The 112,186-nt window shown below is 68.1% G+C and carries 105 protein-coding genes (2 of these 105 running past the window's edge); 50 read left to right on the top strand and 55 right to left on the bottom strand.

Annotation, left to right across the window (positions count from 1 at the left end; translation table 11 throughout):
* The 11 genes from ABNQ40_RS11100 to ABNQ40_RS11150 all read right to left on the bottom strand — a co-directional run.
* A protein-coding gene (locus ABNQ40_RS11100; RefSeq protein ID WP_109048840.1) for a PAS-domain containing protein crosses the window boundary here: on the bottom strand, positions 1–530 show its start. 2,206 nt of this gene lie to the left of the window's left edge; 530 of the gene's 2,736 nt are visible here — the first part of the coding sequence; its start codon is at positions 528–530; its stop codon lies off the left edge, out of view.
* A 105-nt stretch (positions 531–635) separates the two neighbouring features.
* Complete coding sequence (locus tag ABNQ40_RS11105) at positions 636–1,727, bottom strand: ABC transporter ATP-binding protein (protein ID WP_109048839.1); 1,092 nt, start codon at positions 1,725–1,727, stop codon at positions 636–638.
* Complete coding sequence (locus ABNQ40_RS11110) at positions 1,724–3,913, bottom strand: iron ABC transporter permease (RefSeq protein ID WP_109048838.1); 2,190 nt, start codon at positions 3,911–3,913, stop codon at positions 1,724–1,726. Before ABNQ40_RS11110 ends, ABNQ40_RS11105 begins: the two co-directional genes overlap by 4 nt.
* A gap of 136 nt (positions 3,914–4,049) precedes the next feature.
* Positions 4,050–5,099 carry an ABC transporter substrate-binding protein gene (locus ABNQ40_RS11115; protein ID WP_247872870.1) on the bottom strand — a complete coding sequence of 350 codons (1,050 nt, stop codon included), beginning with the start codon at positions 5,097–5,099 and terminating at the stop codon, positions 4,050–4,052.
* A gap of 153 nt (positions 5,100–5,252) precedes the next feature.
* The gene (locus tag ABNQ40_RS11120; protein ID WP_109048836.1) at positions 5,253–6,002 is read right to left on the bottom strand and encodes a response regulator; all 750 of its coding nucleotides are present in this window, start codon (positions 6,000–6,002) and stop codon (positions 5,253–5,255) included.
* Between the two features lie 50 nt (positions 6,003–6,052).
* Entirely contained in the window at positions 6,053–6,970 is a 918-nt protein-coding gene (locus tag ABNQ40_RS11125) for an NAD(P)-dependent oxidoreductase (RefSeq protein WP_391346533.1), read from the bottom strand.
* Positions 6,971–7,029: 59 nt separating this feature from the next.
* Entirely contained in the window at positions 7,030–8,922 is a 1,893-nt protein-coding gene (locus ABNQ40_RS11130) for a TRAP transporter large permease subunit (protein WP_109048834.1), read from the bottom strand.
* 193 nt (positions 8,923–9,115) lie between these two features.
* Positions 9,116–10,156, bottom strand: a complete 1,041-nt coding sequence (locus tag ABNQ40_RS11135) for a TRAP transporter substrate-binding protein (protein WP_199235271.1) — start codon at positions 10,154–10,156, stop codon at positions 9,116–9,118.
* A gap of 124 nt (positions 10,157–10,280) precedes the next feature.
* Positions 10,281–11,297: a transketolase family protein gene (locus ABNQ40_RS11140; RefSeq protein ID WP_109048833.1), complete on the bottom strand. Its 1,017-nt coding sequence runs from the start codon at positions 11,295–11,297 to the stop codon at positions 10,281–10,283.
* Positions 11,294–12,169: a transketolase gene (locus tag ABNQ40_RS11145; RefSeq protein ID WP_199235270.1), complete on the bottom strand. Its 876-nt coding sequence runs from the start codon at positions 12,167–12,169 to the stop codon at positions 11,294–11,296. The genes ABNQ40_RS11140 and ABNQ40_RS11145 overlap by 4 nt, the downstream gene beginning before the upstream one ends.
* A 7-nt stretch (positions 12,170–12,176) precedes the next feature.
* Positions 12,177–12,926, bottom strand: a complete 750-nt coding sequence (locus ABNQ40_RS11150; protein WP_109048832.1) for an SDR family NAD(P)-dependent oxidoreductase — start codon at positions 12,924–12,926, stop codon at positions 12,177–12,179.
* A 221-nt stretch (positions 12,927–13,147) separates the two neighbouring features.
* Here ABNQ40_RS11150 and ABNQ40_RS11155 point away from each other — a divergent pair, with 221 nt between their 5' ends.
* The gene (locus tag ABNQ40_RS11155) at positions 13,148–14,092 is read left to right on the top strand and encodes a LysR substrate-binding domain-containing protein (protein ID WP_109048831.1); all 945 of its coding nucleotides are present in this window, start codon (positions 13,148–13,150) and stop codon (positions 14,090–14,092) included.
* On the opposite strand, the gene ABNQ40_RS11160 is transcribed toward ABNQ40_RS11155, so the two are convergent.
* Positions 14,089–15,177, bottom strand: coding sequence for a substrate-binding domain-containing protein (locus ABNQ40_RS11160; RefSeq protein ID WP_109490820.1), 1,089 nt, complete (start codon positions 15,175–15,177; stop codon positions 14,089–14,091). The two genes, ABNQ40_RS11155 and ABNQ40_RS11160, sit on opposite strands and share 4 nt — an antisense overlap.
* A 213-nt stretch (positions 15,178–15,390) precedes the next feature.
* Here ABNQ40_RS11160 and ABNQ40_RS11165 point away from each other — a divergent pair, with 213 nt between their 5' ends.
* Genes ABNQ40_RS11165 through ABNQ40_RS11185 form a run of 5 tightly spaced genes read left to right on the top strand, consistent with a single transcriptional unit; the run spans position 15,391 to position 20,279 of the window.
* Positions 15,391–16,413, top strand: a complete 1,023-nt coding sequence (locus tag ABNQ40_RS11165) for a TRAP transporter substrate-binding protein (protein WP_109048830.1) — start codon at positions 15,391–15,393, stop codon at positions 16,411–16,413.
* A 28-nt stretch (positions 16,414–16,441) separates the two neighbouring features.
* Entirely contained in the window at positions 16,442–17,365 is a 924-nt protein-coding gene (locus tag ABNQ40_RS11170) for a PfkB family carbohydrate kinase (RefSeq protein WP_109048829.1), read from the top strand.
* A 56-nt stretch (positions 17,366–17,421) separates the two neighbouring features.
* Positions 17,422–18,360, top strand: coding sequence for a dihydrodipicolinate synthase family protein (locus ABNQ40_RS11175; RefSeq protein WP_109048828.1), 939 nt, complete (start codon positions 17,422–17,424; stop codon positions 18,358–18,360).
* 43 nt (positions 18,361–18,403) lie between these two features.
* Complete coding sequence (locus tag ABNQ40_RS11180) at positions 18,404–18,949, top strand: TRAP transporter small permease (RefSeq protein WP_109048827.1); 546 nt, start codon at positions 18,404–18,406, stop codon at positions 18,947–18,949.
* A gap of 49 nt (positions 18,950–18,998) precedes the next feature.
* On the top strand, positions 18,999–20,279 hold the full coding sequence (locus tag ABNQ40_RS11185; RefSeq protein ID WP_391346540.1) for a TRAP transporter large permease subunit: 1,281 nt from the start codon (positions 18,999–19,001) through the stop codon (positions 20,277–20,279).
* Between the two features lie 9 nt (positions 20,280–20,288).
* Here the strand turns inward: ABNQ40_RS11185 and ABNQ40_RS11190 are convergent, their stop codons facing one another.
* Complete coding sequence (locus ABNQ40_RS11190) at positions 20,289–21,008, bottom strand: FadR/GntR family transcriptional regulator (protein ID WP_109047601.1); 720 nt, start codon at positions 21,006–21,008, stop codon at positions 20,289–20,291.
* Between the two features lie 192 nt (positions 21,009–21,200).
* Between ABNQ40_RS11190 and ABNQ40_RS11195 the strand changes: the two genes are divergently transcribed.
* From ABNQ40_RS11195 to hydA (ABNQ40_RS11220), 6 genes are all read left to right on the top strand, one after another.
* The gene (locus ABNQ40_RS11195; protein WP_109047602.1) at positions 21,201–22,001 is read left to right on the top strand and encodes a transporter substrate-binding domain-containing protein; all 801 of its coding nucleotides are present in this window, start codon (positions 21,201–21,203) and stop codon (positions 21,999–22,001) included.
* 89 nt (positions 22,002–22,090) lie between these two features.
* On the top strand, positions 22,091–22,762 hold the full coding sequence (locus ABNQ40_RS11200) for an amino acid ABC transporter permease (RefSeq protein ID WP_109047603.1): 672 nt from the start codon (positions 22,091–22,093) through the stop codon (positions 22,760–22,762).
* Between the two features lie 97 nt (positions 22,763–22,859).
* A complete protein-coding gene (locus ABNQ40_RS11205) occupies positions 22,860–23,558 on the top strand; it encodes an amino acid ABC transporter ATP-binding protein (protein WP_247880154.1) in 699 nt (232 codons plus the stop codon).
* Positions 23,555–24,082, top strand: a complete 528-nt coding sequence (locus ABNQ40_RS11210; RefSeq protein WP_109047604.1) for an ureidoglycolate lyase — start codon at positions 23,555–23,557, stop codon at positions 24,080–24,082. Before ABNQ40_RS11205 ends, ABNQ40_RS11210 begins: the two co-directional genes overlap by 4 nt.
* 17 nt (positions 24,083–24,099) lie before the next feature.
* Positions 24,100–25,353 carry a cysteine desulfurase-like protein gene (locus tag ABNQ40_RS11215; protein ID WP_247879506.1) on the top strand — a complete coding sequence of 418 codons (1,254 nt, stop codon included), beginning with the start codon at positions 24,100–24,102 and terminating at the stop codon, positions 25,351–25,353.
* A gap of 56 nt (positions 25,354–25,409) precedes the next feature.
* Complete coding sequence (gene hydA, locus ABNQ40_RS11220; protein ID WP_109047605.1) at positions 25,410–26,846, top strand: dihydropyrimidinase; 1,437 nt, start codon at positions 25,410–25,412, stop codon at positions 26,844–26,846.
* A 13-nt stretch (positions 26,847–26,859) separates the two neighbouring features.
* Here hydA (ABNQ40_RS11220) and ABNQ40_RS11225 read toward each other — a convergent pair whose 3' ends face one another.
* From ABNQ40_RS11225 to ABNQ40_RS11280, 12 genes are all read right to left on the bottom strand, one after another.
* Entirely contained in the window at positions 26,860–28,128 is a 1,269-nt protein-coding gene (locus ABNQ40_RS11225) for an MFS transporter (protein WP_109490671.1), read from the bottom strand.
* A gap of 152 nt (positions 28,129–28,280) precedes the next feature.
* A complete protein-coding gene (locus ABNQ40_RS11230; protein ID WP_109047606.1) occupies positions 28,281–28,982 on the bottom strand; it encodes a (5-formylfuran-3-yl)methyl phosphate synthase in 702 nt (233 codons plus the stop codon).
* On the bottom strand, positions 28,979–29,599 hold the full coding sequence (locus ABNQ40_RS11235; protein ID WP_109047607.1) for a DUF447 domain-containing protein: 621 nt from the start codon (positions 29,597–29,599) through the stop codon (positions 28,979–28,981). Before ABNQ40_RS11235 ends, ABNQ40_RS11230 begins: the two co-directional genes overlap by 4 nt.
* Positions 29,596–31,020, bottom strand: a complete 1,425-nt coding sequence (locus tag ABNQ40_RS11240; RefSeq protein ID WP_391346545.1) for a DUF6513 domain-containing protein — start codon at positions 31,018–31,020, stop codon at positions 29,596–29,598. Before ABNQ40_RS11240 ends, ABNQ40_RS11235 begins: the two co-directional genes overlap by 4 nt.
* Complete coding sequence (locus ABNQ40_RS11245) at positions 30,996–31,565, bottom strand: flavoprotein (protein ID WP_109047609.1); 570 nt, start codon at positions 31,563–31,565, stop codon at positions 30,996–30,998. Before ABNQ40_RS11245 ends, ABNQ40_RS11240 begins: the two co-directional genes overlap by 25 nt.
* Positions 31,562–32,263, bottom strand: a complete 702-nt coding sequence (locus ABNQ40_RS11250; RefSeq protein ID WP_247879507.1) for a uridylate kinase — start codon at positions 32,261–32,263, stop codon at positions 31,562–31,564. Before ABNQ40_RS11250 ends, ABNQ40_RS11245 begins: the two co-directional genes overlap by 4 nt.
* A 4-nt stretch (positions 32,264–32,267) precedes the next feature.
* A complete protein-coding gene (locus tag ABNQ40_RS11255) occupies positions 32,268–32,765 on the bottom strand; it encodes a dihydroneopterin aldolase (protein ID WP_109047611.1) in 498 nt (165 codons plus the stop codon).
* Positions 32,766–32,958: 193 nt separating this feature from the next.
* Positions 32,959–33,978 (bottom strand): GlxA family transcriptional regulator, encoded by a 1,020-nt coding sequence (locus ABNQ40_RS11260; RefSeq protein WP_109047612.1) that lies wholly within the window; start codon positions 33,976–33,978, stop codon positions 32,959–32,961.
* A gap of 366 nt (positions 33,979–34,344) precedes the next feature.
* The gene (locus ABNQ40_RS11265; protein WP_109047613.1) at positions 34,345–35,154 is read right to left on the bottom strand and encodes a formylmethanofuran dehydrogenase subunit C; all 810 of its coding nucleotides are present in this window, start codon (positions 35,152–35,154) and stop codon (positions 34,345–34,347) included.
* Entirely contained in the window at positions 35,151–36,056 is a 906-nt protein-coding gene (gene fhcD / locus ABNQ40_RS11270) for a formylmethanofuran--tetrahydromethanopterin N-formyltransferase (protein WP_109047614.1), read from the bottom strand. Before fhcD ends, ABNQ40_RS11265 begins: the two co-directional genes overlap by 4 nt.
* Positions 36,047–37,735 carry a formylmethanofuran dehydrogenase subunit A gene (locus ABNQ40_RS11275; RefSeq protein WP_109047615.1) on the bottom strand — a complete coding sequence of 563 codons (1,689 nt, stop codon included), beginning with the start codon at positions 37,733–37,735 and terminating at the stop codon, positions 36,047–36,049. The genes fhcD and ABNQ40_RS11275 overlap by 10 nt, the downstream gene beginning before the upstream one ends.
* A complete protein-coding gene (locus ABNQ40_RS11280; RefSeq protein ID WP_247879508.1) occupies positions 37,728–38,918 on the bottom strand; it encodes a formylmethanofuran dehydrogenase in 1,191 nt (396 codons plus the stop codon). Before ABNQ40_RS11280 ends, ABNQ40_RS11275 begins: the two co-directional genes overlap by 8 nt.
* Positions 38,919–39,285: 367 nt before the next feature.
* Between ABNQ40_RS11280 and ABNQ40_RS11285 the strand changes: the two genes are divergently transcribed.
* Genes ABNQ40_RS11285 through fae (ABNQ40_RS11315) form a run of 7 tightly spaced genes read left to right on the top strand, consistent with a single transcriptional unit; the run spans position 39,286 to position 45,739 of the window.
* Positions 39,286–40,299 carry a beta-ribofuranosylaminobenzene 5'-phosphate synthase family protein gene (locus ABNQ40_RS11285; protein WP_247879509.1) on the top strand — a complete coding sequence of 338 codons (1,014 nt, stop codon included), beginning with the start codon at positions 39,286–39,288 and terminating at the stop codon, positions 40,297–40,299.
* Between the two features lie 50 nt (positions 40,300–40,349).
* Complete coding sequence (locus tag ABNQ40_RS11290; protein ID WP_109047618.1) at positions 40,350–41,252, top strand: NAD(P)-dependent methylenetetrahydromethanopterin dehydrogenase; 903 nt, start codon at positions 40,350–40,352, stop codon at positions 41,250–41,252.
* A complete protein-coding gene (locus ABNQ40_RS11295; protein WP_247879510.1) occupies positions 41,249–42,412 on the top strand; it encodes an ATP-grasp domain-containing protein in 1,164 nt (387 codons plus the stop codon). The genes ABNQ40_RS11290 and ABNQ40_RS11295 overlap by 4 nt, the downstream gene beginning before the upstream one ends.
* A complete protein-coding gene (gene mch / locus ABNQ40_RS11300) occupies positions 42,387–43,352 on the top strand; it encodes a methenyltetrahydromethanopterin cyclohydrolase (protein WP_109047620.1) in 966 nt (321 codons plus the stop codon). The genes ABNQ40_RS11295 and mch overlap by 26 nt, the downstream gene beginning before the upstream one ends.
* A gap of 13 nt (positions 43,353–43,365) precedes the next feature.
* A complete protein-coding gene (locus ABNQ40_RS11305) occupies positions 43,366–44,283 on the top strand; it encodes a RimK family alpha-L-glutamate ligase (RefSeq protein WP_109047621.1) in 918 nt (305 codons plus the stop codon).
* Positions 44,280–45,356 (top strand): triphosphoribosyl-dephospho-CoA synthase, encoded by a 1,077-nt coding sequence (locus tag ABNQ40_RS11310; protein ID WP_247879511.1) that lies wholly within the window; start codon positions 44,280–44,282, stop codon positions 45,354–45,356. Before ABNQ40_RS11305 ends, ABNQ40_RS11310 begins: the two co-directional genes overlap by 4 nt.
* Entirely contained in the window at positions 45,251–45,739 is a 489-nt protein-coding gene (gene fae / locus ABNQ40_RS11315) for a formaldehyde-activating enzyme (RefSeq protein WP_247879512.1), read from the top strand. Before ABNQ40_RS11310 ends, fae (ABNQ40_RS11315) begins: the two co-directional genes overlap by 106 nt.
* Here the strand turns inward: fae (ABNQ40_RS11315) and ABNQ40_RS11320 are convergent.
* Positions 45,718–46,461: a HisA/HisF-related TIM barrel protein gene (locus tag ABNQ40_RS11320; RefSeq protein ID WP_109047623.1), complete on the bottom strand. Its 744-nt coding sequence runs from the start codon at positions 46,459–46,461 to the stop codon at positions 45,718–45,720. The two genes, fae (ABNQ40_RS11315) and ABNQ40_RS11320, sit on opposite strands and share 22 nt — an antisense overlap.
* Here ABNQ40_RS11320 and ABNQ40_RS11325 point away from each other — a divergent pair.
* The 4 genes from ABNQ40_RS11325 to ABNQ40_RS11340 all read left to right on the top strand — a co-directional run bounded on the left by ABNQ40_RS11325 (position 46,460) and on the right by ABNQ40_RS11340 (position 50,313).
* The gene (locus ABNQ40_RS11325) at positions 46,460–47,452 is read left to right on the top strand and encodes an ATP-grasp domain-containing protein (protein WP_109047624.1); all 993 of its coding nucleotides are present in this window, start codon (positions 46,460–46,462) and stop codon (positions 47,450–47,452) included. The two genes, ABNQ40_RS11320 and ABNQ40_RS11325, sit on opposite strands and share 2 nt — an antisense overlap.
* On the top strand, positions 47,445–48,509 hold the full coding sequence (locus ABNQ40_RS11330; RefSeq protein WP_109047625.1) for a hydantoinase/oxoprolinase family protein: 1,065 nt from the start codon (positions 47,445–47,447) through the stop codon (positions 48,507–48,509). The genes ABNQ40_RS11325 and ABNQ40_RS11330 overlap by 8 nt, the downstream gene beginning before the upstream one ends.
* Before the next feature lie 10 nt (positions 48,510–48,519).
* Entirely contained in the window at positions 48,520–49,002 is a 483-nt protein-coding gene (locus ABNQ40_RS11335; RefSeq protein ID WP_109047626.1) for a GreA/GreB family elongation factor, read from the top strand.
* A gap of 273 nt (positions 49,003–49,275) precedes the next feature.
* Positions 49,276–50,313, top strand: coding sequence for a haloacid dehalogenase-like hydrolase (locus tag ABNQ40_RS11340; RefSeq protein WP_391347423.1), 1,038 nt, complete (start codon positions 49,276–49,278; stop codon positions 50,311–50,313).
* A gap of 103 nt (positions 50,314–50,416) precedes the next feature.
* On the opposite strand, the gene pabB is transcribed toward ABNQ40_RS11340, so the two are convergent.
* From pabB to ABNQ40_RS11395, 11 genes are all read right to left on the bottom strand, one after another.
* Positions 50,417–51,868, bottom strand: coding sequence for an aminodeoxychorismate synthase component I (gene pabB / locus ABNQ40_RS11345; RefSeq protein ID WP_109047628.1), 1,452 nt, complete (start codon positions 51,866–51,868; stop codon positions 50,417–50,419).
* Positions 51,869–51,871: 3 nt separating this feature from the next.
* On the bottom strand, positions 51,872–52,474 hold the full coding sequence (locus tag ABNQ40_RS11350) for a GNAT family N-acetyltransferase (RefSeq protein WP_247880155.1): 603 nt from the start codon (positions 52,472–52,474) through the stop codon (positions 51,872–51,874).
* Between the two features lie 128 nt (positions 52,475–52,602).
* A complete protein-coding gene (locus ABNQ40_RS11355; RefSeq protein ID WP_098738474.1) occupies positions 52,603–53,487 on the bottom strand; it encodes a proline/glycine betaine ABC transporter permease in 885 nt (294 codons plus the stop codon).
* Positions 53,488–53,490: 3 nt separating this feature from the next.
* Complete coding sequence (gene proV / locus ABNQ40_RS11360) at positions 53,491–54,774, bottom strand: glycine betaine/L-proline ABC transporter ATP-binding protein ProV (protein ID WP_109047630.1); 1,284 nt, start codon at positions 54,772–54,774, stop codon at positions 53,491–53,493.
* Positions 54,775–54,841: 67 nt separating this feature from the next.
* Entirely contained in the window at positions 54,842–55,651 is an 810-nt protein-coding gene (locus ABNQ40_RS11365) for an electron transfer flavoprotein subunit beta (protein ID WP_109047631.1), read from the bottom strand.
* The gene (locus tag ABNQ40_RS11370) at positions 55,644–56,888 is read right to left on the bottom strand and encodes an electron transfer flavoprotein subunit alpha/FixB family protein (RefSeq protein ID WP_109047632.1); all 1,245 of its coding nucleotides are present in this window, start codon (positions 56,886–56,888) and stop codon (positions 55,644–55,646) included. The genes ABNQ40_RS11365 and ABNQ40_RS11370 overlap by 8 nt, the downstream gene beginning before the upstream one ends.
* On the bottom strand, positions 56,885–58,801 hold the full coding sequence (locus ABNQ40_RS11375) for a DUF3483 domain-containing protein (RefSeq protein ID WP_109047633.1): 1,917 nt from the start codon (positions 58,799–58,801) through the stop codon (positions 56,885–56,887). The genes ABNQ40_RS11370 and ABNQ40_RS11375 overlap by 4 nt, the downstream gene beginning before the upstream one ends.
* 39 nt (positions 58,802–58,840) lie before the next feature.
* Complete coding sequence (locus ABNQ40_RS11380) at positions 58,841–60,886, bottom strand: NADH:flavin oxidoreductase (protein WP_109047634.1); 2,046 nt, start codon at positions 60,884–60,886, stop codon at positions 58,841–58,843.
* Positions 60,887–61,053: 167 nt separating this feature from the next.
* Positions 61,054–62,250 carry a GlxA family transcriptional regulator gene (locus tag ABNQ40_RS11385; protein WP_247879513.1) on the bottom strand — a complete coding sequence of 399 codons (1,197 nt, stop codon included), beginning with the start codon at positions 62,248–62,250 and terminating at the stop codon, positions 61,054–61,056.
* Between the two features lie 65 nt (positions 62,251–62,315).
* On the bottom strand, positions 62,316–63,431 hold the full coding sequence (locus ABNQ40_RS11390; RefSeq protein ID WP_109490673.1) for a hybrid-cluster NAD(P)-dependent oxidoreductase: 1,116 nt from the start codon (positions 63,429–63,431) through the stop codon (positions 62,316–62,318).
* An 88-nt stretch (positions 63,432–63,519) separates the two neighbouring features.
* The gene (locus ABNQ40_RS11395; RefSeq protein WP_109047635.1) at positions 63,520–64,800 is read right to left on the bottom strand and encodes an SRPBCC family protein; all 1,281 of its coding nucleotides are present in this window, start codon (positions 64,798–64,800) and stop codon (positions 63,520–63,522) included.
* 746 nt (positions 64,801–65,546) lie between these two features.
* On the opposite strand from ABNQ40_RS11395, the gene ABNQ40_RS11400 reads away from it, so the two are divergent.
* The 3 genes from ABNQ40_RS11400 (at position 65,547) to fae (ABNQ40_RS11410) (ending at position 68,860) form a co-directional block, all read left to right on the top strand.
* Positions 65,547–66,437, top strand: a complete 891-nt coding sequence (locus tag ABNQ40_RS11400) for a glycine betaine ABC transporter substrate-binding protein (RefSeq protein ID WP_098738481.1) — start codon at positions 65,547–65,549, stop codon at positions 66,435–66,437.
* A gap of 136 nt (positions 66,438–66,573) precedes the next feature.
* The gene (locus ABNQ40_RS11405) at positions 66,574–68,289 is read left to right on the top strand and encodes a methyl-accepting chemotaxis protein (protein ID WP_247879515.1); all 1,716 of its coding nucleotides are present in this window, start codon (positions 66,574–66,576) and stop codon (positions 68,287–68,289) included.
* Positions 68,290–68,326: 37 nt separating this feature from the next.
* Positions 68,327–68,860 (top strand): formaldehyde-activating enzyme, encoded by a 534-nt coding sequence (fae, locus tag ABNQ40_RS11410; RefSeq protein ID WP_109047637.1) that lies wholly within the window; start codon positions 68,327–68,329, stop codon positions 68,858–68,860.
* A 60-nt stretch (positions 68,861–68,920) separates the two neighbouring features.
* On the opposite strand, the gene ABNQ40_RS11415 is transcribed toward fae (ABNQ40_RS11410), so the two are convergent.
* From ABNQ40_RS11415 to ABNQ40_RS11440, 6 genes are all read right to left on the bottom strand, one after another.
* Entirely contained in the window at positions 68,921–69,667 is a 747-nt protein-coding gene (locus ABNQ40_RS11415; RefSeq protein ID WP_109047638.1) for an ABC transporter substrate-binding protein, read from the bottom strand.
* A gap of 200 nt (positions 69,668–69,867) precedes the next feature.
* Positions 69,868–71,142: an MFS transporter gene (locus tag ABNQ40_RS11420; RefSeq protein WP_391346564.1), complete on the bottom strand. Its 1,275-nt coding sequence runs from the start codon at positions 71,140–71,142 to the stop codon at positions 69,868–69,870.
* A gap of 76 nt (positions 71,143–71,218) precedes the next feature.
* Positions 71,219–71,395 carry a hypothetical protein gene (locus ABNQ40_RS11425; RefSeq protein WP_199235218.1) on the bottom strand — a complete coding sequence of 59 codons (177 nt, stop codon included), beginning with the start codon at positions 71,393–71,395 and terminating at the stop codon, positions 71,219–71,221.
* A 19-nt stretch (positions 71,396–71,414) separates the two neighbouring features.
* The gene (purU, locus tag ABNQ40_RS11430) at positions 71,415–72,278 is read right to left on the bottom strand and encodes a formyltetrahydrofolate deformylase (protein ID WP_391346567.1); all 864 of its coding nucleotides are present in this window, start codon (positions 72,276–72,278) and stop codon (positions 71,415–71,417) included.
* Positions 72,279–72,319: 41 nt separating this feature from the next.
* Entirely contained in the window at positions 72,320–72,850 is a 531-nt protein-coding gene (locus tag ABNQ40_RS11435) for a YbaK/EbsC family protein (protein ID WP_391346570.1), read from the bottom strand.
* A gap of 191 nt (positions 72,851–73,041) precedes the next feature.
* On the bottom strand, positions 73,042–74,055 hold the full coding sequence (locus ABNQ40_RS11440; RefSeq protein ID WP_391346571.1) for a GlxA family transcriptional regulator: 1,014 nt from the start codon (positions 74,053–74,055) through the stop codon (positions 73,042–73,044).
* Between the two features lie 114 nt (positions 74,056–74,169).
* On the opposite strand from ABNQ40_RS11440, the gene ABNQ40_RS11445 reads away from it, so the two are divergent.
* The 7 genes from ABNQ40_RS11445 (at position 74,170) to ABNQ40_RS11475 (ending at position 82,901) form a co-directional block, all read left to right on the top strand.
* Entirely contained in the window at positions 74,170–75,423 is a 1,254-nt protein-coding gene (locus ABNQ40_RS11445) for a sarcosine oxidase subunit beta family protein (protein WP_391346574.1), read from the top strand.
* A gap of 10 nt (positions 75,424–75,433) precedes the next feature.
* The gene (locus ABNQ40_RS11450; RefSeq protein ID WP_377806793.1) at positions 75,434–75,790 is read left to right on the top strand and encodes a sarcosine oxidase subunit delta; all 357 of its coding nucleotides are present in this window, start codon (positions 75,434–75,436) and stop codon (positions 75,788–75,790) included.
* Positions 75,787–78,798 (top strand): sarcosine oxidase subunit alpha, encoded by a 3,012-nt coding sequence (locus ABNQ40_RS11455; RefSeq protein WP_391346576.1) that lies wholly within the window; start codon positions 75,787–75,789, stop codon positions 78,796–78,798. The genes ABNQ40_RS11450 and ABNQ40_RS11455 overlap by 4 nt, the downstream gene beginning before the upstream one ends.
* Positions 78,799–78,809: 11 nt before the next feature.
* The gene (locus ABNQ40_RS11460; RefSeq protein WP_109047645.1) at positions 78,810–79,364 is read left to right on the top strand and encodes a sarcosine oxidase subunit gamma; all 555 of its coding nucleotides are present in this window, start codon (positions 78,810–78,812) and stop codon (positions 79,362–79,364) included.
* 15 nt (positions 79,365–79,379) lie between these two features.
* Positions 79,380–80,654, top strand: a complete 1,275-nt coding sequence (glyA, locus tag ABNQ40_RS11465; protein ID WP_109047646.1) for a serine hydroxymethyltransferase — start codon at positions 79,380–79,382, stop codon at positions 80,652–80,654.
* Positions 80,655–80,718: 64 nt separating this feature from the next.
* Positions 80,719–82,101, top strand: a complete 1,383-nt coding sequence (locus ABNQ40_RS11470; protein ID WP_109047647.1) for an L-serine ammonia-lyase — start codon at positions 80,719–80,721, stop codon at positions 82,099–82,101.
* 53 nt (positions 82,102–82,154) lie between these two features.
* Complete coding sequence (locus ABNQ40_RS11475) at positions 82,155–82,901, top strand: hypothetical protein (RefSeq protein ID WP_109047648.1); 747 nt, start codon at positions 82,155–82,157, stop codon at positions 82,899–82,901.
* Between the two features lie 10 nt (positions 82,902–82,911).
* On the opposite strand, the gene ABNQ40_RS11480 is transcribed toward ABNQ40_RS11475, so the two are convergent.
* Both ABNQ40_RS11480 and ABNQ40_RS11485 read right to left on the bottom strand, forming a co-directional pair.
* Positions 82,912–83,556 carry a response regulator transcription factor gene (locus ABNQ40_RS11480; RefSeq protein ID WP_109047649.1) on the bottom strand — a complete coding sequence of 215 codons (645 nt, stop codon included), beginning with the start codon at positions 83,554–83,556 and terminating at the stop codon, positions 82,912–82,914.
* Complete coding sequence (locus tag ABNQ40_RS11485; protein ID WP_247879517.1) at positions 83,553–85,238, bottom strand: ATP-binding protein; 1,686 nt, start codon at positions 85,236–85,238, stop codon at positions 83,553–83,555. The genes ABNQ40_RS11480 and ABNQ40_RS11485 overlap by 4 nt, the downstream gene beginning before the upstream one ends.
* Positions 85,239–85,473: 235 nt before the next feature.
* On the opposite strand from ABNQ40_RS11485, the gene ABNQ40_RS11490 reads away from it, so the two are divergent.
* The 8 genes from ABNQ40_RS11490 (at position 85,474) to mnhG (ending at position 93,057) form a co-directional block, all read left to right on the top strand.
* Positions 85,474–86,349, top strand: coding sequence for a universal stress protein (locus tag ABNQ40_RS11490; RefSeq protein ID WP_109047650.1), 876 nt, complete (start codon positions 85,474–85,476; stop codon positions 86,347–86,349).
* 21 nt (positions 86,350–86,370) lie between these two features.
* Entirely contained in the window at positions 86,371–86,868 is a 498-nt protein-coding gene (locus tag ABNQ40_RS11495) for a PTS sugar transporter subunit IIA (protein WP_109047651.1), read from the top strand.
* 62 nt (positions 86,869–86,930) lie between these two features.
* Positions 86,931–89,897: a monovalent cation/H+ antiporter subunit A gene (locus tag ABNQ40_RS11500; RefSeq protein WP_109047652.1), complete on the top strand. Its 2,967-nt coding sequence runs from the start codon at positions 86,931–86,933 to the stop codon at positions 89,895–89,897.
* Positions 89,897–90,241, top strand: a complete 345-nt coding sequence (locus ABNQ40_RS11505) for a Na+/H+ antiporter subunit C (protein ID WP_098738499.1) — start codon at positions 89,897–89,899, stop codon at positions 90,239–90,241. Before ABNQ40_RS11500 ends, ABNQ40_RS11505 begins: the two co-directional genes overlap by 1 nt.
* Before the next feature lie 8 nt (positions 90,242–90,249).
* The gene (locus tag ABNQ40_RS11510; RefSeq protein WP_109490676.1) at positions 90,250–91,866 is read left to right on the top strand and encodes a monovalent cation/H+ antiporter subunit D; all 1,617 of its coding nucleotides are present in this window, start codon (positions 90,250–90,252) and stop codon (positions 91,864–91,866) included.
* 8 nt (positions 91,867–91,874) lie between these two features.
* Positions 91,875–92,363 (top strand): Na+/H+ antiporter subunit E, encoded by a 489-nt coding sequence (locus ABNQ40_RS11515; RefSeq protein ID WP_109047653.1) that lies wholly within the window; start codon positions 91,875–91,877, stop codon positions 92,361–92,363.
* Positions 92,360–92,641, top strand: coding sequence for a K+/H+ antiporter subunit F (locus ABNQ40_RS11520; RefSeq protein ID WP_199235219.1), 282 nt, complete (start codon positions 92,360–92,362; stop codon positions 92,639–92,641). Before ABNQ40_RS11515 ends, ABNQ40_RS11520 begins: the two co-directional genes overlap by 4 nt.
* A complete protein-coding gene (mnhG, locus tag ABNQ40_RS11525) occupies positions 92,638–93,057 on the top strand; it encodes a monovalent cation/H(+) antiporter subunit G (RefSeq protein WP_109047654.1) in 420 nt (139 codons plus the stop codon). Before ABNQ40_RS11520 ends, mnhG begins: the two co-directional genes overlap by 4 nt.
* Before the next feature lie 23 nt (positions 93,058–93,080).
* Here mnhG and ABNQ40_RS11530 read toward each other — a convergent pair whose 3' ends face one another.
* Complete coding sequence (locus tag ABNQ40_RS11530) at positions 93,081–93,809, bottom strand: GntR family transcriptional regulator (protein WP_109490678.1); 729 nt, start codon at positions 93,807–93,809, stop codon at positions 93,081–93,083.
* 223 nt (positions 93,810–94,032) lie between these two features.
* Here ABNQ40_RS11530 and ABNQ40_RS11535 point away from each other — a divergent pair, with 223 nt between their 5' ends.
* From ABNQ40_RS11535 to hydA (ABNQ40_RS11560), 6 genes are all read left to right on the top strand, one after another.
* Positions 94,033–95,049, top strand: coding sequence for an ABC transporter substrate-binding protein (locus ABNQ40_RS11535; RefSeq protein WP_109047655.1), 1,017 nt, complete (start codon positions 94,033–94,035; stop codon positions 95,047–95,049).
* Between the two features lie 52 nt (positions 95,050–95,101).
* Complete coding sequence (locus ABNQ40_RS11540; protein WP_109047656.1) at positions 95,102–95,923, top strand: ABC transporter permease; 822 nt, start codon at positions 95,102–95,104, stop codon at positions 95,921–95,923.
* A 4-nt stretch (positions 95,924–95,927) separates the two neighbouring features.
* Positions 95,928–96,758 carry an ABC transporter ATP-binding protein gene (locus tag ABNQ40_RS11545; protein WP_199235220.1) on the top strand — a complete coding sequence of 277 codons (831 nt, stop codon included), beginning with the start codon at positions 95,928–95,930 and terminating at the stop codon, positions 96,756–96,758.
* A complete protein-coding gene (locus tag ABNQ40_RS11550; protein WP_109047657.1) occupies positions 96,755–98,095 on the top strand; it encodes an amidohydrolase family protein in 1,341 nt (446 codons plus the stop codon). Before ABNQ40_RS11545 ends, ABNQ40_RS11550 begins: the two co-directional genes overlap by 4 nt.
* Positions 98,096–98,161: 66 nt before the next feature.
* Positions 98,162–98,893, top strand: a complete 732-nt coding sequence (locus tag ABNQ40_RS11555) for an aspartate/glutamate racemase family protein (RefSeq protein WP_109490679.1) — start codon at positions 98,162–98,164, stop codon at positions 98,891–98,893.
* Between the two features lie 37 nt (positions 98,894–98,930).
* Positions 98,931–100,367, top strand: a complete 1,437-nt coding sequence (gene hydA / locus ABNQ40_RS11560; protein ID WP_109047658.1) for a dihydropyrimidinase — start codon at positions 98,931–98,933, stop codon at positions 100,365–100,367.
* Positions 100,368–100,389: 22 nt separating this feature from the next.
* Here hydA (ABNQ40_RS11560) and ABNQ40_RS11565 read toward each other — a convergent pair whose 3' ends face one another.
* The 3 genes from ABNQ40_RS11565 to ABNQ40_RS11575 are packed head-to-tail and all read right to left on the bottom strand — an operon-like array spanning position 100,390 to position 103,747.
* Positions 100,390–101,151, bottom strand: coding sequence for a GntR family transcriptional regulator (locus tag ABNQ40_RS11565; RefSeq protein ID WP_247879521.1), 762 nt, complete (start codon positions 101,149–101,151; stop codon positions 100,390–100,392).
* Positions 101,148–102,554, bottom strand: a complete 1,407-nt coding sequence (locus ABNQ40_RS11570; protein ID WP_391346590.1) for an amidase — start codon at positions 102,552–102,554, stop codon at positions 101,148–101,150. The genes ABNQ40_RS11565 and ABNQ40_RS11570 overlap by 4 nt, the downstream gene beginning before the upstream one ends.
* Complete coding sequence (locus tag ABNQ40_RS11575; RefSeq protein WP_109049128.1) at positions 102,551–103,747, bottom strand: MFS transporter; 1,197 nt, start codon at positions 103,745–103,747, stop codon at positions 102,551–102,553. Before ABNQ40_RS11575 ends, ABNQ40_RS11570 begins: the two co-directional genes overlap by 4 nt.
* 26 nt (positions 103,748–103,773) lie before the next feature.
* On the opposite strand from ABNQ40_RS11575, the gene ABNQ40_RS11580 reads away from it, so the two are divergent.
* On the top strand, positions 103,774–104,127 hold the full coding sequence (locus ABNQ40_RS11580; protein ID WP_109049127.1) for a hydroxyisourate hydrolase: 354 nt from the start codon (positions 103,774–103,776) through the stop codon (positions 104,125–104,127).
* 6 nt (positions 104,128–104,133) lie between these two features.
* Here the strand turns inward: ABNQ40_RS11580 and ABNQ40_RS11585 are convergent, their stop codons facing one another.
* From ABNQ40_RS11585 to ABNQ40_RS11600, 4 genes are read right to left on the bottom strand one after another with little or no spacing between them, the layout of a single operon-like run.
* Complete coding sequence (locus ABNQ40_RS11585) at positions 104,134–104,970, bottom strand: ABC transporter permease (RefSeq protein ID WP_199235285.1); 837 nt, start codon at positions 104,968–104,970, stop codon at positions 104,134–104,136.
* 15 nt (positions 104,971–104,985) lie between these two features.
* Complete coding sequence (locus ABNQ40_RS11590; RefSeq protein WP_109049126.1) at positions 104,986–105,843, bottom strand: ABC transporter permease; 858 nt, start codon at positions 105,841–105,843, stop codon at positions 104,986–104,988.
* Positions 105,844–105,877: 34 nt separating this feature from the next.
* Positions 105,878–106,924, bottom strand: coding sequence for an ABC transporter substrate-binding protein (locus ABNQ40_RS11595; RefSeq protein WP_109049125.1), 1,047 nt, complete (start codon positions 106,922–106,924; stop codon positions 105,878–105,880).
* 60 nt (positions 106,925–106,984) lie between these two features.
* Positions 106,985–108,103, bottom strand: a complete 1,119-nt coding sequence (locus tag ABNQ40_RS11600) for an ABC transporter ATP-binding protein (RefSeq protein ID WP_109049124.1) — start codon at positions 108,101–108,103, stop codon at positions 106,985–106,987.
* A gap of 204 nt (positions 108,104–108,307) precedes the next feature.
* On the opposite strand from ABNQ40_RS11600, the gene ABNQ40_RS11605 reads away from it, so the two are divergent.
* Complete coding sequence (locus tag ABNQ40_RS11605) at positions 108,308–109,729, top strand: amidase (protein WP_109049123.1); 1,422 nt, start codon at positions 108,308–108,310, stop codon at positions 109,727–109,729.
* Between the two features lie 52 nt (positions 109,730–109,781).
* On the opposite strand, the gene ABNQ40_RS11610 is transcribed toward ABNQ40_RS11605, so the two are convergent.
* Entirely contained in the window at positions 109,782–110,675 is an 894-nt protein-coding gene (locus ABNQ40_RS11610) for a LysR family transcriptional regulator (protein ID WP_109049122.1), read from the bottom strand.
* Positions 110,676–110,814: 139 nt separating this feature from the next.
* Here ABNQ40_RS11610 and ABNQ40_RS11615 point away from each other — a divergent pair, with 139 nt between their 5' ends.
* Positions 110,815–111,288: a cyclophilin-like fold protein gene (locus ABNQ40_RS11615; RefSeq protein WP_391346597.1), complete on the top strand. Its 474-nt coding sequence runs from the start codon at positions 110,815–110,817 to the stop codon at positions 111,286–111,288.
* Between the two features lie 25 nt (positions 111,289–111,313).
* Here ABNQ40_RS11615 and ABNQ40_RS11620 read toward each other — a convergent pair whose 3' ends face one another.
* Positions 111,314–112,186: the 3' portion of an MFS transporter gene (locus ABNQ40_RS11620; RefSeq protein ID WP_109049120.1), read on the bottom strand. It continues 345 nt past the right edge of the window; the window shows 873 of its 1,218 coding nt (coding positions 346–1,218); its start codon lies beyond the right edge, outside the window; it ends in the stop codon at positions 111,314–111,316.

The following is a 112,186-nucleotide window of genomic DNA, read 5'->3' on the forward strand; positions in this document are numbered from 1 at the left end:
GGAAAGCCGGGATGCTCGAAGGTCTTGGCCGCGGCCCCGGCCAGCGTCTCGCCGAGGATGCGCTGGTGTTCCAGCCCGAGCCGGATCGCCGACGCCTCCGCCCGCACGGCGATGGCCTCGCCGGTGACGTCCATCAGGTTGCGCAGCGTGCCGTCAAGCCGGCCGGCGAGGCGGACCAGCGACGGCACGTCGGACGGGACATGCAGCGAGGCGCGCTCCAGCCCCGGCAGGCGGTTGACCAGCCCCGTCAGGTCGGCAAGCTTGAGTTCGAGCTGGCTGCGCTCCTCGTCCAGGCTGGGGGTGGACTCGATGGCGGCGATGAAGGGCGCGCGGGCGGCGAGGCCAGTGCTCAACTCCGCCATCCGCATCGCCAGCGCGATGTTGCCCAACCCCTCGCGCTGGAGAGAGAGCAGGGCGCGTTCCGTCTCCCCCAGCCCGAACCAGCCGACCCCGCCGACCGCGGTCGTCAGGACCACCATGGCTCCGAAGGCGGCGAGCAGCCGGCCGCGAACACTAACGGGGGACAGCATGCGTCTGACCATCGGGTTGGAGGCTAGCGCCGGCCGCCCCGCCGGCGCCAGCGGGAAAATCAGCGGCCGGCGCGAACGGGGCGGTAGGAGACGGGGCGGAAGGTCTCAGCGTGCGACGGCGGCGATGCCGTCGCCGGTGAAGGTCGCGAGCGCGCTGGCTCCCGCCGGCACCGGGTTGGCGACGTTCGGATCGACCACGAACAGGTCGCCGAACTCGCTGACCAGCCCATACTCCATGTGCGAGCCGAGATAGGTCGCCTTGCGGACCGTCACCGGGATGCCGTCTCCGCTATTCTCTCCGCCAGTCTCGCCGCCCGACACGGTCCGCAGGCGGATCGCGTTCGGCCGGACGGCCAGCAGCACCTCGCCGGCCGGCAGTCCGGGATCGGGAACCGACAGCGTCAGCGGCCCGAGCGCCACCGTGGCCATGCCACCGCTGCGGCCCACCAGTTCGCCGTCGATCAGGTTGGCGCCGCCGATGAAGTCGGCGACGAAGCGGTTCTTCGGCCGGCGGTACAGCTCGTCCGGCGTGCCGGTCTGGGCGATCACCGATCTGTTCATCACGATGATCCGGTCGGAGACGGCCAGCGCCTCCTCCTGGTCGTGGGTGACGTAGACGGAGGTCAGGCCGAGCTTCTGCTGAAGCTCGCGGATGTCGTCGCGCATCTTGCGGCGCAGCTTGGCGTCGAGGTTGGACAGCGGCTCGTCGAACAGCAGCACCTCCGGCTCCAGCACCAGGGCGCGGGCGACGGCGACGCGCTGCTGCTGGCCGCCGGACAGCTCGCTCGGCAGGCGCTGGCCGTAGCCGCCGAGCCCGACCAGTTCCAGCCCCTCCGCCGCCTTGGCGGCGGCGTCGCGCTTGCGCACGCCGCTGACCACCAGACCGTAGGCGACGTTGTCGGCCACGCTCATGTGCGGGAACAGGGCGTAGGACTGGAACACCATGGTGACGTTGCGGTCGGTGGCCGACAGCCGGGTGACGTCCTTGCCGCCGATCAGGATGGTCCCGCTGCTCGCCATCTCCAGCCCGGCGATCATGCGCAGCGTGGTGGTCTTGCCGCAGCCGGACGGCCCCAGCAGGGTGACGAGGGTGCCCGATTCGATGGTGAAGCTGACGTTGTCCACCGCCGCCGTGTTGCCGTAGCGGCGGGAAACGTTGCGGAACTCGACGCCCGCGGGCTTGCTGGCGATGCTCATACCGGCTTCTCCTGAAGCGTGACGGGGGTGGCGGTGCGGCGGCCGATGCGGCGCTCGCCGACAAGCAACTGGATGAGGGCGATGACGACCGACATCAGCACGATCAGCGCCGAGCTGTAGGCGATGGCGAGGCCGAAATCGCCCTGCTCGACGCGGCCGACGATGTAGGCGGTGGCCAGCTCGTATTTCGGGCTGACCAGGAAGATGACCGCGCTGATCGAGGTGATGGCTCGGACGAAGCTGTAAACCAGCGAGGCGACGATGGCCGGGCGCAGCAGCGGCAAGATCACCCGGCGGATCGTCTGAATGCTGCCGGCCCCCAGCGTCAGCGAGCATTCGTCGAGGCTGCGGTCGATCTGCGACATGGCGGCGACGCCGGCCCGGATGCTGACCGGCATGTTCCGGAAGACGAAGCAGACGATCAGGATGGTGACGGTGCCGGTCAGCTCGATCGGCGGCTGGTTGAAGGCGAGGATGTAGCTGATGCCGATCACCGTGCCGGGGATGGCGAAGCTCAGCATCGTCAGGAACTCGAAGGCGCCCTGGCCTTTGAAGCGCTGGCGCACCAGCAGATAGGCGGTCAGCAGACCGACGGCGGCGGTCAGCGGCGCCGACAGGGCGGCGACCTCGATGGTCGTGAACAGCGAGCCCCAGGCGCGGCCGGACCAGATCAGCCCGCCCGGACCCCAGCTGAGGTCGAAGGCCGCCAGATAATGGCGCAGGGTCAGGCTGTTGTTGCGGCCCCAGTTCTCGGTGAAGCCGCCGAACAGGATCAGGCCGTAGAGCACGAAGGTGAAGGCTGCCCAGGGCAGGGCGGTGGCATAGGCGGCGATCTTGATGCCGCGCGGAAGCTGCGACGGGATGCCGTTGTCGCCCTTGCCGCCGACCGTCGCGTAGGATTTCTTGCCGAGCCATTGCCGCTGCACCCAGAAGGCGCCGAGGCACATGCAGAGCAGGATGATGCCGAGTGCGGCGGCACGGCCGGGGTCGTTCTGGGCGCCGACGACCGCGAAATAGATCTTGGTCGACAGCACTTCGAAATTGCCGCCGAGGATCAGCGGGTTGCCGAAGTCGGCCAGGCTCTCGATGAAGCTGATCAGGAAGGCGTTGGCGACGCCGGGACGCATCAGCGGCCAGGTGACGGTGCGGAAGGTGACCCAGCGGCTGGCCCGCAAGGTCTGTGCCGCCTCCTCCAGCGAGGGGCCGATGCCCTGCACGACGCCGATCATCACCAGGAAGGAAATCGGCGTGAAGGCCAGCGTCTGGGTCAGCAGAACGCCGGGCAGTCCGTAGATCCAGCGCGAGACCGGGATGCCGAACCACTCCGCCAGCCCGAGCGTGACGGTGCCGTTGCGCCCGAACAGCAGGATCACGGCGAGGCTGATGACGAAGGGCGGCGTGATGATCGGCAGCACGGTCAGCACGCGCAGCAGCTTCTTGGCGCGGAAGCCGGTGCGCACCGCCACCAGGGCGAAGGCCAGCCCGAGCAGGGTCGTCGCGATGCCGGTCATCACCGCCAGGAAGACGCTGTTCCACACCACCCCGCAGGCTTTCGCCTCGGTCAGGCAGGACAGGCGCCAGATGTCGGGAGCGGCGAGGCGTGACCACAGCGCCGCGGCCGAGAAGGCGCCTGTTCCGGTGTCGCCGGCCCCGCTCAGGACATAACCGACCGGCAGGAAGACGAAGGCGGCGATTGCGGCCAGCACCAGCCCGATGGCGCCCGCCGTGAAGCGGTCGCCCTTCATGAAGCCCAGCCCGGCGAAGCCGTTGGTCATCAGGAACAGGAAGGACAGCGCGGTCAGCGCCGCCCCGGCGCCGAAGCCGCCCTGGCCCAGCGGCAGCGGGCCGAACAGCGCGCCGAGCCAACCCCAGGCCCAGCCATCGAGGCCGATGGCGAAGCCCTGTGCGGCGACCCAGGCCAGTCCGAAGGCTCCGCTCGCCAGCAGGATCGCCGGTTGCCGGGCGTGGAGCCGGGGCAGGGCGGTGGCGACGAGCGCCAGGGTCAGCGGCAGGGCGGCGGGCAGGAGCCACCAGCGCCCGTTGGTCAATCCGTCGATCAGGGCGGAGCCGGCCGGGCCTGGGGACGGTGGTGCAAGTGCGGGCTGGGTGCCGCTGCCGGCGAACCAGGGCAGCAGGGCGAAGCCCACCCACCCCAGCGCCAGCCAGACTGCTGAACGAGGACGCATCACTTCACCTGCGAATTTTTGCGGTCCGGGCATGGCCGCCCCTTCCCTCCCCCGTGACGGGGGAGGGGGGCGACGGATGTCCTGATCGGTGGGAAAAGCCGGACGCGGTTACGCTGTAACCGCCATTCGGCAACCGTTACTTGGCGACGGCCTTGATCTCGGCGTCCCAGCGCGACAGCAGGCGCTTGCGCTCTTCGGCGGTGCCGAATTTCTGGAAGTTGTAGTCGATCATGCGGATCGCCTCCAGCTTCGGCGCCTCCGGCGGGATCGCCGCCTTGCGGTTGGACGGCATCTGGAACTGCTTGGTCTCGGCGCCGGTGGCCTGACCTTCCGGCGACAGGGCGAACTCGTAGAAGGCCTTGGCGGTGTCGAGGTTCTTTGTGCCCTTGATGATGCTGACCGAACCGATCTCGTAGCCGGTGCCCTCGCAGGGGGCGGCGACATCGACCGGGAAGCCGTTCACCTTCTGGTTGATGCCGTCATGCATGAAGATGATGCCGACCAGCGTTTCGCTGCGTGCGACGGCCGCCGCCGGGGCGCTGCCCGACTTGGTGTACTGGTTGACGTTGTCGTTCAGCTTCTTCAGGTAATCGAACGCCCCGTCCTCTCCCAGAACCTGGACCAGGGTGGCCAGCGCGGTGTAGGCGGTGCCTGACGCGTTGGGGTTCGCGATCTGGATCTCTTCCTTGAATTCCGGACGCAGCAGGTCGGCCCAGCATTTCGGGGCGCTGATCTTGCGCTTTGCCAAAAGCTCGGTGTTGTAGACGAAGCCGAGCGCACCGGCGTAGATGCCGACGCTGCGCCCCTGCGACTGCTTGTACTGGCTCTGCGCCCAGGGCTGGAGGTCCGCGAACTGCGGGCTTTCGTAGGCCAGCGTCAACCCTTCCTCGGCCGCCTGCAGATGCGGGTCGCCGGGGCCGCCCCACCAGACATCGGTCTTCGGGTTGGCGGACTCGGCGCGAATCTGCGCCAGCGCCTCACCGGCGCTCTTGCGGCTCATGGCGACGGCGGTGCCGGTCTTCTTTTCGAAGGCCACCGCAATCGCCTTGCACCATTCCTCCTGCACGCCGCAGAGAACGGTGAGGGGGCCTTGCGCCTTGGCCGGGGTCGCCGTCAGGGCGATCACGGAGCCGGCCGCCAGGATGCCGAGGCCGACCGACTTGATCCAGTTGCCAGCGGATGTCACGGAACACTCCTCCCTTGGAGTTCGGGTTGATTTTTGACGATCGCGCATTTGTTCGCTTCCCCAGCGTAAGCGGCCAGGGTGAACGGCGAATGTCACGCTTCAAGGGAGTGGCTGTAACTTTGTTAACAGAAGCCCTCTTGGGGGGGGCGGCTGTCAGTGACCGAACGCCTCGATGTCGCAGTCGAAGACATATCCCAGCCCGCGCTCGGTGCGGATCAGCCAGGGCTGCTGCGGGTTGCGCTCGATCTTGCGGCGCAGGCGCAGGATCAGCACGTCGATGGTCCGGTCGAAGACGTCGTCCCGGTCGTGGTGGGTCAGGTCGAGGATCTGGTTGCGGCTGAGCACCCGTCCATGGGCGCGGACCAGCGCCATCAGCAGATCGAACTCTGCCACCGTCAGCGGCACCGGCTTGCCGGCCGGATCGAACAGCCGCCGCCCGTCCTCGTCCAGGGTGAAGCCGGCGAAGCGGTAGCCGCGCTTGCAGGGCGCCGGGACGGGAACGCTCTCGCGGGCGGTGCGGCGCAGGACAGCCTTCACGCGCGCGATGAACTCGCGGTTGTTGAACGGCTTCACGATGTAGTCGTCGGCGCCGACCTCCAGCCCCATGATGCGGTCGATGTCGTCGCCGCGGCCGGTCAGCATGATGATCGGGACATCCATCGTGCCCCGCACCTGGGCGGCGATGGAGATGCCGTCGCGGTCGGGCAGCCGCAGGTCGAGCACGATCAGGTCGAGCCGTCCGGCGCCGAGCACCGTCATCAGCGTCGCCGCGTCGGGGCAGCGGACCGTCTCGTACCCCTCGCCGGCAAGCAGGTCGGCGACCATCTGGAGGACATCAGGATCGTCGTCGACGATCCCGATCGTCAGACGCCTGCCGACATTCGGTGACGTGTTCGATGACATCCTGCCCGCCCGCTGATGAGGGCGCAGGATCGCATTCCTTTCTGCCGGGATCAACCGGTCTGGCCGGGATTTCCAATCGGTTCCGCAGCCTGGCCTGTTCCGTTGAGCGCGTGATAGCTGCGGATCACCTGGCTGTCGTCCATCGCCCCCTCTCCGCGGCCGGAGGCGGCGAGGAACATCTGATGGGCGACGGCAGCCAGCGGCAAGGCCGCCTTGGTGTCGCGGCCGGCCTCCAGCACGATGCCGAGATCCTTGACGAAGATGTCCACGGCGCTGGTGATGCCGGGATCGGCCTGAAGCATGCGCGGGCCGCGGTCCTTCAGCATCCAGCTCGACGCCGCGGAGCCGCTCATGATCTCCAGCAGGATGTCGAGATCGACGCCGACCTTGGCGGCGAGCGCGAAGGCTTCGGCGACCACGGCGATGTGAACGCCGCACAGCAGCTGGTTGACGGTCTTCACCGTGGCGCCCTGGCCCGGCCGCTCGCCGACATGGAAGACCTTGTCCCCCATTGCCGCCAGCACCGGGCGCAGCCGCTCCACCACCGCCGCCGGTGCCGCCGCCATGATCGACAGCGTACCGGCGACCGCACCCACCACGCCGCCGGACACCGGCGCGTCGACGAAGCGGCGGCCCGCCGCCTCCACCCGCGCCGCCAGGGCGGCAACCGCTCCCGGCGGGCAGGTCGCCATCAGGATCACCGCCGATCCGTCCGGCAAGGCCTCCAGCGCGCCATCGGCGAACAGCGCCTGTTCGGCCTGGGCGGCATTCACCACCATCAGCACCAGCGCATCGGCACCGGCCGCCGCCGCAGCGGCGCTGGCCGCCGTCCGGGCACCGCGCGACGCCAGGGCGGCGACGCTGTCGCCGCGGACATCGAAGCCCTGCACGGCGAAGCCCTTGGCCAGCAGGTTGTTCGCCATGGGCATTCCCATGGACCCGAGGCCGATGAATCCGACGGTCGTCATTGTCCGGTGTCCTTGGATGCGGAGACTGTGAAGGGGAGAGAGGCCGGTGCCGGAGCGGGTCAGCCGAGGAAGCCGATCGACACCCAGGGGAAAGCCGCGACGACGATCAGCCCGACCGCCAGCGCTGCCAGATATCCCAGGATGGGTTTCATGCCTTCGTCCGGGCTGATGCGGCTGATGGCGCAGGCGGCGTAATAGCCGACACCGAAGGGCGGGGCGAACAGGCCGATGCCCATCGCCAGGATGACGATCATCGCATAATGGACCTCATGTACGCCGATCTGGCGGGCGATGGGGAACAGGAGCGGTCCGAACAGCACGATGGCGGGGATGCCTTCCAGCACGCTGCCCAGGATGATGAAGGCGACGATGGACACTGCGATGAACACCGGCACGCCGCCGGGCAGCTCGCGCATGACCGTCGCCAGGGTGTTGGAGAAGCCGGACTGGGTGAGCGCCCAAGCCATGCCGGTGGCCGCGCCGATGATCAACAGGATGGCGCCGGACAGGGCCGCGGTATCGACCAGCATCGGATAGATGCGGCGCCAATCGAACTGGCGGTAGACCAGCAGCCCGGCGATCACGGCATAGACGATGCCGATGGTCGACACCTCGGTCGCCGTCGCCACGCCTTCGATCACCGCGGCGCGGATGATGAAGGGCAGGGCGATGGCGGGCAGGGCGATCAGGAACGCCTGGCCGATCTCGCCCCGGCTGGCGCGGCGGACATGGGACAGGTCCTCGTCGCGGTAGCGCCACCAGACCAGGGCGGCGAGCGCCACGCCCAGAACGATGCCGGGCAGCAGTCCGCCGGTGAACAGGGCAGCGATGGACACGCCGGTGACGGAGCCGATGGTGATCAGGACGAGGGAGGGCGGAATGGTTTCGGTCTGGGCGCCGGTGGCGGACAGCAGGGCGACCAGATCGCTGGGCTTTGCGCCGCGCGCCTTCATCTCTGGGAACAGCACCGGCGCCACCGCCGCCATGTCGGCCGCCTTGGAGCCCGAGATGCCGGACACGAGATACATGGCGCCGATCAGCACATAGGACAGGCCGCCGCGAACATGACCGAGCAGGCTGGCGAGGAAGCCGACCATGGCGCGGGCCATCCCCGTCATCTCGATCAGCTGGCCGAGAAAGACGAACAGCGGCACCGACAGCAGGATCAGGTGGCTCATCCCCTCGTCCATGCGGCCGACCATGACGATGGCCGGGGTCGAGGTGGCGAGCGACAGATAGCCGAAGGTGGCGAGCCCGAAGGAGAAGGCGATGGGCAGGCCGAGGAACACCATCACGCCGACGCCGACGACGAAGAAGAGCAGCAGGTTGAGGTTGCCGAGCCCGGCGAAGACCGGACCGGCCAGCACCGCCGCACCGATGGTCGCCGCCACCGCCAGCGCCGCCCACAGCACGTCGGCAGCGCGGCCGACACGGGCCAGCCGCAGCAGGGCGACCGAGATCATCAGGACGATGCCGACCGGCAGCGCCGAGGCGCGCCAGGAGTTGGCGATGTCGAGCGCCGGGGTGGTGACCCACACCTCTTCCGAGGCGAATTCATAGGCGGGCTCGGCCATCAGCAGCAGGAAGGCCAGCGCCGCCGTCATGGCGAGCACGTCGAGGAAGGCCTGGGCACGCGGCCCCAGCATGCCGACCAGCGCCGTCATCCGCATATGCTCGCCCCGGCGCAACGCCACGACCGAGCCGAACATGGCGAGCCAGAGGAACAGGATGGAGGCCAGCTCGTCCGACCAGATGATCGGGCTGTGGAGGAGATAGCGCCAGACGACGCCGACCAGCAGCACGCCGACCTCGGCAAGCACCAGCAGCGCCGCCGGAAGTTCGACGAGGAACCCGATGCCCCGGTCGAGCTGGCCGAGCCAGCGGGCTTGGCTGCCGGACGGCTGTCCGGAACCGTGAGCGACGGTTGCCGCCGCATTGATGGGAGTGTTCATGAGGCCAGCCCTTCGGAAGGACGATCGGTGGACGGGACGGCCGACCTGGACCCGCCGCCCCTGAACCCGGTGCCATTCGAACCGGGTTCAGGGCGGGGGTGCGGATCGGCCGGGTCGCAATCGACGGCAGTCTCAATGGACGGCAGTCTCAGTCTGGAGGGCCTCGGCCTGGACGGTTTCGGCCCGGACGGTCTCAGCCGAGCTTGCCGGACACCTTCTCCAGCAGGTCCCAGGCGGTCGCGCCGTACTTGTCCTTCCACTCCTGATAGAAGCTGGTCGAGGACAGCGCCTTGCGGAACGGCTCGCGGTCGACGGTGTGGAAGGTCAGCCCCTTGGCGGCCAGATCCTTCTGGAGGCTGTCGTTCAGGGCGGCGATGTCGGCGCGCTGGTCGTCGGCCGAGCGGTCCAGCTCGCGGCCGACGATCCCCTGGACATCGGCCGGCAGCTTGGCGAAGGCCCGCTTGTTGCCCAGCACCCAGTAGCCGTCCCAGACATGGCCGGTCAGGCTGCAGGTCTTCTGCACCTCGTACAGGCGGGCGGTGGCGATGATCGCCAGCGGGTTTTCCTGCCCCTCCACCACCACGGTCTGGAGCGCCGAATACAGCTCGTTGAAATTGATCGGGGCGGGAGCGGCGCCGATGGCCTTGAACAGCGAGGTCAGAGCCGGCGCCGGCGGCACCCGCATCTTGAAGCCCTTGATGTCCTCGGCGGTCTTGATGACGCGGGTGGAGGAGGTGACGTGGCGGAAGCCGTTGTCCCAGATCTTGCCCAGCGTCATGATCGGGGTCTTGGCGATCTCGGCGCGGATGTGCTTGCCGAGGTCGCCGTCCATCGCCTGCCAGACGGCGTTGTAGTCGTTGAAGGCGAAGCCCATGCTGGTGATGCCGGACACCGGGACGAAGGTGGCGAGGATCAGCGAGCTGAGATTGAAGATCTCGACCCCGCCGTTGCGCACCTGACCCAGCAGGTCGGTGTCGCTGCCCAGCTGATTTGCCGGGAACAGCTTGATGTCCAGCCGGCCGGAGGTCGCCTCGCGGATGCGGTCGATCGCTTCCTGGGCGCGGATGTTGACGGGATGGGTCGGGTCCTGGCCGGTGGCGTACTTGAATTGGAACTCGGCGGCGTCCGCCGGGTATTTCAGGATGGTGACCAGCGGCATGGCGCCGGCGGCGGCCAGAACTGCGCGGCGGCTGGGACGGAAGGAGGTCGCGCGGAAGGGCGGCATCTTGAGCATGGTTTCCTCTCCGGAATTCTGTGGTTTTGCTTTTTTGGGGTTCGGCTTTTTTAGGCGGCAGGGGACGACGGCAGGGGCCAGTTGCAGGGGCGGGGAGGCAGCCTCCCCGCGTCCCGAAGGGCCCTTACAGCCAGCCCTTGATGCTGGCCGCCATCGCGTCGGTCGAGATGCCGTAGAGGTCGTGCAGGGTCGGCAGGGCGCCGGCCTTCAGGAACTCGTCGGGCAGGCCGATCTGGCGGAAGACCGGGGTGACGCCGGCGCGCAGCAGGGTGCCGGCCACCGCCTCGCCCAGCCCGCCGATGACGGTGTGGTTCTCCGCCACCACCACCATGCGGCCGGTGCGTGCCGCCTCGCGCAGGATGGTCTCGGTGTCGAGCGGCTTGATGGTGGGGACGTGCAGCACGGCGACGCCGACCTTGTCGGCCTCCAGCCGCTGCGCCACCTCCAGCGCCCGCATCGTCATGATGCCGGACGAGATCACCAGCACGTCCGAGCCGTCGCGCAGCAGCTTGGCCTTGCCGAGTTCGAATTTGTAGTCGTACTCGTCCAGCACCAACGGGACGTTGCCGCGCAGCAGGCGCATATAGACCGGACCGTTGTGGGCGGCCATGGCGGGCACCACCTGCTCGATCTCGTGCGCGTCGCAGGGGTCGATCACCACCATGTTCGGCATGGCGCGGAACAGTGCCAGATCCTCGGCCGCCTGATGGCTGGGGCCGTAGCCGGAGGTCAGGCCCGGCAGGGCGCAGGCGATCTTGACGTTGCGGTTCTCCTCCGCAATCGTTTGATGGACGAAGTCGTAGGCGCGGCGCGAGGCGAAGACGGCGTAGGTGGTGACGAAGGGCATCATGCCCTCATGCGCCATGCCCGACGCGGCGCCCATCAGCAGCTGTTCGGCCATCCCCATCTGATAGAAGCGGTCCGGGTAGGCCTGGGCGAAGATGTGCAGGTCGGTGTATTTGGCGAGATCGGCGGTCATGCCGACGATCTCCGGCCGCTGCTTCGCCAGCTCGACCAGCGTATGGCCGAAGGGGGCCGGTTTCGTCCGCTGCCCTTCCGCCGCGATTGAGGCGATCATGGCGGAGGTCTTCAGGCGCGGCTTGGCGGCGTTGGAGCCGGGGGTGGTGGTGGCGGTGCTCATGCGGTCCTCCCGGCGTCGAGCGCATCCAGCGCCAGCTGCCATTCGTGCGCGTCGACGCGGATGAAGTGGTTCTTTTCGCGGGCTTCGAGGAAGGGCACGCCCTTGCCCATTTTGGTGTCGCAGACGATCATCCGCGGCTTGGGCTCCGGGTGGGACTTCGCGGCGTCGAAGGCGGCGACCACCGCGTCCATGTCGTTGCCGTCGATCCGCTGGACGAACCAGCCGAAGGCCTCCAGCTTGTCCACCAGCGGCTCGAACGCCATCACCTGGGTCGACGGGCCGTCGGCCTGCTGGTTGTTGACGTCGACGATGGCGATCAGATTGTCGAGCTTGTAATGGGCGGCCGACATGATGGCCTCCCACACCGAGCCCTCGTCCAGCTCGCCGTCGGAGAACAGGGCGTAGACGCGGCTGGCCGAGTTCTTGCGCTTCAGCCCCAGCCCGATGCCGACCGCGATGCCGAGGCCGAGGCCGAGCGAACCGCCCGACATCTCCATGCCCGGCGTGTAGGCGGCCATGCCCGACATCGGCAGGCGGCTGTCGTCGCTGCCGTAGGTCTCCAGCTCTTCGGCCGGGACGATGCCGGCCTCGATCAGGGCGGCGTAGAGGGCGATGGCGTAATGACCGTTGGACAGCAGGAAGCGGTCGCGCCCCTCCCAATGCGGGTCCTCGGGCCGGTAGGTCATGGCGTGGAAGTAGGAGACCGCCAGCACGTCGGCGATGTCCAGCGCCTGCCCGATATAGCCCTGGCCCTGCACTTCGCCCATCAGCAGGGCGTTGCGGCGGATGCGGTAGGCGCGTTCGGCCAGCGGCACATTGTGCCCCAGCGGGGTGGTGTCGGTTGCGGTGTCCACGGGAGGGGTCTCCAGCATTTCGGGATCAGTGGATCAGCATGCCGCCGTTGACGTCGAGCGTGGCGCCGGTGACGTAGGAGGACAGCTCGGACGCCAGGAACAGGCAGGAGCGGGCCACATCGTCGGCGTCGCCCAGGCGGTTCAGCGGAATGCCCTTGAGGATTTCCGTCCGCAGCTCCGGGGTCAGCTTGTCGCCGGTGATGTCGGTCTGGATCAGGCCGGGCGTGACCGAATTGACGCGGACATTGTCCGGTCCCAGTTCGCGCGCCATCGCCTTGGCCAACCCCAGAACGCCGGCCTTGGCCGCGCTGTAATGCGGACCGCCGAAGATGCCGCCGCCGCGCTGCGCCGACACCGACGAGATGCAGACGATGGAGCCGGACTTGCGCTCCCGCATGTGGGGGACGACCGCCTGGCTCATGTAAAGCGTGCCGCGCAGGCTGACGTCGGTCACCGCCTCGTAATTCTTCGGGCCGATGTCCATGAACTTCAGCGGCTGGGTGATGCCGGCGTTGTTGACCAGCACGTCGATGCGGCCGAACTCCTCCACCACGCGGTTGGCGGCGGCGAAACAGGCATCGCGGTCGGTCACGTCGCAGGCGAAGCCGCGGTGCGCCTCGCCCAGTTCGGCGGCGGCTTCGGCAGCCTGGGCGGCGTCGAGGTCCAGGATGATCGCGCGCCCGCCATGCAGCGCGAAGAGCTTGGCGGTCGCCCGGCCGATGCCGCGGCGAGACGCCGCCCCGGTGATCACACAGACCTTGTTGGACAGCAGCATGGTCGCTTCCTCTTCTCGAAGCAGGCTCCGCCGTGGCGGCCATGCGGGTGCCGCGACGGAGCATCGGATTTGTTGGGAGTTTTGTCGGGCTATCGGGGTATTCAGCGTGGTCTGCTGATGGTTCGTTCAGCCGACCGTTGAGGAAATACTATGTTCTTGAGATGAGCCTGACAAACGAATAAGATCGCAATTGGATGAATTGAATTCACTGAAATGCTGCGATGCGGAAGAGGGTCTCAATCAAGGCGTTGCAAGCGTTCGAGGCTGCCGCGAGGTTGCAATCCTTTGCAACCGCAGCGCAGGATCTCGGGCTGACGCCGTCTGCGATCAGCCATCAGGTGAAGCTTCTGGAGGAGCAGCTGGGCTTTCCGCTGTTCCACCGGGTGCACCGGTCGGTGACGCTGACCGATGCGGGGCGGGCCTATGCCGCCGAAATCATCGCCGCTTTCGCCCGCATCGACACCGCCACGCGAAACGCCACCACCGCCGGGGCCGGCACCACCATCCTGACCGTGCGTTCGATGCCGAGCTTCGCCACGCAATGGCTGATGCCGCGGCTGAACCGCGTGAAGGAGCTTCACCCGGCCATCGACATCCGGCTCCAGGCCTCGGTCTCACCCATCGACCTGACGACGGGGGCGGTGGACATCGACATCCGCTACAACCCCGGTCCGTCGCCGTCCGGCTGCGTGATGGCCCAGTTTCCCGAGGACACCATCGTGCCGATGTGTGCCCCGGAGCTGGCGAATGGCCTGAACCCGATCCGCCGGCCGCAGGATCTGAGCCGGCATATCCTGATCCATTCGGAAATCAACATCGTCGGCTGGCGCGACTGGGCCCGCCGGCATCGCGGCGTACAGCTGGACATGGAGCGCGGCCTGCGCTTCGACCGGTCCTTCATGGCGATCAACGCCGCGGTGAACGGGATGGGGGTTTGCCTGGACAGCCTGCTGCTCGCCCGGCGGGAACTGGAGTCGGGCAGGCTGGTGATTCCGTTTCCGCCCCGGCCGCTCAAGGCGCAGGGGCATGGCTTCGTGACCTTGAAGTCGTCCTTCGACCTGCCGAAGGTCCGGCTCTTCCGCGACTGGCTGTTCGACGAGTTGGAATCCTGCCGACAGTGGGAGGAGCGCTGCCTCGCGTCCCTGCAAGGGGTGGCGGCGCGTTAACGGCGTGGAGCCGCCGTCGTTCCCCGGCGGATCAGGGTCGGCACCAGCGGCGGCAGAGCGGACGGCCGGCTCCCCTCCAGGCAGGCGAGCAGATAGGCGGCGGCGCGCCGGCCGATCTCGTGATTGTCGACGTGCATGGTTGTCAGCGGCGGATCGAGCTGGCGGCTGATGGCGATGTCGTCGAAGCCGGTGATGCTGAGGTCATGCGGCACCGACAGCCCCATCGCCCGCGCCTCCAGCAGGGCGCCGAGGGCGAGGTAGTCGTTGCCGCAGATCACCGCGGTCGGCGGCGGATCGGTCGCCAGCATGGCGCGCACGCTCTGCCGACCGAAATCGATGCTCCATTCCCCTTCGCACAGATGCTGTGGGCGGATGCCGAGGCCGCGTTCGGCCAGCGCCTCGCGCACACCGTCCAGGCGCGCGGCGACACGATCGTTGCCGGCCGTCGGCTGGATGATCACCCCGATGGTTTCGTGACCGAGGTCGAGCAGATGGCGGGCGATGGTGTAGAAGGCCTGCCGGTTGTCGAAGCCGATGCAGGGGTGCGGGCTGTCCGGCCGGTGGCTGTAGGTGACGATATAGGGAATGTGCCGGGCCTGGATGCTGGCGAACAGGTCGGGCCGGTGCGCCTCGCCGACGATGGCAAGCGCCTCCACCCCGCGGGCCAGCATCGCCTGGACGTCGTGCGCCGCCTGATCCTGGTCGTAGTTGAAGCAGCTCAGCAGCAGCGTGATGCCGCGGTCGGCGAAGGCGGCCTGCATCGCCCCGACCTGGGCGGCGAACACTTCGTTGTCGAGGGTGGGGATCACCGCCCCGACGATGGAGGTGCGGCGGCGGGCCAGCGCGCTGCCGGCGGCATGCGGCATCCAGCCCATCGCCTTGGCGGTCGCCAGCACGCGTTCGCGGATCGCCGGGGCGACCTTTTCCGGATTGTTGAAGACGCGCGAAACGGTGGCGATCGACACCTCCGCCGCCGCGGCGACATCCACGGCACGGGGCGCACGCGGTGCACCGGATACAGCGGGCGCACCGGACGCACGGGGCGCAGGTCCGGGCTTCGGATCGCGCTCTGACATCGCCGGCATCTCCATAGGATTGTGCGGAACCGCTTCATTGAAAGCGGTTACACATCCTCCATGCCACGTCAAGTTTGTTGTTGCATCAGTCCGTGATGCGATCTATGTAAGCGCTTACATCAATGGCGCCGGCCCTGTGACGCTCTCACGCTCCCCGGCCCGTTTTTCCCATGGCAACCCGCGAAGGCCCGCCGACGAACGGGCCGCATCAGGAGGAATGGTATGCGCAACGGTCTTCAGGCAGTTCTGGCGAGCGCCGTCACGGCAGGCATGCTGCTGTTCAGCGGCATGGGCAATGCGGCGGAGATCGGCGCGCACACCATGAAGCTGGCGAGCGCCGGTGCCGACGGGTCGCCGCTGGCGCTGGGCATGGCGAAGTTCGCCGAGATCGTGAAGGAGAAGAGCGGCGGCAAGATCAAGGTCCAGCTCTTCACCAACGGCGTGCTGGGCGGCGACGTGCAGATGATCTCGGCGTTGCAGGGCGGCATCGTCGAGATGACGGTGCTGAATGCCGGGCTTCTGTCCAGCCTGGACGACAATTTCGTCATGGTCGATCTGCCGTTCCAGTTCGACTCGCCGAAGGTCGCCGACGCGGTGATGGACGGCCCGGTGGGCAAGACCCTGCTGGACAAGCTGTCGGCCAAGGGGCTGGTCGGTCTCGGCTATTGGGAACTCGGCTTCCGCCAGCTGACCAACAGCCGCCGTCCGATCGCCAGCGTGGAGGACATCGCCGGCCTGAAGATCCGCGTCGTGCAGTCGCCGATCTACATCGACCTGTTCAACACGCTGGGCGCCAACGCCGTGCCGCTGCCCTTCCCGGAAGTCTACACCGCGCTTGAGAGCAAGACGGTCGACGGCCAGGAGAACCCGGCCCCCAGCATCCTGACCGCCAAGCTGAACGAGGTGCAGAAGTACCTGACGCTCAGCAACCACATGTACAACCCGCAGGCCGTGCTGGTCGGCGCCAAGTTCTGGGCCAAGCTGAACGAGGACGAGCGCAAGCTGATCCAGGACGCCACGCTGGAGGCCCGCGATTACGAACGCCGCGTCTCGCGCGAGCAGGCGAGCAAGGCGGTGGACGAGCTGAAGGCGAAGGGCATGACCGTCACCGAGCTGGCCCCGGCGGAAGTCGAGAAGTTCCGTGCCAAGATCCGCCCGGTGGTCGAGAAGTTCTCGCAGAAGGTCGATCCCGCCCTGATGGCGCAGGCCCAGGCCGAAATCGCCAAGGCGCGCGCCGCACAGTGACGGTGCGGTAAGGCAGCGGAGCAGAGCCATGATCGTCGTCTTCGGATCCATCAACCTCGACATGATCTTCGCCATGGAGGATCTGCCCCTTGCCGGGCAGACCCTGCTGGCGCGGTCGCTGGATTTGCATCCCGGCGGCAAGGGGGCCAACCAGGCCGTCGCCGCCGCCCGCGATGGCGCCGCGGTGACCATGGTCGGGGCCGTCGGTGGCGACGGGCTGAAGGAAACCGCGTTGAGCGGGCTTCGCGGCGCCGGTGTCGATCTGTCCCGTGTCGCGGTGACGGGCCATGGGGCTGGGCATGCGACCGGCACCGCCGCCGTCTGCACCGACGCGGCGGGCCGCAACCAGATCGTCGTCGCTGGCGGGGCCAACCTCCAGGCGCGCGCCGATCAGGTGGAGGACGCGCTTCTCTCGCCCGGCACCACTCTGATCGTGCAGATGGAGTCCGATCCCGGCGAGACCGCGGCGCTGATCCTGCGCGCCCGCCGGCTCGGCGCACGGGTCATCATGAACCTCGCTCCGGCGGCCCCGTTGCCGCTGCCGGTGCTGAAGTCCGTCGACATCCTGGTGGTCAACGAGGATGAGGCGGCGTGGCTCGGCAACCATCTCGGTTGCGCCGGCGACGCGCCGTCGCTCTGCTCCGTGCTGGGCGGCACGGTGATCCGCACGCTTGGCGGCGCCGGCGTCGAATGGTCGTCGGTGGACGGCAGCGCGGTCGATGGCAGCGGCCGGCAGCCGGCTCCCGCCGTCGCCGTGCGCGACACCACCGGGGCCGGCGATTGCTTCGTCGGGGTGCTGGCGGCCGAACTGGACCGCGGCCGGCCGCTCGCCGCCGCCATCCGCCGCGCTGCCTGTGCCGCCTCGCTGTCCTGCACGCGGGCCGGCGGTCAGGCCAGCCTGCCGGCGGCGGCGGAAACCGACGGAGCACTCGGCGGGCTGGCGGTCGCCTGACAGGCCACCCGTCCATTCCCTTGCTTTCGCATTCCCTCCCGATTGGAAGTTTTCCCATGGCGCAGCGCATTGACGGCATCATCCCGGTGATGCTGACCCCCTTCACCGATGCCGGCGAGATCGATTATCCGGGGCTGACCCGCCTGATCGAGTGGTATCTGGCCAACGGTGCCGACGCCCTGTTCGCCGTCTGCCAATCCAGCGAGATGCAGTTCCTGTCGCTGGAGGAGCGGGTGGATCTGGCGAAATTCGTCGTCGCCGCCGTCGCCGGCCGGGTGCCGGTGGTGGTGTCGGGCCACATCAGCGACGACCTCGACGCCCAGGTCGAGGAGCTGACGGCGATGGCCGCCACCGGCAGCGACGCACTGGTTCTGGTGACCAACCACCTCGACCCGAAGAACGAGGGAACGGAGACGTTCCGCCGTCACCTGTCCCATCTGCTGGAGCGGCTGCCGCGCGACATCCCGCTGGGCCTCTACGAGTGCCCGGCCCCCTACCGCCGGCTGCTGAGCGACGAGGAACTGCGGCTGTGCATCGACAGCGGCCGCTTCGTCCTGCTGAAGGACGTCAGCTGTGATCTCCCGACGGTCGAGCGCCGGCTGAAGATCGCCGAGGGCTCCGGCCTCGCCATCATCAACGCCAACGCCGCCATCGCGCGCGACGCCATGCGGGGCGGGTCGCCGGGCTTCACCGGCGTCTTCACCAACATCCACCCCGACCTCTACCGCTGGATGCGGCTGCATGGCGACCGCCATCCCGAACTGGCGGACGATCTGGCGACCTTCCTGGTGGTGGCCGCGGTGTCGGAAAGCCTGGGCTATCCGGCCTTCGCCAAGATGTACCACCAGCGCCTCGGCACCTTCGGGTCGATCCGCTGCCGGGTGATCCAGTACGACGTGCGCGAACGCTTCTGGGCGCTCGACGCGGTGCTCGACAAAGTGGTCGCCGGCACCGACGCCTTCCGCGCCAAAATCGCGGCCCTGCCGGCCGAATGACCTGACGGGGTCCTGAACGAAAAGAGCTTTAGGGGAGGAACGGATGGGCCGCTTCATCGACGGGTATGTCTTCGTTCTGAAGGTCGCGATCGTGGCCTGTCTGGCCGGCATGCTGGTGCTGGTGTTCGGCAACGTGGTGCTGCGCTACGGCTTCAACAGCGGCATCACGGTGTCGGAGGAGCTGTCGCGGCTTCTCTTCGTCTGGATGACCTTCATGGGCGCGGTGGTGGCGCTGCACAAGCACGGCCATCTCGGCATGGACACCATGGTCGCCCTTCTACCCAGGACGGGGCGGCTGGTCTGCTTCTGCCTCAGCCATCTGCTGATGATCTACGCGACCGGCCTGCTGCTCGGCGGCAGTTGGGACCAGACCCTGATCAACCTGTCGGTGACGGCGCCGGCCACTGGCCTGTCGATGGGGTTCTTCTATGGCTCCGGCGTGGTGTTCGGCGTCCTGGCGCTGGTGATCCTGGCCTTCAACCTCGTCCGCGCGCTGACCGGCCGCCTCAAGGACGGCGAGCTGATCACGGTGACGGAGTCCGAGGAAACGGCCGACGCCACCCATGCGCCCACCGGCCGGCACGCCTGATTCCCCCGGCCTGATCCCGCGATAGCCCGAGCGGCAAGGAGTTCCTCCCATGACCGTCACCGTCTTCCTCGGCTCGCTGCTGGGCGCCATGGCCATCGGCACGCCGATCGCCTTCGCGCTGCTGCTGTGCGGCGTGGCGCTGATGTTCCATATGGACCTGTTCGACGCCCAGATCGTCGCCCAGAACGTCGTCAACGGCGCCGACAGTTTCCCGCTGGTCGCCGTGCCCTTCTTCATGCTGGCGGGCGAGGTGATGAATGCCGGCGGCCTGTCGCGGCGCATCGTCGCCGTGGCGATGGCGCTGGTAGGCCATATCCGCGGCGGGCTCGGCTACGTCGCGATTCTCGCCTCCTGCATCCTCGCCAGCCTGTCCGGGTCGGCGGTGGCCGATGCCGCCGCGCTGTCGGCCCTGCTGGTGCCGATGATGGTGCGGGCCGGCCATGACAAGGCGCGCTCCTGCGGGCTGATCGCCGCCGGCGGCATCATCGCGCCGATCATCCCGCCCAGCATCGGCTTCATCCTGTTCGGCGTCGCGGCCAACGTGTCGATCACCAAGCTGTTCCTGGCCGGCATCTTTCCGGGCCTGATGCTGGGTCTGGGTCTGGTCGCCGCCTGGTGGCTGGTGGTCCGTCACGAGAATCTGGCCCCGCCGCCGCGCGCGACGAAGGGCGAGGTGGCCGTGGCGGTGAAGGACGGCTTCTGGGCGCTGATGCTGCCGGGCATCATCATCTTCGGCCTGAAGTTCGGTATCTTCACCCCGACCGAGGCAGCGGTCGTGGCGGCGGTCTACGCGCTGTTCGTCGCCGTGGTGGTCTATCGCGAGCTAAAGCCGTCGCAACTGTTCGACCTGTTCGCCTCGGCGGCCACCACCACCGCGGTGGTAATGTTCCTGGTTGCCGCCGCCATGGTGTCGGCCTGGATGATCACCATCGCCAACCTGCCGGCCCAGGTCGGCGACCTGCTGGAACCCTTCATGGGCAGCCCGACCCTGCTGATGGCCGCCATCATGGTGCTGGTGGTGATCGTCGGAACGGCGATGGACATGACACCGACCATCCTGATCCTGACGCCGGTTCTGATGCCGGTGATCAAGCAGGCCGGCATCGACCCCGTCTATTTCGGCGTGCTGTTCATCATCAACAACGCCATCGGCCTGATCACCCCGCCGGTCGGCACCGTGCTGAACGTGGTGGCCGGCGTGGCGAAGCTGAACATGGGCGCCCTGATGCGCGGCGTCTGGCCCTTCCTGCTCGCGCAGCTTCTGGTGCTGGCCCTGCTGGTGCTGTTCCCGTCCCTGGTCATGGTCCCGGCCCGCTGGTTCGCGGGCTGAGCCGATCCCCTACAGAGAGCTGCCGGCCACGGGTTCGGCAGCTCTCCCGGCACCCAGCAGGATGCCCAGGCGCCCCGCGGCACCGGTGATGTGGTCGGACATCGCCTGTGCTGCGCGGGCGCCGTCGCGCGTCTGCAACGCCCTTAAAATCCGTTGGTGCTCCTCCAGGGTTTCCCATATGCGATCCTCCTGGGCGAAGGGAAGCGTCTGGATCTCCGTGACCACCGCATCGACGGTGCGGAACAGGTCCATGAACATGCGGTTGCCGCAGCCTTCGACGATCAGGCGGTGGAATTTGCTGTCCTCCACCCCGGCCTGGGCGAAGTCATGCGCCTCGAAGGCGGTGCGCATCCGCACCAGCGTGCTGGACAGCGCTTCGAGTGCTGCGTCGGGCAGGGCGATGGCGGCGAGCTGGGCGGCCTGCGGCTCCAACGCCAGCCGCGCCTCGTAAACCTCGCGGGGCGAATAGAGGTCGGCGAACCGCCAGGCGGCGACCGGGTCCGGCGGCTTGCCATCGGTGAGAAAGACGCCGCGCCCCACCTCGATCCTGATCAGGCCGAGGGTTTCCAGCGCCGACAGCGCCTCGCGCAGCGATGCCCGGCTGATGCTCAGCCTCTCGGCAAGCTCGCGCTGGGGCGGAAGCTGATCGCCCGGACGCAGCCCCTGTTCGTCGATGATCCGGCGGATCTTCTCGACCGCCGCCTGTGGCACCAACAGCCGTCCACGCATCCTGTCGATTCCTGTCTGTCGTTGCTCTTGCCGGGGTGCCCCACGCGACGCCTTGACAATAACCCGGAAAGGGCGTGCAATCCAACTGGTCAGACCGGTATGGCCTCTCAGACCAAAGAAAACGACAAAACCGGCTTTCAGGGATTCGCGTCAGGCATTCACCCACCCATGCAGGGAGACGCAGGTACAGCCATGCGCAGACAGATTCTCAAATTCGCTCTCCTCGCGGCGGCGTCCGCCACCGTCTGGGGCGGCTTCGCACCGGCCCACGCTGCCGACCTCGCCGTCGGCGCCAACATCGGCAACGTTCCGTGGGAATTCCAGGACGCGTCCGGCAAGTTCGTCGGCTTCGAGATCGACGTGGTCAACGAGGCGGCCAAGCGCCTGGGCAAGACGGTGGAGATCGTCAACATCCCCTTCAACGGCCTGTTCTCCGCCGTCCAGTCGGGCCGGATCGCCATGGCGATCTCGTCGATCACCATCACCGACAAGCGGCTGGAGTCGGTCTCCTTCGCCCAGCCCTACTATGACAGCGACCAGTCGCTGACCGTGCGGGCGAACACCCCGCTCAAGAGCGTCGATGACCTGAAGGGCAAGTCGCTGGGTGTCGATACCGGTTCCACCGGCGATATGTGGGTGAACCAGAACCAGGGCAAATACAGCTTCGGCGATGTCCGCCGCTATGAGGGGCTGCAGCCGGCGATGCTCGACCTCGGGGCCGGGCGCCTGGACGGCTACATCAGCGACATTCCGGCGCTGCTCTACTACACCAAGGACAAGCCGCAGTTCAAAGTCGTCCAGCGCATCCCGACCGGCGAGCGCTATTCCGTGATGTTCGCCAAGGACAGCCCGCTGCTGCCGGCCGTCAACGACCAGATCACCGCGATGAAGAAGGACGGCACCCTGGCCGCCCTGCATGAGAAGTGGTTCGGGGTGAAGCCCGACGCCGACGGCAGCACCGTCAAGGTTCTCGACATCCCGAAGAAGTCCTGAGCGCGGACCGTCTCCCCGCCATCGGACCCCATGGCCGGGCACACGGCGCCTGAGTTGCGCGTGCCCGGCCCATGCCTGGACATTCCCTCATGGACTTGATCGACACCTTCTTCAACGGAAGGGTGCTGTGGGATGCGCTGCCGCTCCTGCTGATGGGGCTGGGCACCACGCTGTCGCTGGGGATTCTCAGCATCCTGCTCGGCCTGATCGGCGGCCTGATCCTGGCACTTCTGCGTCTTTACGGCCCGCCAGCCCTGAGCGGACTGTGGGTGCTGTACATCGACCTGTTCCGCGCCATTCCCATCCTGGTGCTTCTGGTCATCGTCTACTACGCCCTGCCGTTCGTCGGCATCCGGCTTTCCCCCTTCGCATCCGCCACCACCGCCCTGTCACTGGTCAGCGCAGCCTACAGCGCGGAAATCCTGCGGGCCGGCATCCAGGCGATCCCCCGCGGCCAGTTCGAGGCCAGCCAGGCGCTCGGCCTGTCCTACTGGAGCATGATGGGGGACATCGTCCTGCCGCAGGCCGTCCGTATCGTCATTCCGCCGATGACCAGCAACTGCATCAACGTGATGAAGGACACCGCGCTCGCCTCCGTCGTCGCGATGCCTGACCTGCTGAAGCAGGCGACCCAGGCCCAGGCGCTGGCGGCGAACCCGACGCCGCTGATCGGCGCCGCCGCGCTGTATGTGCTGCTGCTCCTGCCGATGGTGCGCGCCGTGGGCACGCTGGAAAAACACTTCGCCAGGGAGCGCCGCTGACATGCAGACCAAGAACATGCAGGCGGGGGAAGCGGGCAGGGCAGAATCCGTGCCCCCGGCCGGCCGGCCGATCATCGCCATCCGCGACCTGCGCAAGATGTATGGCAGCTTCTGCGCCCTGTCCGGCATCACCCTCGATGTTGCGGAGGGCGAGGTGGTCGTTCTGCTCGGCCCGTCGGGGTCGGGGAAATCGACCCTGATCCGCTGCATCAACCTGCTGGAGACCTACGATTCCGGAACCGTGACGGTCGACAACGTCCCCGTCCGGCCCGGTCCCAATCTTGCTGCCGTCCGCAGCGAGGTCGGGATGGTGTTCCAGAGCTTCAACCTGTTCCCTCACATGACCGTGCTCCGCAACGTCGCGCTGGCGCCGATCCGTGTGCGCAAGCTGGCACCGAAGGCCGCCGAGGAGCGGGCCATGGAGCTGCTGACCCGCGTCGGCATCGCCGAACAGGCCGGCAAGTTCCCCGGCCAGCTGTCGGGCGGCCAGCAGCAGCGCGTCGCCATCGCCCGTGCGCTGGCGATGGAACCGAAAATCCTGCTGTTCGACGAGCCGACCTCGGCACTCGACCCGGAGATGGTCGGCGAGGTGCTGGACGTCATGCAGTCGCTGGCCCGCACCGGCGTCACGATGGTGGTGGTCACCCATGAGATGGGGTTCGCCCGCCGTGTTGCCGACCGCGTCATCTTCATGGAGCGCGGCCAGATCGTCGAGGAGGCGGAGCCGGAAGCCTTTTTCTCCGCACCCAAGGAGGAGCGCGCCCGCGCCTTCCTGCAAGCGGTCCTGAACCATTGAGCGCCGCCCGGATCATCCCGACGGTGCCGCTGACCGGCGACGCCTTCGTCCCGTTCGGCACGGTGCTTTCCGCCGGCATGGGCAGGTCGTCCCTGGTCAATGACGGGCGCGGCATCCGCTACGACGCCGAGCATGGGCTGGGCTTCGCCGGCGAGCCGCTGCCGCCGGTGCTGGCGCTCTACCGCATCAGGCCGTCCCAGCTGCCCTTCGCCGTGACGGCGATGGAGCAGCACCCGCTCAGCAGCCAGACATTCGTCCCCATGACCGGAGGGCGCTTCCTGGTGGTGGCCGCCCTCGCCAACGACGGGGGCGAGCCGGATCCCGAAACCGCCCGCGCCTTCATCGCCGGTCCCGATCAGGCGATCACCTATGCGGGAGGGGTCTGGCACTGTCCGCTTGTGGCTCTCGACGAGACCGCCGACTTCGCCATGATGATGTGGCGCGCCCCCGATCCCGACGCCGACTGCCGCGTCGTCTCCCTGTCCGTGCCGCTGCTGGTCGCCGACCATGCCGCGGCAATCTGACCGAAGGAACTGAACCCGTGTCGAACGTGACGACCTCCCCGCTCGATCTGTCCTTTGTCCGCGCGCAGTTCCCGGCACTCGCCGGCGACTGGATCTTCATGGACAATGCCGGGGGTTCCCAGACCCTGACGCGCGTCGCCGACCGCATCCGGGATTATCTGCTGACCAGCAACGTGCAGCTGGGGGCCAGCTATGCCGTGTCGCGGCAGTCCGGCGCGCGGGTCGCCGACGCCCATGCCGACATCGCCGAGCTGATCGGCGCCGCCCGGCCGGACGAGGTGGTCATGGGCGGGAGCACCACGGCCCTGCTCTACACCCTGTCGGCGGCGATGGCCGGACAGCTCCGGCCCGGCGACGAGATCGTCGTCACCAACTGCGACCACGAAGCCAACATCGGCCCCTGGCGCAAGCTGGAGGAGAAGGGCGCCGTGATCCGGACCTGGGCTGTCCGCCCCGACAGCCTGGAGCTGGCGCTGGACGATCTGGAGCCCCTGCTGAACGGGCGCACGCGGCTCGTCTGCGTCACCCATGCCTCGAACATCCTCGGCACCATCAACCCGGTGGCCAACATCGCCCGGCTGGTGCACCGGCACGGAGCCAAGCTGCTGGTCGACGCCGTCGCCTATGCTCCGCACCGCGCGGTGGATGTGGCCGGCTGGGATATCGATTACTACGTCTTCAGCTTCTACAAGGTCTATGGCCCCCATTTCGCCGTCCTCTACGGCAAGCATGAGCATCTGGCGGCGCTGCCCAGCCTCAACCATTACTTCATCGACCGTTCGGTGATTCCCTACAAGCTCCAGCCCGGCAACGTGAATTACGAACTCGCCGTCGGCTGCACCGGCATCGTCGATTACCTTGCCGAGCTGGGCGAGCGCTGCGGCGCCACCGGGCCGCGCCGGGCCAAAATTGTGGCAGCCTTCGACGCCATCGCCGCCCATGAGGAGGCGCTTGCCGAACGGCTGCTCGCCTATCTGCGCGGACGCAACGACGTGAGGGTTATCGGCCACGCCGTGGCCGACCGCTCCCTGCGGGTGCCGACCATCAGCTTCGTGGTGGACGGATACCGGTCCGACGAGGTGGTGAGCGCGGTCGATGCGTCGATGATCGGCATCCGCTTCGGCGATTTCTATGCCAAGCGCCTGATCGAGACGCTGGGGCTGGCCGCGGTCAACGGCGTGATCCGCGTGTCCCTGGTCCACTACAACACGCTGGAGGAGGTTGACCGTCTCATCGAAGCCCTCGGCAATGCCATGCCGCAGCGGCGGTGAGCCTAGGGCCGACCGAAGGATGACCGACCGATCACATCTGGAACAGGATCAGGCACATGGCTGAGTTCGATCTGGTGGTGCGCAACGGCACGGTGGTCACGGCCGCCGATGTCAGCCGCTGCGACATTGGCATCAAGGACGGCCGCATCGTGGCGCTGGCCGAACGGCTCGACACGTCCGGACAGGTCCTCGACGCCTCCGGCAGGCTGGTGATGCCGGGCGGCATCGACAGTCACGTCCACATCGCGCAGGACGGCGACGACGGCACGATCATGGCCGACGATTTCCGTAGCGGCACGCTCTCCGCGGCCTTCGGCGGCAACACGACGGTCATTCCCTTCGCGCTCCAGCCCAAGGGAAAGTCGCTGCGCGCGGCTGTCCAGTCCTATCACGAGCGGGCGGAAGGCCAGTGCCTGACCGACTATTCCTTCCACCTCATCATCTCCGACCCCACCGAGCAGGTTCTGGGGCAGGAACTGCCGGCGCTGGTGCAGGACGGCTACACATCGTTCAAGGTCTTCATGACCTATGACGACCTGAAGCTGAACGACCGCGAGCTTCTGGAGGTGTTCGACGTCGCCCGCCGCGAGAAGGCGCTTGTGATGGTCCATGCCGAAGGCTATGACGCCATCAAGTTCCTGACCGAACGGCTGGAGCGCGCCGGCCGCACCGATCCCTACTACCACGCCGAATCCCGCCCGATCCCGGTGGAGCGGGAGGCGACCCATCGCGCCATCTCCTTCGCCGAGATCGTCGACGTGCCGATCATGATCGTCCACGTCTCGTCCGCCGACGCCATCGAGCAGATCCGCTGGGCGCAGAGCCGCGGCCTGAAGGTCTATGCCGAAACCTGCACCCAGTATCTGACCCTGACGGCCGACGACCTGAAGGGGCTGAACATGGAGGGTGCCAAATACGTCTGCAGCCCGCCGCCGCGCGACAAGGAAAGCCAGGACGCCTGCTGGACCGGCCTGCAATCCGGGCTGTTCTCGGTCTTCTCCTCCGACCATTGCCCCTTCCGTTTCGACAGCCCCGCCGGCAAGAAGAAGCAGGGCGAGCGGACGGCCTTCAAATGGGTTCCCAATGGCATCCCCGGCGTCGAGGTCCGGCTGCCGATCCTGTTCTCCGAAGGCGTGGGGAAGGGGCGGATTTCCCTGCAGGAGTTCGTCGCCCTCACCTCCACCAACCATGCCCGGATGTACGGCCTTGCCCCGCGCAAGGGCAGCATCGCCATCGGGGCGGACGCCGACCTCGTGCTGTGGGATCCCGACCGCAAGGTGACCATCACCCAGGAGTTGATGCACCATGGGGCCGACTACACGCCCTATGAGGGCATGGAGGTGACGGGCTGGCCCGAAACCGTCCTGCTGCGCGGCACCGTCATCATCGACAAGGGCGTGCAGACCGGCAAGTCCGGGGATGGCCGGTTCCTGCACCGGTCGATTTCGCCCTTCGCGGCACCGCGCGGCCGCCGCCCGACTCAATACGATTGATCGACGGGCGTAGTCAGAGGCGGAGTTGGCGCGGGCGGCCGGCGAGATAGCCGAAGACCCCCGCCACCACCGCGATCGCGATGAAGAGTAGGGCGGAGGCGTGCCAGTCGCCGCTCCAGCCATGCAGCAGCCCGACCAGAAACGGGCCGCCCGACGCCAGGGTATAGCCGACGCTCTGCGACATGCCCGACAGGTGCGACGCGATGCGGCTGTCGGGCGAGCGCAGCACGATCAGGGTCAGCGCGACGGCGAAGGCCCCACCCTGGCCGATGCCGAGGATCACCGCCCACAGCGCGATGGTCCAGAGCGGAGCGTAGAGGCAGCCGACCATGCCGATAAGGCTGCAGCCGAGCATCGAAACGGCGGCGAAACTTTGGCTCGGGGTGCGCGTCGCCAGCATGGGGGCGACCAGCGCCGCCACCACCTGAACCATGACCGAGCCGGAAACGATCAGTCCGGCCGTCGTCGGGTCGAAGCCGCGGTCGCGCAGCATCGGCGCCATCCAGCCGAGCACGATGTAGGCCAAAGCCGATTGCAGCCCCATGAACAGGGTGATCTGCCAGGCTAGGCGGTTGCTCCACAGGCCGCGCACCGACGCGCTGGCGGGGCCGGCCTGGCTCTGGCGTCCGCGGGTCAGCGGCAGCCAGGCCACCGCCGCCACAACCGCCGGCACCGCCCAGAAGGCCAGGGCGCCGGTCCATTGCCCGAGCGCCCGCTCCAGCGGCACCGTCGCCCCTGCGGCAATCGCCGCCCCGGCGCAGAGCGCCATGGTGTAGACCCCCATCATCAGGCTGATCTTGCGGGGGAAGTCGCGCTTCACCACGGCGGGCAGAAGCACGCCGATGATGCCGATCCCCGCACCCGCCAGCGTCGCCCCGGCGAACAGCGCGGCGAAGTTGCCGACCCCGCGCAGCGCGACGCCGACCCCCAGGACCAGCAGCGTGAAGAAGATCGTCCGCTCCGTGCCGAAGCGCTGGGCCAGACGCGGTGCTATCACCCCGAACAGGCCGAGGCAAAGCACGGGCGATGTCGTCAGCAGCCCGGCCTGCCCGGAAGTCAGGCCGGCATCGCGCACCACATCGCCCATCACCGGCGCAAGGCTCGACAGCGCCGGCCGCAGGTTCAGAGCCACCAGCACGAGGGTAACGGCGACCAGCAACGGATGATGAAGCGCCGGGATTTCCGTTCCGGCCTTCTCCGCCTGATAAGGTTCGGGCCGGCTGGCCGCCGGGCCGCCGCTGGGGGAATCGGCGGATCGGCCGGCGGCGCTGTCGATGGTCATGAACAACCTGAACGGTTTTGTTGGCAGGGCCAAGCAATCGACCATTGGTTGCCCGCAGGGTCAACCCGCCCACGCTGCAACCCACCCCAGCGACCGTGGGGACTCGTTACGCGAAGGAGGAAAGCTGCAAATGCCGGGCAGGCGTCTGCCGGTCAGAGGCACTCGCTCAGCGCAACCGCGTTGCGCACGCTTTGGACGACCTCGGCAACCCTGTCCGGGTCGATTGCGTCGCGGCGCGCACCGCCATGGCATAGAGCACCACGGAAGCCGAGGATCGACGGGCCGAGCGCCGCCAGCGGACCGATGTCGGCGAGCCTCAGCGACCCCGCCAATCCGGCCAGCAACCCGGCCTCTTGCGCCTGCCCGATGAAAGCGGCCAGCCTGTTAGCCGACAGATGATCGCGCAGGGTGCGGCCATCCTTCAAGCCGGTATCGAGCATCACACCGGCAAAGCCTGCATCGGCCATGGCGCGGACCAGATCGGGGGTGGGATCGGTCAGGTCGGCCAGGATGACGCCGACCAGGGCGGCGCCGCCACGTGCCCGTGCTGCCGCGGCGATGCAGGCAAGCGGATCGCCTCCGGCCATGATGCCCATCTTCACGATGTCGACGCCGGTGGCCGCCGTCCGGGAAACCGCCGCCGCTATGGTTGCCGGGTCCATGACCAGGTCGCCGATGGTGGCGCTGACCGGTCTGCGTCCATCGACCGTCCGCAAGCAGGCGTCGATGATGCCGGCCGGCAGCGCACCCAGGGCACCGTCATCCGGGTTTTTCAGATCGATCAGGTCGGCCCCGGCCGTCACGGCGATCCCGGCTTCCTCGGGATTGGTCACACTGGCGAGCATGCGGATCATGAGGACACCTGTTGTTTTGCCATATCGTCCGCAGCGGGGCCGGCGGGCGGTTCCGCCGCAAGACTTTCGGACCGGAAGGCCGCCACGCGGTCGCACAGCCAGCCCCAAGCCTCCCGCTCGCGGTCTCCGGCGGTCTTCTCGATGGCGATGGCAAGGTAGGCCATTTCCCGCTCCACCTTCTCCCAGGGCAGCATATGCAGCCGGCTGCACAGGATCGCCGCTTCGATCACGGCGGCGGCGGCACGGTTGTGGCCCTCGAAGGGCCGATGCGCCTCCCGATGGACGGTCCGGCAATGGAAGCGCGGGCGCACCGGGTCGGCCTCGATCCGGACCACCTCCACCTCCCAGTGGGCGAGGCTGTCGGCCAGACGCAACCCGGCGATGGCGGTTGCCGGGACCAGCGGCCAGTCCCGCCGTCCGGTCAGGCAGCCGGCGAACAGGCGTGCATCGTCGGTGAAGTTGATCACGGCCCGGCCGGTGGCTTCGAGCGCGTTGAGCGTGACGGAGGGGCGGAAGGGGGCTATCACCAGATCGTCCACGGTCCGCGTCACCCCGAAGGGGGCGATGTGCGGGGTTCCGTCGGCGCCCAGCGTGGTGACGATGGTTTCGAGGATCATGATGCCTTTCCGCAGGCCCGCCGCCGCTCCTGCAAGGTCGTGCCCGCCGCCTTGAAGCCGTGGGGGGCGCTGCCCGACTCGTCTTCCGGCGGCTCCTCCACCGTGCAGCCCCAGGCGAGATCCTCGTCCTGGACGTAACGTTTGCCGAGCTGCCAGGCGAGGAAGGCCTTCTGCAACTCCACTCCCATGTAGAAGGCGTGTCCGCCATCCTCCGCCAGCCCGAGCAGGGGATAGAGCTTGTAGGGATCGGTCGCCACATGGTGGCCGTCGCGGTTGTAGACATGGACCCCGTCCTCCGCCACCTCGACCCGGAAGGAGCGGTCGCGGATGTTGCGGGCGGTTTCCGCGATCTCGGCCGGAGTGACGGCGAAGGGGCGGCGGTCGCGCAGGGCCATCAGCCCATCGTCGATGCCCTTCGGCAGGCTGCCGCTTTCCGCGGCGGCATGCATGATCCGCCGCGCCCGGTCGGCCTCGCGCACCGCGGTGCGGGCATGCGGGCTGACCTGAAGGGTGAGGACGGCGCCGATCGACAGTTCCGACACCATGCCCATCAGCAGTGCCGTTGTGCCCGTGGTGTCGGCGTCGGTGAGTTCGGTCAGGTTGCCGATGCCCATCAGCATCCCGATGTCGGGATAGCGGCGGCGCAGGGCGTGATAGCGCACCACCGAGTCCGTGAAGCCGTAATGGATGGGGTCGAGCACCGGGTCGGCCAGGAAACGCCGGCCGTCGGCCCGCAGCCGGTCGACGGCGCGGCACAGCGACTCCAGGTCCCGCGGCTTGGCCGGAACCAGGATCGGGGTGGCTGCCGTCCGCTCCAGCACCCACAGCGTGTCCTCGCTGAGGCTGAGCAGGTAGGAGGCGCCAGCCGCCGCTCCGCGCAGCAGTTCGTCGGGGTCGGCGCTGTCGACGCTGACGCTGTGGCCGGCGGCGACCAGGGCGGAAACGGCAGTCTCCAGCCCCTCGAACCGCTCGCCCGGCTGGCAACCGAGATCGATGACGTCGGCGCCGTCGCGGCGCAGCCTTGCGGCGGTCTCCAGCAGATTGTCGACGGAACGGCGGGGCGCGTCGACGATCTCGGCGAAGATCGTCACCGCATGGGCGCTCAGGTCGGCCTGTGCCGCCCTCCCGCCGAGATAGGCGGGGATGTCGCGCAGCTCCTCCGGCCCGCGTTCGAAGGCGACGCCGAAATGAGCGGACAATGCCGCCAGATCGCAGCGCGTCCGGCCGGGCAGGAGCACGCGCGCGCCTGGAGGCGGGGGCGGCAGGCGGCGCCTGATCAGCTCCTCGGTCATCAGCGCGGCGACGCTGACGCCGATCTGCACCACGTCGAAGCGGAAGGGGGCGGGCGCCATGCCGTCGAGCATCGCCCGCAGACGCGGCTCCGCCAGCTTTCCGGTCACGAAGACGAGGTGGTCAGACATTGCAGACGCGCCTTCAGCGCGGATTCGAGTTCCGGAACGGTTTCGACGACGGTGGTCGCCTCGAACCCGCGCAGCCGTTCGACATTCTCTAGGTCGATGCGCCGGGGATAGACCGGCACCATGCCGTGCGGCGCCTCGGTCATCATTTCCGGCGCGGTGTCGCAGGCGAAGACGATGCAGGGCACCCGGCATTTGCCGGCCTGGGCGAAGGCGTTGGTCGGCAGCGTGTCGGAAATCCCCTGCACGCATTTGGCGACCGTGTTGGAGGTCGCCGGACCCACCACCAGCGTGTGGTATTCGCCGAAATAGAACCGCCCGATCTGCGGGGCGCTGGCGGCCCGGTCGCGGAACAGGCGGGTGCCGGGAGGAAAGTTGCCGTCGCGGCGGCGGTACATGCGCATGACCTCTTCGGCCGCCTTGCTGAGGAAGACGTCGAGCGGCGCCAGCCGCGCCATCAGGTCGAGCGTCTCCTTGATGTAATGGCCCGACCCGGTCAGCGCCCAGGCCAGCCGCGGCGGCACCGGCGGGGGAGCGATGCTGTTCATGCCCGCACGCTGGGCACAGGCTCGACTTCGGGGCAGCGTAGCAGGGCGCAGCCGGGGGTGGCGCGGCCCGCCAGCGCCTCCTCCATCAGCAGGTGGTTGTCGCGGTGGATGCACCAGCTTTCGCCGGCGAAACGGGCGCGCCAGAGCGGGAAGGCCGCATCGACCAGTCCGTCGCGGGCCAGCGACGCCGCGTCGGTCGCCGCACAGGGGCAGGGCCCCGACTTGACCAGCACCAGCGCCGCCGCGTCCAGCTCCACCGCCAGCCATGCCGCGAGGCTGTCGGAGGTGACCTCCCAGCTCTCGGCGATCTCGGGCTGGTCGAGCGCCATGGCGGACGGCAGCCACACCGCCGGCATCCGCGCCCGGATCAGCGACCGCAGCCGCTCCCGCGTCGCCGCCGTTTGCAGGGTCGGGCAGATGCCGTGCAGCATCAGCCCGAACTGTTCCATCGCCAGCAGGGCCATGCGGTGGGCGAGCCGGTCATCGAAGCGCCAATTGTCCTGGGCGTCGCGCACGGCGTCGGCGAAGGGCCCGCCGCCCGGCACGATGACCACGGGATGGAGATGGCCGGGCCGGGCGATCAGATCCAGCCAGGTTCCCAGCCGGTGCCAGTCGGACAGGCTGCCGCCGATCTTGATCACCCAGGGCCGCGCCGCGGGGGCTGGGGATCCGTCCTCAGGCGATGCGTTGGCCGTCATCGGGTCAGATCCGCCGGTCCGCCATCGCCAGCGGGCGGCGCGACGCCGGCAGGGATTGGCCCGGCATCTGGTCGCGGGTCCGCTCCAGCCGGATGCCTGGCACCGCGACGCCGTCGTAGATGTCCAGCTTCGCCACCGACACGCGGGCCGACTGCACCTGTTCGTGGGCAAGGCACATGCGGGCGATCTTTTCCGCCAGCATCTCGACAAGGTTGGTGTGTTCGTCCATCAGGATCCGCTTCAGCCCGGACAGCAGATCGTCGTAGGACAGCACATCGCCGATGTCGTCTGAGAACTGGGCGCCGTCCTGACGCACCTGCAGCAGCAGGTCGATGCGCACCCGCTGGGGCGCGTCGCGCTCATAATCGAAGACGCCGATCCGGCAGGGCAGGACGACGTTTTCCAGGAACAGCTCGTAAAGGCCGGCGGGGATGGTGGACGGGCCGGAGCCGGCGGCGGTCAGGCCACGCGCGCATTGGGCGGAAAGAATCGCGTCTAGCATCGGTGCCGTCCTCCTGGCTGTTGTCCGGCGGGGCCGAGCGTGGATCTGGTGTCGGGCGGGCCGCATTCATACCTTACCGACATCCGGGGGGCGGCATCTGTTCGAAAGCGACAGCAATCTGGCGATTTCCGCCGCCCCATGCCTGTTTTCCCCCATCCGGTCCTGCTTGACCTTCCGCCCGCCCGCTGCGGCATCAGGTCAGGCCGGCGAACTCGTGCGCGGCGGCGAGCGGGCTGTGCCGCTGGCTCTGGCGGTCGCTGCGCGGTGCGATGCCGAAATGGTCACGGTAGCATTTGCTGAAATGGGTGGCGGAGATGAAGCCGCAGCTGATCGACACCTCCATCACCGACATGCGGGTCTGGCACAGCAGCTGCCGCGCCCGCTTCATCCGGAGGCCGAGATAGTATTTGGCCGGCGAGCAGTTCATGTATTTGCGGAACAGCCGTTCCAGATTGCGGCGGGATTGGCCGAGCTCCGCGGCGAGCGTCAGCAGATCCAGCGGTTCCTCGATGTTGGCCTGCATCACCGCCACCGCGGCGTGGAGATCCTCGTGGTCCAGCACCGGATTGGCTTGCAGCTCCTCCTGCTGGCGGATGCTGCCGGCGCGGATCTTGGTGTGCAGAAGCTGCTCGGCGATGTCCATCGCCAGCTTCTCGCCATGACGCGCGGCGATCAGATGCAGCATCATGTCGGTGGCGGCGGTGCCGCCCGCGCAGGTGAAGCGGTTGCGGTCGATGGTGAACAGCTCGCCCGTCGCTTCGATCTCCGGGAAGGTTTCGGAGAAGCCGGCCATGTTCTCCCAGTGGATGGTGCAGCGGTAGCCGTTCAGCAGGCCGGCGCGGGCCAGGATATGGCTGGCCGTGCACAGGGCGCCGAAGGCGATCCCCTGGGCGGCCGAACGCCGCATCCACGAGAACATCGCCCTGTCCTCGTACCAATGGCCGCCGATGCCGCTGCACACCATCACGGTGGACAGCGGCGGGCAGTCGGCGATGGCGTGGTCGACGCAGATGCCGATGCCGTTGCTGGCCCGCTGAACGCCGCCGGTCGGGGAGAGCAGCACCCAGCGATACAACTCCTTTCCGCTGATGTGGTTGGCGAGGCGAAGAGGCTCAACCGCCGCGGTGAACGCGATCATGGAGAAATCGGGAACCAGGAGAAAACCGATGGTGTCGGCCTGGGAAACGCCGGATTGCTGCTCGTTGCACTTCATTGTCCCGTGCCCCTCTTCCGCTTTCCTGTTCGTATCGTGGGTCGCGAATGGTCGGCGAACACGCTGTTTACCCGCGGCCTTGTTTGCAGTGGCGGCCGCGTTCGGACGGGCGGGGGATCGATCCCTTTGCGCACCATCAAGTTTTTATGACAAGCAGCCTACGCAGGTCGGGCCCCTGCGACATTGAACAAAGCGGACATAATCCTTGAAGGAGCGCGACGTTGACCGAGTCGGGATTGTTTTTCGTGCAAATCATCCCGAGAATCGAACAATAGCACCATCCGGTGGAGCAACCACGCTCTCTCTATGAGGTAGCCCCTCTTGGCGTGAACGGCCACCGCTCGCCGACGGTCGGCGAGCGAGCCTTCACAGGCAGGCCAGAATCTCGCCGCGCCCACCGAATCCACGGTCGCCCAGCCAGCGCCGCGCGCGCCCGGTCAGTCCCCGGCAGGTGGGCGGCGCTTCGTTAAGCCCCGACAGGTGATTGTCCAAAAGCGACAGGAAGGGCAGCTGGTTGAGGCCGCAGTCGGCAAAGCCCGGCAGCGGATCGATCTCGCCGCGGAACAGGATTGTGCCGTTGCGCATGCCATGGCCGGTGAAGGCACCCGGCCTGCCGCCGATCAGCAGGCTGCCGGCAGTCATGTGCAGTGCGCCGTAGGCGCCGGCATCGCCGCCGACGGCGATCAGCCCGCGGCGCATGCGCTCGCCGGCGCGGTCGCCGCATGCGCCATGGACCAGGATCCGCCCGCCGGTCATGCCGGCCCGCTCGCCGGGGAGGGCACCGCCCAGCTCATTGCCGGCGTCGCCCCGGACGATCAGCTCGCCGCCGCGCATGGACGCACCCGCTGCCAGCCCTGCCGATCCTTCCACCAGCAGGGAGCCGCCGCTCATGCCGGTGCCGGCGCGGTGGCCGACCGGTCCGGCAACCCGGATGGTCCCGCCGGTCATCCCCGCCCCGACGAAGTCGAGCCGCTCGTCGCCCTCCAGTTCGACGATGTCGCCTGGGTTGCCCGACAGGTCGAACAGGTCGCCCACGACAACATGTCCCCGGCCGAGCCGCAGAGGCAAGGCGGCGATCTCCGACAAGGCCAACTCCGCCAGCCGGTGCGGCAGCAGGGGGGAGGCGTCGATGCGGCCGGTCAGCGGGCCTCTCAGACGGAAACTCAGCACGCTCATGGCAGCAGCTCGTGAAGGTGGAAATGGTGGCGGCCCAGCTTGCCGCCGTAATTGCCGGCGGTGACGCCCCAGATGCCGGAGCCGCGCCCGCGTTCGATCAGGCATTTCAGCCCGGCCGTGGTGGCTGCCGCGACGTCGGCGGCGGTCAGCCCGTCGATGACGATCTCCAGCACCGATTCGACCTCGGCCGGCAGGCGGGAGCGGGGCAGGCCGCGCAGGGTCGGGCAATAGGCATCGTTGGTCGAGGCCGGCATGCCCTTGTACTTCGCCCCCACCTTGGAGCCGGAGCGGACGACCCCGCCGGGGAAGGGCAGCACCACGTTGGGCACGGCGCGCATGGCGTCCGCCGCCGCTTCCGCCGCCTCCAGCGCCGCCATCCGCGCATCGGCGAGGATCAGCAGGTTACCGCCGCCGACCGCGGGCACGCTCCAGCTCGATTCCTCGCACAGGAACTCGCCGTCCATCACTGGGATGCGCCAATAGCGCCGGCCGGCCAGCAGCTTCGACATCTGCTGGCCGTCGCCGAAATAGCGCAGCTTCCGGCCCAGCGGGATCAGATCCTCCTTCGCCCCGCGCGGCACGCCGGCAAAGCAGGCGGTGCCGGGGCAGGTCAGGATGCACTGGCCGACGCGGGTCTCGACCTGCTTTCCCAGCACGCTGCGCCCGGTGGCGAAGAACAGCAGGGACACGCCGGGGCGCCCGTCCGGGGTTTCCTCCGGCGCCAACTCCCGCTCGATCCCGGCTTCGCAGCCACAGGCGATGACCGAGGTGGCGAAACCGGTGGCAGCCCCGCCGGCATGGCGCGCCCAGGCCGGCGTGTCGGCGGTCACGATCAGCCGGGTCGCCTTCATGTCGAAGGCCTCGGCATAAGTGTTTTCGATATGGATGCCGTTCAGAAGCATGGGTCGGACGCCGTCAGGGTCGGAACGATGGACAGGCCGCCGCGGCCATGGTCGAGGATCTCGCCGTCCGCGATGCGGAAGTTGCCGAGCCGCACGGTCTGGTGATCCTCGAACCAGGGCTTCAGCCGCCGTTCGATGGCGGGGTCGAACTCCGGCCGGACGACGATGGTGTCGCCCCAGCCGGTTGCGGTCAGCCGGCCGTTCCGTGCCACCGGCCGGCCGTTCTTGAACACCCAGGCTGGGGCTGCGAACATCGCCTCGCGGTCGGGCAGGTCGTCATAGACCACCACGTCGGCGACGGCGCCGGGGCGCAGGTGGCCGCGGTCGCGCAGCCCCAGCACGCGGGCGGGGCCGGCGCGGGTCATGATGGCGATCTCGTCGAGCGTGTATTCGCGCTCGATGGAGCCGAGCCGGCTGTGCGCGGCGACATCGGGATTGATCCGCGCCAGCTGCTCGTTGCGGAAGCTGCGGTCCATCAGCAGCCGGATCAAATGCGGATAGCTGGTGAAGGGGCCGCCGTTCGGATGGTCGGTGGTCAGATAGACCCGCCAGGGATCCTCGATCAGCAGGAACAGCTCCAGCCCGATCGCCCATTGCAGGGCGTTGACGAAGGCCTTGTCGCGGTAGCGGAACGGGACCAGCCCGCAGCCGCCGTCGCATTCGATGTCGGTGCACACCCATTTGCGCGGGCTGGCGAGGCCGCTGTTGCGGAACTGCGACATGATGTCGGCCGACGCGGTGATGGTCTGGCCGAAGATGATCTGGCCGACATCGACCGAGATGTTCGGGCTGCGGTTCACCGCTTCGGCGATCTCGGTGGCGGCCGAGGAGAAACGGCGGTCGCCCTCGGTGCCGTAGCTGTGGAATTGCAGATGGGTCAGGTGGGCTGGCAGCCCGTCCAGCGCGGCGATGGTGTCGCGCGTCACCGCTTCGTTGCCGGGGATGCCCAGATTGTTGCAGTGGACGTGCAGCGGATGCGGCACCCCCAGGTCGGACAGGGCGCTTGCCAGCGTGGTCAGGATGCGGCGCGGCGTGATGCCGTAATGGGGATGCGCCTCGTCCAGATCCAAGCGGCGCTGGTTGAACTTGAAGGCGCTGATGCCGCCGGGATTCACCACCTTGACGCCGACCGCCTGGGTGGCGTGCAGGATCCAGGCGACATAGTCGTTGACCTCCGACTGCGTCGCCCCGGCGGCCAGCCGTTCCAGCAGGAAATCGTCGTTGCCGAGGACGGCGTAGCAGCCCTTGTCGATGATCGGGATGTCGGCCAGTTCCAGATGGGTGTGGCGCGCGTTGGAGGGCAGCATCGCCGGCTCGAAGGCCGCGGTATAGCCCATCTCGGCATAGCGGTAGCCGGTGACGAAGCTGGACGGGGTGAACAGGCCGCTGCCGGAGCGGCGCAGCCCGTCGGGGCCGCTGGCGTGCTCGCGATGCTCCTCCGGGAGAAGCAGGCGGGCGAGGTTTACCTTGCCGCCGCCGATGTGGCTGTGGATGTCGATGGCGCCGGCCATGACGATGCGGCCGTCGAGGTCGATCACCTCACCGATGCGGGCGTCCTCCGGGGGGGCTGCCGCGATGCGGCCGTCCTTCAGGTACAGGTCACGCAACCCGCCGCCGTCGGTGCTCACGGTTGGATCGCAGACGCGACCGCCGCGCAGCAGGGTATAGGCGTCAGACATGCGCTGTCTCCCGAAACGGGACAGGGGAGGCGGGGAGGCGGTCGAGCAGGGCGCTCAGCACCGACGCGGCCGACGGCAGCGTCATGGCGGTCGTTCGCAAGCGGCGCAGAGGCAGGGCGGCAACGCCGTCGCCGCGGTGGATGCTGCCGGAATGGTCGAGGCCGGGGATGGCGACCGGGATCAGCACCTCCGGGTCGCGGGGCAGCGGCTGTCCGGGGCGGGCCAGCACGACCATCGGCTTGCGGGTGTCGGGCAGTTCCGCGCCGTTCAGGGCCGAAAGCCAGACCAGCGCATCGACCTCGTCGCCTGCCAGCAGGCTTTTCAGCCGGTAGCGCAATGGATCGTGTTCCGGCGGGCCGGCCCCCAGGCGGGAGCGCAGCGGCACGCCATACTGCCAGGCGCACACGTAGTTGGCGCCCAGCGCGTTGCCCTTGCCGCCCAGCGGCAGTCCGGCACAGCGGGTCGAGGCGTTGGCGGTCACGACCAAGCGGTTGAAGGCCTCGACGGCGACATCGCCGGCTGCCGGGTCCAGCGTGGCGGCGATCCAGCCGACGACGCCGAAGCGCGCTTCGCGCAACGCTGCGGCGACACGGGCGAGGTCCTCCATCGCGATACCCCCCACCCGATCGCCGCGGGGTGTTTCGCCGGCCAGCAACTGCGACAGGGCGGCGGCGATGGCAGGGGCGTGCGTCAGGTCGGCGGTCAGGCGTTCGAACCCGTCCGGTGCCGGGCCGTCGCCGGGACCGATCAGGAAGCCGCGCGCCGCGCCGGCATCGCGGAACAGGGCTGTCGGCGGGCGGACGATGCGGTCGAACAGGCGGGGGGCATGGCGCTCGAACTCGGTTCCGAACAGGACGAACAGGTCGGCACGGTTGCGAATTTCGCCGAAGGTGGCGGTCATGGCGCCGGTCACTTGGAGCGCGCGCAGGCCGTGGAACAGGCTGTCGGACGCGGCGTGGTCCACCACCGCACCCAGCCGCTCCGCCAGCGCCAGGGCCGCGGAGACTCCCTCGGTGTCGGCGGCGAGCCCCCCGACAGCGGGAGAGGCCGCATCGCGCAGCAAGACCGCAGCGGCGTCCAGCGCTTCGTCGAGTGGAACGGCGCGGCCTTTGATAAAGCAGTGGGCCGGCAATGTCGGAAGGGCGAACAGGGTGCGCGCCCGTGCGCAGCCGTTGGCGGTCACCCTGAGCTGTCCTGTGCCATCGCGTGCGATTGCAAGGTCATCGCAGGCCATTGCGCAGAATGGGCAAACAACATCGCTCATGGGCGGTGGGAGGTCGCTCCCGCCGAGTCCATAGTCCATATCCCAAACCCCGCGCATGATGTCGAGTGTGGAAGGTTATATTAAATAATATTAGACATGAAATGTCAGTTCATATCCTTTACGGAAATGAATAAATCGGATCCGATATTTAGGGATTTTCAGACTATAATTTATTTTCTGTTGTTGTTCTCATTGATTTTGTCGCCGTCAATTTTATTATGTGCGAAAGGCGGCTGGTCGCCTTGGCTTTTGCGACAGGTAGGCCATGATTTGCGGCGAACAGCGCATGACGGTCGACACGGTGCGGGTGGAAGTGCCCGCCCGGCTGCATCTTGGGTTCCTCGACATGGAAGGCGGGCTGGGCCGGCGCTTCGGCAGCCTGGGCCTGACGCTCGACGGGCTGGGAACGGAACTGATGCTGATGCGCGGAAGGCCGGGAGGCGATCTCTCCGTCAGTCCGGCCTGCCGGGCGACGGACTATCTCGACCGGCTGTGCGGTACGCTGGATTTGGAAAATCGCTTTTCCCTGAGGCTGGGCCGGACAATCCCGTCCCATTCCGGGCTTGGGTCGGGCACCCAGCTGGCTTTGGCCGTCGGGGCTGCCCTGTCGGCGATGACCGGCCGGTCGTTGCCGCCGCGCCGGGTCGCCAGCCTGCTCGACCGGGGAGCGCGCTCGGGCATCGGCGTCGGCGCCTTCGAACAGGGCGGCGTCATTCTGGACGGCGGCAAGGGCGCGTTGGACGAGCCGCCGCCGGTGATCAGCCGCATGGCCTTGCCTGAGACGTGGCGCATGCTGCTGGTGTTCGATGACGCCAACCGCGGCCTGTCCGGCACGGCCGAGACGGTCGCCTTCCGCGATCTGCCGCCCTTTCCGGCGGACAAGGCGGCCTATCTGTGCCGGCTGGCGCTGATGGTCGGATTGCCGGCGCTGGCGGAAGGGGATGCGATGCGGTTCGGCGCCGCCGTGACCGAACTCCAGAGCGTGGTCGGCGATCATTTCGCCCCGGCCCAGGGTGGGCGCTTCAGCAGCCCGGATGTAGCCGAGGTTCTGCGGTGGCTGCCGTCGGCCGGCGCCACGGGGGTTGGGCAGAGTTCCTGGGGGCCGACCGGCTTTGCCATCTTCGGCGATGTGGCATCGGCGGAGCGGGCGGCGGAGGGGGCGCAGGCGCGCTGGCGGACGCGGCCCAACCTGCGTTTCGTCATCTGTCGGGGGCGGAATCACGGTGCGGTGGTGGAGACTTTCTCTGATCGAAGCGCAGTCGCTGCCGGATATGAAACAGTCGCAAAAAAGACAGCGTGAATTTGTAAGGTGAAAGACAGTGCCATGAAGCGAACCAAGGACTTCGTTTCATGGAAAAGCCCTATATCATGCACGCCATTACTCCGGTAAAGGCGGTCAGTCCATTCGACATCAACATGGCGTGCGATGCCGGATATGGCGTCATCGTGCCTTACACCATTGTCGAGACTGGCGAGGTGCCGGGTCTTGTCCAGGACATGATCTTTTCCCGCGCTCCGGGCGACGCCAAGCGGACCGGTCTGTTCATCGCCGGCCGCGACATCCTGATGGCGCTGGACATGCTGGAGGCGGCGCGCCGGGCCATGGTCCCGCCGTTCGAAATCTCGGTCTTCGCCGATCCGTCCGGCGCCTATACCACCGCCGCGGCGATGGTCGCGAAGGTCGAGGCTCAGCTTGAGAAGGTTGGGTTGGCGTTGGCCGGATCGCGGGTCGCGGTGTTCGGTGGCAAGGGGCCGGTTGGCGGTGTCGCTGCGGTGCTTGCCGCGCGTGCCGGCGCGTCCGTTCAACTGGTCGGCCATGACGGTGCGGCGTCCGTTGCCGAGCGGGCGTCCTCCTACCGTCAACGGTTCGGCGTGACGTTGGGTGCGGTGGATGGCTCGACCGACGCCCACAAGGCCGCCATCCTAGCGGAAACCGATGTGGTGCTGGCGGTCGCCCGTGCCGGCGTCCAGGTGCTGAGCCGTTCACAGATCGCCGCCGCTCCGTCGGTGCGGGTGGTGGCCGACGTCAATGCCGTGCCGCCGGCCGGCGTGGAGGGGGTGGACGCCTTCGGCGATGGCGTGCCCATCGACGGGACGGACGCCGTCGGTATCGGCGCGCTCGCCATCGGCAACGTGAAGTTCAAGACCCAGCACGGCCTGTTCAAGGCGATGCGCGAGGCGGCGAAGCCGGTCTATCTGGCCTTTGACGATGCCTTTGCCCTGGCCCGCGCCCAATGCCGGAAAGCGGCGTGATTCTGGTGGCCGCCCTGTCGGGCCGGGCAATCGCCCAGGCGGTGGCGCGCACCGGGGCCGCCGTGGCGACGCTGGACCAGTTCGGCGATGCCGATCTGCCGCCGCCCGCCCGTTGCGTCGCCGGCGATCCCGTCACCGGCTTCGACCGGGAGGCGCTGATCGCCGCCGCCCGGACACTGGCTCCGCCGGGCAGCGGTCTGGTCGTCGGATCGGGGTTCGAACAGGCGCCTGGTCTGCTAGCCGCCCTGATGCAGGCCGGTCCTTATCGGCTGCTCGGCAACCGGCCGGAGGTGGTGCGGGCGGTCAAGGACCCGGCCGGCTTCGCCGCGCGGCTGGCGGCGCTGGGGCTGGAGGAGTTGGGCATCGGGCATCCGGAGATGCGGATGGCGATGCCCGCCGATGAGGTTTCCGAGGACTGGCTGGTCAAACGGGCGGGAGCGGCCGGGGGCTGTCACATCGTCCCCTGGACTGGAGGTCCGCTGCCGGACGGCCACTACCTGCAACGGCGGGCGGCGGGACGGCCAACCTCCGTCGCCTTCATCGCCGACCGCTCCGGCCGGTGCGAAACAGTGGCGATCAGCCGGCAATGGGCCGATCCGGCGCCCGATGCGCCCTTCCGCTATGGCGGGGCGGTGCTTCCGGCGGCGATGCCGCAATCCCTCGCCGACCGGCTTGCGGACGCGGCACGCCGCATTGCTGCCGCCTTCGGGCTGGTCGGGCTGAACAGCCTGGACCTGCTGGTCGACGGCAAATCGGTGATGGTGCTGGAGGTCAATCCGCGTCCGGGGGCCACGCTCGACCTGCTCGAACGCCACCGGCAGGGCGGGGTGATGCGCGCCCATCTTGACGCTGCCGCCGGACGCGGCTGGAAGCTGGGGGAAGCGCGCCCAGGCGTCATTGCCGGGGCGGTGGCCTATGCCCCCTCCGCCCTGACGGTGCCGGTGGATTTCCCCTGGCCCCCCTGGTGCGCCGACCTGCCTCGCGCCGGGAGCGCGGTGGGGGTCGGACTGCCGCTGTGCAGCGTCACCGCCTGGGGCGGCGAGGAGGAGGAGGCACGGCGCCGCCTGTCCTGCCGGATCGAACGCATCGTCGCGGACTGCACGCGGCGGGCCTGTTTTGTGGAGAGAACCGCCGATGTCGTCCCTTCCCTTCAGTGTTAACCGGCTTGCCGCACCCCTGGTCCATGCCCTGGTGGCGGACGCCGCCATGCTGCGGATCGGGGTGGAGCAGCACCCCGCCGGTTGCACCGTGATCGATGCCGGCATCGACCGGCCCGGCAGCCTGGAGGCCGGGCGCCGCATCGCCGAGATTTGCCTGGGCGGCGCCGGCACTGTGCGCATCGGCATGGACTCCTCCTTCGCCCATTGGCCGGCGCAGGTGACGGTGACGGCTGCCGATCCGGTCCTGGCCTGCCTCGGCAGCCAATATGCCGGCTGGAGCCTGTCGGGCGAGAAATTCTCGGCTTTGGGATCGGGGCCGGGACGCGCCCTGGCGGTGAAGGAACCTTTGTTCGCCGAACTCGGCTACCGCGACATGGCCGACCGCGCCGTGCTGGTGCTGGAGACGGACAAGCGGCCGCCGGCATCGGTGGTGGAAAAGGTGGCGCGCGACTGCGGCGTGCCGGCGGAGCGCGTGACCCTGATCCTGACGCCGACCCGCAGCCCGGCCGGCATCGTCCAGATCGTCGCCCGCGTGCTGGAGGTCGGGCTGCACAAGCTGCACGCCCTGCATTTTCCGCTGGAGCGGGTGCGCGACGGCGTCGGCTGCGCGCCGTTGCCGCCGCCGGGGCGCGACTTCGTCCAGGCGATGGGCCGGACCAACGATGCCATCCTGTTCGGCGGCACCGTCCATCTGCTGGTCGACGGTCCGGACGATGACGCGGCCGATCTGGCGGCCCGCCTGCCCAGCTCGGCCTCCGCCGATTATGGCCGGCCCTTCGCCGACCTGTTCGCGGCGAGCGGCTTCGATTTCTTCAAGATCGACCCGATGCTGTTCAGCCCGGCCCGCGTGATCGTCACCGCCTTCGAGAGCGGACGGAGCTTCAGTGCCGGGGCGCTGGCACCGTTGCTGCTCGACCGCTCCTTCGGCATCGGCGGGTAGGGGAGGCCGGGGCATGGGGCGGACCCGCATCGCCATCTTCGTGGACGGCGCCGACTGGCATACCCGGCGGCTGACCGCCGCCTTCGCCCGCCATGGCGCCAAGGCTGTCCCGGTATCGCTCAGCGCCTGCGGCTTCGGCCCCGAAGGGCCGGTGATTCCGGGTTTCGATGGAGGGCTGCCCGACGCCTGCCTGGTTCGCACCATCTCCGCCGGCAGTTTCGAGCAGGTGACGCTGCGGCTTGCCGTGCTGCACGCGCTGGTCCATGGCGGGGTGCCGGTTGCCAACACCCCAGTGTCCATCGAGCGCTGCGTCGACAAGAGCGCCACTGCCTTCCGGCTGGCTGCCGCTCGCGTGCCGACCCCGCGGACCTGGAGCGTCGCCGATCCGATCCAGGCCACCACCATCCTGGCCGCCCTCCATGCCGAGGAGCGGTCCGCGGTGCTGAAGCCGCTGTTCGGGTCGCAGGGCAAGGGACTGCGCCGGCTCGATCCCGGCATGGCTCTGCCCGGCCCGGAGGAGATCGCCGGCGTCTATCACCTGCAGGAATATGTCGGTGCGGCGGATGGCGGCTGGTTCGACTGGCGGGTCTTCGTGGTGGATGGGCGTCCGTTGGCCGCCATGGTCCGCCAGGGCGATCACTGGATCACCAACGTCAAGCAGGGGGCGCGCTGCCATCCGGCCAGTCCGGGCGGCGTGCTGGGCGATCTGGCGGTGGCCGCCGCCGCTGCCGTCGGTGCCGACTATGCCGGGGTGGACGTGATCCGCGCGCCCGACGGCCGGTTCCTGGTGCTGGAGGTCAACAGCATGCCGGCATGGCGCGGCCTGCAGGCGGTGACGCCGGTCGACGTGGCGCAGGCGCTGGCCGATCTGGTCCTGGCCCGTCTGGCATCGGCCTTGCCGGTGTCGGCGGACGCGCGGAGGGCTGGATGAGCGCCCTGCTGCCGACCCCGCTCTACGATTGCCGGGCCTTGGTGGAGGAGGCGGTGTTCACCGCCTGCCGGCTGGAACTGATGGCGCTGAAGCCCGGCAACGTCCACATCCATGCCGAAGGCCATGGGATGAGCGTGACGCAGTTCCTGGACAGCGCTGCGGCCATCGCCCCGATCCTCGCCATACCGGGCCGCCGGGTGGGGGAGACGATCCTACGCGCGGTCGCGGCGACACGGGATGTGGCCGGCTGCAACACCAATCTCGGCATCGTCCTGCTGCTGGTGCCGCTCGCCGCCGCGGCGCTGTGCCGCGATAAGGGCGAGCCGTTGCGGCTTCGGCTGGCGCGTGTGCTCGATGGGCTGAGCGTCGCCGATGCCGCCGACGCCTTCGCGGCCATCCGTCTGGCTCTGCCGGCCGGGCTGGGAGAGGCCCGGCAGCATGACGTCGCCGCGGCCCCCCGTGTCGACCTGCGCGCCGCGATGGCTGCGGCGGCCGACCGCGACCTGATCGCCCGGCAGTACGCCACCGCCTTCGCCGACGTCTTCACCTTCGGCGTTGCGCGCGGACGCTCGGCCCTGCGTCGCGGCGCCAGTCCGGCGGAGGCGGCGAGCGCCATCCACCTGGGCTTCATGGCGCTGCACCCCGACACCCACATCGCCCGCAAGCATGGCGCGGCGGTGGCGGAGCGGGTGCGGGCGCAGGCGTTCCGGCTGGAACGGCGGCTATCCATTGGTTCTGCTTTTGGCGGCCATTCCGGCGCCGCCCGCCGGCTCCTCGCTTTCGACCGCGCGCTGAAGCGCCGCGGCCTCAATCCGGGCACGTCCGCCGATCTGACGGTGGCCTGCCTGTTCGTGCTTCGGCTGGCCGGCAAGCTGCCGGCCGGACCGTGGCCGCCGGACGACAACCGGCGGAATCTGATCGAACCAACCATCGCAAGGGACGCGCAATGCCTAAGATCGACAAGGTTATGGTCGGCGAAGCTCTGGTGGGCGACGGCAACGAGGTCGCTCACATCGATCTCATCATCGGCCCGCGCGGCAGCGCCGCCGAGACCGCCTTCTGCCAGACCCTGACCAACCAGAAGGAAGGGGTGAACGGCCTGCTGGCCGTGCTGGCGCCGAACCTGATGGTCAAGCCCTCCACGGTCATGTTCAACAAGGTGACGATCAAGAACGCCAAGCAGGCCGTGCAGATGTTCGGCCCGGCCCAGCGTGCCGTCGCCCTGGCGGTCGCCGAATGCGTCGAGGACGGCACCATTCCGGCGGACGAGGCCGACGACCTGTTCATCTCGGTCGGCGTCTTCATCCATTGGCAGGCGGAGGACGACCGCAAGATCCAGGACTACAACCACGAGGCCACCAAGCTGGCGCTGAAGCGCGCCATCGCCGGCAGCCCGACCGCCAAGGAAATGCTCGACGGCATGGCCGCCGCGGTTCACCCCTTCGCCGCCTCCTGATCGGAAACCGGCTGATCGGAGACGAAGCGGGACAGCGTTCCGGCGTCGAGGCGCCGGTCGTGGAGCGCGCTGGCGACCAGCACGGCATCGGTTCCGTGCCGCGCCAGCGCCTCCAGGTCCGACGCATCGCGCACCCCGCCGGCCCCCCACACCCGAACCCCCGGGCGTCGGGCCGCCAGCGTGGCGATGCGGTCGAGGTCAGGACCCTCACCCGAACCGACCCGGTCCAGCGTCATGGCGATCACCCGCGAGGGCCAGCGGCAGGCATCCTCGTGCAGCGCCGCCGGTCCCAGCGGTTCACCCCGCCGGACATCCAGCGACAGCGCCACCCGGTCCCCGCCGGTCAACGCCAGCGCCGCTTCCAGTGTCGTGCCGTCGGTCTGGCTTTCGCTGCCAATCACCAGATGCCGGAGTCCGGCATCGAACCAGCGGCGGCAATCGTCCGCCGTCGCCAGCCCGGCATCGACCCAGAAGGCGACCTCCGGCCAGCGTGCCTGGAGCGCGGCGACGGTGGAGCGATGGTCGCCATGGCCGCGGATCGCGTCGAGGTCGGCGACATAGCAGGCGCGGAAGGGTTGCAGCGCCAGCAGCGCGGCCACGATATCCTGCGGTGCCGATCCTGCGGTCAGCGCGCTTTCGATGGGGCGGTAGCGGTCGCGCTCCCCCCGCTTGGCATGAACCACCTGCCCGCCCAGCAGGTCGATGACGGGAACGATGTCCATGGAGAACAGCCTTCGTCGGGTTCTGGTCTGCGAGTATGTCACCGGCGGCGCGCTGTGCAACGGGCCGCTTCCGACCGACCTGATGGCGGAGGCCAACGCGATGGTCGAGGCCCTGGTCGGCGATCTGGTCGCGTTGGATGGAATACACGTCACGCTTTGCTGGGACAACCGACTTGCCGCGCCTTCCTTCCCGGCGGGCCGGGTCACCCTGTTCCCGGTGGCGCAGGGCGAGGAGCCGGAGGCGCGTTGGAGGGCGGCCGCCACCCTGTGCGACGTGGTCTGGCCGATTGCGCCGGAAAGCGACGGGCTTCTGGGGCAGGTGACCACCCTGTTCCGGGATACCGGCCGGCCGGTGGTCGCCTGCGATCCCGACGCCATCGCTTTGGCGTCGTCGAAGACGGCGACGGCGGCCCGGCTGGCTGCCCATGGCATCGCGACCATTCCCACCGTCACCTTCGGTGCCCCGCCGCCGCCCGCCGCCCGCCATGTGGTGAAGCCGGACGATGGCGCCGGCTGCCTCGACACCTTCATCGTCGATGATATCGCCACATGGACGCCGCCGCACGCCGGCCGCTGGATCGTCCAGCCGCTGGTGGAGGGGGAGGCGTGCAGCCTGTCCATGCTGGTCGACGACACCGGCGGAGTGAGGCTGCTCGGCTGCAACCGCCAGAAGGTGGAGCGTGGCGATGGGAGCTTCTCTTTCCACGGTGTCGAGGTCGGGGCGATGGAGCACCGCCGTGCCGCCTGGGAACCGCTGGCGCGAGCGATTGCCGCCGCGATCCCGGGCTTGCGCGGCTATGTCGCCGTGGACCTCATCGACCGGCCCGATGACCCGGATTCGAATGGCCCGGTGGTGGTTGAGGTGAACCCGCGCCTGTCCGTCAGCTATTCCGGGCTGTCGCGGGTGCTGGGCTGGAACCCGGCGGGTGACATCCTGGTTCTGTTCCACACCAGATCGGCCGATGCCGGCCGGGAGGATGCGCATGTCTGACACCCGTGGAACGGCCCCCAATGGAACAGCCCCCGATGGAACGGCAATTATCGGCTGGGACATCGGCGGCGCCCATCTGAAGGCCGCCTGGGCGGAGGACGGCCGGCTGCGAGATGCCGTGCAGGTGCCGTGCCGGCTCTGGCAAGGGCTGAGCGAGTTGGACACGGCGCTGACCACGGTTCTGGAGCGCCTGCCGGCCGGCGCCGACCATGTGGTGACGATGACGGGCGAACTGGTCGACCTGTTCGACGACCGCACGCAGGGCGTGCACACACTGATCGACCGCATCGGCGCGGCCGTCCCGCCGGGACGGCTGCGCGTCTATGCCGGGCGGCGCGGGCTGCTGTCGCCGCAGGAGGCACGCGGACAGGTGATGGACGTGGCGTCGGCCAACTGGATGGCGACCGCCGCCGTGGTCGCCAAGCGGCTGCCGGCGGCGCTGCTGGTCGACATGGGCAGCACCACCACCGATATCGTGCCGGTGCGCGACGGCGGGGTGGTGGCGCGCGGCGTCACCGATCATGACCGGATGGCGGTGGAGGAGCTGCTCTATACCGGGCTGACCCGCACCGCGGTGATGGCGATGGAGCGCAACGCCCTGGTCGCTGGCGAGCGGTTGCCGATGATGGCCGAGTATTTCGCCACCAGCGCTGACCTCTACCGCGTGCTGGGTCGGCTGGACGAGGCTGCGGACCAGCATCCAGCCGCCGACAATGGGCAGAAGACGGTCGAGGCCAGCCTGCGCCGTCTGGCGCGCATGGTCGGCCATGATGCCGGCGATTACGATCCAGCGGTCTGGCGGGCGATGGCCGGCGATCTGGTCGAACGTCAGCTGCGCCGCATCCACGATGCCGCCTCGCGGGTGCTGTCGGCCGGTGCGCCACCCCTGCCGCAGGATGCGCCCGTGGTCGGGGCCGGTGTCGGTCGCGCCGTGGTGAAGGAGGTGGCTGCCCGGCTCGGTCGCCCCTACCTGGATTTCTGTGATGTGGTGGGAGCCCCCGGTCAGGGTTGGGTCGCATGCTGCGCCCCCGCCGCGGCCATGGCGCTGCTGGGTTGAGGGAGCCGGGATGAGCCGCGCCTTTGTCAAGGAAAGCGATGCCGAGACCGAGGGACCGTTGCCCCAGGTCAACGGGCCGCTGCATGTGTCCGCCGCCACCGTCGCCGCCTGGCAGGAGGAGCTTGCCGCGGCCGACGCGGAGGTTGCGCAGCTGCGCGGTTCGGATGCGCCGGAGGACCGGCAGGCGATGAGCAGCGCCAAGCGGCGCGGCGATTTGCTGCGCGCCCGGCTGGCCGCCGCCGTGGTGGTGCGCCCGTCCGGTCCGGCCGAGGAAGCCGGCTTCGGCTCCGTCGTCGTGGCGGAGGATGAGACCGGGCGCCGGTGGACCTTCACGCTCGTGGGCGGGGAAGAGGCCGATCCCGCTGCCGGCCGTATCAGCTGGCAATCCCCGTTGGGGGAGGCGCTGGTCGGTGGACGGGTCGGCGACGTGGTGGAATGGCCGCGCCGAGGCAAAGCCCTGTCCCTCATCATCCGTTCGGTCTCGCCGAATTGAGCGGCTACAGATATCTCAAGGAATTCTTCTGTATAGACGACGACTTCAGGCCAATCCGCGACGGATTTTGAAAATTAGATTCAGTGGACATGTGTAAAGAATCTGTCATAAACTGTGACCCTCAACTGAAAAAATCTTGGACAGTTTGGGATAATCCCCAGAACAGCCGGAACCACTCCAACAGAGTGGTCCTGGTCTCGAAGAATCGTGTCTTTGAACAGGGAAGAGAGGGCACAGATGAAGACGCTTTTCCGCTCCGCGCTGCTTGCGGGCATGGTCGCAATGGCTCCAATTGCCGCCATGGCGCAATCGGGCTCCCCTCAACCGCTTGCCCATTGGCCGGCGGAGGCGGCGACGACCCTCAAGGCGCTGGTGTCCGCCAATGCCGGCAAGGGCGCCTATGCGGTGTTCGATGCCGACAACACGCTGTACCGCTACGACCTTGAGGAATCCCTGCTGCCCTATCTGGAGCGCAAGGGCGTGCTGTCGCGCGAGAGCATGGACCCGTCCTTGAAGATCATTCCGTTCAAGGACGTGAATGGGCACAAGGAAAGCCTCAACAGCTATTATTACCGGCTGTGCGAGATCGACGATCAGGTGTGCTATCCGTGGGTGGCGCAGATCTTTTCCGGCTTCACCCTGACCCAGTTGAAGGGCTTCGTCGACGAGATGCTGGCCGACGGCAAGCCGATCCCCGCCACCTATTATGAGGGTGACGCGGTCAAGACGGTCGAGGTCAGCCCGCCGAAATTCTACACCGGCCAGCAGGAGCTCGTGAACCATCTGACCGCCAACGGGATCGATGTCTATGTGGTGACCGCCGCCAGCGAGGAACTGGTCCGGATGGTGCTGTCCGATCCGAAATACGGCTACAACGTCAAGCCGCAGAACGTCATCGGCGTCACCATGCTGCTGAAGAACCGCTCCACCGGCGAAGTGACCACGGCACGCAAGCTGATCGCCGAGGGGAAATACGACTGGGCCAAGACGATGGACCTGGAACTCGGCACCTATCTGTGGGCGCCGCTGACCTGGTTTGCCGGCAAGCACGCGGCGATTCTCACCTACATCGACCAGTGGAAGAAGCCGGTCCTGGTGGCGGGAGACACCCCCACCAGCGACGGTTACATGCTGCTGCATTCCACCGATGCGGCGAATGGCGGCTTGCGGGTCTGGGTCAACCGCAAGGACAAGTATATGAAGCAGATCAAGCAGATGTGGGAAACCGCCGCTGCGGGCCAAGCGGACCAGAAGCTGCCGGTCCTCGCCGACCGGAACTGGGTCGTCGTCCAGCCGACCGATATCCAGTGACATCGGCGGTCCTTGCCCGCCATCGCCCAAAACAGGAAGGCCCCGACCGTTGAACCGGCCGGGGCCTTGGTTTTTTCCAGCACCCGCGCCGGTCTTCGCCGGCTCAGCCGCCATCCAGCGCGCGCAGCAGCGGGCGGATCTTCACCATCATCTCGTCATGCTCGCCGCCGGGATCGGAATCGGCGACGATGCCGCCGCCGGCCTGAGCGATGACGCGGTCGGGCGTGACGGTCAGGGTGCGGATGACGATGCTGCTGTCCATCGCTCCGTCGAAGCCGATCCAGGCCACCGATCCGCAATAGGCGCCGCGCCGAGAGGACTCCAGCTCGTCGATGATCTCCATGGCGCGGATCTTGGGCGCGCCGGTGATCGAGCCGCCGGGGAAGGTGGCGCGCAGCAAATCGACCGGTCCCAGCCCCGGCTTCAGCCGCCCTTCGATCACCGACACCAGATGATGGACGGAGGCGAAGCGCTCAACCCCGCACAGGACCGGCACCCTGACGCTGCCGATGCGCGCCACGCGGCCGATGTCGTTGCGCAGCAGGTCGGTGATCATCAGGTTCTCGGCCCGGTCCTTGACGCTGTGTTCAAGCTCGCGGGCGAGAGCCTCGTCTTCCTCCACGGTGGCGCCGCGCGGGCGGGTTCCCTTGATCGGACGGGTTTCCATGCGGCCGTCGGCGTCGAGCCTGATGAAACGCTCCGGCGAGGCGCTGGCCAGACCGGCGTCGCCGGGCAGCGACAGGCAGGCCGCGAAGGGGGCGGGGCTGCGCGCCAGCAGGCGGCGGTAGAGGTCGAGCATCGACAGCCCCGCCGGCCGGTCGGCCAGGAAGCGCCCGGTGAAATTGGCCTGGAAGATGTCGCCTGCGCGGATGTACTCCAGCACCTGCTCCACCCGGCGGCAATACTCGTCGCGCGCGATCTCGGGCCGCCAGGACGCCGTGGCGGGGTTGGGCGGCGGCAACTCGGTGGGTGCCGCTGCCAGCGCATCGGTGAAGGATTGAAGGCGGCTTGCCGCGCGGCGCCGGCGCCGGACCGGGCTGCGTTCGGGAAATCCATTGGACAGGATCCAGCCGCGCCGCTCCCGTTCATCGAAAACGATGACCGTGTCATAGAGCCCGAAGGTCATGTCGGGCAGGCCGCTGTCGTCGCGATGCCGTGCGGGCAGCCGTTCCAGCACCTGTCCCAATTCGTAGCCGAGGAAGCCGACGGCGCCACCGGCAAAGGGAACGGGCAGGTCGGCGGGAAGGGGCAGGCGATGGGCGTCCAACTCCCGTTCGAGCACGGTGAACGGATCGCCGACGACGGCCTCGCCATCCACCGTGACGGAGCCGCCGCGCGCTTCGACCGTGCGGAAGGGATCGACGGCGACGATGCTCCAGCGGCCCCGGCCGCCGGCTTGCGCGGCGCTGTGCAGAAGGGCGGCGAAAGGCTGGCCGGACCAGGGTGCGAAGGCGGCGACCGGATCGCAGTAGGGAATTTCGCGGATCAGCAGCGGACACTCGTCGCCCGCGCTCTCCCCGGCCGGGAGGTCGAAGACAAGGCCGTCATGCGGCATGCGTCATGCTCCGGCGCTGGGGGTGAAGGACTTGACCCAGAAGCGAAGGGGTTTGGCGGTTTCTTCCCGGTCGCAGGAGTCGCACCAGGACAGGGTGCCGCCGATGTCCGGCTCCAGCCGGTAGCCCAGCCGCCGCCATGCGGCATCGGGCGTCCGGTAGCTCTTCGGGCGGCGGGGATGGTCGGTGGAGCGCACGATCTCGCCGAAGGCGGCGGATGCGAAACGGCCATCGTCGCGGATATGGGATTCGCCGATTTCGAGCAGGGCCGTTCCGACACCCCGCCCGCGGTGGGAGGGCAGGACCACCACCTCACCGAAATAGAAGATCGCGCTCGGGTCGCGGCCGGCATGGGTGAAGGGATCGCTCAAGGCGTCGATTTCCTGGTCGAGCGGCGCGCCGGTGACCGCCGCGACCATGCGGTTGCGGTCGAAAGCGGCAAGGATGAGCCCGCCCGGCAGGCTGCCGAGATCGGAGAGATACCGTTCCTCGTACGCGGCCGACCCGCGATAGAGATAGGGGAACTCGCCGAGCACCGCCAGCCGCAGAGCGGCCAGCTCCTCCAGCCGGTCGGCAAGGGCAACGCCGGCCAGCCGCTCCACCTGCATGTCGCCCAACTCCAACCCCGGCCCCGGGCCGCGCGCCTGTTTATCGGCATGCGGCCGCAGCCCGTGAGGAGGCAGGGGCCGCGCCGGAAGAGCGGCGGCGGAGCCCCCTTCCGGAAGAGCCCCCGGGCTCACCGTGCCGGCACCGGCAGGAACCGGCGCAGGAAGGCGAAGCGTACCGGGCGCGGAGCGGCGGCGGTCTGGCCGAAGCTCTGGGTGATGCGGTCGAGGATGATCGCCAGCAGAACGACGCTGAGCCCGCTTTCGAAGCCGAGCGCGATGTCCAGCCGCTGGATGCCCTGCAGCACGACATTGCCTAGGCCGCCGGCACCGATCATCGAGGCGATGACGATCATCGACAGCGCCATCATCATGGTCTGGTTCACCCCGGCCATGATCGAGGGCAGGGCGTTCGGCAGCTGAACCTTGAACAGAAGCTGTCGGTCATGGCAGCCGAAGGCCTTGCCGGCCTCCACGATCTCGGCCGGAACCTGCTGGATGCCCAGCGAGGTCAGGCGCACGGCCGGCGGCATGGCGAAGATCACGGTGGCGAGGATGCCCGGCACCCGGCCCAGACCGAAGAACATCACCGCCGGGATCAGATAGACGAAGGCCGGCATGGTCTGCATGAAGTCCAGCGTGGTGCGGACGATGCTTTCGACCACGCGGTTGCGGGCCATCCAGACGCCCAGCGGCACGCCGATCAGCAGGCTGAGCAGCGTGGCGGTCAGCACCAGCCCCAGGGTGGAGGCGGTCTCCGTCCACAGCCCCATGCCGGCGATCAGCGTCAGGGCGGCGACCGTAAAGACGGCGAAGCCGGTGCCGACGCGCCACAGGGAGGTCGCGACGATCAGCCCGATCAGCAGCCAGGCGGGCGCGCCCACCAGCACGAAGTCGATGGCGGCGCCGAAGCCGTTCACCACCGTCGCGATCGCGTCGAAGGTCGGCTGGAAATGGTCGAGCATGAAGGTGACCAGTTCCTCGACCCATTTGCCGATTCTGATTTCGAAGTCCATCGGTCAATCCCCCCGAACCAAGGTGTGGAGCATGAGGGCGCGCGAGATGGCGCCGAGAAAGTTGTCGTCGTCGTCGACGACCGGCACCGGCCATTCGCTGTCGGCGACCAGGGCGAGCAGGGAATGGATCGGCGCTGCGGCGTTGACCGTGCGGACGCCGGGCAGGAAGGCATTGACGAAGCGCGGCTGCGGACCGTTCAGCTCACGCTCCAGCGTCGCCCGTGAGACGATGCCTTCGAAGTGGCCTTCCGGGGTGCGGACATAACCGAAATTGTGGTCGTTCTCGCGCAACTGCTGCAAGGCGGGAGCCAGTTCGCCGGGCAGGCGGATGACCGTGTTGGTCGCCTCGAACCGCGCGACGTCACCGGCCCGCAGCACCTTCGAGGCATCGACGTTGCGGAAGAAGGAGCGGACGTAATCGTCGGCCGGCCGGCTGAGGATCTCGTAGGGCGTGCCGACCTGCACGATGCGCCCGCCCTCCATGATGGCGATGCGGTCGCCGATGCGCATCGCCTCGTCGAGGTCGTGGGAGATGAAGACGATGGTGCGCTGCTGTTCGCGTTGCAGGCGCAGAAGCTCGTCCTGCATTTCGGTGCGGATCAGCGGGTCCAGCGCGGAGAAGGCCTCGTCCATCAGCAGGATGGTCGGATCGTTGGCCAGAGCGCGGGCGAGGCCGACGCGCTGCTGCATGCCGCCCGACATCTCGCGCGGATAGCGGTGGGCGTAGGTGCCCAGGCCCACCTGCTCCAGCGCCTGCTGGGCCGCCTTGTGGCGCTCCGCCTTGGAGGCGCCCGAGATCTCCAGGCCAAAGGCGGCGTTGTCCAGCGCGGTCAGATGGGGCATCAGGGCGAAGGACTGAAAGACCATGCCCATGTTGCGGCGGCGGGCCTGGATCAGCTCGGCCTTCGACATGCTGACCAAATCCTTGCCGTCCAGCAGGATTTCGCCGCTGCTGGGCTCGATCAGCCGGTTCAGCAGGCGGATCATGGTGGATTTGCCGGATCCCGACAGCCCCATGATGACGAAGATCTCGCCGGCGCGGACCTGAAAGCTGGCGTCGAGGACACCGACATTGACGTTCAGCTTTTCCAGGACCTCCGCCTTGCTGGCGCCCTGGCGCAGCATCGACAGGGCGGGCTTCGGATCGGCCGAGAAGACCTTGTAGACGTTCCTCACCTCCAGCCGGACCGCCGCATCCTCGCCGATGCCCGTCCTGGCCGCTCCGCGGGGAAAGCCCAGGCTGGCAGGGCCGCCGACCGAGACCGCGCTTCGCATCATCGTGTTCATCGGCGTGCCTCCCCCGGGTTGGCGACAGCGTGACCTGTGGTACTGGGAGGATCGTTTTGCATGGTTTTCATGGAAGCATTCCCTGTTCGACAAGGCTGTCGTAGATGGCCAGCGCCCCCGCTTCAGGTGTCGGGTTGACCAGCAGTTGGCCTTTTCCGCTCTTGCTCTCGGTCGCCGCCTTCAGCCGGTCCAGGGCCGAGCCGCCGCGCTTCACGCGCATCAGCTTGGGCTTCGGGCGCCACGGCCGATGCTCGCACTCCGACAGGAAGAGATCGGCGGTCGCCTCAAACGTCACTGGCTCCGCCACCGGCTCGATGACGCCCCGCCGGGCCGGGCCGAAGGCCGAGGCGCGGGCGGGCGGGGCGGATGGATGGACGGTCGCTATGAGGCGGCCGGTGACGGTCAGCGCCCGCCGCTGTCCGCGCGGCAGCGCCTGGACGAGGTCGGTCATGCTGGCCGAGGAGGCCGGCGCATCGGATGGGCCGATCCGCACCACATCGGCGACGACGGCGGCTTCGAGGCCGCGGGCGATCAGATAGGGCAGCATGCCGCTGCCCTCGCCATCCTCCGCCTGCCTCCCGGTCAGGACCAGCGACGGGGCGAGACGGCGCAGGTGGGCGATCAGCGGCTCGACCGGATCGGCCCCTTCCGGCAGGACCAGCAGCGTCAGCCGCTTCAGCCCCATGCCGAGATAGTCGCGCAAAGCCTCGGCATCGGCGGCCGGCCCGGCATGGATCGCCGTCAGCCGCTGCGGACGCAGCGACAGCGCCATTTCCAGCGCCTGTGCGTCGGTGGCGGCGCGGCGGGCACGGCCGGAGACCGGATGGCGGCCGATGGACAGCAGGACCGCGACCTCGGTTGTGGCGGCTTCAGTCATGGCGGCGCTCCCGGATCAGCCGGATCAGGGCGGGCATGACGGCCTGCGCATCGGCGACGATGGACAGGTCGGCGCGCTTGATCATCTCGGCATGGAGGTCGGTGTTGACAGCGATCACATGGCGGACGCCGGTGATGCCCTGAAGATGCTGCGGCGCGCCGGCGATGCCGAAGGCAAGGTAGCAGCGCGCGCTGACCACCGTGCCGGAGGCGCCGACCTGCCGTTCGCGGGGCAGATGGCCGGCATCGCAGACCACGCGGCTGCCGGCACGGGTGGCGCCGAGTGCTTCGCCCAGATCGGCGAAGCTCCGCCAGTCGGTCACGCCGTTGCCGGCGCTGAGGATGAAGTCGGTCTCCGACAGGGACAGGGCGTCGGGATCGACGGCCAGCCGGCGGGCGCCGCCCAGCCGGGGCAGAACCTCCTCCCCGGCGATCACCGGCGTGGCGAGGTCGAGCGGCCGGGCCTCGTGCCGCACGCCGTCGAGCGGGGCGAAGGCATCGGCGGCCACCGTCATCAGCCGGGTGGGGCGGTGCCCGGTCTCCAGCGACCCGCCGGCCGACTGGCGGGTCGCGCGGTCGGGGCCGAGGCTTTGCACGCCGGTGAACAGCCGCTCTCCCGCCGCCGCGGCGAGCCGCCGCGCCACGTCGGCGCCGTCCGGGCTGTCCGGGAACAGGACGTGGCGGGGAGACAGCGTGGTCATCAGTGCGGAAGCGGCGGCGGCGCGCCGTTCCGGCACGTAATCGTCGGCCCAGCCGTCGGGCAGGGCGACATGGCGGTCGGACCCGGCCTCGGCCAGCGCCTCGCCCGAACCGGTGCAGACGGTCACCACTGCACCGCCTCCCGCATCGGCCAGCAGACGGGCGGCGGCGATCACCTGCCGGTCATGGTCGCTGACCTCGCCGCCGGGGCGGTCGAGCATGGCGAGAACCAGATAGGCCGGCTCCGCGATCACCTGGAGCGGAATTGCGGGCACGGCGGCGACAGCGACGCCGACAACTGCGGTGGTGCCGGCCGAGGAGGCGTCGCGGGTCCAGTCATAGCGCGGGCGCGGCTGGCTCTGGACCAATGCGGCAGCGCGAAGGGCGCGCGGGTCGCGGCGGCGTTCGTTGACAGCGGCGGCGACCGGCTGACGCAGCAGGCGCGGACGCTGGCCGGTCAGGATGGTACGGGCGGTGCGCTCGGCACGCGGATCGACACGGCGGCGGATGTGGGGGCGGATCGGCGAGGGTTGGGTCATCGGGCGGTCTCCGTCGCGGCGAGCACCAGTTCGGCGATCTCCGCCACCTCCGGCCGGGGGCCGACGACGCCTTCCAGCATCAGGGCACAGTTGGGGCAGGCGACGGCAACCAGCGAGGCGCCGGTCTCGCGGGCGTGCTCCATGCGGACGTCGGGGATGCGGCGCTCGCCCGACACGTCGGTCAGCGGGGCGCCGCCGCCACCGCCGCAGCAACTCGACCGCAGGCCGGCGCGCAGCATTTCCCGGCGCTCGACCCCGATAGCATCCAGCAGGGCGCGCGGCGCCTCGATCTCGCCGTTGTAGCGGCCGAGATAGCAGGGGTCGTGGAAGGTGCCGCTACGCCCGACCGGCTTGGTCACCGTCAGCGCGCCGGCGGCGATCAGCTCCAGCAGCAGGGAGGTGTGGTGGACGACGGTCCAGCTGCCGCCGAACGCCGGATATTCGTTGCGCAGCGTGTGCAGCGCATGGGGATCGGCGGTGACGATGCGGGAGAAGCGGCGAGCGTTCAGCGTCGCGACGTTTCGGGCCGCCAGCGACTGGAAGGTCGCCTCGTCGCCCAGTCGGCGGGCAACGTCGCCGCAATCCAGCTCCTCCTCGCCCAGCACGGCGAAATCCACCCCGGCGCGGCGCAGCAGCAGGACGAGCGCCCGCAGCGAGCGTTGGACCCGCAGGTCGAAGGCGCCGTCGCCGACCCACAGCAGCGTGTCGCAGGAGCCGCCGGCCGCCAGCCGGGGCAGGGCAAGGTCGGCCGCCCAGTCCCAGCGCCGGGCGAGCGCGCGGCCGCCGGGATTGTCGGTGGCGCGCAACTCCTCCAGCATGATGGCGGCCTTGGCCGGAGTGGCGCCCAGCTCCAGCGTCTGGAAGCGGCGGAGGTCGACGACGGCGTCGACATGCTCGATCATCATCGGGCATTCCTGCACGCAGGCGCGGCAGGTGGTGCAGGACCACAGTGTGTCGGGGTGGATCATCGCGTCCAGCCCGATCAGCGGCAGCCCCGCCCCGCCATGGGCCTTGCCGACGCCGCGGCCGGGGTGGGGATTGCCGGCATAGGCGGTATCGCTGGCCTGCCCGTCCATGGCGGCGACCAGATCCTGCACCAGCTTCTTCGGGTTCAGCGGCAGGCCGGCGGCATAGGCCGGGCAGGCCGTCTCGCAGCGCCCGCACTGGACGCACGCATCGAAACCGAGCAGCCGGTTCCAGGCAAAATCGACGGGACGCTCCACACCCAGGGCGACCGGCTCAGCCTCCTCCGCGGGGGCCAGAGCCAGCGGCTTCAGCCCGGTGTCTCGCCCGTTTCCATCATGGAAGCGGGCCGGACGTGGATGGAAGGCCAGATGCAGCGCTCCATGCACCGCGTGCTTCAGCGGTCCCTTCCACACACCCCACACCAGATCGGCCAGCGCCACCCCGGCGACCGCGATCAACAGCAGCGCCAGCGCCTCCGGCATCACACCGCCCAGCGCCTGGTCGAGGGCCACCAACAGCAGGCCGCCGGAAAACCCCAGAAGCGACAGCGGAAGGCGGGCGAAGCGCCCCTGCGACAGCTCGCGCGGGCGCAAGACCCGGCGGCGATGCCGGACCATCAGGGCACCCGCCAGCATGACCGCCAGCACCACGGCCAGCAGCAGCCAGAGAATGCGCGTTCCACCGAAGGCGACGCCCATCGCCACCAGCAGCGCCAGCGCCGCGAGGAAGCCGCCGGCGACCAGGGCGTGGAAGCGGGCGTTGAAAGGCGTCCGCCCCACCACATGGTGAACATCGACCAGATAGCGGCCGGGCAGGGCGCGCAGCCCGGCGACCACACCGACCGTCGCCGGCCGGCCAGCCAGCCAGCGCCGCGACTGCCAGGCGGCCAATGCCGCGCCGATGGCGAGGACGGCAAGGACGACGGTGGTGAGAGCGGTGGCGATCACGTCGGACGGCTCCTGTCGCTTGGCTGGGGTTAGAGGGTGTCAGATGTCCTTGCAGAGGCGCGCGGCGTCGTAGATGGCGGCGTGGATGTTGCGGCCGGCCACCGCGTCGCCGATGCGATGCAACGTGTAGCCGCCATGCCCGTTGGCCTGCACCGGCTGCGGCCGGCCGGCGATCAGGCTGTCGAGGTCGGTTTCGCCGCCGTTCAGCGACAGGTCCTTCAGATCGAAATAGAGGCCGTCGTTGGGCAGGGTGCCCAACTCCACCACGATCTGGTCGACCAGCCGCTCCTCTTCCTCGTGGGTGTATTCGTTGCGCAGGACGGCGACGCGGCGGTTGCCCTCCGGGTAGATTTCCACGAGCTGTTGGTTGGTGGTCATCACCACGTTCAGCTTGTACAGCTCGCGCAGGTGGATCGGCTGGTTGGTTGTGCCGACTTCCTCCGCGACCATGCGGTCGGGGGTGGCGATCTCCACCAGGGCGCCGCGCTTGGCCATGAACTCCGCGCAGGAGGCGCCGTGATGCTGGCCGGTGCCGTCATACATCAGCACGGTCCCCGTCGGCTCCACCGCGCCTGTGAGGATGTCCCAGGTCGACACCGCCAGATCGGCGCCCTTGAAGTCGCCGCGGTTGGGACGGCCGCCGGTGGCGAGGATCACCACGTCGGGGTTCTCGGCCTCGACTGCGGCGCGGTCGGCCTCCACCCCCAGCCGGACATCGACGCCCAGCCTGGTGACCTGCTGGGACAGCCAGCGGGTGATGCCGCTCATCGCCTCGCGCCAGGTCGCCTTGGCGGCGATGCCGATCTGGCCGCCGGGGGCGGCGTTGCGTTCGAGCAGAACGACGGAATGGCCGCGCTCGGCACAGACGCGGGCGGCTTCCAGCCCGCCGGGACCGCCGCCGACCACCACGACGCGGCGCTTGCGCTCCGCCTTCGGGATCACGTGCGGCATGGTCCGCTCGCGCCCGGTCGCGGCGTTCTGGATGCACAGCGCGTCGCCGCCGACATAGATGCGGTCGATGCAATAGCCGGCGCCGACGCACTGGCGGACATCGTCCAACCGCCCTTCCATCAGCTTGCGCACCAGATGCGGGTCGGCGATGTGGGCGCGGGTCATGGCGACCATATCGACATGGCCTTCCTCGACCGCGCGGGCGGCCGTGGCGAGGTCGGTCACGCGCTGGGCATGGAAGACGGGGATGCCGGCCTCGCGCTTGATGCCGCTCGCCAGATGCAGGAAGGGAGCCACCGGGAAGGACATGTTGGGCAGCGAGATGGCGTGCGCCAGATGATCGCGCGCCTGTCCGCCCAGCACGTTCACGAAATCGATCAACCCGCGTTCGGCATAGGTGCGGGCGATGGCGATGCAGTCTTCATGGCTGAGGCCGTCGTCGATCAGCTCGTCGCCGGACATGCGCATGCCGATGACGTAATCGTCGCCGACCTCGGCGCGGATCGCCTCGAACACTTCGATGCCGAAGCGCATGCGGTTTTCCAGGCTGCCGCCATATTTGTCGCTGCGCCGGTTGACCGAGGGGCTCCAGAACTGGTCGATCAGATGACCATGGGCGGCCGACAGCTCGAAGCCGTCCAATCCGCCTTCCTTGCAGCGGCGGGCGGCGGCGGCATAGCCGGCGATGATCCGCTTGAAATCGAAATCCTCCATCTCCTTCGGCGTGTTGCGGCTCGCTGGTTCCCGGCTGGGCGAGGCGGAGACGGTGGGCAGCCAGTTCTCGGTATCCCAGCGGGTACGCCGGCCCATGTGGGTCAGCTGGATCATCAGCGCCGCGCCATAGCGGTGCACCCGGTCGGAGAATTCGCGGAAGAAGGGGATGACGCTGTCGTCGGCGACGGAAATCTGACTCCACGGCGCCGCCGGGCTGTCCACCGCGACGGAGGACGAGCCGCCGAACATCGTCAGGCCGATGCCTCCCTTGGCCTTTTCCTCGTGATAGAGCTGGTAGCGTTCCTTCGGCTTGCCTTCGGACCCGTAACCCGGCGCATGGCTCGTGCTCATCACGCGGTTACGGATGGTCAGATGCTTGATCTGCAGAGGCTTCAGAAGGGCTTCGGCGGGTGAGGACATGGCAGGAACGATCCCCAGTATTGAGCCTGCCAAGAATTCACCATCGGCGGCATTGTCGCGTTGCCCCCCGCGACCGGGAATTACCTTTTTGCGACAGGAGCGGAACGAGAGGGTGCCGGCGAAATAAGCTTTTGAATTTTATAGAAAACCGGCGCGAACCTGCCCAATCAGTCCACCTGCGCGGCGTCCCGGACGATTGGCTCCGGGTCTTCGAACAGGCGGCGGTCGGGCAGAAGGGAGTTGGCGTTGGTGCGCCGGAAGGCGGCGAGGGGGGAGAAATGCGGATCGGCCTCCGCATCCGGTCCGGCGGTGCGGCGCACCTCCGACGGCGAAACGCCGAACAGCTCCCGGAACTGGCGGGAGAAGTGGGCGCAGTCGGCGAAGCCGGCCTCGTTCGCGATGGCGGTGACAGACCGCTTGGTGTTGCGCAGCAGCCAGTGGCCATAGCGCAGGCGCAAGGACCGGTAGTATGTGGCCGGGCTGGTGCCCACCGCCAGCCGGAACAGCCGTTCGAACTGCCGGGTGCTGACGTTCAGCCGATGGACGATCTCCTCCACCGACAGCGGATCGCTGATGTGCTGCTCCATCAGCAGCAGGGCGCGGCGGACCCGGTCGTTGGTGATCTCCACCACCGTCGGCGGCTGGGGCTGCGACTGGCTGGCGGGACGGGCCTTGTCGATCAGCAGGATGTGCATGGTCTTCTGGGCGGTGGCGCGGCCCAGATGGCGTTCGATCAGGAAAGCGGCCAGATCGGCCACCCCGGCGCCGCCCGAACAGGTGATGCGGTCGCGGTCCACCACATAAAGCTGGTCGGCCACCGGCACCAGATCGGGAAATTCCTCGATGAAATCGCGGTGATGGTACCAGCTGACGCAGCAGCGCCGGTTCTTCATCAGGCCGATGCGGCTCAGCACGAAGCTGCCGGTGCAGACGCCGACCAGGGTCACGCCATAGGAAGCGGCGGCGCGTAGATAAGCGAGGGTTTCGTCGTCCAGCTGCGGGCCGGCATGCAGCAACCCGCCCACCACGACCACATAGTCGAAGCGGCGGGGATCGGTCAGCGGTTCCCAGCGGGCGACGCCGATGCCGCAGCTCGACATCACCGGTTCGGCCCGTGACCCCATGATGGTCCAGCGGCAGCGGATCTGCCGCGACCGGTCGCCCTCGTCGGCGGCCAGCCGCAGGGCGTCGATGAAGGGGGCCAGCGCCGTCAGGGTGAAATTGTTGGTCAGGATGAACCCGACCGACAGAAGCGCGCGTTCCTCCTGCCGGGGGGCGGGACCGCTACCGCCGAACCGGCGATATTCCACTGTCTTCCCCACCAGGACACCCTCCCAGTCCGACGGCCCCCGTTTGACGGCCATCTTCCATCCTTCGGAATGCTAGCGTCAGCGGCCTGCCCCCGGAAGACAATTCATTGGCGATGCGTCTAACGCTCCACCACCAGATCGCTGGTGGGACGGCTGCAGCAGAGCAGGATCAACCCCTGGTCGATTTCCCGTTTGCGGATGCCGCCGGTGTGGTTCATTTCCACCGTGCCGGAAATCAACCTTGTCTTACAGGTCCCGCACAGCCCGCGCGAGCAGGATGTCGGAACCCGGATGTCGGCCGCCGATGCCGCGTCCGCCACGGCCATGTCCGGCAGGCAGGTAAAGACCTTGCCGGTCTTGGCGAATTCGATGCGGAAGCCGGCCGATTGCAGCGCGTCCTCAATCGGTGCCTCTTGGACCGGTGCGTCCTGGGGCGATCCCCCGGCGGCAAGGTTGGCCACGAGCTCTTCGAAATTGAAGCTCTCCTGATGGTAGCGGCTCATGTCGAAGCCGCCTTCCTCCAGGAAGGTCCGCACTGCCTTCATGAAGGGACCGGGGCCGCAGACATAGACCTCCCGTTCCATGAAGTCCGGCGCGATCAGGCCCAGCATCGGCAGCGAGAGCCGGCCGGTGAAGCCGGCCCAATGAGCCTCGGTGCCGATGCCCTCGCAGACATGGGCGACGCGCAGGCGCCGGCCGGGGCCGGTCAGCGCGTCCAGTTCACGGCGGAAGACGATGTCGGCCGGGGTGCGGGCGGCGTGGACGAAGACGATGTCGTGATCCTCGCCGAGATCGTCGAAGGTCCGGGTCATCGACATCAGAGGCGTGACGCCGCTGCCGCCGGACAGGAACAGGAACTTGCGCGGCGTCTCGGACTGGCCGGGGGTGAATTCGCCGAGCGGGCCGACCGCGCGGATGGTGTCGCCCGGCTTCAGGGTGTCGTGCAGCCAGTTCGACACCGGGCCGCCGGGCACCCGCTTGACGGTGATCGAAAGCCGGTGCGGCCGGGCGGCGGAAGAGGAGACGGTGTAGCTGCGGTGAATGGTTTCGCCGCCGATGGGCAGTTCCAGCGTGATGAACTGGCCCGGCCTGAACCGGAACAGGCAGGGTTGCCGCGGTGCGAAGACGAAGGTCTTCACATCGTGCGTTTCGTCCCGCACCGCCCGGCACACCAGCGTGTCGTCGATTTCGGGATCCCAGTTCCGGACCGGAGGCAGGCCCGTATCCTGCTGCATCGTCATCTCTCTTCCTGAGCCGTGAAGCCTTGGTCACGAACGGCGGGCGGTCCCGGCGTTTGGCCGGCCGGGATGTCCTGGCGCCGCGTCATTCGGCGGCGACGCTCACTGCGGCCTGCTTGCCCAGCAGATGCTCGGCCATGCGGCCGACGTACCACTCCGTGAACTTCTCGACGAGCGGCTCGGTGTAGGGCGAGTAGGGGCCCGGCTCGTAGGCGGGGCTGATGGCGCCGTTGTGCGAGATCTCGACCAGATCGGCGTCCTGCTGGTTGGTCGCCTCCCACACCTCCGTCAGGCGGTTCAGGTCGTAATCGACGCCTTCCACCGCGTCCTTGTGGACCAGCCAGCGGGTGCGCAGAAGATTGCGGTCGGGACCGAGCGGGAACACCGAGAAGGTCACGATGTGGTCGCTCATGAAGTGGTTCCAGGAATTCGGCTGGGTCCAGAAGGACAAGGCACCCAGCTTGCGCTCGGCGATCGACCCCAGCAGCTTCTTGGAGGCGCTGCGCGTGTCCTTGGTGTGGGCCTCGCCGGCACCGTCCAGCGGCAGCCGCTCGGCGCGGAAGCCGGTGGTGTCGGTCAGATGCTCGATCTCGCGGCTGGGGAAGCCCGATGCCTCCCAGCCGGTATGGCAGCTTTGCACCAGGGCATCGTATTTGGCGGCATGTTCCATCCGCTTCGGGTTGGTGCCATCGGGCGCGAAGCCGAAGCCGTATTCGAACAGCGGGATGGTCAGTTCTGGATGATTGCCGACGCAGTGGTAGCATTCACGATTGTTCTCCATCGTGAGCTTCCAGTTGCCTTTCTCGATCAGGTCGACGGTCTTGGCGATCTTGCAGTTCTTCAGATCGTGCGGAAGGATATAGGGCTCGATGGCCGCTGCCATGCGGTCGATGTCGTCCGGAGCCTCCTCCGCCAGGCAGATGAAGATCAGGCCGCCGACCGAGCGGATGTGGACCTTTTTCAGGTTCCGGCACTTGCGGTCGAAATCGTTGCCCATATGCTCGGCGAACAGAAGCTCGCCGTCCTGGCCGTAGGTCCACTGGTGATAGCTGCACACCAGATTGCCGACGGAGGTCTTCTCCTTCAGGACGATGCGCGCGCCGCGGTGGCGGCAGACATTGTGATAGGCGCGCAGTTCCATGTCGTCGTCGCGCATGACGATGACGGACGTCTTGCCGATGTCCACCACCATCACGTCGCCCGGCTCCGCCACGTCCGGTTCCACACCCACATGCAGCCAGTGGCGGCCGAAGATGATCTCCATGTCCAGCTTGAAGATCTCATCGCTGGTGTAGAACGGGGCTTCCAGGCTGTGACCCTTCTTTCGGCGCTTCAGCAGGGCTTCTATGGAAATCTCGGACGACATGGCGGTTGACCTTCTGCGGGAGTGGGCCAGCGGGAGTTGGGCAATGCGTTCGTGGAGCCGCTTCAACCTTGACCGGGCTGTGATTTTCTCGATTCCACGACACACAGCCTGCCGCCAGCCGCAGCGCGTCGCGTTCTGGATTGCGACATCAACTTTAAAAAGGCCGACAGGACATCCTGTCTTTTTGCGCAGGCCGGGCATGAGGCAATGGTCGGTTTGCGACAGGATGCGAATATTCGGGACGGATGGTCGTTCGATCCGGCCGGGAGTAAGGCCGGCGTTCGGCGAGATGATAAGTGCCGGCTATCCTCCGTAACGTCTCATCGCCACAGGACTGCCGAGCGTTTTCCTATCTCCATGGCAGATTTTAAAATATCCGCAGCCAAATCCGGCAGCATTCGCCGGGCGGGCAGACGTCGTACGGCGTTGTCGCAAATGCGATACGAACTGCCGCTGTGATGAAGGTTTTTTGCTTTCAAGCCCGGCATTCTTCCTCAATCAGCACTGATGCCAGATAGGTTCGCATCGGTTGGAAACAGCTTTCCGTTCAATGCCGGAAGGCGGTCGGCCACCCGTTTCCATGGACGCCAACCCGTCATGCGGCCGCAGTCACCGGTAGGTCGGAGATGACCTGCCGGGCCATGCGCACGCGTCCGGTTGAAGGCCCGGCACGGCGGATCGGTCAATCCAAGCGGAAGAACCCAAACAAACAAACGACAAAACAAACGACACGAGGAGGCTTCTTGATGAAAATCTTCGGTAAAGCCTTGGGCATGCTGCTGTCGGCGGCCATGACGGTCGGTCTGGGGACCGCTGTGACCGCCATCCCGGCGCAGGCCGCGGAGAAGTCGATCAACATCGGCTGGACCGCCTGGTCGGACGCCGAGGCGGTGACGAAGCTCGCCAAAGCGGTGATCGAGGAGCGATTCGGTTACAAGGTCGAACTGACCATGGCCGACATCGGCATCCAGTATCAGGGCATCGCCAGCGGCAAGCTGGACGCCATGCTGATGTCGTGGCAGCCCCTGACGCACAAGCCCTATCTCGACAAGGTCGGCAAGGACATCGTCGATCTCGGCCCGCTCTATACCCGCGCCCGCCTGGGCTGGGTGGTGCCGGACTACATCCCCGTCGATCAGGTCAAGACCATCGAGGATCTGAAGAAGCCGGAGGTGCAGAAGCAGCTCGGCGGCAAGATCCAGGGCATCGATCCGGGATCGGGGTTGATGCAGGCGTCGGAAAAGGCGCTGAAGACCTACGATCTGAAGGGAATGCAGCTGGTGTCGGCCAGCGATGCCGCGATGCTCGCCGCTCTGGAGCGCGCCATGAAGCGCAACGAGTGGATCGTCGTGACCAGCTGGAGCCCGCACTGGATGTTCGCCAACTGGAAGCTGCGCTATCTGGAGGATCCGAAGGGCGCGCTCGGCGGGCTGGAGAGCGTGAACGCCGTGGTCCGGAAGGGCTTCTACCAGGATCACCCGGAAATCTACGAGTTCCTGAACCGGATGGTTCTGCCCATCGGCGATCTGGAGGCGATGATGCAGGAAGCCCGCCAGACCAGCTATGAGAAGGCGGTCGACAATTACATCAAGAACAACAAGGCCCGGATCGATTACTGGGTCACCGGCAAGCTCTGATCCACAGCCGGGCACCCTTTCCCGCACCATTCCCGGCACTGTCGATGGAGGCGGTCCGTTCTCAACGCGCAAACGCGTGACGGACGGCCGTCTCCAGCCATTCCCGTTTTCAGTCCTTTCATGATCGGGAGCGCCGATGAACTCGCCAACTCACCTGCAAGGCACCATGCCGGCCGGCATCGGGATGTTGTCGGTTACGGGACTGTGCAAGCTGTATGGCGGCAACGCCGCCCGCGCCTTGACCATGCTGCATGCCGGAAAGGACCACGCCGACATCCGGCGGGAAACCGGTACGGTGATGGCGGTCGCCGATGTTTCGTTCGGTCTTGCGGCCGGCGAAATTCTTGCGATTCTCGGGCGGTCCAATTCGGGCAAGTCCATACTGATCCGCATGGTGAACCGTCTGGTCGAACCGACTTCAGGCATCGTGTGCCTGAACGGGCGCGACATGGCGGCGATGAAACCGGCCGAACTGGTGGCCGCCCGCCGCGATACCATGGCGATGACCTTCGGCGCCGTCGCGCTGATGCCCAACCGCACCGTTCTGGAAAATCTGGCGTTCGGGCTGGAGGTCGCGGGCTTGCGTCGGCGTGAGCGTCAGGACCGCGCCCGGGCCGTGCTGACGCGCATGGGGCTGGCCCCTCTGGCCGACCGGCGTCCGCCTGAAATTCCGTCCGAGGCGCGGCTGCGGATCGGGCTGGCGCGGTCCCTGATCGGCGATCCGCCGCTGCTGCTGATGGATGCTCCCTTCGTCGGGGTCGATCCCGTCCTGCGGCTGGAGCTTGAGGCGGAACTCCTCGACTGGCAGCGGGCGCATCGGTCGGCCGTGCTGTTCACCACGCAGGACCCGGACGAGGCGATGCGGATCGCGGACCGGATCGCCTTCATGGAGAACGGCCGCTTCGCGCAGGTCGGCACCCTGGATGAAATCCTGGGGTCTCCCGCGAACGACCATGTTCGGTCCGCCTTCCAGGATATCGCGGCACGGCGGCGCGAGCGCCAGCGCTCCGTTCAACTGGAGGAACTGATTTCCCATTTCGAACGGACGGCGATGGCGGGGCTGGATACGGTGGATTCGTCGGCGGGAGCGCTCGACGGCACCGCGCGCCAGCTGACCGGCATCATCGACCGCACCAACGAGCAGGCGGGCGAGACCGTGGTGGCGGCTGAGCAGATCGCAAGCAACGTCCAGTCCGTTGCCGCATTGGCCGACGAGACCTTTCGGTCGCTGGGGGAAATCCGCCTCCGCATCGACGATTCCACCCGCATCGCCCTGTCGGCGGTCGAGGAGGCCCGCAAGGCCGACCGGTCGGTGCACAGCCTGCGGCAGTCGGCCGACGGCATCGGCAACGTCGTGCGCATCATCGACGAGATCACCGGGCAGACCAATCTCCTGGCGCTGAATGCGACCATCGAAGCCGCCCGTGCCGGCGAGGCAGGCAAGGGCTTCGCTGTGGTGGCGCAGGAGGTGCGCCAGCTCGCCAGCCAGACCGCCAAGGCGACGCAGGATGTCTCGATCCGCATCCAGGCGATGCAGGACGCGACCGGCAACGCCGCCCAGGCCTTGCAGAGCATCACCACGGTGATCGAGGAAATCAGCACGATCTCGCTGGCCATCGCCAAGTCGATGGAGGCGCAGGCCGCCGCCTCGGCCACCATCCATGCCAGCATCGACCAGGCGGCATCCGGGGCGGGCGTGGTCGCGCGCAACGCCCGGCATGTCACCGGCGGCGCCCGCGACACCGAAAGCGCCACACGGCACGTCCTGTCCGCCGCTGCCGACCTCGCCGGTCAGACCGTACGGCTGCGCGGCAGCATCGAACAGTTGCTGGACGGCATCCGCACCGGATGACCGGCCCACCACCCTTTCTCAAGAGAGCAAGAATCCCATGAGCAATCCGCTGTTCCGTGTCGGCGAGGCTACCGTCTTCGCCAAGGAAGGTCAGTTCACCGACGCCATGCCGGAAATCGTGATCGGCACGGTCGACGGTCCGGCCGGCCATGCGTTCGCGACCATGATGGGGCAGACCGCCGGCCACACCCGCATGTTCGCGGTGCGGGACTGCAACCAGATGGTTCGTCCGGCCACCATGATGGTGTCCAAGGTGACGATGAAGTCCAGCGCCTATGTCGACCTGTTCGGCGGCGTCGTCCAGGCCGCCACCGCCGACGCCGTGCTGGACTGCGTCATCGAGGGTCTTCTACCGCGCGACGGGATCAACGACCTGTGCATTCTGGTGATGGTGTGGATCGATCCCCGCTGCGCGACCGATGCGAATCTCGACCGCGCCGATCTCTATCGCACCAACTACGAGGCGACCAAGATCGCCATCGGCCGGGCGATGCGCAACGAACCCACCATCGACGAGCTGATCGAGAACCGGCACAAGGTTCGCCACTTCATGCTGGATGCGCAGGAGTGAGCTTCAGCCCAAGGGCGGCAGCCATGCGCCGGCTCTTTGGGGTCGGGTTCGGGTCGTCGACTACCGGTCCCAATTGCCGATGATGGCGTCGATGGTGCCGTCCTTCTTGAGTTTTTCATAGGCTGTACGCAGCCGTTCGGCCTTATCCGCCCGAGCCTTCGGCACCGAGATGTAGCGCGGCACCATCGCCAGGGGCTTGGGCAGGATTTTGACCGATGCGGTACGGCCTTCGCTGTCGGCCAGATATTTGAGCACCTGCAAATCGCCGGCGATGGCATCGACACGGCCGAGAAGCAGGCGTCGGAACGAGACAACGCTGCTGCTGCTGGGGACCCTCTCGAAGAGCTGCGACTTGTCGAACTCGGGCGTATATTCGAAGCCTTCGACGACGCCGACCCGCAGCCCCCGCAGATCCTCGATACCCCTGTAATCGATGTCCGAATTGCTGCGGACCATCAGAACGGTCGCGCCGACCCGGTAAGGTCCGATCAGATGGCCGCGCTCCAGACGGCGGGGCGAGGTGAAGAACTGGAAAGCGACGTCCACCTCGTTCTCGTCGTGGGCGCGCACCACCTCCGGCCAGGTCATCGGGCGGTGAACCGGATACACGCCGATTTCCTTCAGCATCGCTTCGACGATCTCGGTGTCCATTCCCGTCCGCTTGCCCCGCAACGTAAAATTATAGGGCGGGAAGAAATCCTCGGAAGCGACGAGCCAGTTCTCGGCACGGGCCGGGGCCGCGTTGAAAATCAGCGCGCCAACCAGCAGCGTCGCGATGCATCCCATGACAGTGCCCAGCACCCTCATGATCGGTGCCGTCCGCTTCGCGGGATGAAGAATACTGGAAACAGGAACCATCGATCTCGCCAACATGCCGGAGTTTTGGGGGATGCACGCTTCATGGGTGAAGCAGCATCTCCGTCTCCGGCGAGTGGTACATCGACAGCTTCGGGTTGGGGAAGGGATCTTATCGACGGTCGTGCCGCCCCCCATCGCCCCGGGGGCCTTCAAAGCCTCGACGGTTCCGCTTCGGGCTCTTCCTCTCCGATGCCGTTCCCGGATTTTTCCACACCCGGCGTGACGCCGTCCAAGGGCCCCGGAATCGGTGCCTGGGGAAGGAAGGGGAGGCGCTGGTCCAACGGCACAGGGGGGCGGACCGTCATCCGCCAGAGCGCGAACGCCAGCGCGACGATGGCGACCAATGCCGAGAACAGGAACAACCCATCCTGCTCGAAAACCGCCATCACCAGCGAGGCGAGGAAAGGGCCGGCGATGGCGCCGATCGAGAAGCCCAGCACCATGCCGCCGCTGGCCGGTACCATTTCGGCCGGCGTCAGGAAGTCGTTGGTGTGCGAGACGCAGATCGGATAGATCGCGAAGATGATCCCGCCGAACAGGGAGATGCCGGCCAGCAGCGGGCCGAACCCGCTCTCCGGCAGCATCGTCATGCCGATGCTGATAACGGCCAGGGCCGCGAACAGGCCGACCAGGACCAGCCGCCGGTCGATAAGGTCTGAAAGCTTGCCGAAGGGCCATTGAAGGAGCATGCCGCCGATGATGGCGGCGCTGACGAAGGTCGCGGATTGGCCCAGATCGTAGCCGAGATGCCGGACATAGACCGGACCCAGCCCATAGAAGGCGCCGACGACCAGCCCGCTGATCACCGTGCCGGCAAATCCCAGCGGACTGGCGCGGTAGAGATGGCCGATCCTGACGGACTCCAGCTTCTGCAACAGGGGCGGGGCCGTACGGCTCAGCGCGACCGGGACAAGGGCGAGCGAGACCAGGATCGACACGATGACGAACTGCTTGAAGCCGTGCGGATCGTCGATGACCATCAGATACTGGCCTACCCCTTGCGCACCATAGAGCGCGATCATGTAGAGGGCCAGGATCTGTCCGCGCGTGGCCGAGGTGGCGCTCTGGTTCAGCCAGCTTTCGATGCAGACGAACAGGCCCGCCATGCAGCAGCCTTCCACGAGGCGAAGGGCGATCCAGGCCGCGGGGTCGGACCCCAGCGTGTGCCCGAGCGTCGCCGCCACCAGAACCGTCGCGGAGGCGCTGAAGGCGCGGATATGTCCGACCTGCCCGACCAGCCGGAACGCCTGTGTCGATCCGACCGTCACCCCCAGGTAATAGGCGGCGGTCAGGGCGCCGAGCAGGATGGGCGGGGCGCCGGCGGCATCCAGCCGAACGCTGACGATGGTCGTCAGCGCTCCCGTACCTCCCATCATCAGGAACACCGCGAGAAGCAGCGGGACGATCGGTTGGATGAGGGGCATCGCTTGATCCGCCGGAGGGGGGAGAAACGCCCGCCTTGTCTGGGCCGACAGTTCCGACAAGGCGGGAACAGCGACCTTATAACCGGGTGTCGCCGTTGTGGACACTGGCAAGAAAGGCCTCGACGGCGGCGAGCGCCATGCGTTCATCCTCGATCACGACATGCCGGCGCAACTCCTGCACCGCGGCGGCGAGGCCGCCCGATGCGAAAGCGCGGCGGATCGCCTGGGTGGCGTTTTCGTCGATGAGTTGCAAGATCGGTGGACTCCTTTTGTTACCGCAGGACGATTGCCCGATGGTCGTGGAGCATGACGCGCGCTTCGATGTGCAGACGGATGGCCCGGGCCAGGACGACGCTTTCGACGTCACGGCCGATGGCGACCAGATCGTCGGGCGACATCGAGTGATCGACGCGCGCCACCTCCTGCTCGATGATCGGTCCTTCGTCGAGGTCGTCGGTGACGTAGTGGGCGGTGGCGCCGATCAGCTTCACGCCGCGCTTGTAGGCCTGATGGTAGGGCTTGGCCCCCTTGAAGCTGGGCAGGAAGCTGTGGTGGATGTTGATGACCCGCCCGGCCATCCGCGTGCAGAGGTCCTGAGACAGAACCTGCATGTAGCGGGCGAGCACGACGAGTTCGACGTCGTTCGTCTCCACGATCTCCATCAGGCGGAGTTCCTGCTCCCGCTTGGTGCCGGACGAAACCGGGAGATGGTGATAGGGGATGCCGTGGGATTCGACCTGGGACCGGAAGGCGTCGTGGTTGGAGACGACGCCGACGATGTCGATGGGCAGCGCCCCGATGCTGTGGCGGTACAGAAGGTCGTTCAGGCAATGGCCGAACTTCGACACCATGATCAGGATCTTCGGCCGCCGCCGTGCATCCCGCAGCGTCAGGGTCATCCCGAAGCGCCCGACGATGGGTTGCAGATCGTCGATGAGGGCGGCTTCGCTGCGGATCGATTCCGGAGCGTCGAAGGCCATCCGCAGGAAGAAATGCTCGCCGTCGTGATCGACGAACTGCGCGCTTTCGATGATGTCGCAGTCGCGGTCGTACAGATAGGTGGAGATGGCGGAGATGATCCCCGGCCGGCTCAGGCAACTGACAGTCATGTAGAAGAGGTTGTGATTGGGACGCATCGCGGATCTCGCGCCTAAGGATTTGGCCGGGGGAGGTATGGTCAGGCGATGTCGACGATGATCGGCTCATAGCCGAGCCGGCCCAGGAAGGCCGACAGGTCGTCGGGATGCATCGACAGCGTCGTGCGATTGGTCATCGGGTGGAAATTGACGGTGTCGCCGGTCAGGACGCGGCGTTCCAGCACCAGACGGACGCGGCGCTCCTTGTCCGCCACCAATGCCAGCGGGCTGACGCCGCCCGGCTCGATGGACAGGACCTGCTCCAGCGTAACCGGCGAGGCGAAGGACAGCTTGGCCGAGCCGATGACCGGGGCCAGCTCCTTCATGTTCACCGACTGGTCGTGCGGCAGCACCACCAGCCACAGCACGCCCTTGGCGTCCTTCAGAAGCAGGTTCTTGGTGTGCACGCCAGGAACGCTGCGCCAATGCTCCTCCGCATCGGCGACGGTCCGCACCGGCGGATGGGCGTGCAGGCGCATCGGCGTCGATGCCAGGGCGAGTTCCCGGCACAGCTCTTCGGGAATGCCGGCCTCGCGCCAGTGCAGCTGCATGGTGTCGTTGTCGTCGAGCATGGTCGCCATCCTTGTTGAGCCCGGCAAGCCACGGAAAGCGGATTGCCGCAGTGCGGGTCGAGGGCACCGTGGATGGTTGCGCTCCCGACCGTTCCGTTGGACGCAGCATGGCTAAAGGATCCACCCGCCGATTGTACGGGTGCGTCACCGGCGTTGAACGGAGCGGCCGTGGCAAAGTCCCTGCCGGAGTCTCAGCCCTTGCGGAAGACGGACGGCGTCATGCCGCGCCGTTCCTTGAAGGCGCGGACGAAGTGCGAGGAATCGCAGAAGCCGACGGCGGCGGCGACCTCCGTCACCGACTGCTCGGTGTTGCGCAGCAGGAATTCGGCATGCTCCAGCCGCATGATCCGGTAGGCCTCGGTCGGCGTCATGCCCAGCGCGTTCTGGAAATGCCGCTCAATCTGACGCCGGGCGGCCCCCAGCCGGCGGGCCATCTCCGCCACCGACAGCGGCACGTCGATGTTCTGCTGCATCAGCAGAAGCGCCTTCCGCACCACCTCGTCATTGGTGGAGAAGTCGAGGGGGATGCCCGGCTGTGGCTTCTCTCCGCGCAGGGCGTCGTCGATGATCATGATGTGCAGGCTTTTGCGCGCCTGGGCCCGCCCGACATGCTTTTCCACGAGATAGGCTGCGAGATGGGCCGAACTCGTCCCGCCCGAGCAGGTCAGCCGGTCGCGGTCGACGATGAAGATCTGGTCGGAGACCGGCGTGATGCCGTCGAACTGCTCCAGGAAGTCGGCGTGGTGGAACCAGCTGATGCAGCAGCGGTAGCCGTCCATCAGCCCGGCCCGCTGCAAAATGAAGGCGCCGGTGCAGACGCCGACCAGCGGGATCTTCGCCGCCGCCGCCTGCCGCAGATAGCGGATGTAGTCTGGGCTGAGGTTGGAGATCTCGTCGATCAGCCCGCCGATGACGACGATGTAGTCGAACTTTGCCGGATCGCCCAGCCGCTCGGTCGGCTGCATCAACATGCCGCAACTGGATGCCACCGGCCGCATCTGGTCGGACAGCACCGACCACTCGCAGAGGATCGGCCGGCTGCGGTCGCCTTCGTCGGCAGCCAGCCGCAGCACATCGACGAAATTGGCGAAGGCACACAGCGTGAAGCGGTGGGCGAGGATGAAACCGACGGACAGGCGCGGTGCCGCGGAACGGTCCGGGAACCGGCCCGGCCTGATGGCGTTTGCCCTGGCAATGATTGTCATGTGACCTCCGGCGGATGCACCGTCGCACAGGTGACATTAAACTGACGCATCCATTCTGTCCAACGAAGGGTCGCCTCCCGATACTGTCAGCACATTGAACTTCGCGGTGCTGCCATGACCCGCTTCTCATTTTCCTCGCTGTTGACCAATGCGCTGACCGGCAACAAGAACTGGCAGCCTCAATGGCCCGATGCGGAACCGAAATCCGAATATGACGTCGTGATCGTCGGCGCGGGCGGGCATGGTCTGGGTGCGGCCTATTATCTCGCCAAGGAACACGGCATCACCAACGTGGCGGTGGTGGAGAAGGGGTGGCTCGGTGGCGGCAACACCGGCCGCAACACCACCATCATCCGCTCCAACTACCTGTACGATGAAAGCGCCCGGCTCTACGAGCATGCGGTGAAGCTGTGGGAAGGGCTGAGCCAGGAGCTGAACTACAACGTCATGTTCTCGCAGCGCGGCGTGATGATGCTGGCGCACACGGTCCATGACATCCAGAGCTTCAAGCGCCACATCCACTCCAACCGCCTGAACGGCATCGACAACGAGTGGCTGACGCCGGAACAGGCCAAGGAATACTGCCCGCCGCTGAACATCGCCGCCAACGCCCGCTATCCGGTGATGGGGGCCGCGTTGCAGCGGCGCGGCGGCACCGCCCGCCACGATGCGGTGGCCTGGGGCTATGCGCGGGCCGCCTCGGCGCGCGGGGTGGACATCATCCAGAACTGCCCGGTGACCGCCATCCGCCGCGACGCCTCCGGCCGCGTCACCGGCGTGGAGACGGCGCGCGGCTTCATCAAGGCCAAGAAGGTCGCGGTGTCGGCCGCCGGCAACACCTCGGTGGTGATGGACACCGCCGGCGTCCGGCTGCCGCTGGAAAGTTATCCGTTGCAGGCGCTGGTGTCGGAACCGATCAAGCCGGCCTTCCCCTGCGTGGTGATGTCCAACACGGTGCACGCCTACATCAGCCAGTCCGACAAGGGGGAGTTGGTCATCGGGTCGGGCACCGACCAATACACCTCCTACAGCCAGCGCGGCGGTCTGCCGCTGATCGAACACACCGTCGCCGCCATCTGCGAGGTGTTCCCGATCTTCAACCGTATGCGCATGCTGCGCAAATGGGGCGGCATCGTCGACGTCACGCCCGACCGCTCGCCGATCATCGCCAAGACGCCGGTGCCGGGGCTCTACGTCAATTGCGGCTGGGGAACCGGCGGCTTCAAGGCGACGCCGGGGTCGGCCAACGTCTTCGCCCACACCATCGCCCGCGACGAGCCGCACCCGATCAACGCGCCGTTCACGCTGGAACGCTTCAGGACCGGGCGGCTGATCGACGAGGCCGCCGCCGCCGCCGTCGCGCATTGAGGAGACGATCATGCTGCTCATCCGCTGCCCCTATTGCGAAGCAGAGCGCCCGGAGGTGGAGTTCACCTATGCCGGCGAGGCGCACATCGCGCGCCCGGCGGACCCCTCCGCCCTGTCCGACGACGAATGGCGCGACTTCCTGTTTATCCGCACCAACCCGCGCGGCCGGCATTTCGAGCGCTGGCGCCACATGCATGGCTGCGGCCGCTTCTTCAACGCGGTGCGCGACACCGTGACCGACAAATTCTCCATGACCTACAAGGCCGGGGCTCCGCGTCCGAGCGACGAGGAGATCGCGCTCGCTTCCAGCGCCGCCGCCGACTCCGCTGCCGCCTCCGCCGCCAGCGTCAAGGATGCACGTCCATGAGCAATTTCCGCATTGCCGGCAAGGGCAGGGTCAACCGCAGCCGTCAGCTCCGCTTCACCTTCGACGGCGTGGATTACAACGGCTATGAGGGCGACACGCTGGCGTCCGCGCTTCTGGCGAACGGCGTCCATCTCGTCGGTCGCTCCTTCAAGTACCACCGCCCGCGCGGCATCCTGACCGCCGGGTCGGAGGAGCCGAACGCGCTGGTCGGCAGCAACCGCGGCAACGGCCGGTTCGAGCCGAACACGCGGGCGACGGTGCTGGAGGTGTTCGAAGGGCTGAAGACCGAGAGCCAGAACCGCTGGCCGTCGCTGACCCGCGACATCGGCGCGGTCAACGACGCGCTCTACATGCTGTTCTCGGCCGGCTTCTACTACAAGACCTTCATGTGGCCGAAGAGCTTCTGGGACAAGGTCTACGAGCCGGTCATCCGCAACGCCGCCGGCCTGGGCAAGGCGCCGACCGCCCCCGATCCCGACACCTATGCCAGCCGCTTCGCCCATTGCGACGTGCTGGTCGTCGGCGGCGGTGCCGCCGGTCTTGCCGCCGCGCTGGAAGCGGGGCGCAGCGGCGCGTCGGTCATCCTGTGCGACGAGCAGTCGGAAATCGGCGGCTCGCTGCTGGCGGAGCCGACGGCCGAGATCAACGGGCAGCTGGCCTGGGACTGGCTGGAGGACACCAACGCCGCGCTGGCGGCGATGCCGAACGTCACCGTGCTGCCGCGCACCACGGCCATCGGCTACTACCACCAGAATTTCGTCGGCCTCTGCCAGCGGTTGACCGACCATCTGCGCATCGTGCCGGACGGCGCCCCGCGTGAGCGGATGTGGAAGGTCCGGGCCAAGCAGGTGGTGCTGGCCCAGGGCGCCATCGAGAAGCCGCTGGTGTTCGCCGGCAACGACCGGCCGGGCGTGATGCTGGCCGGTGCCGCCCGCACCTACCTGAACCGCTATGGCGTCAAGGTCGGCAACCGGGTCGTCGCGGTCACCAGCCATGACAGCGCCTGGCATGCCGCCTTCGACCTTGCCAAGGCGGGGGTGGAGGTCGCGGCCATCGTCGATGTCCGCGGCACCGTGCCGACCCAGCTTGTCGCGGCGGCGGATGCGCTGCGCATCAGGACGCTGATCGGCTGGACCGTCACCGGGACCAAGGGCCGGCTGCGCGTCTCCTCGGTGCGGGTCAATCCGGTTGGCGCCGGAGGCAAGGTCGGCGGTGCCGAGACCATCGCCTGCGACGCCTTGCTGATGTCGGGCGGCTGGACCCCCAGCATCCATCTGTTCTCCCACACCCAGGGGGCGCTGACCTGGAACGAGGACGGCCAGATGTTCCTGCCCGGTCGCGGCAAGGAGGAGTGCCGTCTGGCCGGTGCCGGCAAGGGCCGTTTCGGGCTGAAGGCCGCCTTCGAGGACGGTGCCGCCGCCGGCGCCGCCGCTGCCGCGGATGCCGGGTCTGGGGCTGGGTTTGGGGCCGAGCCGGCCGCCTACCATGTGGAGGGCGAGCTGTCCTTCACCGGGGTGACCGGCCGCGAGCTGCCGACCGACCTCGATCCGGGCCACGCCAAGGCGTTCGTCGATTTCCAGAACGACGTGATGGCCAAGGACATCCGGCTGGCGGTGCGCGAGGGCTTCAAATCCATCGAGCACATCAAGCGCTACACCACCAACGGCATGGCGACGGACCAGGGCAAGCTGTCCAACATCAACGGTCTGGCCGTCGCGTCCGATGCGCTGAAGCGGCCGATCCCGGCGGTGGGCCTGACCACCTTCCGCCCGCCCTACACCCCGACCAGCTTCGGCACCTTCGCCGGCTACAACAAGGGCGCGCTGTTCGAAGTGACGCGCAAGACGCCGATCGACGGCTGGGCCGAAGAGAACGGCGCGGTGTACGAGCCGGTGTCGCTGTGGCGACGCGCCTGGTACTTCCCGCAGGTCGGCGAGGACATGCATGCGGCGGTGGCGCGTGAATGCAAGGCGGTGCGCTCGTCGCTCGGCATCTTCGACGCCTCCACCCTCGGCAAGATCGAGATTGTCGGTCCCGACGCCGCCGAGTTCATGAACCGCATGTACACCAACGCCTGGACCAAGCTGGCCCCCGGCCGCTGCCGCTACGGCCTGCTGCTGGGCGAGGACGGCTTCATCCGCGACGACGGGGTGATCGGGCGTCTGGCCCATGACCGCTTTCACGTCACCACCACCACCGGCGGTGCGGCGCGCGTGCTGGGCATGATGGAGGATTATCTCCAGACCGAATGGCCCGACCTGAAGGTCTGGCTGACCTCGACCACCGAGCAATGGTCGGTGATCGCGCTGCAAGGTCCGAACGCCCGCAAGCTGATCGAGCCCTTCGTCGAGGGCATCGACCTGTCGGAAGGCGCCTTCCCGCACATGGCGGTGGCGACCGGCAAAATCTGTGGCGTGCCGACCCGGCTGTTCCGCGTCTCCTTCACCGGCGAACTCGGCTTCGAGATCAACGTGCCGGCCCGCTACGGCCGCGCGGTGTGGGAAAAACTGTTCGAGGCCGGCCAGCGCTTCGGCATCACCCCCTACGGCACCGAGACGATGCACGTCCTGCGCGCCGAGAAGGGCTACATCATCGTCGGACAGGACACGGACGGCACGCTGACGCCGGACGATGCCGGCCTGTCCTGGGCCGTCGGCAAGACCAAGCCGGACTTCGTCGGCAAACGCTCCCTGTCCCGTCCGGACATGCTGGCGGCGGACCGCAAGCAGCTGGTCGGCCTGCTGACCAGCGATCCGAAGACCGTGCTGGAGGAGGGGGCGCAGATCGTCCTCGACCCCAACCAGCCGGTGCCGATGGATATGGTCGGCCATGTGACCTCGTCCTACTGGAGCGCCGAGCTGGGGCGGTCCGTCGCCTTTGCGGTGATCCAAGGCGGCCGGTCCCTGCAGGGCAAGACCGTGCATGTGCCGATGCCGGACAAGGTCCATGTCGCGACCATCACCAGCATGGTGTTCGTCGATCCCGAGAACAAGCGTCTCAGCGCATAGGAGGCTTACCCATGCTTCTGGCCAATCACCCGTTGCTGGGCAAGACCATCCCCGGCGACACCGCAAGCCGGCTGAGCATCCGTGCCGCCGAGGATGTCGCCCGCTTCAGCCTGCGCATCGATCCCGCCGCTGTCCAGGCGGCCGGGGCCGCCTTCGGCGTGCCGCTCCCCACCCGCATCGGCGGGATGGTGGAAGCCGGTGGGCGCACAGCCCTGCAACTCGGACCCGACGAGTGGGTGCTGACCGCGCCGGTCGCCGAGAGCGACGCAATCGCCGACGCCTTCGCCGCCCTTGGGGAGACGCACAGCCTGGTCGATATCGGCCATCGCGAGGTCGGCATCCTGGTGGAGGGGGAGGCCACGGTGCTCGCCCTGCGCTCGGCCATCGCCTTCGATGTCGGGGCGATGGCGGTCGGCACCGGCTGCCGCACCCTCTTCGACAAGGCGCAGATCGTCCTGATCCGCGAGGACAAGAACCGCTTCCGGATCGAGGTCTGGCGCTCCTTCGCCGACCATGTCTGGGGAATCCTGCACGCCGTCAGCCGCGAAATCGCGCTCGGCCTCTGATCGAGAGAACCGCACATGACCCGTCATCAGTCCCTGCCGAAATCCGATCTCACCGATTCCGCGATTGCGGCGGCCATCGGGCGCGAGCTTAACCGCCAGAAATACGAGATCGAGCTTATCGCCTCGGAAAACATCGTCTCGGCGGACGTGCTGGCCGCACAGGGCTCGATCCTCACCAACAAATACGCCGAAGGCTATCCGGGCCGCCGCTATTATGGCGGGTGCGAGTTCGTGGACGAGGTGGAGACCATCGCCATCGACCGCGCCAAGCAGCTGTTCGGCGCCGGCTTCGTCAATGTACAGCCGCATTCGGGCGCCCAGGCCAATCAGGCGGTGTTCCTCGCCCTGCTCCAGCCGGGCGACCGGGTGATGGGCATGTCGCTGGCCCATGGCGGCCACCTGACCCACGGTTCGCCGGTGACGATGTCGGGCAAGTGGTTCGACATCGTCAGCTACGAGGTGCGCGAGAGCGACCAGCTGATCGACTATGATGCCCTGCGCGCCAAGGCACTGGAGACCAAGCCGAAGCTGATCGTCGCCGGTGCCTCGGCCTATCCGAGGGTGATCGACTTCGCCGAGTTCCGCCGCATCGCCGACGAGATCGGCGCCTATCTGATGGTGGACATGGCCCATTACGCCGGTCTGGTCGCCACCGGCCAGTATCCGGACCCGCTGCCGCATGCCCATGTGGTGACCACCACCACGCACAAGACCCTGCGCGGCCCGCGCGGCGGCATGATCCTGACCAACGACGAGGCGCTGGCCAAGAAGTTCAACTCCGCGGTGTTCCCGGGCAACCAGGGCGGTCCGCTGATGCATGTCATCGCCGCCAAGGCGGTCGCCTTCGGCGAGGCGCTGACCCCGGAGTTCAAGGCCTATGCCGCGCAGGTGGTCGCCAACGCCAAGGTGCTTTCCGGTACGCTGGTCAAGGGCGGGCTGGACATCGTGTCCGGCGGCACCGACTGCCACATGGTGCTGGTCGATCTGCGGCCGAAGGGCGTGAAGGGCCGCGACGCGGAGCGCGCGCTGGAGCGGGCCGGCCTGACCTGCAACAAGAACGCCATCCCGTTCGACCCGGAAAAGCCGGCGGTGACCTCCGGCGTGCGTCTCGGCACCGCGGCGGGCACCACCCGCGGCTTCGGCGAGGCGGAGTTCGCCCGCATCGGCGAACTGATCCTGACCGTCATCGACGCCCTTGCCGCCGCCGGACCGGAGGGCAATGCCGAGGTCGAGAAGCGCGTGCATGGCGAAGTCCGCGAATTGTGCGAGCGTTTCCCGATCTACGGCTGACCGGGACTCGTGCCGCTGGGAAATCCTGCTTAAGGCCAACTTTTTTGACCTGACGAGGCGCGCGATGTTTCTCAGCGTTTTCGATGTTTTCAAGATCGGCATCGGCCCGTCGTCGTCGCACACGATGGGACCGATGACCGCGGCGGTGCGGTTCCTCGACATGCTGCGGGCGTCGGCGGATGCCGCACCCGCGGCGATCAAGGTCCGGCTGCACGGCTCGCTCGCCTTCACCGGCAAGGGGCATGCGACGGACCGGGCGGTGCTGCTCGGGCTTCTCGACTACCGGCCGGACAACCTGAATGTCGATGAAGCGGAGGAGCGGATCGCCGAGCTTTGGCGGACCCGGAGGCTGCACCCGGTCGGTTTGCCGGCTCTGGACTTCGATCCGGAAACCGATCTGGTCTTCGACTTCGGGCCGCCGCTGCACGGCCATGCCAACGGGCTGGTTTTCCAGGCATTGGACCAAGCCGGGAAGGTGACGTTCTCGGAAATCTTCTATTCCATCGGCGGCGGCTTCGTCGTCACAGCGGCGGAACGGGAAGCTCCGCCGACGGTGTTCGCGAGCGAGTCCGCCGGCTGGCCCTATCCCTTCCACAACGCCGCGGCGATGCTGCGGATGGCGCGGGAGAGCGGCGCGTCCATCGCCGAGATGAAGCGCGCCAACGAGATCGTCGTCCGCTCCCCCGCCGAGGTGGACGAGAAGCTCGGCGCGGTCTGGGCGGCGATGAACGGCTGCATCGAGCGTGGCCTCAGCCTGGATGGCCAGCTGCCCGGCAGCCTCAAGGTCAAGCGGCGGGCCAAGGCCATCCATCAGCAGCTTCTGCGCGAACGCGGGGCCAATTCGAGCCTGCCGCACGTCGCGTCCGACTGGCTCGCCATCTATGCCATGGCGGTCAATGAGGAGAATGCGGCCGGCGGCAGGGTGGTGACCGCGCCGACCAACGGGGCGGCCGGCGTCGTGCCGGCGGTGATCCGCTATTACCTCGATCATTGCGCCGGGGCCGAGCCGGCCAAGGTCGCCGATTTCCTGCTGACCGCCGCGGCAATCGGCGGGCTGATCAAGCACAATGCCTCGATCTCCGGGGCGGAGGCCGGCTGCCAGGGCGAGGTCGGGTCGGCCGCCGCCATGGCCGCGGCGGGATTGTGCGCCGTGCTGGGCGGGACGCCGGAGCAGGTGGAGAATGCGGCTGAAATCGCGCTGGAGCATCACCTCGGCATGACCTGCGACCCGGTTGCCGGTCTGGTCCAGGTGCCCTGCATCGAGCGCAACGCCATCGGCGCCACCAAGGCGGTGGCTGCGGCGTCCCTGGCGCTGCGCGGCGACGGCCAGCACTTCATGCCGCTTGACAACTGCATCCAGGCGATGCGGCAGACCGGCGAGGAAATGAGCACCAAGTTCAAGGAGACCAGCCTGGGCGGGCTGGCGGTCAATCTGCCGGAGTGCTGACGCTCTCCGCCGTCTTGCCGCCAGCCTCTCCGTCGTCAGCCGAGGTCGATTCCATGGGCAACGGCATCCGGATATTCGCTGCATTGGATGGCGATTTGGCGCCGCTGCTGGCCTTTGGCTGGCTGCTGTCGATGAATCCGGGCGTGACCGTCACGGCCGGTCCTGCGGACCGTGGGCCGGGTGCCGGACTGTGCGCACGCGGTTATATGGATCTGCATGTTCTCACGCAGGACCACGGCAACGACACACTGTTGCGTAGCGCGGCAAGCCAGGCGCGCCGCCTTGCGGCCCTTCTCCCCGGTGAGGGAGCGCTCCACCTGAGCCAGGCGCCGGTCGGGAGGTTCGATCTGCTGTTGGCCGGCAGGCCGCAGCCCGGCAAGCCGTCCTGCTGGAGCGCCGATGCGCAGCGGTTCGGCGCGGTTCTGGTCGCCCCGCGCGAGACACCGTCCCACCTGGGGCGAAGCATCGCCATCCTGGCGGACGGGCCGCCACGCGAACTGAAATCCTTCCGCATCGCCCGACGGCTCTTTCCGGCCATCGCGTCGGTTCACCTGATCCTCGACGAGCGCGCCGATCCGGGACGGGCGGACGAGTGGCTGCGGCAACTGGACTGCCGGTGTCCGGTCCGGCTTTCGACGGTGCGGCCGACCACCGATGCGCAGAGCGCCGCCAGTCTCGATGCCGACGGCGACCTTCTGGTGGTGGAACGTCCGGCGCGCTTCTGGAATTCCATCGGCTTCGAGTGGCGGCTGGCCGCTCTTCTCGATCGCACGGCAGGGGCGGTGCTGTTCGCTCTTTGAACGCGAAGCGTCATTCCAGCCGTTCACCCAGCTTCATCCGCATCAGCGCCAGCTCCGGGGCATTGCGGGCCTCCATCTTTTCCAGCACGCGGGCGCGGTGGGTTTCGACCGTGCGGATGCCGATGGCGAGGCGGGTGGCGATGATCTTGTTGGGCAGGCCCTGGGCGACCATCTCCATCACCTCCAGTTCGCGCGGGCTGAGCAAGGCGAGGCGGCGGCGGATTTCCCCGACCTCCGCATCGGCGCTGCGCGCGGCGAGGTCACGCGCGAACGCCTCCTGCACCCGCTCGATCAGCAGATCCTCGTCGAACGGCTTTTGCAGGAAATCCACCGCCCCGGCCCGGAAGGCCCGCACCGCGGCGGTGACGTCGCCATGGCCGGTGATGACGATCACGGGCAGGGTCAGTCCGCGCCGGATCATCTCCTGCTGCAAATCCAGCCCGTCCATGCCCGGCATGCGGATGTCGAGAATGGCGCAACCCGGCTGGTCGGGGGATGCTGTCTCCATGAACTCGGCGGCCGACGCGCAGCAGCGTACGGCCAACCCGGCCAGATCGAGGTGAAGCGCCAGGGCATCGCGTACGGCCTCGTCGTCGTCCACCACGAAAGCCACCGGGGTGGCTCCGGAGCCCGCGGCGGGCGTCTCGGTCGTCATGCGGGCTCTCCGTTTTTGCCCGCGGCATGAGCGGGAATGGTGAACTGGAACACGGTACCGCCAATGGGACCGCCAACGGTGCCGCCATCCGGTCCGCTTCTTGCGGTCAGGGTGCCGCCATGGCTCTCGACGATGGTGCGGACGATGGACAGCCCAAGCCCCATGCCGGTTGGCTTGGTGGTGACGAAGGGGGCGAACAGGTTGCGCTCCACCACTTCGGCAAGGCCTGGTCCGGTGTCGCGCACGCCGATGGCGACGAAGCCGGGCTGGGCGGCGGGGCAGGCGAAGATCACGATGCGGCGCCGGGCCGTATGGGCCTGGGCGGACGGACCGCCACCGGCACTTTCACCCATCGCTTCCGCGGCATTGCGGACGAGGTTGAGAATCGCCTGCTGCAGTTGGACCGCGTCGCCGTCAACAGTCGGTAGGGGAGCAGGAAGGGCAGGGTCGATTTCGGCGACGATCTCCACCGCATGGCGGCTGGCCAGCGGGCCGGCCAGCGTCAGGCAATCGGCGATCAGCGTGGCGACCGGCAGCGAGGCGCGGTCGCTGGCTCCCTTGCGCACGAAATCGCGCAGGCTGCGGATGACCCGGTCCGCCCGCTCCGCCTGGGTGACGGTCTTGTCAAGGATCTCGGTCAGGCGGGGGGAGGCCCCTTCGATCCGGGCGACTTTGCGGGCGGCGCGGGCATAGCCCATCGTCGCCGCCAGCGGTTGGTTCAGCTCATGGGCCAGCGCCGCCGTCATCTCGCCCGCCTCGATCAGGCGGGAGGCGTGGGCGAGGTCGGACTGCCGCACCCGCAGCCTGTCCTCCGCCCGGCGGCGCTCGCTGACCACGGCGCCCAGCAGCAGGATGGTGACGGCCAGAGTCAGCATCAGCAGCTGGAAATGGGCCATGCGGTCGGTATCGACGCCGGTCGCCTGGATGGCGGCGATCAGCCCGGCCTGCGTGGCGACCGAGGCCACCACCGCGCCGACCAGCCCATGCCGCACGGCGATGCCGATGGCCGGCAGGAACAGCAGATAGAAATGCTCGTACTGCGAGGAGGCGAGCGGGCCGAAATCGAGCCACAGGGTGAAGCCGATCAGTGCCCCCTGCGCCAGCGTTTCCGCCGCACCGCTCCAGGACCAGCGCAGGGCCGGCATCCGCCGGCCGATCAGCACCAGCGGCGTCAGAACGGCGATGCCGATGACTTCGCCCGTCCAATAGCGCAGCAGCACCTCGGGAAAGTCCGTCCACGCGAACAGCCCGGTCGCGGTGTGGATGGCGATGAAGCACAGACCGATGCCCAGCACCGCCGCGGCGCTGCCGCCCAGCAGCAGGACGATGTCACGCAGCCGGGACAGGCCCGGATCGATTGCGCGGCGCAGCAGCCATCCTGCGATCCCATAGCCCAAGGCGACGACGCCGTTCGCGAGAAACGGGGCCCACAGCGTCATGGGCAGAAGCGTTATGGGCAGATCGCGGACGACGAAGTCGGCGGCGGTCAGGGCCAGCCAGACCAGGGGCACGGCGCGGACGCCGAACAGCACCGACACCCCCATCATCAGCCCGGCCGGCGGGTTCCACGGCGTGATGTTGATGGACGAGACCGCATGGATGAAGCTGATCCAATCCAGGAACAGGTGGACGGCCAGATAGGCCGGAACGAACATCCATTTGCGGCGGACAATCTGCGACATGGGGCGATGGTAACGCCAACCCGCTCCGACTGCATCAAGTGAAATCGCCGGGCCCGTATTACTACGGACAGCCTGTGGCGTCGGATGCGGCCCCTTCGGGTCCGTATTTCCCGGCATGGACAGATTGCCGCCGACTTCCGATCATTGAGCTGTTTCCTGCGGAGCGATTTCCGGCAGGCAACGGACCGCACCGGAACAAAAGGACCGGAGACCCCAAGCGACCGGAACCGTCACGATGGCAAGCCTCAAGCGCATTCTGCTGGCAACCGACCTGGAACCGAAATCGGACCGCGCCCTGGAGCGCGCCGTTCAGCTCGCCCACCGGTTCGATGCGGAGCTGACGGCGCTGCATGTCGTCGACGGCAGCGGCGGCCGCTATGACTGCCTGCCGCTGCACCATGTGGAAGGCGAATTGCAGCGCCACATCCTGGCCGCAAGCGGCGGGGCCGGCATCCGGGCGCAGGCGGTCGCGGTGCGCGGAGATGCGGTGGAACACCGGGTCGCCGGCTATGCCGGTTTGTGGCGTCCCGACCTTCTGGTGGTTGGCCTGCACCAGCGCGACCGGGTGGCGGACCTGTTCCTGGCCTCCACCGTCGAGCGCATCGCGATTGCCGACGGAACGCCGATGCTGATCGTGCGCGACAAGCCGCTCCAGCCCTATCTGCGGGCGCTGGTGCCGGTCGATTTTTCCGAACGGTCGCGCTCTTCGGTGGAATCGGCGCGCATGCTGATGGAGGAGGGATGCATCCACCTGCTGCATGTCGCTGACCTGCCGGACGCGTCGGCACTGGACAAGGCACAGGTCGAGCACGATTTCCGGAACGTGCTCGGCCCCCATGATGACGGGCCGCCGGGTGGGCCGCCGGGTGGGGTGGAGGTGGAGACGATCCTGTTGACCGGCTCTCCCGGACAGCGGATCGTCGGAATGGCCCGGCAGGGGCGGTACGATCTGGTCGCAATGGGCTCCGCCCGACGCAGCGGCGTTTCCCGCGCCCTGCTGGGCAGCACGGCGTCCGAGGTGATCGACGTGCTGCCCTGTGACGTGCTGATCGGTGGCGTGGGAATGGGCTCCGGCTGGTCCCCGGCGCCCGCACCCACACTTTGCCCCTGATGGGCCTGAATGGAGAACCGGATGACCATCGCTGACCATTTTTCCGCTTCCGACGTGATTCTCGATGCCGCGCCCGGCAACAAGGCGGCGCTGCTCGACCAGTTGGCGGCGGAGGCGGCCGGCCGCAGCGGGCGGCCGGCGCCCGAGATCCTGGAAGCCTTGCAGGCGCGGGAGAAGATCGGCTCCACCGCGCTCGGCAGGGGGGTTGCGCTTCCCCATACGGAGCTTGCCGATCTGGCGGCTCCGGTCGTTCTGTTCGCCCGTCTTCAGCGGGCGGTCGATTTCGACGCGCGCGACGACGAGCCGGTCGATCTGGTCTTTCTGGCGCTCTGGCCGGCATCGAACCGCAAGGGGCTGCTGGCGGCCATGGCGGAAATCTGCGGGGCGCTGCGCGATCCGCAGTCGCTGCGCCGGCTGCGCGGCGCCAAGACCGCTGACGACGCGGCCCAGATCGTCGTCCAGGCCGTTGCCCAGGATGAGTGCGACCGGGACTGCAACGACGCAACCCCTGGCTTCTGACGCCGTCCATCGCCGCCGCTCCAGTGTGCCTCCAGTCTGCCGCCAGTCTGCCGTAGGATTTCATGCCCGACGCACTCCCGCTCTTGATCGCCATCGCCTTGCCCTTTGCCGGCGCGGTCGCCGCCGGACTGCTGCCTACCCATGCGCGCAACGCCGCGGCGTGGCTGGCCGGCGGGGTGGCGCTGCTCGGGCTGGCGATGGTGTGGGCGGCCTACCCGACGGTTTCGGCGGGTGGCGTGCTCCGCCTCACCGCCGGATGGATGCCGTCGCTTGGGCTCGACTTCTCACTGAGGATGGACGGCTTCGCCTGGCTTTTCGCCGGGCTGGTGTTCGGGGTCGGCGTGCTGGTGGTGGTCTACGCCCGCTATTACATGGCGGCCGAGGATCCGGTGCCGCGCTTCTTCGCCTTCCTGCTCGCCTTCATGGGGTCGATGACGGGGGTGGTGCTGTCAGGCAACCTGATCCAGCTCGCCTTCTTCTGGGAGCTGACCAGCCTCTTCTCCTTCCTGTTGATCGGCTACTGGCACCACACCGCCGCCGCGCGCGACGGTGCCCGCATGGCGCTGACGGTCACGGCGACCGGCGGGCTCTGCCTGTTCGCGGGCGTGCTGATCCTCGGCCACATCGTCGGCAGCTACGATCTCGACGCCGTGCTGACGGCCGGGGACCGCATCCGGGCGCATCCGCTCTACCTGCCGGCCCTGGTGCTGATCCTGCTCGGTGCCCTGACCAAGAGCGCCCAGTTCCCCTTCCATTTCTGGCTGCCGCATGCCATGGCGGCGCCGACCCCGGTGTCGGCCTACCTGCATTCGGCGACGCTGGTGAAGGTCGGCATCTTCCTGATGGCGCGGCTGTGGCCGGTGCTGGCGGGGACCGAGGCGTGGTTCTGGATCGTCGGGTCGGCCGGTCTCGCCACCCTGCTGCTCGGCGCCTATGTCGCCATCTTCCAGCATGATCTGAAGGGGCTGCTGGCCTATTCGACGATCAGCCATCTCGGCCTGATCACCCTGCTGCTTGGCCTGAACAGCGAGCTGGCGATGGTGGCGGCGATCTTCCACGTCATCAACCACGCGACCTTCAAGGCCTCGCTGTTCATGGCCGCCGGCATCATCGACCACGAGACGGGGACGCGCGACATCCGGCGCCTGTCGGGGCTGAACCGCTTCATGCCCTTCACCGCCCGCCTCGCCTTGATCGCCGCCGGCGCCATGGCGGGCGTGCCGCTGCTGAACGGCTTCCTGTCGAAGGAGATGTTCTTCGCCGAGGCGCTCTCCGCCAAAGACCCGCTGCCGGTCTTCTTCGACATTCTGCCGGTCGCGGCGATGGTGGCCAGCGCCTTCAGTGTCGCCTATTCGCTGCGCTTCATCCACGGCACCTTCTTCGGGCCGGATCCGGTCGACCTGCCGCACAAGCCGCACGAGCCGCCGGCCTGGATGCGCTTCCCGGTCGAGGTGCTGGTGCTGGCTTGCATCGTCATCGGCATCCTGCCGGCCGCCACCGTCGGCCCCTATCTCGATATGGCCGCCCGCGCCGCCCTGGGTGCTGCGACGCCGGAATACAGCCTCGCGGTCTGGCACGGTTTCAACCTGCCGCTGGTGATGAGCATGGCCGCCTTCGCCGCCGGGCTGATCCTCTACCGGCTGCTGCAAAGCCACCTCGCCAAGGGCATCGAGGGGCCGCCGCTGATCCGCAGCCTGGAAGGGCGGCGCATGTTCGAGCGGACGATGGTCTTCCTGTCCTGGCGGCTGGCCCGCACTGCCGAAGGCGTGCTCGGCACCCGCCGCCTTCAGCCGCAGCTGCGGCTGGTGGTGGTCGCCGCGGTGCTGGCCGCCGGCTGGACCGTGTGGACCCGCGGGGTGGGGCCGGGCAATCTGGTGCCGTCCGGCATCGACCCGGTGCTGGCGCTGATCTGGCTGCTGGGGGCCGCCTGCGCGCTGGGTGCCGCCTGGCAGGCGAAGTTCCACCGGCTGGCGGCGCTGATCCTGCTCGGCGGCACCGGGCTGGTCGTCTGCGTCACCTTCGTCTGGTTCTCCGCCCCCGACCTCGCGCTGACCCAGCTGCTGGTGGAGGTGGTCACCACCATCCTGCTGCTGCTGGGCCTGCGCTGGCTGCCCAAGCGGATGGACATCCCCGGCAGCCGCGGGTCGGAGGCGGTCACGCTGACCCGCCGCCTGCGCGACCTCGGCATCGCCACCGCCGCCGGGGCCGGTATGGCCGGGCTGGCCTTCGGGGTGATGACGCGCTTCCCGCCGGAGTTGCTGGCCCGCCATTTCCTGGAGCTGGCCTACAGCGAGGGCGGCGGCACCAACGTCGTCAACGTCATCCTGGTCGATTTCCGCGGCTTCGACACCATGGGCGAGATCGCCGTGCTGGGGGTGGTGGCGATGACCGCCTACGCGCTGCTGCGCCGCTTCCGCCCGGCGTCGGACAGTGTGGACGTTCCCGAACAGCAGCGCGATCAGAGCGCCTTCGACGCCTCGCGGCCCGACCGCAAGGACGGCGACACCGTGGCCGACTGGCTGTTCATCCCGTCGCTGATCGCCCGCCTGCTGTTCCCGGTGATCCTGCTGGTGGCGCTGTTCCTGCTGCTGCGCGGCCATGACCTGCCGGGCGGCGGTTTCGCCGCGGGCCTGACCGTCGCCATCGCCATGATCCTGCAATACATGTTTGGCGGCACCCAGTGGGTCGAGGCGCGGCTGCGCGTTCTGCCGATGCGTTGGATGGGCATCGGCCTGCTGCTGGCCGCCGGCACCGGGCTCGGCGCCTGGATGTTCGACCGGCCGTTCCTGACCAGCTATTTCGCCTATTCGCAGATTCCGGTGCTGGGCAAGGTCCCGGTGGCGAGCGCCCTGCTGTTCGACATCGGCGTCTTCGCCCTGGTGGTCGGCGCCACCATCCTGATCCTGATCGCGCTGGCCCGCCAATCGCTGCGCGGCCACCGCGCCGCCGCCCCCCGTCCGCCGGAGGTTCCGGCGGTACCCGAACCGGTTGCGACCGCCGTGGGAGAGACTGCCGTGGGAGACGACTGATGGAACTGATCCTTTCGCTCGGCATCGGCGTGCTGACCGGCTCCGGCGTGTGGCTGCTGCTGCGGCCCCGCACCTTCCAGGTGATCGTCGGCCTGTCGCTGCTCTCCTATGCCGTCAACCTGTTCATCTTCTCCACCGGCGGCCTGCGCACGGGAGCGGCGCCGATTCTGGAGGGCGGGCGGGCCGGCACGCTGGCCATGCATGCCGACCCGGTGCCGCAGGCGCTGGTGCTGACCGCCATCGTCATCGGCTTCGCCACCACCGCCCTGTTCCTCGTCGTGCTGCTCGCTGCCCGCGGCCTGACCGGGACCGACCATGTCGACGGAAAGGAGAGCGGCCGGTGAGCGGCTGGATGGACCATCTGACGATTGCCCCCATCGTCGTGCCCCTGCTGGCGGGGGCGGTGATGATGCTGATCGACGAGCGGCAGCGCACGCTGAAGGCTGCGATCGGCATGGCCTCGGCGCTGGCGCTGCTGGGGCTGGCGATCCTGGCCCTGACCGTCGCCGATTCAGGGGTTGGTGTCGTCCGCGTCTACCGGCTCGGCAACTGGCCGGCGAATTTCGGCATCGTGCTGGTGCTGGACCGCTTTGCCGCCTTGATGCTGGTGCTGACCGGGATCCTGGGTGTGGCCGCCCTGACCTTCTCGCTGCCGCGCTGGCAGAAGGCGGGGGCGCATTTCCACCCGCTGTTCCAGTTCCAGCTGATGGGGCTGAACGGGGCCTTCCTGACTGGCGACCTGTTCAACCTGTTCGTCTTCTTCGAGATCATGCTGGCGGCCTCCTACGGCCTCGCTCTGCATGGCTCGGGGCTGGCGCGGGTGCGGGCGGGGCTGCATTACGTCGCGATCAACCTGTCGGCGTCGCTGCTGTTCCTGATCGGCGTCAGCATGATCTACGGCGTTTCCGGCACCCTCAACATGGCCGACCTCGCCGGCCGCGTTGCCAGCCTGGCTGCCGAGGATCGCGGGCTGCTGGAAGCCGGTGCGGCGATCCTGGGTCTCGCCTTCCTGATCAAGGCGGGGATGTGGCCGCTGGGCTTCTGGCTGCCCAACACCTATTCCACCCTGGGCTCGGCCTCGGCCGCCATCGTCTCGATCCTCAGCAAGGTCGGCATCTATGCCGTGCTGCGGCTGTGGCTTCTGGTGTTCGGCGAGGGGGCGGGGGCGTCGAGCGGCTTCGGCGGCACCGTCCTGCTGATCGGCGGCTTGCTGACCATCGGCTTCGGCTGCATCGCCGTGCTGGCGACGCAGAACATGGCGCGGCTTGCCGGCGCCACCGTGCTGGTGTCGTCCGGCACCCTGCTGGCGGCCATCGGCGCCGGCCAGATGGCGGTCACCGGCGGGGTGCTGTTCTATCTGACCAGTTCCGTGATGGCGGTCGCCGGTTTCTTCCTGCTGATCGAGCTGGTGGAGCGCGGCCGCGGTGTCGGCGCCGACGTGCTGGCGGTGACCCGCGAAGCCTTCGGCGAGGGCGATGATGATGATGACGACGACGGCGGGGGTGGTGGCGGGGCCGGCGTCCCAATTCCGGCGACGATGGCGATCCTCGGCATCGGCTTCATGTCCAGCGCGCTCCTGCTGGCCGGTCTGCCGCCGCTGTCGGGATTCCTCGCCAAGTTCGCCATCCTGTCGCCGCTGCTGTCGGCCGGGCCGGAAGTTCCGGTCACCACCTGGATCCTGCTGGCGGCGCTGGTGCTGTCGGGGCTGGCGACGGTGGTGGCGATGACGCGGGTGGGCATCGACGCCTTCTGGGCCTCGCCGGCCGCCGAGGTGCCGCGGGTGCGGGTGGCCGAGATCGCGCCCGTCCTGCTGCTGCTCGCCCTCAATCTGGCGCTGACCATCCAGGCCGGACCGGCCATGCGCTACATGGAGGACACCGCGCGCGCTCTCCATGCGCCGCAGGACTATAACGGTGCCGTGCTGTCCGGCATTCCGACGGCGGGCCCGACGGCCGGAGGTGCCCGATGAGACGGCTGATGAGGCGGCTGCTGCCCTATCCCATGATGACGGCGACGCTGCTGGGGGTGTGGCTGCTGCTGAACGAGAGCGTGGCCCCCGGCACCATCATCCTGGGCGGCGTTCTTTCGCTGGGGACGGCCGCGACGCTGGGGGTGCTCGACCTGCCGGGCGGACGCTTCCGCCGTCCGCAGGCCGCGCTGTCGTTGCTGGGTGTGGTGCTGGTGGATATCCTCCGCTCCAACTGGGCGGTCGCGAAGATCATCCTGCGGCCGGGCGGCGGCGGGCGGGTGTCGGGCTTCGTGCGCATCCCGCTCGATCTGCGGGCGCCCTACGGGCTGGCGACGCTCGCCTGCATCGTCACCGCCACTCCCGGCACGGTGTGGGTCGCCTATGACCGGCGGCGGAACACCATCCTTCTGCACATCCTCGATCTGGTGGACGAGCAGGAGTGGATCGACACCATCAAGGGCCGCTACGAGACACGGTTGATGGAGCTGTTCGAATGATCCTGAGCCTGCTGATGGGGACGATCTTCCTCACCCAGATCATGCTGGTGGTCGCCATGGCCTTCGCGACCTTCCGGGTGCTGCGGGGACCGCGGGCGCAGGACCGGGTGCTGGGGCTGGACACCCTCTACGTCACGGCGACCATGCTGCTGCTCACCTTCGGCATCCGCAACGGCAGCATTCTCTATTTCGAGGCGGCTCTGATCATCGCCCTGCTCGGCTTCGTGTCGACGGCGGCGCTGGCGAAGTTCCTGATGCGTGGCGAGGTCATCGAATGAACAACCATCTGGCCGATCTCCCCGCCTGGGCCGCCATTCCCGCTGCCCTGCTGCTGTTGGCCGGTGCGGTGCTGACCCTGATCGGAACCGTCGGGCTGCTGCGGTTCGGCAGCTTCTATCAGCGGGTCCACGCGCCGACGCTGGGCTCGACCCTGGGCATCGGCTGCATCCTGCTGGCTTCGATGCTGGTCTTCTCGGTTCTCGAATCCAGGGCAATCCTGCACGAGGTGCTGATCACCGCCCTGATGGTGGTCACCACCCCGATCACCCTGATGCTGCTGGCGCGCGCTGCTCTCTACCGCGACCGCAGCGAGGGAAGCGACGAGGTGCCGCCGCCGCCCTCCGGCCAGGACGCGCGCACTTCCGGCTCTGCCCCTCAGTCCCAGCCGGGTTTGGGAGGCGGGCAGGATGTGTGATGCGGCGTGACAGGGATCGCCCGTCACGGCGATGCGGTTTGACGCCCAACCTTGCCTGGATCGTCTGAACCGCAGCCGTTCAGCGCAGCGAGCACCGCATCGGCTGTTTGGCGGCTGTGGGCGGCCAGGAGGCCGCCGGCCGTCGCCGCATTACGCTGCCGGACTGCGGCCATGAAGCCGTCATGTTCGCTCAGCGAGTGCCGCCAGCGCTCCTCATCGTAATTGGCCAGCGACCGTGCCCGGAGAATCTTGGAGGCGAAGCCGGCATAGGTGGCGTCCAGCGACGGGTTGCGCGCCATCGCGACGATCCGGGCGTGGATCTGCCGGTTGGTCAGGAAATAGGCCGGCCGGTCGCCGGCATCGAACTGGGCGTGAAGCTGGGCGTGGAGCCGGTCGAGTTCGGCGAACTCCTCCGGCGTGCCCCGCCGGCAGGCAAGGTCGCCCGCCAGCGCCTCCAGCGCCTCCATCACTTCGAAGACGGCGGCGATCTCCTTGGGGTCGATCGGCGTCACCACGGCGCCGCGGTGCGGGCGAAGCTCCACCAGCCCCTCCGCCGCCAGGACGCGCAGCGCTTCCCGCAAAGGCGTGCGCGAGACCCCCAGCTGTTCGCACAGCTGGACCTCCGGCACGCGGCTGCCCGGCCGCAATTCGCCGGACAGGATCATCGCGCGCAACTCCGCAACGGCACCATGGTGCAGCGTTTCACGGCGGATCGGCCCGGCGGGGAGCTTGGCGGTCTTCACAATGTCCATGGTCAATCCGGCGATGTCCATAATGCTGAATGATTGTGCAGCTATGCGCAAACGATGCCATGCGCTTAAAAATAGGGCAAGAGAGTCGAGGTGCGCACTTGGCTTTCGAAAACTCATATATCATTGATATAAAAAGATAAATCTAAAATCACCATATTGTATACAATTTGGCACGCGGCTTGCGACTGATGGGATATCGCAATCGCATCAGGGAATTCTGCCCATGTCGCTTCGATCCTTCACGCTTGGCGCCGTCACCGGCGTGGTCCTCGCCCTGTCCGCGGCCGCCGCGACCGCCCAGGCCGCCGACATGGACGCGGTGAAGCTGGGCTTCGCCAAATGCGCCCACTGCCTGCCGATGGCGCTGACGCCCGATCTGGCGAAGGGCGTGAAGATCGAGGCCATCAACTTCAATTCCGGCAACGACGTGCTGACGGCTTTGGTGTCCAAGAGCATCGACGTGGCGCAGGTCACCTACCTCCATTACATCACCGCCCTCGACAAGGGCTTCGACGTGGTGGCGATCTCCGGTCAGGTGAATGGCGGATCGGAGATCCTGACCGCCAAGGGGATCGAGCTGAAGCCGGACGACTGGGCCGGGCTGAAGGCGCTGATCGCCGACCGCAAGGCGAAGGGCGAGCCGTTGCGCGTCGCCGCCTCGCGCGGGAATGCGCAGGACATCCACATGCGCGGTGCCTTCCTGAAGAACGGGATCGACGCCAACAAGGACGTGCAGTTCGTTAACATCCCCAACCCGTCCGACCATGCCGCCGCCCTCCAGCGCGGCGAAGTCGACGTGATCTGCACGGTCGAGCCCTTCGCCTCGCAGATCCGCAGCAGCGGAGCCGGCCGGCATTTCACGCTTCCCTACGACCAGGCCGCCGGCAACCTGACCAACCTGATCGTCACCCGCTCCGACGTGATCAAGGAGCATCCCAAGGCGGTCGAGGCCACCGTCGCGTCCGTCGTGGCGCTGGTCGACAAGTTGAAGGCGGACCGGGGCGCCTGGGTCGACACCATCAACAAATACACCGGCATGGACAAGACGGTCGCCGCGGAGGCGCTGAAGAACGCCGCGCCCGACTATGCCATGCACAAGGACAGCACGCTCGCCATCGCCGCGATGATGCGCGACCTGAAATACATCAGCCATGACGTCTCCGCCGCAGCCGAGAAGAACCTCGACTACAGCTTCCTGGAAACCGTCACGGCCAAGCCGAAGACCGAGTTGGGCTTCTGATCGGCTACCGGCTGCATCCGGCCAGATGTTTCAAGGGACAGGAGTCCGGTTCATGACGGCGATAGGAAAAATCTGGGAGCGGTTCGCCTGGGAAAGGGCGGTCGTTCCCCTCGTCATCCTCGTGGCCTGGGAGGCCGTGTCGCGGTCCGGCCTTCTGCCCGCAGCGCTGCTGCCACCGCCGACGGTGGTCCTGCATGCGTGGGGCGACTGGGTGTTCGGCTTCGACGAAACCGCCCAGGCCAACAGCGGGCGCTGGTTTGCCGATGCGCTGTCCAGCGCCATGCGGGTTGCCGCCGGCTATGCCATCGCGGCGGCCAGCGGCATCCTGCTGGGCATCGCCATCGGCTGGTGGCGCTGGGTCGAGCGGACGGTGGAGCCGACGATCCAGATGCTGCGCCCGGTTCCGCCGGTGTCCTGGATTCCGGTGGCGATCATCTGGTTCGGCATCGCCAACAAGCCGGCCATCTTCCTGGTCTTCCTCGGCGCCTTCTTCCCGATCCTGATGAACACCATCCACGGGGTGAAGACGGCCGACCGCAACCTGATCCGCGCCGCCGCGATGATGGGCGCCACCGAGCAGCAGCTTCTGCGCCATGTGGTGTTCCCGGCGGCCCTGCCCAGCATCTTCGCCGGCCTGCGCATCGGCATCGGCGCCGCCTGGATGCTGACGGTCACCGCCGAGATGGTCGCGGTCAAGAGCGGGCTCGGGTACGTGCTGTGGGACAGCTATTACTTCCTGCGCTACGACCTCGTGCTCGCCGCCATGGCCAGCATCGGCCTGCTCGGCTATGCGACCGACGGCCTCATCAAGCTGCTGATGTCCGTGGCGCTGCACTGGCAGCACGGATCCACCCTGCAAAGCCGGGAGGGCTGACGCCATGGCCTCCATCGAGCTGAAGAACATCATCAAGATTTTCCGCGACGCCAAGCGCAAGCGCGACCTGCTGGCCATCGACGATGTCAGCCTGTCGGTGGAACCCAACCAGTTCCTGTGCCTGCTGGGTTCGTCGGGCTGCGGCAAGTCCACGCTGCTGAACATGATCGCCGGCTTCGAGAAACCGACAGGCGGCAGCGTGACGGTCGGCGGCAAGCCGGTGGACGGGCCGGGCGCCGACCGCGGCATGGTCTTCCAGCAGGCCAACCTGATGCCCTGGCTGCCGGTGTGGGAGAATGTCGCCTTCCACCTGCGGCTGAAGGGCTGGCGCAAGGCCGACCGCCGGGCCGCGGCCCAGGAATACATCGACATGGTCGGGCTGCGCGGTTTCGAGAACCACTTTCCGGCCGAACTGTCGGGCGGCATGAGCCAGCGCGTTGGCATCGCCCGCGCCCTGCTGCTGAACCCGCAGGTCATCCTGATGGACGAACCGTTCGCGGCGCTGGATGCCCAGACCAAGATGGACATGCAGGAGGAACTGGTCGCCATCTGGCAGAAGCAGCGTTGCACCATCGTCTTCGTCACCCACAGCGTCGACGAGGCGCTGGTGCTCGGCACCCAGGTCGCCGTCCTGACCAGCCGGCCGGGCCGGGTGCGCGAGCTGATCGACCTCGACCTGCCGCGCCCGCGCGACATCACCAGCCAGCAGTTCAACGACCACAAGCGCCACATCCTGAACCTGATCCGCGAGGAAGGGATGCAGCAGCGTAAGGAGGCGAAGCCGGAGTCGGTGCCGGACGCGGCTGCGGCCGGTCGCCAGGGCGCTGCGGCATGACCACGGCCCAACACCCCTTGGACCTGCTGCTGACCGGCGTCACCGCCATCACCGGCGATCCGGCACTGGGCATCATCGAAGACGCCGCCATCGGCATCCGCGACGGCCGGATCGCCCATCTGGCCCCGGTCTCCGCCGGACTGCCGGCGGCGGAGCGCACGCTGCACCGTCCCGGCCGGCTGGTGACGCCGGGCTTCGTCAATGTCCATCTGCATGCGGTGCTGGTGATGGTCCGCGGTGTCGCCGCCGATCTCGGCTTCGCCCCGTCCTACACCCCCGGCGTTCCCAAGGGCACCGACGCCACGCCGGATGAGGCGCGGGCGCTCGCCCGGCTGGGCGTGGCGGAGGCGCTGTTGTCCGGCTCCACCCTGGTCTGCGACCATTTCGTCCATGCCGAGGCGACGCTGGAGGCCGTGGCCGAGCTGGGGCTGCGGGTCCATGCCGGCTGGCGGGTGCATGACGTCGATTTCGCCCGCGTGCCGCAGGGGGAATGGCGTTTCGATGCCGGCATCGGCGAGGATCTGCTGCGCCGGACGCTCGACCTGCACGACCGCTGGAACGGGGCTTTGGAGGGGCGCATCGCCGTGCAGATGGCCGCCCATGCGCCGGATACCTGCTCCCCCGGCTTTCTGCGGACGCTCGCCGCCGAGGCGTCGGCCCGCGGGATGCGCGTCAACACCCATCTGGCGCAGAGCCGGGTGGAGGTGGAGCGCGTCCGCGCCTCCACCGGCCTCTCTCCCGCGGCCCTGCTGGAAGAGACCGGGATGCTGAACGACCGGCTTCTCGCCACCCATTGCCTCTATGTCGATGACGACGACATCGCGCGGCTGGCCCGCGCCGGCGCCCATGCCGTGCATGTGCCCAAATGCAACGCCGCCTCCGGCCGGCTGGCGCCGACGCCGGCCCTGAAGGCGGCGAGGGTCAATCTGGCGCTGTGCACCGACACCCAGCATGGCGACATGGTGGAGACGATGCGCTGGGCGCTTGCCACCGGCCGCATCGGCCAGGGCGGCGTCACCGCCGACTGGCAGCCGGCCGACGTCTTCCGCATGGCGACGCTGGGCGGGGCCGAGGCCGTCGGCATGGCCGACCGGATCGGCACGCTCACCGTCGGAAAATGTGCCGATCTGGTGGTGTTCGACAGCCGCCGTCCGCATCTACGCCCGCAGACCAACCCGCTCGGCACGCTGGTCCACACCGGCCAGGGCCGCGACGTGGAAATGGTGTTGGTCGACGGCGAGGTTCTGGTCGAGGACGGACGCCTGCTGCGCGCCGATCTGGAGCGGATCTGCATCGAGGCCGACGAGGCCGCCCGCGCGCTGTGGGCGCGGGCCTGAACCCCGGAAAACCCTGAAAACAAGAAACGCCTGAAGCGATAAGGACTGAACATGACCACGCCCGATCTGACCAAGCGCGTCCTTCTGGGGATGCTGACCCCGTCTTCCAACACGGTCCTTGAACCGGTGACCTCCGCCATGCTGAGCGGCCTGCCGGAGGTGTCGGCTCATTTCGGCCGCTTCACCGTCAAGGAGATCTCGCTGCGCGCCGCGGCACTCGACCAGTTCACCGACGCACCCTTCCTCGACGCCGCCCGCCTGCTGGCCGACGCGAAACTGAACGTGATCGGCTGGAACGGCACCTCGGCCGGCTGGCTCGGCTTCGATGCCGATGAGCGGCTGTGCAGCACCATCGCGGCTGAGACCGGTATCCCGGCCTGCACCTCCATGCTGGCGCTGAACGAGATTCTGGAGACGACCGGGCGCAAGCGCTTCGCCATCGTCAGCCCCTATCTCGACGAGATCCAGGAGCGGATGGTCGCCAACTACAACGCTGCCGGCTTCGAGGTGGTGGCGGAGCGGCATCTGAACGACCGCGGCAATTTCTCCTTCTCCGAAATCACCGAGGAGCGGATCGAGCGCATGTGCGCCGAGGTGGCGGAGGCCAAGCCCGACGCCATCGCCATCATCTGCACCAACATGCGCGGCGCCCCGGTGGCGGAGCGGGTGGAGAAGGCGCTGGGCATTCCCGTCTACGACACCGTGTCCACCGTGGTGTGGAAGGCGCTGCGCATGACCGGCGTCGACACCCGCCGGGTCGAGGGCTGGGGCAGCCTGTTCCGGGAATTGCACGGCTGATGGCTGACCGCTGACGGCTGAAAGGGGGGAGGGGAGCATGGAGTTCGATCTGGTCATCCGCAACGGCACGGTCGCCACCGCGTCCGATGTGTTCAAGGCCGATGTCGGCGTGCGCGGCGGGACCATCGCAGCGCTGGGTGCCGGCCTCGCCCCTGGACGGGAGGAGATCGACGCCGCCGGGTTGCTGGTCCTGCCGGGCGGCGTCGACGGGCATGTCCATTTCGACCAGCCGACCGGCGACGGGTCGGTGATGGCCGACGACTTCCTGACCGGCACCCGCTCCGCCGCCTTCGGCGGCACCACCACGGTGCTGCCCTTCGCCTGCCAGGAAAAGGGACGGTCGCTGCGCGAGGCGGTGGACGACTATCACCGGCGGGCCGCCGGCAAGCCGGTGATCGACTATGCCTTCCACCTGATCGTCACCGATCCGACCGAGCAGGTGCTGGGCCACGAACTGCCGGCGCTGATCCGTGAGGGCTACACGTCCTTCAAGATCTACATGACCTACGATGCGCTGAAGCTGAACGACCGCCAGATTCTGGAGGTTCTCGACATCGCCCGCAGCGAGGGCGCCATGGTGATGATGCATGCGGAGAATGCCGACTGCATCGCCTGGCTGACCGAGAAGCTGGAGCGCGCCGGGCAGACGGCGCCCTTCTTCCACGGCGTCTCCCGCCCGCGCGTGGCGGAGCGCGAGGCCACCCACCGGGCCATTTCGCTCGCCGAACTGGTGGATGTGCCGATTTTGATCGTCCATGTCTCGGGTGCCGACGCGGTGGAGCAGATCCGCTGGGCACAGGGGCGCGGCCTGCGGATCTATGCCGAGACCTGTCCGCAATATCTGTTCCTGACCGGCGACGATCTGGGTGGGGAGGGGTTCGAGGGCGCGAAGTGCATCTGCTCCCCGCCGCCGCGCGATGCCGCCAATCAGGCCGTCATCTGGGATGGGCTGATTGGCGGGACCTTCCAGGTCTTTTCGTCGGACCATGCGCCGTTCCATTTCGACGGGCCGGGCGGCAAGAAGGTCCATGGCGAACAGGCGCCCTTCCGCTGCGTGCCCAACGGCATTCCAGGGGTGGAGACCCGACTGCCGCTGCTGTTCTCCGCCGGCGTGATGACCGGACGGATGGAGCTGACCAAATTCGTGGAACTGACCGCCACCAACCCCGCCCGCATGTACGGGCTCCATCCGCGCAAGGGCACCATCGCGGTGGGGGCCGACGCCGACATTGCCCTGTGGGATCCGAACCGCCGGGTGACCGTTACCAACGCCATGCTGCACCACAATGTGGACTACACCCCCTACGAGGGGATGGAGGTCACCGGCTGGCCGGTGGCGACGATCTCGCGCGGGGCGGTGGTGTGCCGCGACGGCGCGCTTCTGGCGCAGCCCGGCCGCGGAGAGTTCCTGGCCTGCGGCCTGCCGGCGCCCGCCCGTCCCAAGAGCGCCCCGGCGCCGGTCCTGCCGTTCTGACGGTCCCGGCGGGCAGTGGTGGTTACACCGCCCGCCGTGCCCTGGGCGAGGCGCAGGCGGCGGCCACCACCTCGCCGGTGCGGCCGACATGGTGCATGAACAGGCGCTGGGCGGTCTCGCCGTCGCGGGCTTCCATCGCCGCCAGGATCTCGCGGTGCTCCAGCACCGATTCCTTCCAGCGGCCCTGGGCGCCCAGCGCGAAATAGCGTGCCCGCGCCAGCCGGCCGAGCAGCCGGTCATGCGCGTCCACCAGTGCCGGATTCTTGGCGCCCGACACGATCAGCCGGTGGATCTTCTGGTTGATCGAGAAATACTCCTCCAGCGCGCCGGCTCCCTGCAAAGCCTCGATCCTGTCCTGGAAGCCGCGCAGGCGGCGCAGGTCGGCGGCGGTCATCCGTTCGGCGGCGAGCTTCGCCGCGAAGCTTTCGATGCAGCCTTCGGCCTCGAACAGGTGGATCAGCTCGTCGGCGTCGAGCGGGGCGACGATGGCGTTGCGGTTGGGGCGCAACATCACCAGCCCGTCGGCCGCCAGCAGCTTCAGCGCCTCGCGCAGCGGAGTGCGGGAGATGCCGAGCTTTTCGCTCAGCTCCGGCTCGATCAGCCGGGCCGAGGGTGGCAGTTCGCCGTAGATGATCTTGGAGCGCAGCCGTTCCACCGCCATTTCCGCCAGCGGCGGCGGCGGCACCGTCCGGCGCCGCCGGGGGGCGGCTTCGGGGGTGTCGCCGGGACCGTCGCCGGAAATGTCGCCCGGAGCGTCGCCTGGAACGGTGTTGTCCATGCTCATCCGGCCACTCCTCGCCCGCCAGTGGCGAGCAGCGTTTCGATGACGGCGGCGAAGCGCAGCACCCGCCGGTCCAGCCCGCGCGGGGCGACGACCTGCAACCCGACCGGCAGACCGGCACGGCCGATGCCGCAAGGCAGGCTGAGGGCGGGGACCTTGGCGTGGTTGAACAGCGGGGTGAAGACGGCATGCGCGCGTGGCGGTACCGCCTGTCCGCCGATGGTCTCCGGACCCAGCCGGTCGAGCGGCCATGCAACGCAGGGCGTCGTCGGGCCGATCAGCAGGTCGATGTCGGTGAAGACGGCGGCGAGGGCGCGTGCGACCTCAACGCCCAGCAACTGCGCAGCCGCGACCTCCGGTCCCGTCAGGGTCAGTCCACGTTCGATCTGCACGGCGATGTCGGGATCGAATTGGACCGGATCGCGGCGGAAGGCGTCGCCGTAGAGGGCGGCCAGCCCGGCATGCTGCAAAGGCATCAGCGCCGTTTCCGTCACCCCGGCCGGCCAGGATGGATCGCGCCGGACGAGGCGCGCTCCCGCCCGTTCCAGCAGTTCCACCGCGTGTTCGACCGCCTGCTGCACATCCTCGTCGATCGGGGCATCCAGGCCGAGGCGGGGGCTGTAGGCGACGGTCAGGCTTTCGGGCGGTCGGGTGTCCGCCGGGGCGACGGCGATGGACTCGGGATCGCGCGGATCGGTCCCGCACAGCGCCTCGAACATCAGTGCCGCGTCGGCGACGTCGGCGGCGATCGGGGCCATCACGGCAATGCCGGTGAATGGCTCGGCGAAGCCCGGTCCGTAGGGAATGGCGCCGAAGGACGGTTTGAACCCGACCGCGCCGACATGGGCGGGCGGGCGGCGGCTCGACCCGCCGGCATCGGTGCCGAGCGCCAGCGGCACCAGCCCCGCCGCCACCGCCACGGCCGGCCCGCCGCTCGACCCGCCGGGGGTCAGGCTTGGGTCCTGCGGGTGGTGTGTCGGTCCGAACAGCGGGTTGGTGGTGACGCCCTTGCAGGCGAATTCGGAGCTGTTGGTCATGCCGACGATGACGGCGCCGGCAGCGCGCAGCCGCTCCACCGCGATGGCGTCGGCCGGAGCATGGAAGTCGGCGAACAGGCGCGATCCCTGGGTGACGCGCCGGCCGGCGACCCAGATGGTGTCCTTGACCGCGACCGGCACCCCGGCCAGCAATGGCGTTTCCCCGGCGGCCAGCCTGCGGTCGACCGCATCCGCCTCTGCCAGTGCTTCGGCCTCGTCGACGGAGACGAAGGCGTTCAGCGCCGGGTTGCCAGAGGCGATGCGGGCCAGCGCCGCTTCCGTTTCGGCACGGGCGCTGCTGCGGCCCGTGCGCACGGCTTCGGCAATGGCGGCGGCGCGTGGGGCGGCAGCGCGCGGGAGAGTGGTCATCGCTTGTCCTTCAGAAGGCTGAGGCCGGACAGCGCCGCCAGCAGGCCGACGGCGATATAGCCGGTGGCGAGGTCGCTGACCGCGGCGGCGGCGACCAGCAGGATCGGCCCGGCGATCAGCCCGGCGAAGCCGCCGACCATCACCGCCCCCGTGGCCTCGCCGATGCGGCCGGCAGGCGCCAGCCTTGCGACCTCGGCCACGAACACGCCGTTCCAACCGCTGGCGGTCAGTCCGAACAGGAAGGTCGCCAGTGTCAGCACCGGGAAGGGCAGGGCGGCGCCGGCCCATCCCACCAGGATCGATGCCCCGGCCATGCCCAGCCCCAGCAGCCCGACCAGCCGGCGCGGCGCCATCCAGCGCGATGCCACCACGCCCCAGCCGAGCCGCCCCACCAGGCCGCCCGCCTGCCCGGCGGCCAGCGCCACCCCGGCGGACACATGCGGCAGCCCCAACTCCGTCACCGCGAAGACCACGAAAAAGCCGTTCAGCGTCAGCTGGCTGGCGGAATAAGGGAGGGCTGCCAGCGCCATCCGCCGCAGCGCCGGGTCGCCACGCAGCAGTTGCACCGCCGTACCCAGTCCGAAACCGGCAGCGGCATTCCGGGTCAGCGGGTCATAGACGGGCCGCAGCCGCTCGAAGACCGGAATGCAGGCCAGGGCCAGCATGGCGATGACCGCATAGCCGGCGCGGGGATCCAAGGCGACGGCCAGAAGCGGCAAAGCCAGCGATCCGGCGATGGCGCCGATCTGGTTGCCCGTCTGGCGGACGGAGAACACCATCGGCCGGTCGGCTTCCCGGACCAGCCGGCCGAGGATCGCGGCACTGGCCGGCGTCTCGGGTCCGCAGGCAAGGCCGATGGCGACACCAGCGGCCAGCAGCCCCGCGGCGCTCCCGCCCGTCATCGCGCACAGCATGGCGGCGGCGACCGCCACCGCGCAGAGGCTGGCGATCCGGAAAGGCCCGAGACGCCCGGCCAGCACGCCGCCATACAGCGAGGCCGCCATTCCGACCGCGAAGCCGGTGGTGGTGAACAGGCCGAGCCCCGCCGGGTCGATCCCCAACCGCGGCGCCAGAACCCCCGGCGCGAACAGGGCCAGCGCGACCAGCGCCTGCAAACCGGTCATCCCGACCAGTGCCGGCAGAAGCGGGGGGAGCAGCGGTGCTGGCGTTGTCGTCGCCGTCTCGGCTACCATTTCGGCGAACCGAAGGCGGAGGCGGCATGGCTGGCGGAATTTCGATCCATGGCGTGGATGTGGCGCGCGGAGTCGCCGCCCAGGGCATGCGGGTGGAGCTTTACGCGCTGACGCCGGAACGCCGGCTGCTGGCGGCGGGGGAGCTTGGCGCCAACGGGCAGCTCGACCACCCGACCGTGCGCGGCGACGGCATCGAAGCCGGCCCGCACGAGGTGCTGTTCCATGTTGGCGACTGGCTGCGGGCCGCGGGCTATGCCGGGGAGCAGACACGCTTCCTCGACATCGTTCCGTTCCGCTTCGTCGTCACCGACCTCGACCGCCATCTGCATCTGCCCTTCAAGTTCACGCCCTACGGAGTATCGCTCTTTCTGGGAGTGTAAGGGGGGTCAGGTCAACCTTTTGGAGAGGCCGGCGACGCGTTCCATCAGCAGCATCAGGCCGATGGTGACGACGATCAGCACGCCCGACAGCGCCGCGACCGTGACGTCCAGCCGGCCTTCCAGATCCTGCCACATGCGGATCGGCAGCATGTCGGTGGCGGCATCGCGCAGGAACAGCGAGACCGGAACATTGTCGAAGGACGCCATGAAGGCGATGAAGCCGCCCGCCATGATGCCGGGCCGGATCAGCGGCAGGGTGACGCGGCGGAAGCCGTACCAGCGCCCCGCACCCAGGCTGGACGAGGCCTCCAGCAGCGACGGGTTCATCTGGGCGAGCGACGCCACGGTGTTGCGGACGACGAAGGGCACCGAGACGACCGTGTGGCCGATGATGAGCGTCAGCGGCGACACCGGCACCCCGATCATCGAGAAGAACATCAGCGACGACAGGCCGAAGGCCAGGGCCGGCAGAACCAGCGGCGACAGGAACAGGCTGTCCAGCACCTTCGCCGTCAGCGTCGGCGAGCGCGCGATGCCGAGCGAGGCGGAAACCCCCAGCAGGATCGACAGGCCGGTCGCCCAGGCCGCCACCGTCAGGCTGTTCATCATCGCGAACTGAAGCTGCCAGGCGTTCCACAGCTCGGCGTACCAGCGCAGCGAATAGCCGGGCGGTGGGAATTTCAGGGAATAGCCGCTGGTGAAGGACACCCAGATCACCACCACTGTCGGGGCGACCAGCAGGACCAGCGCCATCAGCGCGATGCCGGTCATGACGATGCGGAAGCTCAGCGCATCGAAATCGATGCGGCGGCCGCCGGAGACCGGCTTTGCGTGGTCGGACATCGATGCCTCCCCGGATCAGGCGTTGGCATAGCCGCGCGACAGGCGGCCGAGAGCGTTGAAGATCGAGACCACCACCAGCACCGACACCAGGAAGACGATGGAGATCGCCGCGGCGAAGGGCCAGTTCTGCAGGGTCGAGGCCTGCTGGTAGATGTACATCGGCATGAACAGCATCTGGCCGCCGCCGATCAGGCTCTGCGTGATGAAGGCGGTGATCGCCGCGGCGTAGGTCAGCAGGCAGCCGGCGACGATGCCCGGCAGCGACAGCGGCAGGATCACCTTGCGGAAGGTCCGCCAATGTCCGGCTCCCAGCACCGACGAGGCGTCGGCGAAATTCGGGTCGATTCGGCTCAGCGCCGTGATGATCGGCAGGACCATCAGCGGCATCTGCACCTGCGCCAGCGCCACGACCACCCCGCCCTCGGTGTAGAGCAGCTTCAGCGGCGTGTCGATCAGCCCGATCCAGGACAGCGTCGCGTTGACGATGCCCTGGCGGCCCAGGATGACCACCCAGGCGAAGGTGCGCACCACCACGCTGGTCAGCAGCGGCAGCAGCACCAGCAGCATGATCAGCCCCCTGGCCCAGGCGGGAGAGCGCTGGTGCAGCCATGCCACCGGATAGCCCAGCAGCAGGGTCAGCACCGTCACCTTCACCCCCAGCCACAGGGTGGAGCCCAGAACCCCCAGGCTGAAGCTGTCGCCCAGGAAAGCGACATATTGGGTCAGCCCGTAATGGCCGCCCTGTGGGTCGGTCTGGAAACTCAGCGCCAGCAGGATCACCAGCGGCGTGACGAAGAACAGGACGAAGCCCGCCGCCAGCGGAGCCGCGAGCTTCAGGTCGTAGGTGGTGACGTCGCGCAACGTCGCGGCCATGGGGCGCCTCCTCCGGCTGGCGGGCTGTTGATGGTCAGACGCGGATTTCGCGGTTGAACCGCTCGATCCAGGCGGCGCGCTGCTCGTTGATCTTCCCCCAGTCCTGGAACACGAACTTCTTCGCGATCTCCGCATGGCCCTTGGCAAGCGTCTTGGCCAGTTCGCCCTTGATCGCGACCTTCGTGTTGGTCGGCACGATCAGGTAGGGCTCCTCCATCAGCGTGGCTTGCACCTCCGGCGACAGGGCGGCTTCGATCAGCTTGAAGGCCAGCTCCTTGTTGGGGGAGTTCTTGACGATGTGGATGGTCGTCTTGAAGGCGATGGCGCCTTCCTTGGGAATGACGAACTCCACCGGGACTCCGCGCGCCTTCAGGATCTGGATGGCGTTGAAGTTGCCGGGGGAGATGTCGATCTGGCCCTGCTGAAACAGGGTGGCGAGCTGTCCGGGGTTGGCGGCGACGGCGGCAAGGCTGGGGCGCAGCGCCTCGATGGCCTTGAAGGCCGGGTCGATGTTGGCCTCCGACCCGCCATGCATCTTGGCGAGTTCCACCATGAAGCCGGTGCCGAGCGTCGAGTTCAGGTTGGTGATGCCGACGCGGCCCTTGAATTCCGGCTTCCACAGGTCGGCCCAGGAGGTTGGCGGCGTCTTCACCGTCTCCGGGTTGTAGGTGATGCCGACCACCTGGAAGAAGGGCGCCGGCCCCATCGGGACCTGCGCCGCCGGGATCAGGTCCTTGTAATAGGCGCTCTGTTCGACCGGATAGGGTTCGACCAGATCCTGCGCGATGGCCTGGAGCGCGGGCCCCGGATCGTGCAGCATGACGTCGATCGGCGGGTTGGATTTGGCGGCGTTGACCTTGGCGATCTGGTCGACCGACAGCATCGGGTCGAGGACGATGTTGGCATTGCCCGCCGCCTTGCGGAAGGCGGGGACGAGCACGGCCTTGTGGGCTTCCTCCCAGCTGCCGGTGAAGGTCGCGAAGACCAGCGGGCGCGCCTGCGCCCAGGTCAGGCCGGGGAAGGCGTGCATGGCACCCAGCGTCAGCGCCGTCTGCATCAGATTGCGGCGGGTCAGCAGCATCGTTCACTCCTGAAGGTGAGAGGGGGCCTGAAGGTGAGAGGAGGTGGGTGAAGAGGAGATTCAGGCCGCGGCGAAGACCGAGGCGAGGCGGGGGGCGACCGGAGCCAGCCGCACCGGGGTGCCGGGCGCCAACAGGTCGGTGCGCTGGATGCGCGGTTCCGACACCTTGACGGCGGTGCCGTCGCCGATGCGGATCTCGTGGACGACGGTGGCGCCCAGCGGCAGCCCCATCTCCACCACGCCGTTCAGCGTCTCGGCGTCGCCCGTGGCGGGATCGACGCTCAGATGTTCGGGGCGCAGGCAGACGGTGACGCGGGAGCCCGGCCGCAAATCGCCCTTGGGTGCGCGGGTCTCGATCAGGCCGCCGGCGTCCAGCCGCACCCGGCCGGCGCTGCGGTCGCTGTCAACCAGCACGCCGCCCAGCAGGTTGGCTGAGCCGACGAAGGTGTTGACGAACAGGCTGTCGGGCGCGTCGTAGATCTCGGTCGGCGGGGAGAATTGCTCCAGCCGGCCCTGGCTCAGCACCGCGACGCGGTCGGCCATCGACAACGCCTCCTCCTGGTCGTGGGTGACGAGGATGGTGGTGATGCCGGACAGGCGCTGGATGCGCTTGACCTCGATCTGCATGTCCAGGCGCAGATTTTTGTCCAGCGCGGCGAAGGGTTCGTCCAGCAGCAGGATCGACGGGTTGACCGCCAGCGCGCGGGCCAGCGCCACGCGCTGCTGCTGGCCGCCGGACAGCTGGCGCGGGGTGCGGTCGCCCAGATGGCCGAGCTTGACCAGATCCAGCATGCGTTGCGCCTCGCTGCGCTGGGTGGCGCGGTCGACGCCGCGTGCATCCAGGCCGTAGGCGACGTTCTCCGCCACCGTCATGTGCGGGAACAGCGCATAGTTCTGGAAGACGATGCCGACCGAGCGGCGGTTGGGCGGCAGCCCGTCCACGCTTTTTCCGCCGACCATCACATGGCCCTTCGTCTGGGCGAGGAAACCGGCGATGATCCGCAGCAGGGTGGTCTTTCCGCAGCCCGACGGGCCGAGCAGGGCCACCAGTTCGCCGCCGCGGATGTCGAGCGTAACCTCGTTCACCGCGAGCGACGAGCCGTAGCGTTGGGTGATCCCGTCGAGAAGAAGCGTCTGCCCGCGCGGGGAAGCCGGGCCGTTGGGCGAAGCGCTGACCATGGCTGCACCATCCCTTTCGCGTTGCCGTTCGATTGCCTTCCTCTTTAGCAAACGGCATGCCGATTTTCTATTTTCCGTTATATGGCAATATGATAGCGTTGTTTTGCGTCGGCCTGCGGTTTTTGCGGAACCCGAATTGCCGCCATCTTGTGCGCAGGCCGGATGCATATGCCGCTTTTGACGCCATTGCCGGGAGGTTGATGAATGTCTGTGCAGAATGACGTCTTGTGGCGGGACAGTGCGGCGGCCCTGGCGGCGCGTCTCGCCAATGGGGAGCTTTCAGCCCGCGCGGTGACGGAGGCGCATCTGGACCGGATCGCGTTCGCCGATCCCGCGCTCTGCGCCTTCCTCACCGTCGCCGCGGACAAGGCGCTGGCGCGGGCCGGGGTGCTCGACGCCGCCTTTGCGAAGACCGGCCGTCCGGTCGGTCCGCTGCATGGCGTGCCGGTAGCCATCAAGGATCTGACCGACACCGCCGGCATCCGCACGACCTACGGCTCGGAGCTTTACGCCGACCATGTGCCGGCGGCGAACGATGTCGCGGTGGAGCGGATCGAAGCGGCCGGTGGCATCGTCATCGGCAAGACCAACACGCCGGAATTCGGCTTCGGCGCCATCTGCGGCAACCGTCTGGCCGGACCGACGCGCAATCCGTTCGATCCGCGGCTGACATCCGGTGGATCGAGCGGCGGCGCTGCGGTCGCCGTCGCTGCCGGCATGACCCCGCTGGCCCACGGCACCGATTTCGGCGGGTCGGTGCGGGTGCCGGCGGGCTTCTGCGGCGTCACCTCGATCCGGCCGACGCCCGGATCGATCCCGGCGCCGAAACGGCCGCTGGGCTGGGATACGCTGGCGACGCATGGGGTGATCGCGCGTGACACCGCGGACTGTGCAGTGCTGCTCGCGGCGATGGTTGGAATGGACCTCGACGATCCGACATCGCTTCTGGCGCCGTTCCGCGACGGTGCCGATGGGGGGGTGGGCTCACGGCTGGGTGCCACGGCCGATTTCGGTGCCGCAACCGTGTCGCATGCGGTGAGGGAGCGCTTCGCCGCCACCATTGCCCGGCTGGAGGGTGTGGCAGGGCCGGTCCTCCGCCGTCATCCCGACTGCGGCGACGCCATGGCGACCTTCCGCACGCTGCGCGCTGCACAGATCAGCCACGCCTACGGCCCGCTGCTGGACAGGCACGGCGACCGGTTGACCGACACCGTGCGGTGGAACATCGAAGCGGGCAGCGGCATCACTGCCCAGGCCTATCTGGAGGCGCAGGCGGCGCGCACCGCGCTCTACCGCCGCTTCACGGCACTGTTCCGGGATATCGATATTCTGGTGGCCCCCGCTTGCGGCGTGATGCCCTGGCCGAACGAGGATGGCGAGGTGACCGCCATCGACGGCAGTCCGACGGAGACGATCCTGGATTATTTAGGCGTCACCGCCATCGTAACGCTGATCGGGTTTCCGGTGCTGACGCTGCCCGCCGGCGATGCCGACGGGCTGCCCTTCGGTATCCAGCTGATCGCCCGTCCAGGGGAGGAGCACCGCTTGCTCGGTCTGGGCCGCCGGCTGGAGCGCGACGCCGGCTTCGTCCATCGCTGGCCGCGGGATCCGGCATTGCCGGACTGAGGGACTGAGGGACTGAGAGGCCCACGGTCCGGTCATCGCCGGACCCGTCCCGTCATTCGCGATGGCGCAGCGCCTCGATCAGCGCGATGAAGGCCGGCGAGGACTGCCGCCGGCTCGGATAGTACAGGTGATAGCTTTCCCAGTAAGGCGACCAGTCTTCAAGGACGCGCATCAGCCGTCCCTGCGCGATGTGGGGGCTGGCGATGTCCTCCGGAACATAGGCAAGGCCGAAGCCATCCAGGGCCGCCTCCAGAACATTGTGGATGTTGTTGAAGGCCACCTGTCCATCGACCCGGATGTTGACCGTCTGCCCCTCGCGCTCGAACTCCCACGCCCACAGGCCGCCATAGGTCGGCAGGCGCAGATTGATGCAGTTGTGGTGGACAAGGTCCTGCGGGCTGGCGGGGATCGGATTGTCGTCGAAGTAGGCGGGGGTGCCGATCACGGCGAAGCGGACCGGCGGGCTGATCCTGGCCGAGATCATGTCCTTGGCCAGCAGTTCCCCCATCCTGACGCCGGCATCGCACCGCGTGGCGACGATGTCGATCAGCGCGTTGTCGAGAACCAGTTCGACCTTGATGTCGGGGTATTTCGGCAGGAAGTCGCGCAGCTTGGGCCAGAGCACATGAGTAACGGCATGGTCGGATGCGGTGATGCGGATGTTGCCGGCCGGCTTCTCGCGCAACTCGCTGAGCGCGTCGATCTGGGCGCCGATCTCCTCGAAATGCGGACGGATTCCATTGAACAGGCGCTCGCCCGCATCGGTCAGCGACACCGCCCGTGTCGTGCGGGTCAGAAGCCGGATGCCGAGCCGGGCTTCGAGCTGGCGGATGGTGTGGCTGAGGGCCGACTGCGACAGGCCGAACTGCGCCGCCGCTTTGGTGAAGCTCCGTTCACGGGCCACCGCGATGAAGGCCAGCAGATCGTCGACGCTCTCACGCGGCATTCATGAATCCCCTTCATGTCGTTATGCGCATCATAGCGCCTAAACAATGGCAGGAAATCGGTGGAAAGCTTCCCTGCCATGCACCGTCCGGCCACGACAGGGCAGGTGCGCCGCAATCAAGATGAGGGAAACGCACGGTATGGTCGGAAATTCTTCGCGTCGGTCGCTTCTGGCGGCGGCCCTCCTGGGTATCGTGGTTCCGCGGCTTGTAGCGCCGGGCTCGGTTGCCGCAGACACGACGCGCAAAGGGGAGGATCGTGCCATGAGGATAAGGCTGCATTTCAGCGGTCATGTGTTCACGGCGCTGCTCGACGATACGCCGTCCAGCCGCGACCTGTTGTCGATGCTGCCGTTGACGCTGACCGTCGACGACTATTCGACCAACGAGAAGATCGCCTATCTGCCGCGCAAGCTGACAGAGGAGGGTAGCGGCCCGTTCGGGAACGAGGCCGCCGGTGACCTTTGCTATTATGCCCCCTGGGGCAATCTTGCCCTGTTCCATGCGGGCTACCGATATTCCCGCGGATTGATCCGGCTTGGCCGGCTTGAGGGCGGGACCGGGCCGCTGCTGACGCGGGGCAGCTTTCCGCTCGGGGTCGAGCGGGTGGAGTGACGGCGGGGCTTGCCGTACTTTCGCTTCAGGAGCGGTTGCCATCCGCGGGCGTCCGCTCCCCTGCGGCGCGAGACGTGAAGGTGGCGAGCAGCGCGGCCAGGACGAGCAGAACCGCACTGGCGCCGAAGGTGGCGCGATGGCCGCTTGTGTCGAACAGCAGGCCGCCGACCACCGCTCCCAGAGTGATGGCAAGCTGGACGATGGCCACCATCAGGCCGCCACCCGCCTCGGCGTCCCGTGGCAGCGTCCTCGCCACCCAGGTCCACCAGCCGACCGGTGCCGACGTGGCGAACAACCCCCAGCAGGCGAGCAGCAGCGCCGTCATCGGCAGAGTCCAGTCAACCGCGACGAGCATCAGGGCGATGAGAGCCATCAGTGCCGGAATGACGGCCAGCGTCCGGTAGAGACCCGTCCTCAGGAAGCCGCCGATCAGGGTGGTGCCGACGAAGCCGGCCGCCCCCATCGCCAGCAGCATGAACGACAAGGTGGAAACGTCGACATGGGCGACCGTTTCCAGGAACGGCCGCAGGTAGGTGAACAGGGTGAACTGCCCCATGAAGAAGACGCTGACCGCAATCATTCCCAACGCAACGACGGGGCGGCCTATCAGCCGGAAGACCGTCACGGGGGATGAACGGCTTTCCGTCCTCATGGACGGAAGACTGACCGCCTGCCAGACGAGGACGATTACGGCGACCGGCACGACCAGAAAGAAAGCTCCGCGCCAGCCGATGAGACCGCCGAGAAAGCTTCCCATCGGTGCGGCGACGACGGTGGCGAGAGCATTGCCGCCGTTGAGGACCGCAAGCGCCCGAGGCACCTGACGGTCGGGGACGAGCCGCATGGCGGTGGCCGCCGACATCGACCAGAAACCGCCGATGGCGACGCCGATGAGGGC

Source organism: Azospirillum sp. A23, assembly GCF_042938965.1.
Taxonomy (GTDB): Bacteria; Pseudomonadota; Alphaproteobacteria; order Azospirillales; family Azospirillaceae; genus Azospirillum; species Azospirillum melinis.

Bases quoted from the DNA above. Each gene is read 5' to 3' on its own strand.
- ABNQ40_RS11105 (WP_109048839.1), bottom strand. From the start codon at position 1,727: ATGAGCATCGCCAGCAAGCCCGCGGGCGTCGAGTTCCGCAACGTTTCC.
- ABNQ40_RS11110 (WP_109048838.1), bottom strand. From the start codon at position 3,913: ATGCGTCCTCGTTCAGCAGTCTGGCTGGCGCTGGGGTGGGTGGGCTTC.
- ABNQ40_RS11120 (WP_109048836.1), bottom strand. From the start codon at position 6,002: ATGTCATCGAACACGTCACCGAATGTCGGCAGGCGTCTGACGATCGGG.
- ABNQ40_RS11125 (WP_391346533.1), bottom strand. From the start codon at position 6,970: ATGACGACCGTCGGATTCATCGGCCTCGGGTCCATGGGAATGCCCATG.
- ABNQ40_RS11130 (WP_109048834.1), bottom strand. From the start codon at position 8,922: ATGAACACTCCCATCAATGCGGCGGCAACCGTCGCTCACGGTTCCGGA.
- ABNQ40_RS11135 (WP_199235271.1), bottom strand. From the start codon at position 10,156: ATGCTCAAGATGCCGCCCTTCCGCGCGACCTCCTTCCGTCCCAGCCGC.
- ABNQ40_RS11140 (WP_109048833.1), bottom strand. From the start codon at position 11,297: ATGAGCACCGCCACCACCACCCCCGGCTCCAACGCCGCCAAGCCGCGC.
- ABNQ40_RS11145 (WP_199235270.1), bottom strand. From the start codon at position 12,169: ATGCTGGAGACCCCTCCCGTGGACACCGCAACCGACACCACCCCGCTG.
- ABNQ40_RS11150 (WP_109048832.1), bottom strand. From the start codon at position 12,926: ATGCTGCTGTCCAACAAGGTCTGTGTGATCACCGGGGCGGCGTCTCGC.
- ABNQ40_RS11155 (WP_109048831.1), top strand. From the start codon at position 13,148: ATGCGGAAGAGGGTCTCAATCAAGGCGTTGCAAGCGTTCGAGGCTGCC.
- ABNQ40_RS11160 (WP_109490820.1), bottom strand. From the start codon at position 15,177: ATGCCGGCGATGTCAGAGCGCGATCCGAAGCCCGGACCTGCGCCCCGT.
- ABNQ40_RS11165 (WP_109048830.1), top strand. From the start codon at position 15,391: ATGCGCAACGGTCTTCAGGCAGTTCTGGCGAGCGCCGTCACGGCAGGC.
- ABNQ40_RS11170 (WP_109048829.1), top strand. From the start codon at position 16,442: ATGATCGTCGTCTTCGGATCCATCAACCTCGACATGATCTTCGCCATG.
- ABNQ40_RS11175 (WP_109048828.1), top strand. From the start codon at position 17,422: ATGGCGCAGCGCATTGACGGCATCATCCCGGTGATGCTGACCCCCTTC.
- ABNQ40_RS11180 (WP_109048827.1), top strand. From the start codon at position 18,404: ATGGGCCGCTTCATCGACGGGTATGTCTTCGTTCTGAAGGTCGCGATC.
- ABNQ40_RS11185 (WP_391346540.1), top strand. From the start codon at position 18,999: ATGACCGTCACCGTCTTCCTCGGCTCGCTGCTGGGCGCCATGGCCATC.
- ABNQ40_RS11190 (WP_109047601.1), bottom strand. From the start codon at position 21,008: ATGCGTGGACGGCTGTTGGTGCCACAGGCGGCGGTCGAGAAGATCCGC.
- ABNQ40_RS11195 (WP_109047602.1), top strand. From the start codon at position 21,201: ATGCGCAGACAGATTCTCAAATTCGCTCTCCTCGCGGCGGCGTCCGCC.
- ABNQ40_RS11200 (WP_109047603.1), top strand. From the start codon at position 22,091: ATGGACTTGATCGACACCTTCTTCAACGGAAGGGTGCTGTGGGATGCG.
- ABNQ40_RS11205 (WP_247880154.1), top strand. From the start codon at position 22,860: ATGTATGGCAGCTTCTGCGCCCTGTCCGGCATCACCCTCGATGTTGCG.
- hydA (WP_109047605.1), top strand. From the start codon at position 25,410: ATGGCTGAGTTCGATCTGGTGGTGCGCAACGGCACGGTGGTCACGGCC.
- ABNQ40_RS11225 (WP_109490671.1), bottom strand. From the start codon at position 28,128: ATGACCATCGACAGCGCCGCCGGCCGATCCGCCGATTCCCCCAGCGGC.
- ABNQ40_RS11230 (WP_109047606.1), bottom strand. From the start codon at position 28,982: ATGATCCGCATGCTCGCCAGTGTGACCAATCCCGAGGAAGCCGGGATC.
- ABNQ40_RS11235 (WP_109047607.1), bottom strand. From the start codon at position 29,599: ATGATCCTCGAAACCATCGTCACCACGCTGGGCGCCGACGGAACCCCG.
- ABNQ40_RS11240 (WP_391346545.1), bottom strand. From the start codon at position 31,020: ATGTCTGACCACCTCGTCTTCGTGACCGGAAAGCTGGCGGAGCCGCGT.
- ABNQ40_RS11245 (WP_109047609.1), bottom strand. From the start codon at position 31,565: ATGAACAGCATCGCTCCCCCGCCGGTGCCGCCGCGGCTGGCCTGGGCG.
- ABNQ40_RS11250 (WP_247879507.1), bottom strand. From the start codon at position 32,263: ATGACGGCCAACGCATCGCCTGAGGACGGATCCCCAGCCCCCGCGGCG.
- ABNQ40_RS11255 (WP_109047611.1), bottom strand. From the start codon at position 32,765: ATGCTAGACGCGATTCTTTCCGCCCAATGCGCGCGTGGCCTGACCGCC.
- ABNQ40_RS11260 (WP_109047612.1), bottom strand. From the start codon at position 33,978: ATGAAGTGCAACGAGCAGCAATCCGGCGTTTCCCAGGCCGACACCATC.
- ABNQ40_RS11265 (WP_109047613.1), bottom strand. From the start codon at position 35,154: ATGAGCGTGCTGAGTTTCCGTCTGAGAGGCCCGCTGACCGGCCGCATC.
- fhcD (WP_109047614.1), bottom strand. From the start codon at position 36,056: ATGCTTCTGAACGGCATCCATATCGAAAACACTTATGCCGAGGCCTTC.
- ABNQ40_RS11275 (WP_109047615.1), bottom strand. From the start codon at position 37,735: ATGTCTGACGCCTATACCCTGCTGCGCGGCGGTCGCGTCTGCGATCCA.
- ABNQ40_RS11285 (WP_247879509.1), top strand. From the start codon at position 39,286: ATGACGGTCGACACGGTGCGGGTGGAAGTGCCCGCCCGGCTGCATCTT.
- ABNQ40_RS11290 (WP_109047618.1), top strand. From the start codon at position 40,350: ATGGAAAAGCCCTATATCATGCACGCCATTACTCCGGTAAAGGCGGTC.
- mch (WP_109047620.1), top strand. From the start codon at position 42,387: ATGTCGTCCCTTCCCTTCAGTGTTAACCGGCTTGCCGCACCCCTGGTC.
- ABNQ40_RS11305 (WP_109047621.1), top strand. From the start codon at position 43,366: ATGGGGCGGACCCGCATCGCCATCTTCGTGGACGGCGCCGACTGGCAT.
- ABNQ40_RS11310 (WP_247879511.1), top strand. From the start codon at position 44,280: ATGAGCGCCCTGCTGCCGACCCCGCTCTACGATTGCCGGGCCTTGGTG.
- fae (WP_247879512.1), top strand. From the start codon at position 45,251: ATGGTCGGCGAAGCTCTGGTGGGCGACGGCAACGAGGTCGCTCACATC.
- ABNQ40_RS11325 (WP_109047624.1), top strand. From the start codon at position 46,460: ATGGAGAACAGCCTTCGTCGGGTTCTGGTCTGCGAGTATGTCACCGGC.
- ABNQ40_RS11320 (WP_109047623.1), bottom strand. From the start codon at position 46,461: ATGGACATCGTTCCCGTCATCGACCTGCTGGGCGGGCAGGTGGTTCAT.
- ABNQ40_RS11330 (WP_109047625.1), top strand. From the start codon at position 47,445: ATGTCTGACACCCGTGGAACGGCCCCCAATGGAACAGCCCCCGATGGA.
- ABNQ40_RS11335 (WP_109047626.1), top strand. From the start codon at position 48,520: ATGAGCCGCGCCTTTGTCAAGGAAAGCGATGCCGAGACCGAGGGACCG.
- ABNQ40_RS11340 (WP_391347423.1), top strand. From the start codon at position 49,276: ATGGTCGCAATGGCTCCAATTGCCGCCATGGCGCAATCGGGCTCCCCT.
- pabB (WP_109047628.1), bottom strand. From the start codon at position 51,868: ATGCCGCATGACGGCCTTGTCTTCGACCTCCCGGCCGGGGAGAGCGCG.
- ABNQ40_RS11350 (WP_247880155.1), bottom strand. From the start codon at position 52,474: ATGCAGGTGGAGCGGCTGGCCGGCGTTGCCCTTGCCGACCGGCTGGAG.
- ABNQ40_RS11355 (WP_098738474.1), bottom strand. From the start codon at position 53,487: ATGGACTTCGAAATCAGAATCGGCAAATGGGTCGAGGAACTGGTCACC.
- proV (WP_109047630.1), bottom strand. From the start codon at position 54,774: ATGAACACGATGATGCGAAGCGCGGTCTCGGTCGGCGGCCCTGCCAGC.
- ABNQ40_RS11365 (WP_109047631.1), bottom strand. From the start codon at position 55,651: ATGACTGAAGCCGCCACAACCGAGGTCGCGGTCCTGCTGTCCATCGGC.
- ABNQ40_RS11370 (WP_109047632.1), bottom strand. From the start codon at position 56,888: ATGACCCAACCCTCGCCGATCCGCCCCCACATCCGCCGCCGTGTCGAT.
- ABNQ40_RS11380 (WP_109047634.1), bottom strand. From the start codon at position 60,886: ATGTCCTCACCCGCCGAAGCCCTTCTGAAGCCTCTGCAGATCAAGCAT.
- ABNQ40_RS11385 (WP_247879513.1), bottom strand. From the start codon at position 62,250: ATGGCCGTCAAACGGGGGCCGTCGGACTGGGAGGGTGTCCTGGTGGGG.
- ABNQ40_RS11390 (WP_109490673.1), bottom strand. From the start codon at position 63,431: ATGCAGCAGGATACGGGCCTGCCTCCGGTCCGGAACTGGGATCCCGAA.
- ABNQ40_RS11395 (WP_109047635.1), bottom strand. From the start codon at position 64,800: ATGTCGTCCGAGATTTCCATAGAAGCCCTGCTGAAGCGCCGAAAGAAG.
- ABNQ40_RS11400 (WP_098738481.1), top strand. From the start codon at position 65,547: ATGAAAATCTTCGGTAAAGCCTTGGGCATGCTGCTGTCGGCGGCCATG.
- ABNQ40_RS11405 (WP_247879515.1), top strand. From the start codon at position 66,574: ATGAACTCGCCAACTCACCTGCAAGGCACCATGCCGGCCGGCATCGGG.
- fae (WP_109047637.1), top strand. From the start codon at position 68,327: ATGAGCAATCCGCTGTTCCGTGTCGGCGAGGCTACCGTCTTCGCCAAG.
- ABNQ40_RS11415 (WP_109047638.1), bottom strand. From the start codon at position 69,667: ATGAGGGTGCTGGGCACTGTCATGGGATGCATCGCGACGCTGCTGGTT.
- ABNQ40_RS11420 (WP_391346564.1), bottom strand. From the start codon at position 71,142: ATGCCCCTCATCCAACCGATCGTCCCGCTGCTTCTCGCGGTGTTCCTG.
- purU (WP_391346567.1), bottom strand. From the start codon at position 72,278: ATGCGTCCCAATCACAACCTCTTCTACATGACTGTCAGTTGCCTGAGC.
- ABNQ40_RS11435 (WP_391346570.1), bottom strand. From the start codon at position 72,850: ATGCTCGACGACAACGACACCATGCAGCTGCACTGGCGCGAGGCCGGC.
- ABNQ40_RS11440 (WP_391346571.1), bottom strand. From the start codon at position 74,055: ATGACAATCATTGCCAGGGCAAACGCCATCAGGCCGGGCCGGTTCCCG.
- ABNQ40_RS11445 (WP_391346574.1), top strand. From the start codon at position 74,170: ATGACCCGCTTCTCATTTTCCTCGCTGTTGACCAATGCGCTGACCGGC.
- ABNQ40_RS11450 (WP_377806793.1), top strand. From the start codon at position 75,434: ATGCTGCTCATCCGCTGCCCCTATTGCGAAGCAGAGCGCCCGGAGGTG.
- ABNQ40_RS11455 (WP_391346576.1), top strand. From the start codon at position 75,787: ATGAGCAATTTCCGCATTGCCGGCAAGGGCAGGGTCAACCGCAGCCGT.
- ABNQ40_RS11460 (WP_109047645.1), top strand. From the start codon at position 78,810: ATGCTTCTGGCCAATCACCCGTTGCTGGGCAAGACCATCCCCGGCGAC.
- glyA (WP_109047646.1), top strand. From the start codon at position 79,380: ATGACCCGTCATCAGTCCCTGCCGAAATCCGATCTCACCGATTCCGCG.
- ABNQ40_RS11470 (WP_109047647.1), top strand. From the start codon at position 80,719: ATGTTTCTCAGCGTTTTCGATGTTTTCAAGATCGGCATCGGCCCGTCG.
- ABNQ40_RS11475 (WP_109047648.1), top strand. From the start codon at position 82,155: ATGGGCAACGGCATCCGGATATTCGCTGCATTGGATGGCGATTTGGCG.
- ABNQ40_RS11480 (WP_109047649.1), bottom strand. From the start codon at position 83,556: ATGACGACCGAGACGCCCGCCGCGGGCTCCGGAGCCACCCCGGTGGCT.
- ABNQ40_RS11485 (WP_247879517.1), bottom strand. From the start codon at position 85,238: ATGTCGCAGATTGTCCGCCGCAAATGGATGTTCGTTCCGGCCTATCTG.
- ABNQ40_RS11490 (WP_109047650.1), top strand. From the start codon at position 85,474: ATGGCAAGCCTCAAGCGCATTCTGCTGGCAACCGACCTGGAACCGAAA.
- ABNQ40_RS11495 (WP_109047651.1), top strand. From the start codon at position 86,371: ATGACCATCGCTGACCATTTTTCCGCTTCCGACGTGATTCTCGATGCC.
- ABNQ40_RS11500 (WP_109047652.1), top strand. From the start codon at position 86,931: ATGCCCGACGCACTCCCGCTCTTGATCGCCATCGCCTTGCCCTTTGCC.
- ABNQ40_RS11505 (WP_098738499.1), top strand. From the start codon at position 89,897: ATGGAACTGATCCTTTCGCTCGGCATCGGCGTGCTGACCGGCTCCGGC.
- ABNQ40_RS11510 (WP_109490676.1), top strand. From the start codon at position 90,250: ATGGACCATCTGACGATTGCCCCCATCGTCGTGCCCCTGCTGGCGGGG.
- ABNQ40_RS11515 (WP_109047653.1), top strand. From the start codon at position 91,875: ATGAGGCGGCTGCTGCCCTATCCCATGATGACGGCGACGCTGCTGGGG.
- ABNQ40_RS11520 (WP_199235219.1), top strand. From the start codon at position 92,360: ATGATCCTGAGCCTGCTGATGGGGACGATCTTCCTCACCCAGATCATG.
- mnhG (WP_109047654.1), top strand. From the start codon at position 92,638: ATGAACAACCATCTGGCCGATCTCCCCGCCTGGGCCGCCATTCCCGCT.
- ABNQ40_RS11530 (WP_109490678.1), bottom strand. From the start codon at position 93,809: ATGGACATTGTGAAGACCGCCAAGCTCCCCGCCGGGCCGATCCGCCGT.
- ABNQ40_RS11535 (WP_109047655.1), top strand. From the start codon at position 94,033: ATGTCGCTTCGATCCTTCACGCTTGGCGCCGTCACCGGCGTGGTCCTC.
- ABNQ40_RS11540 (WP_109047656.1), top strand. From the start codon at position 95,102: ATGACGGCGATAGGAAAAATCTGGGAGCGGTTCGCCTGGGAAAGGGCG.
- ABNQ40_RS11545 (WP_199235220.1), top strand. From the start codon at position 95,928: ATGGCCTCCATCGAGCTGAAGAACATCATCAAGATTTTCCGCGACGCC.
- ABNQ40_RS11550 (WP_109047657.1), top strand. From the start codon at position 96,755: ATGACCACGGCCCAACACCCCTTGGACCTGCTGCTGACCGGCGTCACC.
- hydA (WP_109047658.1), top strand. From the start codon at position 98,931: ATGGAGTTCGATCTGGTCATCCGCAACGGCACGGTCGCCACCGCGTCC.
- ABNQ40_RS11565 (WP_247879521.1), bottom strand. From the start codon at position 101,151: ATGAGCATGGACAACACCGTTCCAGGCGACGCTCCGGGCGACATTTCC.
- ABNQ40_RS11570 (WP_391346590.1), bottom strand. From the start codon at position 102,554: ATGACCACTCTCCCGCGCGCTGCCGCCCCACGCGCCGCCGCCATTGCC.
- ABNQ40_RS11575 (WP_109049128.1), bottom strand. From the start codon at position 103,747: ATGGTAGCCGAGACGGCGACGACAACGCCAGCACCGCTGCTCCCCCCG.
- ABNQ40_RS11580 (WP_109049127.1), top strand. From the start codon at position 103,774: ATGGCTGGCGGAATTTCGATCCATGGCGTGGATGTGGCGCGCGGAGTC.
- ABNQ40_RS11585 (WP_199235285.1), bottom strand. From the start codon at position 104,970: ATGTCCGACCACGCAAAGCCGGTCTCCGGCGGCCGCCGCATCGATTTC.
- ABNQ40_RS11590 (WP_109049126.1), bottom strand. From the start codon at position 105,843: ATGGCCGCGACGTTGCGCGACGTCACCACCTACGACCTGAAGCTCGCG.
- ABNQ40_RS11595 (WP_109049125.1), bottom strand. From the start codon at position 106,924: ATGCTGCTGACCCGCCGCAATCTGATGCAGACGGCGCTGACGCTGGGT.
- ABNQ40_RS11600 (WP_109049124.1), bottom strand. From the start codon at position 108,103: ATGGTCAGCGCTTCGCCCAACGGCCCGGCTTCCCCGCGCGGGCAGACG.
- ABNQ40_RS11605 (WP_109049123.1), top strand. From the start codon at position 108,308: ATGTCTGTGCAGAATGACGTCTTGTGGCGGGACAGTGCGGCGGCCCTG.
- ABNQ40_RS11610 (WP_109049122.1), bottom strand. From the start codon at position 110,675: ATGCCGCGTGAGAGCGTCGACGATCTGCTGGCCTTCATCGCGGTGGCC.
- ABNQ40_RS11615 (WP_391346597.1), top strand. From the start codon at position 110,815: ATGGTCGGAAATTCTTCGCGTCGGTCGCTTCTGGCGGCGGCCCTCCTG.